Below are 111,308 nucleotides of genomic sequence, written 5' to 3' on the forward strand. Positions count from 1 at the left end.
GTGCGGATTCCCGTGTGAAAGTAGGTCATCGCCAGGCTCTTATTCTGCAAAACCCCTCGACAGCGTGTGCTGCGAGGGGTTTTGTCTTTGGCGCGCCGCTCGCGACAGCACCCGCCTTTTTCTTGCTAAAACTGTCGACGCCGTACCGTGGCCCCCACGATGGCACCCGCCAGACAGATTCCGCCGAGCAATGCCGCGGCTGGCGTGACACCGTACGCGGTCGAAGCGCTTGCAGCGACCGGTAATAGCGCCAGCACCACCACGTTATTGACGCTTTCCGACACCGCCAGCACTTTTCCTTTGTTGGCGCCGGCCCTTTGCGCGAGCATGGCGGTGCTGGCAGGTGCCGCGATACCCAGCGCAGCTCCCCAGACCAGCAGACATCCCAGCGCCAGCGGCAGCCCGACGGCAGTGGTCAGGAACAATGTCATGGATGCGGCGACAACCACGGTAGCGAGAACCAAGGTGTTCTCTTCGCGCTGGTAACGCCGGCTGAAATGTCCCGCCAGCATATTGCCGATTCCCAGCCCCAGACCGAATACGGAAACGGCAATGCCGACGGCTCCCACCTCCAACTGATATCGCGTCCGCAACACTTCTCCCGCAAAGACATAGCCCGCTACTGCGCTGCCATTCCAGGCGCCTTTTGCGAGCAGAAGCCGGAAGATCTCGGCGCGTGCCTTCTTGTTGGAAGACAGTTTCTCGGTCGCGCAGGCGTGTGGCATATCGCGCGGAATCACATGCCAGCCTGCGGCGAAGGCCGCAAGGCAGCTGACGGCGATCATCAGAAACGGCGCGCGCCACCCCCAGGCCTCCGTCAGCAAACCGGCCACGGCAGGTCCGGCCGCGATCCCCGCCGTCATGCCAAGCATGACGCCACCCATGGCGCCGGCTTGGCTCGCCTGCGGAATCCGCTCGGCGATCAGGGCGAAGACGGTCGGGATGGTCGCGGCAGCGGCCAGGCCGCCCAGAATGCGCAGGGCCATGGCGGCCTGCAGTGTCGGCACCAGCGTCAGCGCAATGCTATCCACAGCGAACAGTAGCATGGCAGCGAGCAGCACCCGGCGGCGTCCGGCGCGATCCGAGAGCCAACCCATCAGCGGCGCCGCCGCGGCGTAGGACAAGGCGTAGGCCGAGACCAGTCCCGACGCATGCGCCGGGGACGTGTTGAAGGCCGAGGCGAGCGGGGCCAGCATCGGTGCGAGCATGAACTCCGCTGCCCCGACCATGCAGACGGCAAGGGCCAGGACGGGCAGAAGGAACGGGGATGGCATGCGGAAACTCCGGGGTGAAGATGACGGACAGCCAAGGCGCGCGACGAGACGACGCAACCCGACGGCATCGAGGGCCAAAACCAGCTAAATCGGGGGAATTGAGCGGCGCCGCAGAGTCGGGCGCAGACAGAAGCGGTGCGCGGGGGCACCAGTCAGGCGGGATGGGCGGACCAGGGAAGTCCGCCCGGAAGATGGAAGATTCTAACGTATTGTCGGGAAGGAGCGTGGGCTTAGTCGGCCTCGACCTTCATCGACTTCAGCAGCGGCTGCCACTTGTCGCTTTCCGCCTTCAGCAGCGTCCGCAGGCCATCAGGCGTCTGCTTGTCGACCGGAACGATTTCCGCGCCGAGTCCGTCCAGCTTCTTGATCACGGCCGGATCCTTCAGCCCCTTCTGCAATGCCCTGGTCAGGCGTTCGACGGCGGCCGGCGGCGTGCCCTTGGGCGCGTAGATGCCGTGCCATACCTTGACGTCAAAGCCTTTCAGCCCGCCTTCCTGCAGAGTCGGGGCCTGCGGCAGCGCCTTGATCCGGGCCGGCGTGGTAACGCCGAACAGGCGCACGCGATCGGCCTGGATATGGGGCAGGGTGGCCGTGGTCTGGTCGCACAGCAGGTCGACCTGGCCGCCCAGCAGCGCCGTCAGCGCGGGGCCTGCGCCCTGGTAGGGAATGGCATTCAGCTTGACGTCCACAGATTGTTCGAACAGCAGCCCGCAAAGCTGCGACACGGCGCCCAGCCCGGCATTGGCGAGCGACACCTTGTCCTTGTTCTGCGCCACGTACCGGATCAGCTCAGGCACCGTCTTCGCCGGCAGGTCCTTGCGGCCCATCAGCGTCATCGGCACGTCCGCGACCTGGCCGACGTACTCGAAGTCCTTCAGCGGCGCATACGGCAGCTTTTTGTACAGCGCCGGCGCCGTCGCCATGCCGTTGTGGTGGATCAGCAGCGTATAGCCGTCGGCCTGGGCGCGGGCGACGAAGGCGGCCGCCACGGTGCCGCCGGCACCCGTGCGGTTTTCCACCACGATGCTCTGGCCAAGGTCTTGCGACATCGCTTGTGCCAGCGTGCGCGCGACAACATCGGTCGGGCCGCCGGCGGAGTAGGGCACGACCAGGGTGATCGGCTTGGCCGGATAGGCATCGGCCGCTGCCGCGCCCGAGCCGCCTGCCATGGCAGAAACCGTCACCAGCACACCCGCCAGCCATCGCGGCCCGGCGTGCCAATACTTCGCATCCTTCATTGCTGTCTCCAGATAGGTGCCGCACCGTGGGTCCGGGGCGGCTTGTCAGGGTTGCGCGGCTAGCATGGCGGCAAGCCGCGGCAACCGCAATCTGGTTCTCGTGAAGGATGCCTAATGCCTGGTGAAAGATCAGGCCGCTTCGGCCACGCGCACCTCCACCAGCAGCTTTTTCAGCTCCGGCACGCACGAGCCGCAGTTGCCGCCGGCCTTGACGCAGGCCGTGATCTCGGCGGGCGTTTTCAGGTCGTGCATGCGCACGGCATCGCAGATGGTGTTGCGCCCCACGCCGAAGCACGAGCACACCGTCGGGCCGGTATCGGCGCCTTTCTCCATCGGCTGTCCGAGCAGCAGGCCGATCCGGTCGGCGTCGTCCAGCCGCTCGCGTCCGAACAGGCCGGCGAGCCAGGCGCGCGACGGCAGCTCCGGACGTGTCGATACATAGACGCAGGCTTCGAGCCGGTCATCGACGACATGGCCTGCGTGATAGACCCCGGCGGCGCGGTCCTCGTATTCCAGCCAGTCCGCGTCCGGATCGGTCACGCCCAGCAGCGCGCGTGCCCAGGCGGTGCGATCGGCGACGGTATCGCGGCCGGCGAATTCATAGCGCTGGAACTGGCGGCCCTGCACCCGCGTCCAGTAGGTCAGCGCTTCGGCCGGCAACGCACGGCGGCTCAGCATAAAGCCATGCCAGTGCACGCCGAACGGCTCGACCCGCACCGGCGTGTGCTTGAACTCGGGCTCGCCGGAAACGGGATCGACCACCGGATTGACCAGCGCACCGACGCGTGCGTCGGAGCTGAATTGTCCGTTCCAGTGGATCGGCACGAACACGCTGCCGCGCGGAATGCCGCCGCCATGCCGCACGCGTGCGACCATCGCGCCCCAGCGGGTGCTGACGCGCGCGAGCTTGCCTTCGCCCACGCCACACAGCAGCGCGTCCTGCGGGTGCATGTCGACAAAGGGCTCGGGCAGATGGTCGGCCAGCTTGGCCGACTTGCCGGTGCGCGTCATGGTGTGCCACTGGTCGCGCACGCGGCCGGTGTTGAGGATCAGCGGGAAGTCGTCGTCGGGCGCGTGGGCCGGCGCGCGCGGTGGCGTGGCGACAAAGCGGGCGCGGCCGTCGGCGTGGGCGTAGCGGCCATCGCCGAACAACCGCCGCGCATCCTGCGCGCCTTGCGCGGGCACGGGCCATTGCACCGGTTCCAGCGCGTCATAGCGCACCGGGTCCAGGCCGGCCAGCCCGCCGATATCGAACGCGCGCGGCGCGTCATTATTGCGCCATGCGCTCAGGCGCGCGTGTTCGTCGAAGATCTGGTGCGGACCGGCATAGCTGAAGCCGCTGAAGCCCATGCGGCGTGCCACCTCGCACAGGATGTCCCAGTCGGCGCGCGCTTCGCCCGGCGCCGGCAGGAAGGCGCGCTGGCGCGAAATGCGCCGCTCCGAGTTGGTGACGGTGCCGTCCTTCTCGCCCCAGCCCAGCGCGGGCAGCAGCACATGCGCGGCGGCGTTGGTGTCGGTGCGCTCGATGATGTCGCTGCTGACCACCAGTTCGCACCTGGCCAGCGCACGGCGCACCTGGTCGGCATCGGGCAGGCTTACCACCGGGTTGGTGGCGATTACCCAGACCGCCTTGACGCGGCCGGCTTCGATGGCCTCGAACAGCTCTACCGCCTTCAGTCCAGGACGGTCGGCCATCGCCGGCGCTTGCCAGAAGCCCTGCACCACGTCGCGATGCAGCGGGTTGGCCAGCTCCATATGCGCGGCCAGCATGTTAGCCAGGCCGCCGACTTCGCGCCCGCCCATCGCGTTGGGCTGGCCGGTCAGCGAGAACGGCCCCATGCCCGGCTGGCCGATACGGCCGGTGAGGAGGTGGCAGTTGATGATGCTGTTGACCTTGTCGGTCCCGGCGGACGACTGGTTGACGCCCTGCGAAAAGGCCGTCACGGTCTTTCCGGTCTGTGCGAACAATGCGTAGAAGTCCAGCACGTCCTGCAGGTTCAGCTTGCAGGCGCGGGCCACGGCAGCCGGATCGGCGCAGGCGGCGTCAGCGGCCTGCAGGGCCTCATCCAGTCCCGCGGTGCTGGCGGCGACGAACGCGGCGTTGGCGTGTCCTTCACGCGCAAGGTAGCTCAGCAGACCGTTGAACAGCCACACATCGGTGCCCGGCCGGATCGCCAGGTGCAGGTCGGCCAGTTCGCAGGTGGCGGTGCGGCGCGGGTCGATCGCCACGATCTTCATCTCCGGGCGGGCTTCCTTGGCCCGGGACAGGCGCTGGAACAGGATCGGATGGCACCACGCGGTGTTGGAGCCCACCAGCACCACCAGGTCGGCGAGTTCCAGGTCTTCGTAGTTGCCCGGCACCAGGTCTTCGCCGAAGGCGCGCTTGTGGCCGGCGACGGCCGACGACATGCACAGGCGCGAGTTGGTGTCGATGTTGGCGCTGCCGATAAAGCCCTTCATCAGCTTGTTCGCGACGTAGTAGTCCTCGGTCAGCAACTGGCCCGAGACGTAGAGCGCGACCGAATCCGGACCATGGCGGCGGATGATGTCGGTGAAGCCCTGCGCCACGGTGTCGAGCGCGCGGTCCCATGACACCTGCCGCAAGCGGCCCTCGGCATCGCGCAGCTTGGGATGGAGCAGGCGGCCCTCCAGGTCCACCGTTTCGCCCAGCGCCGAGCCCTTGACGCAGAGCCGGCCCTGGTTGGACGGATGCTGCGCGTCGCCCGCGATCTCGACCTGGCCATCGGCGCGTACCGAGGCACGCACGCCGCAGCCGACGCCGCAGTACGGGCACGTGGTGGCGGTGGTAGTGGTCAGGGTTGCGGAAACAACCGGGATGTCGGACAGGTTCACGCGTTCTCCGTGCGGGGGGCGTTATATGGCTTTGGGTGAAGCTAGGCAGCCAGCGCTTCGCACTGGGCCTTGCCGAACAGCAGGCGCTGGCGCAGCGCCGCCACCGGTGTGCGTTGCTGGATCAGCTCGAAATACCAGGCACCGTCCTGCACGTCGCCGTAGAGGACGGCACCAACCAGGCGTCCGTCCTGCAGCACCAGGCGCTTGTAGACGCCGCGGCGCGCGTCGCGCAGCACCAGGTCTTCGCTGCCTTCACCGCCGATGAAGTCGCCGGCCGAGTACAGGTCCACGCCGGTCACCTTCAGCTTGGTGGCGGTGGCCTGCTGCACGTAGCGGCGATGGCCGGCGCCGGCCAGGTGCGCGGCACACACGCGCGCCTGGTCCCAGATCGGCGCGACCAGCCCGAAAGTGGCCTGGCGATGCTGCACGCATTCGCCGACGGCATAGATGCGCGGGTCGTAGGTCTGTAGCGTGTCGTCGACGACGATGGCGCGCTCGCAGTGCAGGCCGGCGCTGGCCGCCAGTTCGATATTGGGGCGCACGCCGGCGGTCATCACCACCAGGTCCGCGGGGATCTCGCTGCCATCCTTGAAGCGCACGCCGGTGACGCGTTCGCTGCCGAGAATCTCTGCGGTCTGCGCGCTCAGCAGGAAGCGCAGGCCCTTGCGTTCCAGCGCGCCCTTGAGCAGCGTGGCGGCAGGCTTGTCGAGCTGGCGCTCCATCAGGCAGTCGGCCAGGTGCACCACGGTCACGTCCATGCCCTGGCGCAGCAAGCCATTGGCGGCCTCCAGCCCAAGCAGGCCGCCGCCGATCACCACCGCGTGGCGGTGGTTGCGCGCGGCCTGCAGCATGGTCTCGACGTCCTGGATGTCGCGGAACGCGATCACGCCGTCGAGCTGGTGGCCCGGCACCGGAATGATGAACGGCTTCGAGCCGGTGGCCAGCAGCAGGCGGTCATAGCGCACCTCGCGCCCCGCGGCGGAACGCACCACGCGGCGCGGCCGGTCGATCGATACCACGGGATCGCCGGCGAGCAGCTCGATGCCGTTCTCTTGGTACCACTCGCGCGTGTTCAGCATGATGTCCGCCACCGTCTTCTCGCCGGCCAGCACCGGCGACAGCAGGATGCGGTTGTAGTTGCCGTGCGGCTCGGCGCCGAACACCGTGATGTCGTACAGGTCCGGCGCCAGGCGCAGTAGTTCCTCGACGGTGCGCATGCCGGCCATGCCGTTGCCGACGACGACCAGGCGTGGCCGGGCTTGGGGGTTGGCGGAAGGCGTCATGCCGGCATCTCCGTGGGCGGGGCGGTTGGGCAGGGGCAACATCAGGTCAGCTTTGGACGGCGCGGGGTCAGGCGGCGAGTTCTTCCTCGGCCTCGCGCACGGCCGCGCCGGCGGCGATCCACACCTTGCCGTCGTAGACGCGCGCGGCGTAGGCGTTGACCGACTGCTCGGGCGCCTCCAGGCATTCGCCGGTGCGCAGGTCGAAGTGGTGCTTGTAGATCGGCGAGGCCACCACCAGGCGCTCGCCCAGGTTGCCGACCAGCCCGCGCGACAGCACCGCGGCCTGCGCGTTGGGATCGAAGTTGTCGATGGCGTAGACCTCGTCGCCGCGGCCGATGCGGAATACGGCGACCTGCCGTTCGTCTACCAGCGCGCACACACCAGTATTGGGAACGATATCGCGTACGGTGCAGACGGCGGTCCAGGTTTCGGCATGGTGGGGATGGCTCATCACGTTCTCCTTGTTTGCGGGCACGGTCAGGCGGCTTTCGCGGGCATGGACACCACGGGGATGTGGCTCAGCCGGGAACGTTGCAAGTTCCGTTCCTCCGGCGTGGCCGGGCGAATCTGGCCGCGCTCCTCGATAAACACCAGGTTGTCGTCGCGGCGGTCGCTGTTGACGAAATGGCGGAAGCGCTTGCGCGTCTCGGGGTCGGTCACGGCCTTCTTCCACTCGTCCTCATAGGTGTCGACCACGTGCTGCATCTCGGCTTCCAGCTCGGCGGCGAGGCCCAGCTTGTCGTCGAGCACCACGGCCTTCAGGTAGTCCAGGCCGCCTTCGAGGTTGTCGCGCCAGACGCTGGTGCGCTGCAGGCGGTCGGCGGTGCGTACGTAGAACATCAGGAAGCGGTCGATGTAGCGCACCAGCGTGTCGTGGTCGAGGTCGCTCGCCAGCAGTTCGGCATGGCGCGGCTTCATGCCGCCGTTGCCGCACACGTACAGGTTCCAGCCCTTGTCGGTGGCGATCACGCCCACGTCCTTGCCCTGCGCCTCGGCGCATTCGCGGGTGCAGCCGGACACGCCGAACTTGATCTTGTGCGGCGCGCGCAGGCCCTTGTAGCGGTTTTCCAGTTCGATCGCGAGGCCGACCGAATCGCCCACGCCATAGCGGCACCAGGTCGAGCCCACGCATGACTTCACGGTGCGCAGCGCCTTGCCGTAGGCATGCCCCGATTCAAAGCCGGCGGCGATCAGCTCTTCCCAGATATAGGGCAGTTCCTCGGCTCGCGCACCAAACAGGTCCACGCGCTGGCCGCCGGTGATCTTGGTGTAGAGGCCGTACTTCTTCGCTACCTGGCCAACGGCGATCAGGCCTTCGGGCGTGACCTCGCCGCCCGGCATGCGCGGCACCACCGAATAGGTGCCGTCCTTCTGGATATTGGCCAGGTAGTAGTCGTTCGAGTCCTGCAGGCTGGCGTGCTCTTCCTTCAGCACGAACTCGTTCCAGCACGAGGCCAGGATGCTGCCCACGGTGGGCTTGCAGATATCGCAGCCCAGGCCGCTGCCGTGCGCATGCAGCAGCGCATCGAAGGTCTTGTGCTGGCCCACGCGCACCAGGTGATACAGCTCCTGGCGCGAGTACGGAAAGTGCTCGCAGAGATGGTTGTTGACCGCCATCCCTTGCTTCTTCATCTCGGCCTTCATGATCTGCGTCACCAGCGGCACGCAGCCGCCGCAGGCGGTGCCGGCCTTGGTGCAGGTCTTGAGTGCGCCGATGCTGGTCGAGCCGTCGCAGACGGCGGCGCAGATCTCACTCTTGGAGACGTTGTTGCACGAGCAGATCTGCGCGGTGTCGGGCAGGGCGTCGGCACCCAGCGCGGGCTTGGCCTTGCCGCTGCTGTCCGGCAGGATCAGGAACTCGGGCGATTCCGGCAGCTCGATCCGGTTCAGCATCATCTGCAGCAGGGTGCCGTATTCGCTGGCATCGCCGATCAGCACGCCGCCCAGCAGGTACTTGCCGCAGTCGGACACCACCAGCTTCTTGTAGACTTCCTTGCGGTCGTCGCTGAACTGGTAGATGCGCGCGCCCGGCACGGTGCCGTGCGGGTCGCCGATGCTGGCCACGTCCACGCCCATCAGCTTGAGCTTGGTGCTCATGTCGGCGCCGCCGAACTCGGCCGCCTCGCCGCGCAGGTGGCGCGCGGCCACGCGGGCCATGTCGTAGCCGGGCGCCACCAGGCCGTAGATCTTGCCGTCCCACAGCGCGCATTCGCCGATCGCGTAGATGTCAGGGTCGGAGGTGCGGCAGTTGTTGTCGACCACGATGCCGCCGCGCGCACCGACTTCCAGGCCGCAGGCGCGCGCCAGTTCGTCGCGCGGGCGGATGCCGGCCGAGAACACGATCATGTCGGTGTCCAGATGCGTGCCGTCGGCGAACACCATGCGATGGGTGCCGTCCTCGCCGTCCACGATCTCGACGGTGTTCTTGCCGGTATGCGCGGTCACGCCCAGGCCGGCGATCTTCTGGCGCAGCATGCGGCCGCCGCCTTCGTCGACCTGCACCGCCATCAGCCGCGGCGCGAACTCCACCACGTGCGTCTGCAGGCCCATGTCGCGCAGCGCCTTGGCGCATTCCAGGCCGAGCAGGCCGCCGCCGACCACCACGCCGGTCTGCGCGCGCGCGCCGCATTCCTGCATCGCCTCGAGGTCTTCGATGGTCCGATAGACGAAGCAGTCCTTGCGGTCCTTGCCCGGCACCGGCGGCACGAACGGGTAGGAGCCGGTGGCAAGGATCAGCTTGTCATAGGACAGGGTCTCGCCGGTGGAGACCTTGACCGTGCGCGCGCCGCGGTCGATCTCGACGGCACGCGCGTTCAGGCGCAGCAGCATGTTGTCGTGCTGCTCGAAGAAGCCCGCCGGCACCAGCGACAGGTCTTCCGCCGACTTGCCGGCGAAGAACTCGGACAGGTGCACGCGATCGTAGGCGGGACGCGGTTCTTCGCACAGCACGGTCACTTCCAGGTTTTCCGCACCGGCGTCCGCCAGCGATTCCAGGAACTTGTGACCTACCATGCCGTGGCCGACGATGATCAGTTTCATGATGCTTTCCTTGTCCGGTAGTCAGTCTTTGCTGCTTGTGGTGCTTGAAGTGCGGTGGGGCGAAATGGGATTCAGTTGGCCAGCGCGCTGTCGTACAGCGCCTGCTCGCGCGCCTTGTGCTCGGCGCTGAAGCGGATGGCGATGGCGCAGACCGCGGCGATCGTGGCCAGCACGCCCAGCACCGTCAGGGTCTGCTGCACGTTGCCCAGGCCCTTGAGCAGGAAGCCCGCGGCCACCGCGCCGACGTTGCCGCCCGCGCCGATGATCCCGGCCACGCCGCCCAGTGCCTTGCGGTCGATGAAGGGCACCAGCGCGTAGGTCGCGCCGCAGGCCATGTGGGTGAACAGGCCGAACAGCAGCATCGCCACCACCGCCATGGCCACGTTGCCGGCCTGCGCGAACCACAGCAGGCCCAGGCCTTCGCCCAGGATCAGCGCGAACAGCAGCGTGGCGCGCGCATCCAGGCCGCGGCGGCGCGCCGCCTTGTCCGACAGCCAGCCGCCCAGGGCGCGGGCAAACAACGCCAGCAGGCCGAAGCTCGCGGCGGCCATGCCGGCGGCTTTCAGGCTCAGGCCAAAGCGGTCGACGTAGTACATCGCGGCGATGTTGTGGATGAAGATCTCCACGCCGAAGCAGGCGCCGTAGGTGATGAACAGCAGCCACACGCGGTAGTTGGCGCTGGCGGCGCGGAAGCTGGCCCAGCCACCGCCACCCTTGCCACCATCCTTGCCGCTGATCTCGATGCCCCGGGCGCGCAGGTCCGAGTAATTGCCTTCCGGGCAGTCCTGGGTGAAGCGGTAGTAGACGACGGCCATCACCAGCATCAGCACGCCCGGCACCAGCAGCGCGATGCGCCAGCCGAAGGCGTGGTCCGCGCCCATCATCAGCACCGCGGCCAGCACCAGCGGCATCAGCGCCTGCGCGGCGCCGCCGCCGGCATTGCCCCAGCCGGCCGTGGTCGCGTTGGCGGTGCCGACCACGTTGGGCGCGAACATCACCGAGGTGTGGTACTGCGTGATCACGAAGCTCGCGCCGACCGCGCCGATCAGCAGCCGGAACACCAGGAAGGTTTCGTAGTTCTGCGCCAGCGCCACACCCAGCACCGGCAGCGCGCCCAGCGACAGCAGCGCGGTGTAGGTCTTGCGCGGGCCAAAGCGGTCGCACATCGGTCCGATCACCAGGCGCACCAGGATCGTCACCGCCACCGCGGCGATATTGATGTTGGCGATCTGGCCGGCGCTCAGGCCGAACTCGCCCTTCAGCACCGGCATCAGCGGCGCGCAGGCAAACCACGCGAAGAAACACACGAAGAACGCCATCCAGGTCAGGTGGAAGGCGCGCATCTGCGGAGTGCTCAAGCTCAGCAGCTCGATGCGGGTGGCTTTGCCGGTCATCGTCACTTGCTCCAAAAACAAATGGCGTCCCGCAAACCGGCCGTGAAGCCGGTTCAGGGGACGCCGTTGTCCTGACAGCCGCTACATGGGATAGGGGCTGGGTATGTGGGGGTGGGCCGGTCGCCGTTGACGGGCCCGGACCTGATTACGCAAGGGGTGTGCCAGCCTGGGATGTGACGGGCAATGGCGGCTACAGGCCGGGTGACGGAGGCGCAAGCAGGGTGGATGCGCCGTGGTGGGGCGGGCCGGGGGCGCGCGGCACGCTCATGGTGCAGTGCAGTGGACTGCGCTGGTGCGGTGCGGCATCAGCGCTAGGGAAGGCCGTGGCGTTCAGCCGCCGGCGGGCTTTTGCACCGGGATGATCTGCATGTCGCGCGGCGACACCTCGGCGCCGTCCTCGTCGACCAGCGCCGCCCGCACCAGCTTGCCGTTCGCGCGCGAGCGGATTTCGACCGGGCCGCCGTCGGGTGCCAGGTGGCAGTCGCCCCATTGCATCAGGCCGACCAGCACCGGCAGCAGCTCGACCGCGGCGCGGGTGGGACGGTACTCGAAGCGTTCGCGTTCGCCGGGCTCGCGGTAGCCGACCTTGCGCAGCAGCCCGGCGTCGGTCAGCGTCTTGAGCCGCGTCGACAGCACCGCCGGCGAGCATTCCAGCCGGCGCAGGAAGTCGTCGAAGCGCGTCACGCCGTGGAAAACGTCGCGCAGGATCAGGATCGTCCACTTTTCGCCGATCAGCGACAGCGTGGAGGCGATCGAGCAATGGCGGAGATCGGACGCAGTGGTGGTCATGATGCCGTGAAGCATAGCATGCTGACTTCATTTGCAAAAGTCAGGTTATCTCCTATACTCTGGCTACAGATTATGAATCCAGAGGGTGGCAGCATGGATCTCCAGGGCTTGGCGCGTGGCGGCGTGACAGAAAGCTGGACGGCGGGACGGGGCACGCAGGTGACGCTGCGCCGCACCCGTATTCAGGATGGCGCGGCGCTGCGCGCGATGGTGGACGCGCTGTCGCGGGAGAGCCGCTACTTCCGCTTCCTGACCGGGGGGCGCGTGGTGGACGAAATCGTCGCTGGCCTGGCCGCGCCCGGGGACGGTGGCGTGGCGCTGGTCGTGGTCGCTGCCGGTGAAGACGGCAACCAGGCCATTGTCGCCAGCGCCGAATATGTCGTGTCCGGCCAGGTTGCCGAGTTCGCGGTGGTGGTGGCCGACGACTGGCAGGGGCAGGGGCTGGGCCGGCGCCTGATCGCCAGGCTGTGCGAGCTGGCGCGTGCAGCCGGTCTGCACGGCCTGCGCGGCGACGTACTCAGCGAGAACCGGCGCATGCTGGCGATCCTGCAAGGGCTGGGCTTTGCCAGCCGCCGCAATCCGCAGGACAGCTTCCTGCATGAGGTCTCGCTGGCGCTGGCCCAGCCGGCGCGCAGCGCGCAACGGCTGCCGGCGGACTGGTTCAGCGCGCGCTGAGCTGCCGCGCCAGAGCTCAGCCGGCTTCGCGCTTGCCGCGCGCGGTCATGGTGCAGCCGACCGAGGCCGTGATGATGCTGGCGATCGCCAGCCACTGCACCGTGCTCAGCTGCTCATGCAGGAACACCAGCCCGGCGAGCGCGCCCATGGCCGGCTCCATGCTCAGCAGGATGCCGAAGGTGCGCCGGTGCAGGCGCTTGAGCGCGACCATCTCGAGCGAATACGGAATCGCGCTCGACAGGATGCCCACCGCCAGCCCGAACAGCAGCAGCGTCGGACTGAACATCGCGGTGCCCGCGTGCGCGAGGCCGAACGGCAGCACCACCAGTGCGGCCATGGTCAGCCCCAGCGAGGTCGCCTGCCCGCCGTGGGCGTTGCCCGCCATCTGCCCGAACACGATATACAGCGCCCAGCCCACGCCCGCGGCCAGCGCATAGCCGATGCCGACCGGATCCAGCGTGCCGGCGGCAGCGCCGACCGGCAGCAACAGCAGCAGGCCGGTCACGGCAAAGGCAATCCACAGGAAATCGATCGCGCGCCGCGACGATAGCACCGCCACCGCCAGCGGCCCGGTGAACTCGATCGCGATCGCCAACCCCAGCGGAATGGTCCGCAGCGACATGTAGAACAGCAGGTTGGTGGCGCCCAGCGCCGCGCCGTACAGCGCGATCGCGCGCGCGTTGGCGCGCGTCAGCGGCATGCGCCACGGGCGCCAGACGCACAGCAGGATCAGCGCGGAAAAGCTGACCCGCAGCGCCGTGGTGCCCTGCGCGCCCAACGCCGAGAACAGGCTCTTGGCAAACGAGGTGCCGATGCACAGCGAGGCCATCGAGCCGGTCAGGGCCAGTACGGCGAACAAGGTCGAGTGGCGGTGGGCGGTGGCGTGCTGCAAGGTCGGGTCCTGTATCGAGGTGGGGGCCGGTGCGAATGCTGCCGCATCATGCGGCAAGCGCGGCGCGGGCGCCATATACAGGTGCGCGCAGGCGGCTCAGTACAGTTGCGCCGCATGCGGCCGCAGTGAGGGGCAGGCCGCGGCTCAGTGCTGGCGCGCCGCGGCCTGGCGCCGCTTGCCGGGCTTGCCGGCGCAATCCGGGCAGCGCCCCAGCAGCGTCAGTTCGTGGTGCTCCACCACGAAGCCGGGCGGCGTGATCTCTTCCAGGTGGCCGGGGCATCCCTCCAGCGGGAACACGCGGTCGCACGTCAGGCACTGGAAATAGTGGCGATGCGTCACCGCGCCCGGTTCCTCCGCCAATTCATAACGGTCCGCCTGGCCGGGCAATTCCACCGCGTGCACCTGCGCATCGTCGAGCAGGGCACGGAGATTGCGATAGACCGTGGCCAGGCCCAGGGACGGCACCTGGCGCTGCGCCGCGGCCAGGATCTCGGCCGGGCTCAGCGGCCGGCCGGCTTCGCGCAGCGCGTCGATCACGGCGCCACGTTGACGGGTCATGCGTTCCATGCCTAGAATCTTAGTGAGAATTTATTATCATTAATAAGTCGCCGCGGTTTGCCAGTCGGATGGCCGCCGCGGCGACTCGTTTTTTCGGGGTGTTCCTTATGCTGCTTGCGCAGCCCAGCCGTGCCCGGCACCCGGTGCCGCTTTCCTTCCTGCGCGTGGTATTCCGGCCGGTGCCGGCGCGGCGGCCACTGGCCGCGCTGATGCTGGCGGTGTCCGGCCTAGCCGACGCGGCGGAACCCGCGCAGGTCTCCGATATTACGCTCCCGACGGTGTCGGTGACCGGTACGGCCACCGCATCATACAACCCGCCCGATGCCTCGGGCGCGACCCGCACCGACACGCCGCTGCGCGAGATCCCCCAGTCAGTGCGCGTGGTGCCGCGTGCCATGCTAGACGACCTTGCCGCGACCCGCTTCGACCAGACCTTCGACTATGTCAGCGGCGTTGCGCGCCAGAACAACTTCGGCGGGCTGTGGGACAACTTTGCCATGCGCGGCTTCACCGGCAACGAGAACACCGGCGCCGGCTACCTGGTCAACGGCTTCGCCGCCAACCGGGGCTATACCGCGCCGATGGACGCGGCCACCATCGATCGCGTCGAGGTGCTCAAGGGCCCGACCTCATCGCTGTACGGCAGCAGCGAGCCCGGCGGCACCTTCAACGTGGTCACGCGCCAGCCGCAGTTCCGGCCCGCGCAGCGCTATGGCTTCGAGCTGGGCACGCGCGACGGCTACCGCGCCACCGCCGACGTCACCGGACCGCTGGGCGAAGCCATCGCCGGCCGGCTGATCGCGGTGGCCGACCACCAGGGCAGCACCCGCGACTTCATCCACAGCCAGCGCTACCTGGTCGCGCCGTCGATCACGTGGATGCTCGGCAACGACACCATCCTGCAGTACGCGGCGGAATTCCAGCGCTACGCCACGCCGATGGACCGTGGCGTGGTGGCCGTCAATGGCCAGCTGGGCCGCATCCCGCGCTCGCGCTTCCTGGGCGAGCCCGGCGACGGCAGCCTGCGCGTGGACAGCCAGTCGCACCAGCTCAGCGTGGAGCACCAGTTCTCGCCGCAGTGGCAGGGCAGGCTCGGCCTGTCGTACCGCGGCGGCGCACTGGCGGGGCATTCCAGCGAGGCCACCGCGCTCGCCGCCGATGGCCACACGCTATGGCGCCAGCACCGCTACCGCGACTTCCAGTCAGACGATGTCTCGCTGCAGGCCAGCGTGACAGGCAAGTTCAGCACCGGCCCGGTCGGGCACGAGCTGCTGCTGGGCGTCGACGCCTACCGCTTCGGCAACACCATGGCGATCCTGCGCAAGAACCCCAGCGCCGCGGCCCCCTATGCGATCGACATCTACAACCCGGTCTATGGCCAGCCGGCGCCGCCGCTGGCGTGGAACATGGATACCTACGAGCGCCAGCACAATATCGGCGCGTACGCGCAGGACCAGCTCAGCCTGGGCGAGCGCTGGCGCGTGCTGGCCGGCGTGCGCTTCGACAGCTTCAGCCAGTCGCTCGACGACCATCTGCGCGGCACCCGCACCACGCAGCACCACAACGCGGTGTCGCCGCGCGTGGGCGTGAGCTACCTGGCCAGCAACAACCTGTCGCTGTTCGCCAATGCCAGCCAGTCGTTCCGGCCCAATGCCGGCACCGACGCCGCCGGCCAGCCGTTCGACCCTGAGCGCGGCCGCGCGCTGGAGGCCGGCATCAAGTTCGACAGCGACGACCGCCGCACCGGCGCCACGCTGGCCGTGTTCGAGATCCGCAAGCGCAATGTGCTGGCCGCCGACCCGGCCGATCCGTCGTTCTATCTCGCCGCCGGTGAGGCACGCAGCCGCGGCGTCGAGCTCGACGTGGCCGGGCAGCTCGGCACGCACTGGCGCGTCTCGGGCAGCTTCGCGCTGACCGATGCCGAGATCACGCAGGACACCCGCCTTGCCCCCGGCACGCCGTTGTCCAACGTGCCGCGCACCAGCGCCAGCCTGCTGGCGATGTATGAGGACGCGGCGCCGGTGGGCCAGCGCTATGGCGCAGGCGCCGGCCTGCGCTATGTCGGACGACGCCCGGGCGACGTGCAGGACAGCTTCTCCTTGCCCGCCTACGTGGTGGTGGACCTGCACGGCTACTGGCAATACAGCCGCCACGTGCGCGTGTCGCTCAACCTCGGCAACCTGTTCGACAAGACCTATTACGCCAGCTCGTACAGCAGCCTGTGGGTCGCGCCGGGCGCCGGCCGCAGCGTGCGGGTGGGCGTGCAGCTGAGCTACTGACGAGGGACCGATGATGCCGACACCCGTGGCGCGTACCGACGCATCCCATCCCCTGCCGGCCGCGACGGCGCCCGCCGCAGCGGCGCGGCCCGTTTCCGGCGCCACCCACAGGCTGCTGTCGATCGACGCCCTGCGCGGCCTGGTGATGCTGGTCATGCTGCTGGACCATGTGCGCGACATGTTCTTCCTGCACGTGCCGGTTGCCGATCCGATGGATGTTGCCGCCACCTCGCCGGCGCTGTTCTTTTCGCGGCTGCTGGCCCACCTGTGCGCGCCGGTGTTTATCGCGCTGGCGGGGGTGTCGGCCTGGCTCTACGGCAACGCCGGGCACGAGCGGCGCGCGGTCAGCGGCTTCCTGCTCAAGCGCGGCCTGTTCCTGGTGTTGCTGGAGCTGACCCTGGTGGGCTTTGCCTGGACCTGGCGCCTGCCGCCGCAGGTGATCTACCTGCAGGTGATCTGGGCCATCGGCCTGAGCATGCTGGCGCTGGCGGCGCTGGTATGGCTGCCGCGCGCGGCGCTGGTCGCGGCAGGGATTGCACTGGTGGCGGGGCACAACCTGCTGAGCCCGTTGCACTTCCCGGCCGACAGTGCCTGGCACGTGCCCTGGGCAATCTTGCACGACCGCACCTGGATCGACGTAGCCGATGGCTTGCGGGTGCGCACCTCGTATCCGGTGCTGCCGTGGATCGGCGTGATCGCGCTGGGCTATGCGGCGGGGCCGTGGTTTGCGGCAGCCATGCCGGCCCGGGCGCGGCAACTGCGCCTGGCCGGCTGCGGCGTGGCGGCGCTGGCCGGGTTTGCGTGGCTGCGCGCGCTCAACGGCTACGGCCAGGAACAGAAGTGGATGCCCGGCGCGGATGCCCTGCATACCGGGATGAGCTTTCTCAACGTGACCAAGTACCCGCCGTCGCTGCTGTTCCTGCTGCTGACGCTGGGCACGGGCTGCCTGCTGCTGGCGTGGCTGGAGCGCACGCAGGGCGGCCGGCCCGCGCGTTGCCTGGCCGTGTTCGGCGCGGTGCCGATGTTCTTCTACCTGCTGCACCTGTATGTGCTGCAGGGCCTGTACCAGCTTTGCGTGTACCGCTGGGGCCTGAACCAGGGCCGCGTGTTCGGCCTGGACCATGTCTGGCAGCTCTGGCTGGCGGCAGCAGTGCTGGCGGTGGGGCTGTGGCCGGCGGTGCGCTGGTTCGCGGCGCTGAAGGCGAGGCGGCGGAACTGGCGCTGGCTGAAGTACTTCTGACCAGTGCCCCGGGCCGCCGCGCGCAGCCTCAGCGCGGCGTGGTGGCGACAGGGGCTGGCTGGGCCGTCGCCGGAGCAGGTGCCGGCGCCTGCGGTTGCACCGCGGGCTGCGGCTGCGCGACCGGCTGTTGCTGCGCGACGGCTTGCGGCTGCGCGACGGCTTGCGGCTGCGCGACGGCTTGCGGTTGTGCGACGGCCTGCGGCTGTGCGACGGCCTGCGGCTGTGCGACGGCTTGCGGCTGTGCGACGGCTTGCGGCTGCGCGACGGCCTGCGGCTGCGCGACGGCTTGAGGCTGCGCGACGGCTTGCGGCTGCGCCACCGCCTGAGGTCGCGCGACGGCCTGCGGTTGTGCGACGGCCTGCGGCTGCGCGACGGCCTGGGGCCGCGCCGCCGCTTGCGGGCGGGCGGCGGGCGCGGCATTGGTCCCGCCGTTGGCGACCGGCGCGGCCTCGGTCACTTCACGCCAGCCGCCGCCCAGCGCCTTGTACAGCGACACGCGGCTGGTCAGTCCGGCCAGCTTGTAGGTGATCAGCGCTTGCTGCGCGGTGTAGAGCTGGCGCTGCGCATCGAACACGCCGAAGTAGTCGTCCACGCCGTTCTTGAAGCGCATCTCCGACAGCCGCCGGGTTTCGCTGCCTTCGCGCACCAGCGCTTCCTGCGCCTGCACCTGGCGCTCGTAGGTCGCGCGTGCCGCCATGCTGTCGGCCACTTCGCGGAAGGCGGTCTGGATGGTCTTCTCGTAGTTGGCGACGTTGATGTCCTTGCGCACGTTGGCCGCGTCGAGCCCGGCGCGGTTGCGGCCGGCATCGAAGATCGGCACCGTCAGCTGCGGCGCGAAAACCCAGGCCATGCCGCCCGAGAACAGCCCGGCCAGGCTGCTGCTGGCCACGCCCAGCGCGCCGGTCAGCGAGATGCGCGGGAAGAACGCCGCGCGCGCCGCGCCGATATTGGCGTTGGCGGCCTTGAGCCGGTGCTCGGCGTCGAGGATGTCGGGCCGGCGCACCAGCACGCTGGAGGGCAGGCCTTCGGGGAACTCGCGCATCAGCATGCGCGCGTCGAGCGGATCCGGCGCGGGGGCATTCGGATTCGCGGGCGCGGCATCGGCATCCAGCACCGACTTGGGCAGCGGCCCGCCGATCAGCAGCGCCAGCGCGTTCTCGTCCTGCGCGACCTGCCGGGTGTACTGCTCCACGCCCACCTGCGCGGTCTGCACCTGGGTTTGCGCGCGATGCTGGTCCAGCTGCGCCATCGCGCCCACCTGGTGCCCGCGCCGGACCATTTCCGCCGCGTCCTGCTGGGTCTTGAGCGTGTCCTGCGACAGCCGCAGCAACGCGCGGTCGGCACGCAGCGTCAGGTAGGCGCTGGCCACTTCCGCCACCAGGCTGATCTGCGCGCTGCGGCGCGCCTCTTCGGTGGCCATGTATTCCTCCAGCGCGGCATGCTTGAGGCTGCGCACGCGCCCGAAGAAATCCAGCTCGAACGCGGTCAGGCCGATGCCGGCGTTGTAGGTGGTGATCTGCGGCGACTGTCCGGCCGCGCGCAGCCGTTGCGGCAGCCGCTGCGACACCACGCCGGCACTGCCTTCCACGGTGGGGAACTGCGCCGCGCGCTGGATCTGGTACAGCGCGCGCGCTTCGTCGATGGCCAGCGTGGCCATGCGCAGGTCGCGGTTGTTGGCCAGCGCCAGCTCGATCAGCTGGCGCAGCTGCGGATCGACGAAGACATCGCGCCAGCCCAGGTCGGCGGCCGAGGGGCCGGGGCGCTGCGCCGGCTGGCCAGGCTGCGCGCTGCCGCCGGCTGGTTTGGCCTGCGAGGTGCGGTAGGCCGCGCCCTCGGGCCACGCCGACGGGATCGGGGCTTCGGGCCGCTGGTATTGCGGCTCCAGCGTGCACGCGGCAAGCGCCAGTACCAGCGCGCCAGGCAGCAGCAGGCGCGGTGGCAGGGGGGCATGGCGGCGGGGGCGGGGCAGGCTTCGCATGGATCGTTCCGGAGAGAGAAAGACTGGGAGCAGCAGGGGTCAGCCCATCAGCGCGCGCCGCATGAAGCGCGAGATCGCCAGCTTGGGCTGTCCCTGTCGGGCAATGTTGTGGGCGGGATCGGTGAACAGCAGCCGGATCAGCGCGTGGCGCGCGGCCATGCTGGCATGCAGCGCGATCCCCAGCAGCTGGCCGTCGCGGCGTACCACGCGGCACGGGATCCAGCCGGTCTGCGCCAGCCACAGCGCGCCTTCCATGCCGGGGCGGAACGCCGGCGCCAGCGGCGTGATCACGGCCACGCCGTTGCAGGACAGGTCTTTCGTGGTGACGCGGTACTCGCGCCCGTCGACGCGCAGCAGCGCGGCGGCATGGTGGGGAAAGCGCTCTTCCTTGCGCGGCCGCGGCAGCTCCACGCACACCAGCAAGGAGGCCAGGTACAGCATCAGCGCCACCCCGGTCCAGATCGTGTTGAAGGCCAGCCCTTGCGCATCGGGGTCGACCATCAGCGCGCGGCCGAGCCCCAGCGCGGAGAACCCCAGCAAGCCGGCGTACAGCGCGGCGAACTTGCCGTGGATCACCAGCTTGGAGCGGTCCAGCCCCTTGTTGGTCACCTTGAACGGCCGCCCGAACGGCTTGAACATGGCGCTGACCAGCGACGCGGTCACCGCCAGCGCCGCGACGATCTGCGTGACCTCGGTAAAGATCGGCAGCGCGCGCTGGCCGGTGATCCAGATGCTGTACGCCCAGTACGCCACCAGCGCGGGCAGGCCGTAGGCCAGGAACTGCAGCGGCTCGCCGTACAGCGTGGAGACGCCGAAGTACCAGTACAGCAGCGGACCTGCCAGCAGCATCAGCGTGAACGGCCGCGACAGCCAGTGCAGCAGCCCGTGCACATAGTGCAGGCGCTGCATCCCGGTGTAGCCGCGCCCGCGCAGCGGCCCGTCGGCGGTCAGCGCCACCTGGATCGTGCCCAGCCCCCAGCGGCTGCGCTGGCTGATGTACTCGGGCAGCCCCTCGGCGGACAGGCCCACGCTCAGGCGCTCGTTGAGCCAGCGCGTGATATAGCCGTGCGGCAGCAGCCGGTAGGTCAGGTGGATGTCCTCGGTCACGGTGCCGGTGGGGAAGCCGCCGATCAGCTCGATCAGGTCGCGCCGCACCACGAACGAGGTGCCGATGCAGAACGCCGCGCCCCAGGCATCCTTGGCCGGCTGCATCACGTCGAAGAAGGCGCGCTGCTCGTCGACCCAGCATTCGGTGGCGCGCAGGTTGTACTGGATCGGGTCGGCGTTGTAGTAGAACTGGGGCGTCTGTACCACGCCCACGCGCGGGTCGCCGAACAGGCCCACGGTGCGCAGCAGGATGTTGCGATGGGGCGCGAAATCGGCGTCCAGCACCAGGATGTAGGGCGCGCCGCCGGCGTCGGCGCTGTGGCGCAGGCCATTGTTGAGATTGCCCGCCTTGGCGTGGGCGTTATCGGGACGCGTCACGTAGTTGGCGCCGACGCGCTCGCAGAACTCGCGCAGCCAGTCGCGGCGGGTGTCGTCCAGCACCCAGACGCGGAAGTCCGGATAGTCGATCGCCAGCGCGGAGACGATGGTTTTTTCCAGGATCTCCAGGCCTTCGTTGTAGGTGGCGATGAAGATGTCCACCGGCGGCACATGCTGCGCGCGGCGCAGCGCGGCTTCGCCCGCGTCCGCATCCGGCGTGTGGTTGCTGGTGCGGGCCAGCACCACGATCGACAGCAGCGTATAGGCCAGCGTCATGCACTCGAACGCAAAGAAGGCATGGGCCCAGACGCTGGCGAAGTTCATCTGCCAGTCGGGCAGGGTTTCGCGCACGCGCCAGGTCAGGTACACGCCCAGCAGCAGCGCGGTGACGCCGCCGAACAGGATACGGTCCGCCGCACGGTCATGCCGGCACAGCAGCGACAGCAGCACCACCGCCAGCAGCACGCCGCCGTTGATGACCAGCAGCGTCTGGTTTTCCAGGAAGAGGGCGAACATCGTCAGTCCTTGTCGGGGGTGGGGCTGGCGGCGGCAATCGCCGGCGGCGGGCAGGACGGCTCCAGGCAGCCGCCCGGGCGGAACGGGTTCCAGCGCGCGGCGGCCAGCACTGCCCAGGCGGTGGCGCCCAGGTGGGGCAGGTGGAAGTAGTGGAAGTCCTCGGTGGTGGAGGTGGGACCGATCGACAGCCCGGTGCTGACGCGCGCCTGCGGGGTGGCGTAGAGCATGCCGGACGGCGCGCGCTGCGCCCGCAGCAGCGGCCACAGCGGCGCGGCCTGCTGCGACTGTCCGGCGGCCTGCAGCACCAGCGCGGCCTGTCCGGTGCCTTCGGTCCAGATGCCGTCGGGGCTGCCCTTGAAGCCGTAGCCGGCGCCGGCGCGGTGTTTCGCTTCGACCCACGCCAGGTTGCGGCGCCAGTCCTGCGGCGGGTCGGGGAAGGCGATCAGCGGCCACAGCACGGCGTCCAGCGCCGACGGGCCGGCATTGGGCGCGCGGCCGTCGTCGTGCGTGCCGATGATGAAGCGGCCCTCGCGCGGCTGCCACATGGCGCTGACAAAGCCGCGCGAGCGCGCCGCGCCGTCGCGCCAGCGCGGATCGTTGCGCAGGCTGGCCAGCCAGCTGAACGCGGCATAGGTGTCGACGTTGTGCTCGGTGGACTTCCAGCCCTGGCGGATCTGCTTGGGCTCGTGGCCGAAGAAGCCGCCGATATAGCCGGCCGGCGCGGCCGGGTCCGGCACGGTGGCATGCACCCAGCCCATCAGCGCCGCGGCGCCGTCGAGATAGCGCGCATCGCGCGTGGCCTGATGCACCGCCAGCAGCAGCAGCGCGGCCCAGGCCACGTTGCCGGTGGCGGTGCCGGCCTGGTAGGCGTCTTCGAACCAGCGCTTGCTGGGTTCGTCCCACCAGCCGGGCAGCGGCGCCGGGCCCGCCGGCAATGGCCCCGCGCGGTAGGCGTTGCGCAGGCGCGCGTCGCGGAAGTGTCGGTCCTGGCGCGCGGCCTGCAGCACCGCATCGGCAATGCGGCGGGCTTCGGCGGGCCGCTTGCACGCCACCAGCGCGATGCCGGCCAGCGCGTTGTCGTAGACAAAGGCGGCATTGCGCAGCGCGGGCGCCAGCGGCTCGCCGCCGGGCGCGGGCTCATAGCTGGCGAGGAACAGCGGGCCGTTGCCGCCGGCGCGGCCGACTTGCCCGGTCAGCGCCTTGCAGCCTTCGGCCAGCAACGCCTGCTGCGCGGCATCCGCGGCATCCGCGGGATCCGCGGCGCTGGCCGCCATCGGCGACAGCGCCAGCAGGGCGGGAAGCAGCGCGCCGGCGACCATGCGGGGCAGGCGTGCGGTCGGTATCGGCAGTCGCATCCGGCTCTCCTTTGGACCGACGCTTACAGCGAGGCCCGCAACTGGCCCAGCCAGCTCTGGTTCAGCGTGACGCGCGCCCAGCGACCCATGCCGCAGTGTCCGGACTGCGCCGCTGCCGCCGGCCCCGCCGCCGCGGCTGTGCCCGCGGTGCCGGGCGTGGCCGCGCCGCCAGACGCCGCGCCGGCCTTCGCCGGCAGGTTGCCCAGCGGGCGGTCGAGCTTGGCGATCACGTAGATCTCGTTCTTCTCGATCGGCGGGAACGGCACGAAGTAGCGCGCCTGGTCGCCGTCCGGCGCGCGCGGCAGCACCTCGGCCACCGATGCCGGCAGCGCCGTGGGCACACCGTCGACCTGCACGTTCAGGCGCGCGCCCGGCAGCAGGTTGTCGCTGAGGCTGCGCGGGAATACCGCCACCACGCTCGTCTGCGCGCAGTTGCTGGCGCGCGCCAGCGTGGCGCCGGCGGCGACGCGCATGCCCGGCTGCGCGATCAGGTCTTCGATGGTGCCGGGCTCGGGCGAGCGGATCTCCAGGTTGGAGAGACGGTCGATGCGTTCCTGCTCGGTCGCGATCATTTCGTCGACCGACTTGCCGTAGGCTTCGAGCTGCTCCAGCTCCGCCGTCAGCTGTGCCGCTTCCGCGCCCAGCACCTGGCGGCGCTGCGCGAGCGTGGCGCTGGGGCCGTCGGTGGACGACGCATAGACCTTGTTGCGCGATGCCTGGCTTTCGCCGATGGCGTTGTCGAGCTCGGCCTTGGCCGCGGCCTTGGCGTTGGACAGCATCGACAGCTGGTAGCGCGAGGCATTGGTGTAGGCCTCGCTGACCGCGCCGGCCCACTGCATGCTCTGGTTGCGGTTGACCACTTCCTGCTGCTGGTCTTCCTGGGCCTTGGCCGATGCCAGCCGCGCTTCCAGCGCGCGCACGCGCGAGGCGTGCTCGCGTTGCGCGGCGCTGTTGTAGCGCTGCAGGTCCTGCTCGGTGGCCGCCATCAGCCTGCGGTTGCTTTCCAGCCTCGCCTTGGCCGAGTCATAGCGCTGCTGGTTGTCGAGCTTCTTGCCGGTCAGGTCGACCAGCAACGAACGGTCGATGTTGGGGTTCTGCACCACCATCAGCGCCTGGTTGGCCGTGAAGGGCTGGCCCGCGGCCACCATCTGCTTCATCACCACGCCTTCCACCGGCGATGTCACCAGGCTGACGGGACTGTTCACCACCGCGCGTTCCGACGAGCGCGTAAACACATTTGGAAACATGATCGTCAGCACGGCCCAGATGATGAACAGCACCACGCCGTAGCCCGCCATGCGCGGCACGATGTGCCACAGCGGCACGGCGACCGGCTGCGGGCGCTGCACCAGCCCGTCGCCCTGGGGTTGGCGCAGCGGGGCCGGGGTCAGTGAGTGGGGGCGCGGCGGCGGGTTGTTGCGCTGGTCGGCCATGGTGTTGTTCTCCGGCAAGCAAAGTCAAAAAGCATCCCCGCCGGTATCCCGCGCAGGGATGCCGGGCGAGCGTATCCGTCAGGCAAGCGTGTGGCGTCGCGCAAGGGCTATCGCGCGTGGCCCGGCTTGCAAGTCCCCAATTCAGCTTGTTGTCTGCAGCGCGCGCGATGTGGCTGGGCCGTATCGGCGCACTTTGCAATCGGACTGACATACCGCATGCAGCGGCGTGCAGCCCGTGGAATTGCCCGGCTTCATCCAGGCAGAGTTGAACAATGGCCAGGCGATGGCCAAGACATGGCAGCCCGCTGAAGCAAAGATTCACGCACTCAGGCCGCCGCAGGTGAGTTAAGGCTAGTCAGTTGCCCCTTCGCTTGCTGTAAGAATGTGTAAGGGGAGGCTGTAGCACTGCTTAACACGGCTGCAAGGCGAGGCCGCGCAATGAGGCCGCGCAATGGGGCCGCGCAGTGAGGCCGCAGCAGCGCTAGTCGTCGCTGCCGAGCGGCGGCGCGATATGCTCCAGCGGGCGGCGTTCGGCATCGATGCCGAAGCGCAGGGCCAGCAGCCCCGCCACGATCACCAGGACCGCGCCGAAGCCGTAGCCCGCCGCCACCGCTTCGCGGCTGCCGCTCTCGATCAATGCGCCCAGCAGCAGCGGCGCGATGAAGCCGCCGGTGCCGGTGCCGACGGCATAGAACACCGAGATCGCCAGCGCGCGCATTTCCAACGGGAACACTTCGCTTGCGGTGAGGTAGGCGGAACTGGCCGCGGCGGAGGCAAGGAAGAACACGGCGGACCAGCACAGCGCTTGCGTGCGCGCGTCGAGCCAGCCCTGCACGAAGGCCCCGCCGGTCAACGCGAGGCCAATGCCGGACAGCACGTAGGTGGCGGCGATCATGCGCCGGCGCCCAACGTGGTCGAACAGCGGGCCCAGCAGCAGTGGACCCAGCGCGTTGCCCAGCGCGAACGGAAAGATGTACAGCGCCACGCGCGCTTCCGGCACGCCATAGAAGCGCGACAGCACCAGCGCATAGGTGAAGAAGATCGCGTTATAGAAAAAGGCCTGCGCCACCATCAGCGCCAGCGTGATCAGGCTGCGCTGGCGAAAGCGCCGCAGCAGCAGGCGCATGACCTCGCCCACGCCCGGGGCGGCGCGCCGGCGCATCGCCACCGCCGCGCAATCGGGCGACACCGGCGGCAGCGGCCCGTGGCTGGCGCGCACTTCGGCCTCGATCGCGGCGATGATGCGCTCGGCCTCGTCGAGCCGGCCGTGCGTGGCAAGCCAGCGCGGACTCTCCGGCACATGCCGGCGCACCAGCACGATCGCGATCGCCAGCACCGCGCCGAGCGCGAAGCAGGCGCGCCAGCCCCACACCGGACCGAATACGCGCGCATCCAGCAGCACCAGGCTGAGCCCCGCGCCCAGCGCCGCGCCCAGCCAGAAGCTGCCGTTGATGGCCAGGTTCACGCGTCCCCTTACGCGCGCGGGGATCAGTTCGTCGATGGCCGAATTGATGGCGGCATACTCGCCGCCGATACCGAGGCCGGTGCAGAAGCGGCAGGCGGCAAAGAAGGCAAAGTCGGGGGCGAAGGCGGTTGCCAGCGTCGCCACCATGTAGACCGCGAGCGTGGCCAGGAACAGCCGCTTGCGGCCGAGCCGGTCGGCCATGCGCCCGAACACCAGCGCACCCAGCACCGCGCCCGCGATGTAGAGCGAGCCCGACCAGCCCACCTGGGTTGCGCTCAGCCCCAGCGTATCGGGCCGCTCCAGCACCGCGCCGACCGAGCCGACCAGCGTGACCTCCAGGCCATCGAGCACCCACGCGACGCCCAGCGCGATCGCGACGCGCCAGTGCCAGCGCGACCACGGCAGGCGGTCGAGCCGCCCGGGGATATCGGTGCGGAAGGTGGTGTCGGGGGGCGGGCTGGCGAGCGCGGTTTCGGTTGGCATTGCCAACCAGTATAGGAAACGAGGGCAGCGGCGCTCAGCGGTACAGCACGGTCGGCAGCCAGAGGCCGATTTCAGGGAAGACGTAGAGCAGCACCAGCGCAATCACCTGGATGCCCATGAACGGCAGCATGCCGAGGAAGATCTGGTTCAGCGTGACATGGGGCGGCGCCACGCCCTTCAGGTAGAACGCGGCCATGGCCACCGGTGGCGACAGGAAGGCGGTCTGCAGGTTCAGCGCCACCAGCAGCCCGAAGAACAGCGGATCGATGCCGAAGTTGTCCAGCAGCGGGATAAAGATCGGCATGAAGATGATGATGATCTCGGTCCACTCCAGCGGCCAGCCCAGCAGGAAGATGATGAGCTGCGCCAGGATCATGAACTGCACCGGCGACAGGTTCATCGACAACACCCACTGCTCAACCAGCGCCTGCCCGCCCAGCAGCGCGAACGCGGCCGAGAAGATCGACGAGCCCACGAACAGCCAGCACACCATGGCGCTGGTCTTGGCGGTCAGCAGCACCGATTCCTTGAGTACGCGGAAGTTCAGCTGGCGGTAGGCGGCCGCGAGCAGCGCGCCGCCGAGCGAACCGACCGCGGCGGCCTCGGTGGGCGTGGCCAGCCCGAACACGATCGACCCCAGCACCGCCAGGATCAGCAGCGCCAGCGGAAAGAACGACGTCAGCAGCATCTTGAAGATTTCCACCCGCGCAAAGCTGAAGCGCCAGTAGAAATACACCAGCAGCAGCCCGACCACCGCCAGCGTGATCCAGAACCAGCGCGGTGCCGACACGGTGGCGGCGGCAGGCGTGGCTGCGGGGCGGGCATCCGCCTCGGTGGCGGCGGGCGTGGCGGGTGTCGCGGGCGCGGACGGTGCCGCGGCGGCCGGCGCCGCGGGTTCCTCTGACGGCGGCGCCGCCAGGTCATCAACCGCCGCGCTGCTCTCCTCGGCGCCGCCCAGCGACAGCGGCGACTCGACCGCGATGCTCGCCGCCGGGGAGGTGACGGCGCTGTAGATCGTGCCCATCACCAGCGCCGTCGCCAGTGCAGGCAGCAGGACGATGCCCAGCTGGCGCGCGAACACGGCACTCGGCACCTCGGCGTTGCGCGGCCCCTTGAGCGCGCGCATCAACCCCGCGCCCAGCGCCGGCAGGGCATGGGTGGCACCGCGTGCCTGCAGCGTGCGCGCCACCGGCGGCAGCGGCACCACGCGTTCCGCTTCGGGCAGTGGCGGCGCCAGCGCGGGCTTGAGCTTGGCCAGCAGCACGATGTAGAGCACATAGAGCCCGGTCAGCATCAGGCCGGGGAAGAAGGCGCCGGCATAGAGCTGCACCACGGAGACGCCCGCGGTGGCGCCGTAGACGATCAGCAGAACGGAAGGCGGGATCAGGATGCCCAGGCAGCCGCCGGCGGTCACCGCGCCGGCCGACATCGAGGTGCTGTAGCCCGCGCGCAGCATGGCCGGGAAGGCCAGCAGGCCCATCAGCGTGACCACCGCGCCGACGATGCCGGTGGCAGTAGCGAAGATCGCGCAGGTGACCAGCGTGGCCACCGCCAGCGAGCCCGGGATCCAGGCCAGCGCCAGGTGCAGGCTGCGGAACAGCTTCTCGATCAGGTTCGAGCGCTCGACCAAGTAGCCCATGAACACGAACAGCGGAACCGAGATCAGCACATCGTTGGTCATCACGGCATAAGCACGCTGCACCATCAGGTCCAGCGTCTGCTGCACCGCGATCTCTGGGTTGGCGTCGCGGTACGCCAGCCAGGCAAACAGCACGCCCATGCCCATCAGTGTGAACGCCGTCGGAAAGCCCAGCATGATCGCCACTACGATCAGCGCCAGCATCAGCAGGCCCAGGTGCCCGCTGGTCCAGTCCCCCGGAGCGGGCATGAACCACGCCACGGCACCGATGATCAGCGTCATCAGGCTCACGCCAAACCACAGTTCCTTCCTCATCGACCGGCTCCCGGCGGGTTGTCGCGCGGTGGCGGCGCCTCGGCCAGTTCTGCCGTGGGCGTGCCCTGCACCATCTCCTTGAGCTTGTCGACGTCGACCTCTTCGACATCGCCTTCGCGCAGCGGCCAGTTACCGGTGCGCAGGCACAGCACGCAGCGGATGGTCTCGGCCACGCCCTGCAACAGCAGCAGCGCGCCGGCCACCGGGATGACCGCCTTGAACGGATAGATCGGCGGGCCGTCAGCGGCGATCGAAGAGTGTTCGTTCTGCGCCAGCGAGACCTCGAAGAAGTCGATGCCGGCCCAGGCCAGCGCGATCACGCCGGGGAAGAAGAACGCCAGGTACAGCACCAGGTCGATGCCGGCCTGCATCCGCGGCGACAGGAAGCCGTAGAGGATATCGCCGCGCACGTGGCCGCGCTTGGCCAGGGTGTAGGCGCCCGCCAGCATGAACAGCGTGCCGTACAGCATGTTGCTGGCGTCGAACACCCAGGCGTGCGGGGCCCCCAGCGCATAGCGCGAGAACACCTCGTAGCTGATCATCAGCGTGAGCGCGATGATCAGCCACGAGGCGGCCTGGCCGACGAAGGTGCTGAGCCAGTCGATGCGCAGCAGCAGGCGTTGCACAGCGCGCGTCCCGGGGGCTCAGCTGCGCTTGGAGAAGTAATGGCTGGAGGCCAGCCGGTAGTCGACGTTGGTGTCGTTCTGCCAGCGCGTGGAGCGCTGCGCGAAGGCCTTCATCGAATCATTGACCTTCTTGAACATGGGATTCTCTTTTTCCTTGCGCGCCACGATCTCGTCCCAGATCTTCAACTGCGCCTGCAGTATCGAGTTGGGGGTGGCGTAGAACTTCACCCCCTGCTGCTGCAGCGCCTGGTAGTCCTTGGAGTAGCGGTCGATGGCCTTCATCGACATGTCGGCCGAGGCCGCGTCCACCGCGTTGGCGATCAGCGCCTTGAGCTTGGGCGGCAGCGCGTCGTAGCGCTTCTTGTTGAACAGGATCTCGAATTGCTCGGAGCACTGGTGGAAGCTGCGCAGCATGCAGACCTTGGACACGTCCTGGAAGCCCAGCGCGCGGTCGGAGCTGGCGTTGTTGAACTCCGCCGCATCGAGCAGGCCGCGGTCCAGCGCGGGCACGATCTCGGCGCCCGGCAGCGCGTTCACCGCGGCGCCCAGGCCGGTGAAGATATCGATCGACAGGCCGACGGTGCGGAACTTCAGCCCCTTGAAGTCTTCCGGCTTGGTGATGGGCTTCTTGAACCAGCCCAGCGGCTGGGTCGGCATCGGCCCGTACAAGAACGAGACCACGTCCAGGTTCAGGCTGCGGTAGATCTCCTGCTGCAGTTCCTTGCCGCCGCCGTACTTGTGCCAGGCCAGCAGCATGTTGGGGTCCATGCCCCAGGCCGGCCCCGAGCCCCACAGCGCCAGCGCCGAATTTTTACCGTACCAGTACGCGATCACGCCATGGCCGCCATCCAGCGTGCCCTTGCTGACCGCGTCGATCAGGTCGAAGGCCTTGACCACTGCGCCAGCGGGCAGCAATTCGATCTTGAGATCGCCGCCCGACATGTCGTTCACCTTGGTGACGAAGTCGCCGGCGAACTCGTGGAAAATATCCTTGGTCGGCCAGGTACTCTGCCAGCGCATCGTGACCGGCCCCTGCGCCTTGACGATGGCCGGAAAGCCCATGGCGGCCGCCCCCGCGGCGGCGCCGGCAGCGCCGCCCAGGAAGCCGCGCCGGGAAACGCTGCTGCTTTTGCCGCTGCTCTCGCCGCTGCTCCGCCCATCTGATTTCCTCGCCCTGGATGCCATGACCGTCTCCCTCTAATGAGTGTGGGACTACCCGCGAGCGTGCCGGCCATGGGGACCGAGGCCACTCGCCACTGACGCGAACACCGGAAAAGTCGGGAAAAGCTGGAGCATGCGGGGCCAGCGGACGCGCGGCAGGCCTGCGGACGGGCAGGGATGCCGGGCAGGTGGCCCGTGATTCCCTTCATGGTAGGAAAGGCACAGGGAACCACAATCTAGGGATTACCCGTGCGGTGTGCGCCGGTGCACTTTCCGTTCGGGCAGGATGCGCCTGCCGCAGGCTCAGGCGCGCGCGATGCCGACCGTGAAGCTGGCCTCGAGCATCCCCGCCGCGTCGGCGGCCTGCCGCACCGCCATCAGGTTGGGACGCGTCCCCGCGATGGGGTCCTGCACGGTGGCGCGCGACGGCACGCCGTGCGCACGGTAGGCCGGATGGCCGCCCAGGACTTCCCGGTTGAGCGCGTCGCTGAAATAGAGCTGGCTGGTCAACGCTTCGGCGCGGCCGAGCAGCACCTTGAAGTGGATATGGATGGCGCGGGACGGGTACCAGCCCGGATAGATCGAGGTGAAGGTGGCGACGCCGTCGCTGTTCGCCGGCTGGACGCCGCGCAGGAAGCGCGCCTGCCGGTCACCGCGGCCTTCGCCGCTGTAGTGGCCTTGCGCATCGCAGTGCCAGATGCTGACCAGGGCACCCGGCACCGGCGCGCAGCCGCGCCCGGCGTCGACCACCCGGATGCGCACGCGCAGCGGCTGGCCGGGGCGGCCGTCGCGGATATCGGCGCGCACCAGGGCATCGTCCAGGTAGAACGGGCCTTCGGTGGCGGCCGGGGTCAGCAGGCACGCCGCGGGCGTTGCCGCCGCGGCCGTGCCCGGCGCGATGCCGGCCGCGGCCAGCAGGCCCAGGTCGCGCAGGAAGCGGCGGCGCGCCGCGTCGGGGTCTGCCGGGACGCCGGCATCAGGGACCGGGCCCGTGGTCATGGTGGCCTCCGTGGTGTTGCGAGTGGGCCGGACGGCGCTTGGCGCGCGCTGGCCGGGGCCGGGGCCTCAGCGTCCCATGGCCTTGAGCATGGAATAGCCGTGGCTGGTGATGCGCGGCGCCTGGCGGCGGCCATGCAGCACTTCCAGGTGAACGAATCGCTTTTCGACCAGGGCCTTGAGGTCGGTGGGATCGATCTGGCGGGAATCGGTGGAATCGAGGGAATCGGGGCCATCGCTCAGCAATAGCAGCGTGGCAAGTTCATGCGGGCTCAGCACGTTCGTCTCCTTGGCTAGAGGGGGGCGTTTGCTGGGAGTCTGCGCGGCGACATCGCGCCTGCGGAAGGGCGTTGCACGATTGCGGGACGATCCGGCACGGACGCTGCATGTTGCGCTGCAGTGCCGCAGCGCAGCCACCGCAGCCCGGCCGGGTATCTCGCGCAATCCACTGGTTTGACGGGAGCCTCCGCGCGCGGTTCCGTGCCGCCGCCGGCCGTTACATGTGACCCACTGTCGTAGCGCCGTCATTCCCATATTAGCCGGCCCCGATGACAAGGCGATGGCCATGTCGGCATCGAGGGCAAAGGGAGCGGCAGCCATCCGCTCCCCGTCATGCCGTCGCCGTTACTGCCCCTGGCGCGCGCGCCAGGCTTCGTACAGGTCGACGCCCTGGTCGCGGGCCGGTACATAGGCCAGCTTCATCTCGCGCTGGTCGAGCGGACGGGCCAACTCGACGTAGCCGCGCTCGGCGGACAGGTCGTAAGGGGCGCCGTCCTCATTGGAATACGCGTAGTAGACCGCCTCGACCCCGGCCAGGTACATCGCGGTCAGGCACATCGGGCAGGGATAGCCGCTGGCGTACACGGTGCAGCCGCTCAGGTCGGGCTTGCCCAGCGCGCGGCTGGCGGCGCGCACCGCCTGCATCTCGGCATGCGCGCTGGGGTCGCAGGTGGCATCGACCTCGTTGACCGCGCGGGCCAGCACCGTGCCGTCCCTGACCACCACGGCGCCAAAGGGCCAGGTATTGCGCTCGCGCACGTTCTCCATGGCGAGGCGGATGGAATCCAGCAGATAGGCTTCGGTTGTCGACACGCGTTGTCTCCGGTCAGGCCTGGCCCGCGCAGGCGGACGTGATGCGGGCCTCGCGACTATAGGCCAGCGTGTGCGGGGAGGGTGGCGCGCGTTGTTATAGAGCGTATTCGGGCGCCGGCTGGCCATTGCCGTTGGCACTGGCGCGCATTCGAATCCTTAACTTCGCGTGCCGCGGGCGGCGTGCCAGAATGCGGCCGATGTCTCCCTGCACCTCGCCCTCACCGCGCCCATGGTGCATTCGCTGAAAGGATTCCCCATGCTGCCGGCGCGCCTGCTCATTGCCCTGTCCCTGTTCATTGCCATGCTGACTTCCATCCCTGCCGCTGCGAGCGCAACGCCCGAGCAACAACTGCGCGAAGCCGCGGCGCGCGGCGACGCCGCGCAGGTCAGCGCGCTGCTGGCCCGGGGCGCGAGCATCGACGCGCGCGATGCGCAGGGACGCACCGCGCTGCTGCTGGCCACGCACCACAACCGCGTGCAGGCAGCGCGAGTGCTGATCGATGCCGGCGCCGACGTGAACGCGCAGGACGCGATCCACGACAGTCCCTACCTGTATGCCGGCGCGCGCGGCCACAACGAGATCCTGCGCCTGACGCTGGCGCACGGCGCCGACCTGCGCAGCACCAACCGCTACGGCGGCACCGCGCTGATCCCCGCCGCCGAGCGCGGCCACGTCGAGACCGTGCGCATGCTGATCGCGGCCGGCGTGGCGGTGGACCACGTGAACAAGCTCAAGTGGACGGCCTTGCTCGAGGCCATCATCCTGGGCAACGGCGGTCCGGCCCATACCGAGATCGTGGGCCTGCTGGTCAAGGCCGGCGCCAACGTGAACCTGGCCGACGGCGATGGGGTTTCGCCGCTGCAGCACGCGCGCCAGCGCGGGTATATACAGATCGAGCAGATCCTCGCTGCCGCCGGCGCACGCTGAGCGGCCCGGGCCGCAGCGCAGGCGCGCGGCTGCCTGCCTTTGCGTGTCAGCCCGGATGCACTACAACCAGTAGTGCGGTGGCCGTGGTCTTGCCACCATTGGAGATCGCATGTGCGACATCGGCCGCATAGCGCGCGGTCTCGCCGTGCCGCAGCTTCTTCTCATCGGCGCCCGCGCGCACCGTCATCGATCCGCTCAGCACCGACAGGTGTTCCTGGGTGCCGGCCTCGTGCGGCTCGGAGGACAGCACGCCGCCGGCCTGGATGGTCAGCTCATACCACTCGAAACGTCCGGCCAGATCGATCGGGCCCAGGATGCGCAGGTCGCAGCGCGTGTCGGGGCTCTTCAGCGACGGGATCGCGTGCGGCTGGACCACGGTGATGCCGCCGCCGGGACGCTCCGCGGCGCCGCCGGCGAGGAAGTCGGTCAGGCTCACGCCGAGCGCATTGGCCAGGCGCCACAGCACCGCCACGGTCGGATTGGCCAGGTTGCGTTCGATCTGCGACAGCATCGACTTGGAAACCCCGGCGCGGCGCGACAGTTCATCGAGCGACAGCCGCTGCTGCTGGCGCAGCGCCTGCAGCGCCATGCCGACGGCGGGCGGCCCGTCGGCCTGCGGGGTCTGGACCAGGGCTTGCGTCATGGAATGATGTTCGTTATATTGCGCAAAACGTTCGATATACAGAACGTGTTCGATTTATCGATCGGATCGTAGCACACCCAGCCACCCTCGACCCTAACGGAGCCAAGCCATGCCGAATGCCCAGGCGTTCTATGCGTCCATCCGCGACGAGCTGCAATCCATCCGCGACGCCGGGCTGTACAAGAACGAGCGCGTGATCGCCACGCCGCAGGGCGCGCGCGTGCGCACCAGCGACGGACGCGAGGTCATCAACCTGTGCGCCAACAACTACCTGGGCTTGTCTTCGCATCCGCGCGTGATCGAGGCCGCGCACGAAGCGCTGCGCACGCATGGCTTCGGCCTCAGTTCGGTGCGCTTCATCTGCGGCACCCAGGACCTGCACAAGACGCTGGAGGCGCGGCTGTCTAACTTCCTCGGCACCGAGGACACCATCCTCTACGGCTCGGCCTTCGATGCCAATGGCGGGCTGTTCGAAGCGCTGCTGGGCGCGGAAGACGCGGTCATCAGCGATGCGCTCAACCATGCCTCGATCATCGACGGCATCCGTCTGTCCAAGGCGCGGCGCTACCGCTACCAGCACAACGACATGGACGACCTGCGCGGGCAGCTGGAACAGGCGCGCGCGGACGGCGCGCGCTACACGCTGGTGTTCTCCGACGGCGTGTTCTCGATGGACGGCACCGTGGCGCGCCTGGACGCCATGCGCGCGCTGTGCGACGAGTATGGCGCGCTGCTGGGCATCGACGAATGCCATGCCACCGGCTTCATGGGCCAGCGCGGCCGCGGCACGCACGAGGCGCGCGGCGTGTTCGGCAAGATCGACATCATCACCGGCACGCTGGGCAAGGCGCTGGGCGGCGCCTCGGGCGGCTTCACCAGCGCGCGCAAGGAAGTGGTGGCGCTGCTGCGCCAGCGCTCGCGGCCGTATCTGTTTTCGAATACGGTGGCGCCGGCGATCGTGGGCGCGTCGATCGCGGTGCTCGATATCCTTGAAGGCAGCACCGAGCTGCGCGACCGGCTCGAGCGCAACACCAGGTTCTTCCGCGCCGGGCTGGACCAGCTTGGCTTCGACGTCAAGGCGGGCGACCACCCCATCGTCCCGATCATGGTCTACGACGCCGACAAGGCGCAGCAGCTGGCGCAGCGGCTGCTGGAGCTGGGCGTGTACGTGGTCGGCTTCTTCTATCCGGTGGTGCCGAAGGGGCAGGCGCGCATCCGCGTGCAGATGAGCGCGCTGCATGACGAGGCCACGCTGCAGGCGGCGCTGGACGCCTTCGGCCAGGCCGGCCGCGAACTGGGGTTGATCTGATGGAAGCAGGCAACCCCAAGGTCCTGATCGTCGGTGCCAATGGCCAGATCGGGTCCGAGCTGGCGCTGGCCCTGGCCGAGCGCTACGGCCGCGGCAACGTGATCACCTCCGACGTGGTGCCGACCGGCCGCCACGTGCAGCTGACCCACGAAATGCTCAACGCCACCGACCGCGGCGAGCTGGCCACGGTGGTCGAGCGCCATGGCATCACCCAGGTCTACCTGCTGGCCGCGGCGCTGTCCGCCACCGGCGAGAAGGCACCGCAGTGGGCCTGGAACCTCAACATGACCAGCCTGCTCAACGTGCTGGAGCTGGCGCGGCAGACCGGGCTGGAGCGGGTGTTCTGGCCCAGCTCGATCGCCGCCTTCGGCCCCACCACGCCGGCCGCGCACACGCCGCAGCAGACCGTGATGGAGCCGACCACGGTCTACGGCATCTCCAAGCAGGCGGGCGAGGGGTGGTGCCGCTGGTATCACGCCAACCATGGCGTCGACGTGCGCAGCGTGCGCTATCCCGGCCTGATCTCGCACAAGACCCCGCCCGGCGGCGGCACCACCGACTATGCCGTCGACATCTTCCATGCGGCGGTGAAGGGCGAGCCCTACACCTGCTTCCTGCGCGAGGACGAGGCCCTGCCGATGATGTACATGCCCGATGCCATCCGCGCCACCATCGAACTGATGGAAGCGCCGGCGCACCGCCTCAACGAGCGCGGCAGCTACAACATCGCCGGCATGAGCTTTACCCCGGCGCAGATCGCCGCGGCCATCCGCGAGCAGGTGCCGGGCTTCCAGATCCGCTACGAACCGGACTATCGCCAGGCGATCGCGCAGGGCTGGCCGGATTCGATCGACGACGCGGTCGCGCGCGCGGACTGGGGCTGGCGGGCGCAGTACGGACTGCGCGAGATGGTGGCCGACATGCTGGCCAACCTGAGGGCGACGTTGCCGGCCTGAGCCGCTACGGCGCCGGGTTGCCTTCGATGCTGCCGTCGATGGCGATGCGCACGCCCTCGCTGCCGACCGCCACCGGCCCGGTGCGCCCGACCAGGTCGCCTGCCTTCGGCAAGGCGCTGCCGCTGGCCGAAATCCGCGCTTCCAGCATCACCTGCGGTTGTCCCGAGAGCCGATGGTCGGGGCGCATCGCCATGGCATCGTCCAGCGTGAACGACAGCGGCAGGTCGCGTGCCTGGCGCCGCAGCACTGCCAGCGGCATGCGCGACCCGTCGACGGGCAGGGCATAGACGAACAGCGTGTCGCCCGCTTGCGGCGCGCGCCCGGCCTGCTCGCTCAGCGTCACCATGCCGGTGATGGCCGCGGCCGGCGCCGCGGCGGGCGTGCTGCGCGCGGCCGCGAGGTTGGCGGCGATGCGCGCCGCCGTCTGCGAATCCGCCGGCAGCAGGCGGTACAGATGTTCCCAGTAGCCGATGGCCGCGCGCTTGTCGCCCCGCTGCGCCGCCGCGCCGGCGGCGAGCGCCAGGCCCTTGGGGTCGTCGGGATCGAGCGCCAGCGCCTGGCGCACCTGCGCCATCGGCGCGCCGTCCAGCACGCCGCCGTTCAGCGTGGCCAGCACATCGGCGTAATCGGAGCGCAGCGCCGCCACCTCCGGCGCCAGCTCGACCGCGCGCGCGTAGGCAGCCGCGGCATCGGCATGGCGCTCCAGCACGCTGTACGAACGCGCCAGCATGGCCCAGCCCTGCGCGTCGCCGGGTGCCTCGCGCAGGCGCTGCGCGAGCTGGTTCACCATGCCTTCGACCTGCGCGCCGCTGAGCTGGTGCTCGCTGCCGCCGGCCGCGGGCAGGTCGTCGGCGCGCCACAGTGCCACCGGGTTGCCCAGATGCAGGTAGAGCAGGATGGCGGCGCTGGGCAGCGCCGCCAGCAACAGCGCGGCGAGCAGCGGCGCGGGGCCCGCGCCGGCAGGGCGGGCGCTGGTGCCGGCGGCCTCGTCCAGCAGCCGGCGCCCCAGTTCATCGCGGGCTTCGGCATGGCGTGCCGCGCTCAGGGTGCCGGCGTGCAGGTCGCGGTCCAGTTCGCCCAGCTGGTCGTGGTAGAGGTCGACCAGCAGCGCGCGCTCGGGCGTGGCGGGGCCGGCCGGCGCAGGGCGGCGCAACAGCGGCCAGAGCAGGCACGTGGTAGCGGCGGCGATCAGCGCCGCGGCCAGCAGCCAGAAGGTGGTCATGGCGGGCGGCGCTCCGTGGTCGAGGCATCCAGCAAGTCCGCAAGCTGGCGCTGCGCGGTAGCGTCCAGCGGCGCTTCAGCCGGGGTGCCGGCGTCGGGTTTGCGCGAGCGCGAGCGCGCCCGCGCGATGGCGGCCACGGCAGCGGCCAGCAGCAACAGCGGCCCGAACCACAGCAGCCACGTCAGCGGCCGCAGCGGCGGCTGGTACAGCACGAAGTCGCCGTAGCGCTGCACCAGGTAATCCTTGATGGCGGCGTCGCTGGCGCCGTCGCGCAGTTGCGCGCGGATCTGGCGGCGCAGGTCCACCGCCAGCTCGGCGTTGGAGTCGGCCAGGGTCTGGTTCTGGCAGACCAGGCAGCGCAGCTCGCCGGACAGCGCATGCACGCGCGCGTCGAGCTCGGCTTCGCTCAACGCCGCCGCGTGCAGCGCCACGCCGCTCAGCGCCGCGGCAAGCCACGCGGCAAGCCACACGGCGAGGGCGCGGCTATGCATGGCCATCTCCCTGCCGCTGCAGCTGCTCGATCAGCGGGACCAGCTTGCGCTCCAGCACCTCGCGCGTGACCGGGCCGACCTGGCGGTAGCGCACCACCCCGTTCTGATCGATGACGAAGGTCTCCGGCACGCCGTAGACGCCGTAGTCGATGCCGACCCGGCCGTCGGCGTCGACCAGCGACGCGGCATAGGGGTCGCCCAGGCGCCGCAGCCAGTCGCGCGCGGCGCCGGCTTCGTCCTTGTAGTTGAGGCCGTACAGCGGCACCGGCGCGCGCGCGGCAAAGTCCACCAGCAGCGGATGCTCGGTGCGGCAGGCCGCGCACCACGAGGCCCACACGTTGAGCAGCCAGACCTTGCCGCGCAGGTCGGTGCTGGCCAGCGTGCGGCCCTCGGGTGCCAGCAGCGGCAGGCGGAACGCCGGCGCGGCCTTGCCCACCAGCGGCGACGGCAGCTCGCGCGGATCGTGGCGCAAGCCCGCGGCCAGCGCCACGGCGAGGGCGAGGAAGGCGGCCAGCGGCACCAGGAAGCGCGTCATGCGGGCGTCTCCTCGCGGACCGGGGTCAGTGCCGGCATCGCCGGTGCATCGGCTGCGGCCGGCGCGTTGACCGGCTCGGTGGCGCGGCGGCGCAGCCGGTAGCGCTTGTCGCACATCGCCAGCAGGCCGCCCAGCGCCATCAGCACGCAGCCGGCCCAGATCCAGGCGACAAAGGGCTTGACGTGGATGCGCACGGCCCAGGCGCTGCCGTCGGCGTCGTTGCCGACGTGCTCGCCCAGCGCCACGTAGAGGTCGCGCGTCACGCCGCTGTCGATCGCCGCTTCGGTGGTGGGCATGTCCTGGCTGCGGTAGATGCGCCGCTCGGGATGGAGCACCGCCACGCGCCGGCCGTCGCGCGAGGCCACCAGCGTGCCGCGCAGCGCGTCGTAGTTGGGGCCGCCGGCTTGCGTCACGCCGGCAAAGCGGAACGCATAGCCGCCCACGCTGATGCTGTCGCCGGCGCGCATCGGCAGCTCGCGCAGGCTTTCCTGGCCGGACACCAGCGTCACGCCGGCGATGAAGACGCCCACGCCCGCGTGCGCCAGCAGCATGCCCCAGTAGCCGGGCGTGAACTGGCGCAGCGCCGCCAGCCGGCGGCCGTGCTGGTGCTGCAGCCGCGCTGCCACGCTGGCCATCGCGCTCAGCACGCACCAGGCCGCCAGCAGCAGCCCCAGTCCGCTCAGCGCCGAGGCATTGCGCAAAACCAGCAGCAGCCCCGCGCCGAGCGCGGCGCTGGCCACCGCGGCCCAGCGCAGCCGGTGCGCCATGCCGGGCAGGTCGCCGTGGCGCCAGCGCGCCAGCGGCGCGGCGCCCATCAGCAGTACCGCGGGCGCCATCAAGGGCACGAACACCTGCTCGAAATAGGCGGGACCGACCGAGATCTTGCCCAGTCCGAGCACATCGACCAGCAGCGGGTAGAGCGTGCCCAGCAGCACCGTGGCGGCGGCCACCGCCAGCAGCACGTTGTTGGCCAGCAGCATCGACTCGCGCGACACCGTCGCAAACGCCACGCGGCGCGCCAGCGCCGGCGCGCGCCACGCATACAGCGCCAGCGCCAGCCCGGTCACCAGCCCCAGCAGCGCCAGGATGAAGATGCCGCGCTTCGGGTCCACCGCGAAGGCGTGGACCGAGCTCAGCACGCCCGAGCGGACCAGGAAGGTCCCGAGCAGGCTCAGCGAGAACGTGAAGATCGCCAGCAGCACGGTCCACGCGCGAAACGCGCCGCGCTTCTCGGTCACCGCCAGCGAATGCATCAGCGCGGTGCCGGCCAGCCAGGGCATGAACGAGGCATTCTCGACCGGGTCCCAGAACCACCAGCCGCCCCAGCCCAGCTCGTAGTAGGCCCAGGCGCTGCCGAGCATGATGCCCAGCGTCAGGAAGGCCCACGCCACCGTGGTCCACGGGCGCGACCAGCGGGCCCAGGCCGCGTCGACACGGCCGGCCAGCAGCGCCGCCACGGCAAAGGCAAAGGTCACCGAGAAGCCGACGTAGCCCATGTACAGCAGCGGCGGGTGGAACACCATGCCGGGATCCTGCAGCAGCGGGTTGAGGTCGCGGCCTTCCATCGCCGGCGGCAGCAAGCGCACGAACGGGTTGGAGGCAAACAGCAGGAACGCCAGGAAGCCGGCGCTGATCGCGCCCATCACCGCCAGCACGCGGGCCACCGCGGCCAGCGGCAGCTGCCGGCTCCACACCGACACCGCCAGCGACCACAGCGCCAGCATCAGCGTCCACAGCAGCATCGACCCTTCATGCCCGCCCCACACCGCGGCGATGCGGTAGGCCAGCGGCAGCGCGCTGTTGGCATTGGCGGCGACGTAGCGCACGCTGAAGTCGTGGTCGACGAAGGACCAGGTCAGCGCGGCAAATGACAGCGCCACCAGCCCGCATTGCACGCGCGCGGCGGGGCGCGCCAGCGCCATCCATGCCAGCCGGCCGCGCGCCGCGCCGGCCAGCGGCACCACCGCCTGCACCAGCGCCACCAGCAGCGCGACGATCAGCGTGAAGTGGCCCAGCTCGGCAATCACCGGCGCACCTCCTGCGCGGCCACGGCCCCCGCCATGCGCGGGTTGGCCTGGTCGGCCTGCTTCAGGGCATCGGCGGCCTCGGGCGGCATGTAGTTCTCGTCGTGCTTGGCCAGCACCTCGCTGGCGATGAAGATGCCGTCCGCGCGCAGCTGGCCGCGCGCGACCATGCCCTTGCCTTCGCGGAACAGGTCAGGCAGCAGGCCGCGATACTGCACCGGCACCTCGCGCGCGGTATCGGTCACGACGAAGCGCACCGTCATGCCGTCGCCCTCGCGCCGGATCGACCCCGGCGCGACCAGCCCGCCCAGCCGGAAGCTGCGCGCCACCGGCGCCTCGTGCGCGGCGACCTGGCTCGGGCTGAAGAAGAACACCAGGTTGGCGCGGAAGGCATTGAGCACCAGCGCCGCCGCGATGCCGCAGCAGGCCAGGGCCGCGGCCAGCAGCCCGAGGCGGCGCTGGCGCGGCGTCATCGCTCGGCTTCCCAATCCGTTTGCCGACGCGTGGCCCGGCTGCGGCGCGCCAGCAGCGCCAGTTCCAGCGCCAGCAGCAGCGCGCTCACGCCGAACGCGCCGGCGATGAAGATGCCGTGGCGTCCATCGGTCAGCAGCGAGGGCAGCAGCGCGGACAGGGTCATGCGCGGCTTCCGTCAGCCATGGCCGGGCCGTGCGGCATCTCGCCGCGTTCGCGCAGGATGCAGCGCACGCGCACCAGCGCCACCGCTACCGTGTACATCCAGCAGGCCAGCGTCATCAGCAGCATGCCGGCCAGCATGGTGGCGGCCATCGTCGGCGCCGCGGTCAGGCTGACCGAGGCGCCCTGGTGCAGCGTGTTCCACCACTGCACCGAGAAATAGATCACCGGGATGTTGACCACCCCGACCAGCGCCAGCACCGCGCAGGCGCGCTCGGCCCGGCGCGGCTCGTCGATGGCGGCTTCCAGCGCGATAAAGCCCAGGTACAGGAATAGCAGGATCAGCTCGGAGGTCAGCCGCGCGTCCCACACCCACCACGTGCCCCAGGTGGGCTGGCCCCACAGCGCGCCGGTCCACAGCGCCAGCACGGTGAAGAGCGCGCCGGTCGGCGCCAGCGCCGACGCCATCATCGACGACAGCCGCGTGCGCAGCACCAGCGCCAGCGCGCAGTAGCCCGCCATGACCAGGTAGATGAACATCGACATCCATGCCGCCGGCACATGGATGAAGATGATGCGGTAGACCTCGCCCTGCTGGGCGTCGGTGGGTGCCACGCCGAAGCCGACATACAGGCCGGCGAGCGCGAATACCGCCGCCGCGGCGAAGCACCACGGCGCCATGCGTCCGGCCAGCGGGTAAAAGCGCACCGGCGCGGCATAGGCCAGCCAGCCGCGGCGGGCGCGGGCCTGTGGCGGGATGCGCCGCGGCGCGGATGGCAGCGATGGCAGCGGCTGGCTCATGCCGGGGTCTCCATGGCGATGCGCAGCCCGGCGGCGGCGGCCAGCGGGCACAGGAACAGCGACAGCGCCAGGCACGCGCCCAGCAGCGAGAACTGCGCCGTTGCGTCCAGCCCGGCATCGGCGGCGGCCGCCGCGCCGGCGCCGAACACCAGCACCGGCACGCACAGCGGCAGCACCAGGATGCACAGCAGCACCGCGCCGCCGCGCAGGCCCAGCGTCAGCGCCGCACCCACCGCGCCGATCAGGCTCAGCGCCGGGGTGCCGACCAGCAGCGATGCCGCCAGCAATAGCGCGGCGCCGGACGGCAACCCGTATTGCTGCGCCAGCAGCGGCGTCAGCACCAGCAGCGGCAGCCCGCTGGTGAGCCAGTGCGCGGCGATCTTGGCCAGCACCAGCAGCGCCAGCGGATGCGGCGACAGCAGCAGCTGGTCCAGGCTGCCGTCGGCATGCTCCTGCGCGAACAGGCGCGACAGCGACAGCATCGAGGCCAGCAGCGCCGTCACCCACAGGATGCCCGGCGCCAGCGCGCGCAGCTGCTGCGGCTCCGGCCCGATCGCCAGCGGGAACAGGCTCGCGGCCATGACAAAGAACACTACGCCGCCAGGCAGGCTGCCGCGCCGCCGCCACGACAGCGAGACATCGTGCGCGACGATGGCGGCGAGCGTGCCCGGCATGCCCATCATGCAGCTCCGCCCAGGCGCAGCACCGCGCCGCCGGCGGGCAGCAGCTGGTGCGTGGCGATCACGGCCATGCCGCCCGCGGCCAGGTGCGCGTCGAGCTGGCGCTGGAAGCGCGCGCAACCGTCGGCATCCAGCGCGGTGACCGGTTCGTCCAGCAGCCACAGGATGCGTGGCGCCAGCGCCAGCCGCGCCAGCGCGACGCGGCGTCGCTGGCCTTGCGACAGCGTGCGCACCGGCACCTGCGCGACGCACTCCAGCGCTTGCGCCGCGAGGGCGCGCGCGACGCTGGCGGCGCGCTGGCCGGCATCGGCATGGGGGCCAGCGAGGCGGGCGGCAAAGTGCAGGTTTTCGGCCGGGGTCAGGTCGATGTCGATGCCGTTGGCGTGGCCAAGGTAGGCCAGCGCCTGCTGGAACCCGGGGTCGCCAGCGCGCAGCGGACGGCCGTGCCATTGCAGCGTGCCGGCATCCGCGCTGGCCAGGCCGCACAGCACGCGCAACAGCGTGGTCTTGCCGCTGCCATTGGCCCCCAGCACCTGCAGCAGTCCGCCCGGCGCCAGGCCGAAGTCGATGCCTTGCAGGACCGTGCGGCCGGCACGCGACACCGCCAGGCCGCTGGCGCTGAGCACGGGCGCGGCGGCAGGCGTCATTTCACTTCGGCCTTGGACATGTCGGGCAGATGGTGGGCGATGCCCTTGTGGCAGTCGATGCAGGTCTTCTCCTTGTTGGCCAGGTAGGTCGAGTGCATGGCCTGCGCGCGCGGGCTTTGCCGGGTGAAGTCCATCGACTGGTAGTCGTGGCAGTTGCGGCATTCCAGCGAATCGTTGGCCTTGAAGCGGGCCCACTCGTGCTGCGCCAGCGTGAGCCGGTGCGCCTGGAATTTCTCGCGGGTGTCGACGGTGCCGAAGATCTTGGCCCAGACCTCCTTGGACGCCTGCATCTTGCGCGCCATCTTGGTGGTCCAGTTGTGCGGCACATGGCAGTCCGAGCACTTGGCGCGCACGCCGCTGCGGTTGGTGAAATGGATGGTGCCCTGCAGCTCCTGGTAGACGTTGTCGCGCATCTCGTGGCAGCCGGTGCAGAACTGCTCGGTGTTGGTCAGCTCCAGCGCGGTGTTGAACGCGCCCCAGAACACCACCCCCGCGATAAAGCCGCCCAGCGTCAGGAAGCCCAGGCTGAAGTACGCGCTGGGCCGGTTGATGGTCCGCCAGTAACGCTTGATCAGGTCGAGCATGGCGCGTACCCGCTAGTTGGACGAGCCCTTGGCGCCGGGCTTGCGCTTGAGCAGCTGCTCGACATCGACGAAGGTGTTGCCCACCAGCGGCTTGGCGTCGGCCTGCGGCACGTGGCATTGGGTGCAGAAGTAGCGGCGCGGCGAGACCTCGGCCAGCACATTGTTGTGGCGGTCCATGTAGTGGGTGATGCTGACCGGGATCGCCTGGGTTTCTTCGGTGCGGGTGCGGGCGTGGCAGAACATGCAGCGGTTGAAGTCCTTGTCGACCTGGTAGCCGTCGATCTTGTGCGGGATCGTCGGCGGCTGCATGGTGTAGTTGCGGTTGCGGCGGATGTCCTTGTTCTCGATGGGGTAGAGCAGCGGCGCCTTGGGTTCATCGGCGATGGGCGTGGGCCCGCGCATCGCGTCGACCAGGCCCTGCGCGCGTGCCGGGGCGGCGGCCTGCGGCGCCAGCACGCCCAGCAGCAGCGCGCACAGCGCCAGCAGCGGCATCCAGGATCGGCTTGGCTTCATGGCGTCTCCCTGTTCGGTTCCCGGCTAGACCTTCACGATCTTGACCGCGCATTTCTTGAAGTCGGTCTGCAGCGAGATCGGGCAGGTGGCGTCCAGCGTCACCTTGTTGATCAGCTGGCTGGCATCGAACCAAGGTACGAACACCAGCCCGCGCGGCGGCGCGTCGCGCCCGCGGGTCTCCACGCGCGAGCGCATGCGCCCGCGCCGGGACACCACCTCCACCTCCACGCCGCGGCGCAGTCCCATGGCGCGCGCGTCTTCCGGGTGCATGAACACCACCGCGTTGGGAAAGGCGCGGTACAACTCCGGCACGCGCCGGGTCATCGAGCCCGAATGCCAGTGCTCGAGCACGCGGCCGGTGGCCAGCCAGAACGGGTATTCCTGGTCCGGCGATTCGGGCGGCGGTTCGTAGGGCAGGGCAAAGATCACGGCCTTGCCGTCGGGGTTGCCGTAGAACTGGTAGCCGGTGCCGGCCTTGACGTACGGGTCGCTGCCCTCGCGATAGCGCCAGCGCGTTTCCTTGCCGTTGACCACCGGCCAGCGCAGGCCGCGCGCCTCGTGATAGGCGTTGAACGGGGCCAGGTCGTGGCCGTGCCCGCGGCCGAAGCTGGCGTACTCCTCGAACAGCCCCTTCTGCACGTAGAAGCCAAAGGCCCTGGCCTCGGCGTTGTGGTAGTCGGCGTCGATTTCCTTGAGCGGGAACTTGTCGACCTGGCCGTTGCGGTAGAGCACGTCGAACAAAGTCTTGCCGCGATACTCGGGCTTCTTCGCGATCAGGTCGGCCGGCCACACGTCCTCGACCTTGAAGCGCTTGGAGAATTCCATCAGCTGCCACAGGTCGGAGCGCGCCTCGCCCGGCGCATCGACCAGCTGGTGCCAGAACTGCGTGCGGCGCTCGGCGTTGCCGTAGGCGCCTTCCTTTTCCACCCACATCGCGCTGGGCAGGATCAGGTCGGCGGCCAGCGCGGTCACGGTGGGATAGGCGTCGGACACTACCACGAAGTTCTGCGGATTGCGGTAGCCCGGCAGGCCCTCTTCCATCAGGTTGGCCGCGGCCTGCATGTTGTTGTTGACCTGCACCCAGTAGGCGTTGAGCTTGCCGTCCTTGAGCATGCGGTTCTGCAGCACGGCATGGTAGCCGGGCTTGTCGGGGATGGTGCCGGGGGGCAGCTTCCAGATGCGCTCGGCTTCCTCGCGGTGCTTGGGGTTGGTCACCACCATGTCGGCCGGCAGCCGGTGCGAGAAGGTGCCCACCTCGCGCGCGGTGCCGCACGCCGACGGCTGTCCCGTCAGCGAGAACGGGCTGTTGCCCGGCGTGGCGATCTTGCCGGTCAGCAGGTGCAGGTTGTAGACCATGTTGTTGGCCCAGCTGCCGCGCGTATGCTGGTTGAAGCCCATGGTCCACAGCGACATCACCTTGATATTGGGGTCGGCGTAGAGCTCGGCCAGTTGGTCGAGCTTGGCCTTGGGCACGCCCGACAGCTTGCTGACGGTATCGGCGTCGTACTTGGCGACGAAGCGCGCGAAGTCGTCGAAGGTGATGGGGCGCGAAGCGCCCGGATCGGCCGCGTGCGTGGCCGCCTTCTGCAGCGGATGTTCCGGGCGCAGGCCATAGCCGATATTGGTCACCCCCTCCTTGAACACGGTGTGCTTGTTGACGAAGTCCTTGTTGACCTTGTTGTTCTTGATGATGTAGTGGGCGATGTAGTTCATCATCGCCAGGTCGGTCTGCGGCTTGAAGATGACCGGGATGTCGGCCAGGTCGAACGAGCGGTGGGTGAAGGTCGACAGCACCGCCACGCGCGTCTTCGGATGGCTCAGGCGGCGGTCGGTGATGCGGGTCCACAGGATCGGGTGCATCTCGGCCATGTTCGAGCCCCACAGCACGAAGGCGTCGGCGGCCTCGAAGTCATCGTAGCAGCCCATCGGCTCGTCCATGCCGAAGGTGCGCATGAAGCCCTGCACGGCCGACGCCATGCAGTGGCGCGCGTTGGGATCGAGGTTGTTGGAGCGGAACCCGGCCTTCATCAGCTTGGACGCGGCATAGCCTTCCCACACGGTCCACTGGCCCGAGCCGAACATGCCAACCGCGGTCGGGCCTTTCTCTTTCAGCACGCGCTTGAACTGGTGCTCCATCTCGTCGAAGGCGCGCTCCCACGTAACTGGGGCGAATTCGCCGTTCTTGTCGTACTTGCCGTTCTTCATGCGCAGCAGCGGCCTGGTCAGCCGGTCCTGCCCGTACATGATCTTCGACAGGAAATAGCCCTTGACGCAGTTCAGGCCCTTGTTGACCTCGGCCTGCGGATCGCCGTTGGTCGCTACCACCTTGTTGTCCCGCACCGCCACCGTAACGCCGCAGCCGGTACCGCAGAAGCGGCAGGGCGCCTTGGACCACTTCAGCTTGGTTACCTCGCTGTCGGTCACCATGTTGGCGGCCCCCGCGGGCAGCGCCACCCCGGCGACTGACGCCGTTGCGGCCACCGCGGTCTGCTTGATGAAGTCACGACGAGAGATATTCATCGGGCGATCTCCTCGTTCATTGCCTCGGCGTCTTCGTTGTGCTGGTAGACCAGCGCCGCGGACAGCACGCCGTCGAGCTGGTGCAGGTAGGTCAGGTGCGCGGCAATGGCGCGCGAGGTGGGCGCTTCGAGGGTGACGACGAGCTTGCCGGCGTCGCTGGCGGCATGGATCTCGGCGCCGGTGATGGCGTCGATCGCCGCACGCACCTGCGGCAGTCTGGCGGGAAGAGCATGGACCACGATGCCGGCGATATGCCACTCGGCGCCCGCCGGCAACGGCTGGATGGGGATGGCACGTCTTGCTGCGGGCATGCGCAAGCTCCGGTTCGATGCCGTTTCAGTCTGTGCTGCAGCTTGTTTTTATCGGTCAAACGTCCCGGCCGCGGCGAGCCTGCCGCACCGGGCCTGCACGGTCCGCCTAGTGGGCGGGCGGACCGCTGATCAGCTGGGTCATCCAGACAATGAACCCATAGCCCGCGACGATGATGACGGACAGCACCGGCACCATGACGGCGGTCAGGAAAAGGAAACTGCGCAGTTCTTCTTGCTTGCGTTGCGGATCGTGGGTTTCACCGGTTTCCATCGTCGTTGACGTCCTCGGCAAAATGGATCAGGCGCGGCCCGATGCGTTACACCATTAAAGGAAGCGCAAGCATAGGTGTCAAGACTGCACTCGCGGCAAGCCGGCCAGCGGCGGCGCGACATGCGGCACGGGCCGCCACGCCGGCCGGGCAGTCCCGGCCGGATATGTCATCTAGTGATAGGTCACCACGACCAGGTAGGCGGGTGCCGCGTCGCGCTTGCCGGCGAGCGCCGGTTGTACTTCGAGCCTGGCCGCGCCGATGCGCGTCGGTCCTGCCGGATGGTACGGTGCCACGGCGAAGGGCGCCGAGACGATGCGGCCCGATGGTTGCTGGCAACTCGCCTGTACCAGGCCAGCGGACGCGCGGAAACCGCATGAGGGGTTGGAGATCGCACCCAGGAACGTAATGGTGCCGGTTTGCGCAACAGCGCTGCCGATTCCCGCGCTCACCAGCAGCGCGGCTGCGGCCAGCTGGCCGACCAGGGCGGCGGCCTCCCTGCTCCGTTCATGCGACATAGCTGAACCTCACGATTGTTAGTGCGGCGCCGACGCGGGCCGCCATTGCCATCGCTAGCGTGCAGGCCCACCAATGCGCAAGTGGGCTGACTACAGCATAGTCACTCGTTCAGAGCATTCTTGGCATTTAAGACAGTTCGGCGGATATTGCCGGAACGGATCCGGCAACGATGGCCGCGTGGCTACGCCGCGCCGCGCAGGATCAGCCGCGAGCGCGCGAAGCCGGCATGGGTCTGCAGCGCCTGCATCAGCTGTGCGGACGGCGCGCGGTCCAGGTCAGTGACCACATAGCCGGTGTGGCCGCGCGTCTGCAGATGCTGGCCGGTGATGTTGACGCCTTCCTGCGCCAGCAGCGTGTTCAGCGCAGCCAGCGCGCCGGGCGCGTTGCCGTGCACGTTGAGCAGGCGCGCCGGCGCATGCAGCGGACCGGGGTCGACCTCGGGAAAGTTGACCGCGCCGATGGTGCCGCCCGTGGCCAGGAAGTGCGCGAGCTTGGCCGCGACCTCGGTGCCGATGTTCTCCTGCGCTTCCTCGGTGCTGCCGCCGACGTGCGGGGTCAGCAGCACGTTGGGCAGGTTCTGCAGTTCGCTGGTGAAGGGGTCCTGGTTGGTCTTGGGCTCTTCCGGGAACACGTCGATGGCCGCGCCGCCCAGGCGTTTTTCGCGCAGCGCCGCGGCCAGCGCGGCGATGTCGACCACGCTGCCGCGCGAGGCATTGATCAGGATCGCGCCGGGCTTGAAGGCGGCGAGGATGCTGGCGTCGATCATGTTGCGCGTGCGCGGCGTGGCCGGTACGTGCAGCGTCACCACCTCGGCCTGCGACACCGCTTCTTCGAGCGAGCCGGCGGCGCGGGCCGAACCGTGCGAGAGCCGCGCGAGCACATCGTAGTAGACCACGCGCATGCCCATCGATTCGGCCAGCACGCCTACCTGCGAGCCGATATTGCCGTAGCCGACGATGGCGATGGTCTTGCCGCGCGTCTCGAACGCGCCGGCGGCGCCCTTGGCCCATTTGCCGGCATGCGCCAGCGTGTTCTTCTCGGGGATCCGGCGCAGCAGCATGACCGCTTCGGCGACCACCAGCTCGGCTACCGAACGGGTGTTGGAAAAGGGTGCGTTGAAGACCGGGATGCCGGCGGCAGTGGCGGCATCCAGGTCGACCTGCGAGGTGCCGATGCAGAAGCAGCCGATCGAGAGCAGTGCGGGCGCGCTGCGGATATCGTCCCCGCGCAGGTGCGTGGCGGAGCGGATGCCGATCACGTCATGGCTGGCCAGCACCTGGCGCAGTTCGGCACCGGCCAGCGCGCCGGTGCGGCGCTCGACCTGCAGGCCGGCTTCGGCCAGCCGGGCGTTGGCGCTCTGGTGGATGTTCTCGAGCAGGATGGCTGTGGTCACGTTGGTTTTCCGCGTGGAAGGTTGGCGGGCATTGCCGCATCGCCTCCATTCTGCGCGCAAAACGGCGCCCGGGCCGGGGAGCCCCTGCTGCCGGCATTGGCACCGGCCCGGCGCCAGCGCCACCGTCAGCGCGCGCGGCGCGCGTCGCCGCCGAGCGGATCGACGATGATCATGGTCTGGCGCAGGACCCCGGCGTTGTCGAAGTAGCAGCTGAAGTGCGCCGTCTGCAGGCCGTCCTTGTACATGCGCCAGGACCAGGCTTCGCGCTGCATCAGCGGGTAATACTGCACCGGTTCGCGCGGCAGGCCGAAATGCTGCTGCACGTCCTTTTTGGTCCAGACCCCGACCTGGGCGCGATAGATTTCGGCTTCGGTGAGCATCTGGCGGTAGCGGGTCAGCCGGCCCGCGCCATCGAAATCGGCAGCGTAGACCTGATGGCCGAAGGGCTGGCGCGACCACAGCCAGCGGGTGGTGCCGTCGGCCAGGCGGTGGGTTTCGGTGGGTGGCCCGAAAGTTTGTCGTACGGCACTTTCCGGGCTGCCGATCATCTGCTGGCCGGTCTGTTCCGGCTGCAGGGTGGCGCAGGCGCCGAGCATGGCCGCAGCCACGCACAGGGGGACCAGCCATGGGCTGGGCAGGGACCGGGATGTCATGGGGCGCTCCTGCAAAGATGGGGATGCCCCGGGGGGACATCCGCAGCCACCATTGTCCGGCCGCCGTGCCAGCCGGTGCAACTGACCGCCCCGCGGGCGCCGCGTCCGCCGGTTTAGCAGCGGCCCTTCTTGGCCTGGCCCGGCGGGCAGAACGACTCGTTGCCGTACGCGTCGATGCGGCAGTTGCCTTTCTTGGCTTGGCCGGGCGGGCAACCCTGCGGGCCGCCGCCATAGGTGTCATAGGGGGCAACCACGCAGCCGCCGAGCAGCGCGCTGCACGCGACCAGAAGGGCCAGGACGGATTTCATTGCATTCTCCTTGTTGTGGGGGGATTCCGATTGCGACAGGAGAATAGATTGTGCCAGCGCCATTGTCTGTAAGGAATCGTGAAGACTGCGGCGCCGGGGCTACATCCGGCGCCTACATCCGGAACACCACGCCCAGCCAGAAGCTGCGCGGCGCCCCCGGCGCCACGAACAGCGCGCTGGCGGCATCGCCGGGGGCGACATGCGGCCGCACCAGGCTGCCGCCGGGAAACACATCGTTGGCGATCTGGCCGTAGCTCTCGTAGCGCCGGTCCAGCAGGTTGGCCACGCGCGCGTAGATCTCGAATCGCTTGCTGACCTGGTACGCCGCGCGCAGGTTGATGGTGGCGTAGCCCGGCGTGCTCCAGTTTGCCGCCCGCGGCGCTTCGCCCGCCTGCGGGTCGCTGCGCAGGCCGTCCTCATTGCCGCTGGAAACAGAGCCCGACACCGCCACCAGGTCGGCGCCGAGCACCAGCCCGGCCAGCGCCTGCCAGTCCGCGCCCAGCTTGAGCGTATGGCGCGGCAGTCCTGCCATGCGCATGCCCGGGCGGATATCGATGGTGCGTTCGCCGGCGGCCAGCGCGCCGGCGGACTGGTAGGTGGCCTGCAGGTAGCTGTAGGCCAGCCGCAGCGTGACCGCGCCGAGGCGATGGCGAGCGCTCAGGTCGAGCCCCTGGTTGCGGGTGCGGTCGAAATTGGCGAAGTAGCCGAGCTGGGTGTTCGGCGCGCGCACGAACAGGATGTCGTCGTGATTGTCGATGCGGTAGAGCGACGCCGTGACCTCGGTGTGCGGGCGCGGGTGCCAGCGCACGCCGGCCTCGAACGAATGCGACACCACCTGCTTCAGGTAGGGATCGGCTTGCAGGCCGGCCGGCAGCCGGCAGGGCCGTTCCGGGTCGGCGCAGCCGAGCTCGAGCACGGTCGGCACGCGGTTGTTCTGCGCATAGCCGCCGAACAGCGTGACCCCGCCGCCCAGCTTCTGCGCCAGCCCCAGCGCCGGGTTGAGGCGGCGATAAGTGAAGCTCTCGCGCGGCTGCTCGCTGCCGTCGCTGTTGCGCAGCGTATTGCTGACGGTGACGTGGTTCCAGCGTGCCGACGCGGTCAGGAAGGTGGTAGGCGTCAGCGACCACGTATCGGACAGGTACAGGCCGAGCGTGCGCGCGTTGCCGCTGACGCCGGAGAACAATGCGTTGGCCGCGGCGGGGTCGGCCACCACGCCGCGGTCGTCGGTAAAGCTGCCGGGCTGTGCGTATTGCGAATAGGTGAGGCGGCTGCGGTCGAGCGTCAGGCCGGCATTGAGCACGTGGCGCGCGGTCTCCCGCGCCAGGCTCAACGCCATGCCGACGGTCTGCTGCCGCATATGGCTGGTGTTGAGCACGGCGGGATGCAGCGCCGCGCCCTCGGCGCGGGTCATGCCGCAGTCGTCGCCGCGCGGGCTGCCGTCGGCGTCGAAGCCGTCCTCGCAGTCTTCGGCATAGGCCTCGTAGTCCGGGTTGACGTCGCCGTTGGCGGTGTCGCGGCGGCTGTTGCGCACATAGGCCAGCGCGGCGGCGCTGGTCTTGTCGTCGAACCAGTGGCGGCCGTTGAGCGCGGCCTGCGTGACCACGTTGCGGGTCTGGTCGGGGTAGGTGTAGACCGCGCGCCGGTTGGACTGGTACAGCTCAGGCAGCGTGCCGTCGTCGCCGGCGCGATAGCTCGGCACCAGGCCGTTGCCGGTCAGCGTGCTGCGCCCATGCAGCACCGAGACGTCCCAGCTGCTGGTTGCGCCGGCGTAGCCCGCCTTGGCAAAGACGTTGCCGAGCCGGCCCTCGGAATGGTCGCGCCAGCCGTGCTCCTGGAACAGCGTGCCGGCTGCGAACGCATGCCAGCCGCTGTCGCTGCGCACGCCGCCGGACAGGTCGGCACGCTTGCGGGCCTGGCTGCCGTAGGAGAGATCGGCGGTGAAGCCGGGTGAGTCCAGCCCCGAACGCGTGGTCATGGCCAGCGCGCCGCCGAGCGTGTTGAGGCCGTAGGCGGGATTGGCGCTGGACACCAGCGACGCGCTCGCCAGTGCCGCTTCGGGAATCATGTCCCAGCTGACCACGTCGCCGAAGGGCTCGTTGACGCGGATGCCGTCCAGGTACACCGATAGCCCTTGCGGCACGCCGGGAATCGACGACGCGCGGAAGCCGCGGTAGGTCACGTCGGTCTGGAACGGACTGCCCTGGATGTCATTGACGTTGACGCCGGCGAGGTGGCGGTTCAGGTAGTCGGCCAGGTTGCCGGCGCGCGCGCCGCCGAGCTCGCTGCCGCGCACGGTCTGCACGGTGTAGGGCACCAGGTCGCTGGCGACGCCGATGCCGGGCAGCGGCGCGGCAGCCACCACCAGCACTTCGGGCAACAGCGCACTGTCCTGGTTTGGCGCACCAGTGTCCTGTTGCGCCACAGCGGCACGCTGGCACAGCAGCGTGATCAGCGCGGACAGCAGCGCGGCATGCGTGCCCGCGCCGCGGCGCGGGCGGGCCGGGACGGCGCGCGGAAGTCGGGATGGCCGCTGTCCTGGCGGCGCAGGGCGCGGGATGGCTGGCATGGTCGGTCTCCTCGGGATAGCGGCGCATGCCTGCATCGGGCCGCGCCTGTCGGCAGGGCTTCAGCAGTTTTCGTACCGTGTCGCGTTCGATGGCGGGCGTTCAGGCGCATGGCGCCGCATCGGGGTGCGGCGCGGGCCTGGGTCCTGTCACAAAACAGGACAGTCGGGCGTTGCCGCCAGCGGGCCAGTGTTCCATCACGGCACAGTGCGGCGCGGCGCGGCGCAGCACGCGTCGCTGCGAGGGGGCGGCCGGCAGCCGTGCAGCGCCGGCCCGGCAAGGTTCGCGGGGATGCGGCATGCCGTGCTGCGTCGCACATGGTATCGGCCTTGCTCTGTCACACCGCATCCCAACCCGGTCCGGTGCTTCGCCATGTTCCGTTGCCTTGCCTGCCTGCTGTCGATGTGCCTCGGCCTGTTGCCGGCTGGCTGCGCGCGGGCCGAGGGCGCGGGCGCCTATCCGTCGCGCCCGGTCACGCTGGTGGTGCCGTGGCCGGCCGGCGGCGCCACCGATATCTCCATGCGCATCCTGGCCGAGCTGGCCGGGCGCGAACTGGGGCAGCCGATCGTGGTGGAGAACCGGCCCGGCGCCGGCGGCACGCTGGTGGGCGGGCTGCTTGCCGCCGCGCGGCCGGACGGCTACACCATCGGCCAGCTGCCGCTGACGGTGTACCGGTTCCCGCATCAGCAGAAGACGGCGTGGCAGCCGCTGCGCGACATCCAGCCGGTGCTGATGATCTCGGGCTATACCTTTGGCATCGTGGTGCCCGCCGACAGCCCGTGGCGCTCGCTGCGCGACCTGATTGCCTGGGGCCGCGCGCACCCGGGCCAGCTGACCGTGGGCTCCACCGGCATCGGCACCACCGCCCACCTGGCAATGGAGGATGTGCTGGGGCGCAGCGGCGTGCGCTACCTGCACGTGCCGTACCACGGCACCGCAGACCAGATGCTGGCGGTGGCCAACGGCTCGCTGATGGCGGGGGTCAACTCCACCGGCTTCGCGCCGTTCGTCGAGGCCGGCAAGCTGCGCCTGCTGGCGGTGTTCAGCGCGCAGCGCTCGGCCCGCTGGCCCGAGGTGCCGACCGTGGCCGAGCTCGGCTTTGCCGACGCGGTCCACAACTCGCCCTATGGCATCGGCGTGCCGCGCGGCACCGATGCCGCCATCGTCAGGCGCCTGCACGATGCCTTCCGCGCCGCCATGCAGCAGCCGCGCCATCTTGCCGAGCTGGCCCGCTACGACCAGCAGCTGACTTACCTGGGCACCGCGCAATATGAAGCCTACCTGCGCCAGGCATGGGAGACCGAACGGACCTTTGCCGAGCGCGCGGGCACGGCGCGGGCGAAGGAGCAGCTATGAGCGCGCTGCCAACCCAGGAAGCGCCGGCGCTTGCTTGCGACGCAGTGCGCAAGGCGTTCGGCGCCCGCGTCGCGCTGGACGGGGTCTCGCTGTGCGTGCGGCGCGGCGAGTTCGTGGCCCTGCTGGGGCCCAATGGCGCGGGCAAGACCACGCTGTTCCAGATCCTCAGCGGCCTGTTCGTCGCCGATGCCGGACAGGTCGCGGTGATGGGCTGCGACATGCGGCGCGAGCCCGTCCGGGCGCTGGCGCAGTTGGGCATCGTGTTCCAGCAGCCCGCCATCGACCTGGACCTGTCCGTGCACGCCAACCTGCGCTTCCATGCCGACCTGCATGGGCTGCCGCGCCGCGTGGCGGCGCAGCGCATCGCGCGCCTGCTGCAGGCCTTCGGCCTGGCGCCGCGCGCGCAAGCGCCGGTGCGCGAGCTGTCGGGCGGCAGCCGGCGCAAGGTCGAGCTGGCGCGCGCGCTGCTGCATGAACCGGCCATGCTGCTGCTGGACGAGCCGACGGTGGGGCTGGACCCGGCCTCGCGCGCGCAGCTGCTGGCCGAAACCCGGCGGCTTGCGCGGCATGCCGGGGCCGGCGTGCTGTGGGCCACCCACCTGGTGCAGGAGGTGGAACAGGCCGACCGCGTGATCGTGCTCGATCGCGGCGCGGTGCGCTTCGACGGCACCCCGGCCGCGCTGCTGGGTGCCACCGCGGCGGCGACGCTGGAAGCCGCTTTCCTGGCCATGACGCCGTCGGTCGTCCGCGCCGCGCAAATGGAGCTCACCGCATGAACCCGATGCCATCCCCCGCCTGGCTTGCCGGCGCCTGGCTGCTGGCCACCGCATTGCTGGTTGCCGCCGGCCTGGCCGAGGGCGCCCAGGGCGGCGCAGCGCGCGCCGCCACCAGGCAGGTCTTTGTCTCCAGCGAGAAGGACGACGCCCTGACCGCCTACGATGCCCGCAGCGGGCAGCAGCTGGCGGCATGGCGCCAGTGCCGGCGCCCGCGCCACCTGCAGCTGTCGCCGGATCGCGCGCGGCTGTACGTGGCCTGCAGCGACGACCACCGCGTCGACGTGGTCGACGTGGCGACGCGCAAGACCGTGGCGTCGCTGCCGGTCGGGGACGATCCGGAACTGTTCGACCTCAGCCAGGATGGCCGCACCCTCTACGTGTCGAACGAAGAAGACGCGCTGCTGTCGGCCTACGACACCGGCTCCGGCAAACGCGTGTTCGCGGTGGCGGTGGGCGAAGAGCCCGAAGGCGTCAGGGTCAGCGCGGACGGGCGCCACGTGTATGTCGCCTCGGAGGTGGCCAACCTCGTGCATGTGGTCGACGTGGCCTCGCGCAAGGTGGTGCGCAATATCCGCGTGGGCAACCGGCCGCGCCGGCTGCTGCTGGTGCGCGGCGGCAAGGAGCTGTGGGTGTCGAACGAGTTGTCGGCCAGCGTCAGCGTGATCCGCACCGATACGCTGGAGGTGGTGCAGACCATTGCCTTCGCGCCGCGCGGCATGCGCGCCGAAGACGTGACCCCGGTGGGGATGGCGGCGAGCGGCGACGGCACGCACGCCTATATCGGATTGGGCCGCGCCAACCACGTCGCGGTGGTGGAGGTGTCGTCGCGCCGCGTGCAGGACTACGTGCTGGTGGGGCGGCGCGCCTGGGGGCTGGCGCTGAGCCGCGACAACGCCCGGCTCTACGTCGCCAACGGGCTGTCCGACGATGTCAGCGTGGTCGACACCGCCAGCCGCAAGGCGGTGGCCACGCTCAAGGCCGGCCGCGTGCCGCATTCGGTGGCGATCGATGACTGAGCGGGCGCTGGCGGTGCTGGCCTTCACGCTGGCGGCGGTGCTGGCGTTGCCGCTGCATGCCGCGGAGGTGCGCGTGGCGGTGGTGTCGCTGGACGACGATGCCCGCCACGCGCCGCGGCGCCTGGCGCTGCGCTATCCCGACCAGCCGCAGGGCCGCGCGCTCGACGGCGCCCAGGTGGCGGCGGCGGAAGCGCGCTTTGCGCTGGAGGCCGCGGGCCAGTCGCTCCGGATCGAGGCGCAGCAGGCCCGCACCGAAGCGGAGGTCGCCTCGCTGGTCGCGGCCCTGGCGCGCCAGGGCACGCGCTTTATCCTGCTGGACCTGCCGCCGGCTTCGGTCAGGGCAGCCGCGGGGGCGGTCAGGCCGGGCGAGGCGCTGCTGTTCAATGTCTCGGCCGACGACGATGCGCTGCGCGGCGCCGGCTGCGCGCCGGTGCTGCTGCATACGCTGCCGAGCATGCGCATGCGCGCCGACGCGCTGATGCAGTACCTGGCCGCGCGCAAGTGGCGCCGCGCGCTGCTGCTGAGCGGCCCGTCCGCGGCCGACGCCGCGCAGCGCGACGCGCTGCTGGGCGCGGCGCGGCGCTTCGGCATTGCCTGGAGTGCGCAGCGCGCGTTCCGGCTGTCCAACGATCCGCGCGAGCGCGACCAGGCCAATGTCAGGCTGCTGACCGGTGGCGCGGACTACGACGTGGTGGTGGTGGCCGACGCCGATGGCGAGTTCGCGCGCGGCCTGCCCTATGCCACGCAGTCGCCGCGCCCGGTGGTGGGCGCCAGCGGCCTGGGCGCGCAGGCCTGGCACTGGGCCTGGGAGCGCAACGGCGGGCCGCAGCTCAACCGGCGCTTCGCGCGCGCCGCGGGCCGGCCGATGACCGGCTACGACTGGGCCGCCTGGGTCGCGGTCAAGGCGATTGCCGAGAGCGTGGTGCGGCAGCCCGCGGGCTTTGCCGCGCAGGCGCAGGCGCTGGCCACGGGGCAGGTGGTGGTGGACGGTTTCAAGGGCCCGCCGCTGTCGTTCCGGCGCTGGGACCGCCAGCTGCGCCAGCCGCTGATGCTGGCGCACCCGGACGGCGTGATCGGCACCGCGCCGGTCGAAGGCGTGCTGCATCCGAAGAACAACCTCGACACCCTGGGCGCCGACGAAGCCGACACGGCGTGCCGCGCCCCGACCTGACACCATGACCATGCCCGCCACCATGCCACCGTTGATGCGCCATCGCTGGCGCGCGCTGCGCGCCGTCTGCGGCCGCGAGCTGCGCAAGTACCTGCGCCAGCCCGGGCGGCTGCTGTCGTCGCTGGTGCGCCCGCTGCTGTGGCTGCTGGTGTTCGCCGCGGGCTTCCAGAACGCGCTGGGCGTCGCGATCGCGCCGCCGTACGACAGCTACATCGAATACCAGGTCTATGTCGCGCCCGGGCTGCTGGGCATGATCGCGCTGTTCAACGGCATGCAGTCGTCGCTGGCGATGGTGTACGACCGCGAGATGGGCGTGATGCGGCTGCTGCTGACCGCGCCGCTGCCGCGCGGCTGGCTGCTGGGCTGCAAGCTGGTGGCGGGCACGCTGCTGTCGCTGCTGCAGATGGCGGCGTTCCTGCTGGTGGCGGCGGCCTTCGGCATCCGCTTCGCGCCGCTGCACCTGCTGGCCGGACTGGGCGCGATGACGCTGGCCGCGCTGATGCTGGGCGCGCTCGGCCTGCTGCTGTCGGTCCATGTGCGCCAGCTGGAGAATTTTGCCGGCACCATGAACTTCGTCATCTTCCCGATGTTCTTCATCAGCTCGGCGCTGTATCCGCTGTGGCGCCTGCAGGAGTCGGGCGCCGAGGCGGTGTACCAGCTGGCGCGGCTGAACCCGTTCACGCATGCGGTCGAGGCGATCCGCTTCGCGCTGTACGGGCAGCTGGCGCCGCACAGCCTTGCCATCGTCGCCGTCTGCGCGGTGGTGTTTTTCGCGCTGGCGCTGCGCGGCTACGACCCGCAGCGCGGCATGGCGCGCCGCGGGGCGCCGGCATGACCGGCCGCCGCCAGGGCATGGCGCTGCTGGCGTGGCTGGCGTGGCTGGGGTTGGCCGGCGCCACTGTGTCAGCCGCGCCCGGCACCGGTGCCGGGATCGTGCACAGCGATCCGATGCAGTCGCCGCAGTGGGCCTGGATCCACAAGGAACTGCTGCAGCAGGGCCCGGTGGTGTTCGACAGCCGCGTGCGCGTCACAGGGCCGGCCTTTGCCGAAGACCCCATGCGCGTGCCGATTGCCTTCGACGCGTCGGCGCTGGGCGAGGTCGAGCGCATCGTGGTGGCGGTGGACCGCAACCCGATCCGCCCGGTGCTGGCGTTCGAGCCGCTGCGGGTGCGGCCGTCGCTGTCGTTCCGCTTCAAGCTGGAGCAGGCCTCGCCGGTGCGGGTGGCGGCGCGTACGCGCGACGGCACCTGGCATGTCGGCAGCACCTGGGTCGACGCCGGCGGCGGTGGCTGCACCGTGCCCGGGGCGACCCGCCGCGACGGCAGCTGGAGCCGCACCCTCAACCGGGTCGAGGCGCGCGTGTTCCCGGGCCTGGGTCAGGGCGAAGGCCAGGGCCAGGCCGGCGCGCGCGTGCGGCTGCGCGTGATGCACCCGATGGACACCGGCCTGGTTGCCGGCATCCCGGCGTTCCATCTCGAGACCCTGGTGCTGGCCGACGCGGCGCGGCAGCCGCTGTTGCGGCTGACCCTGCACGAGCCCGTGGCCGAGAACCCGATCTTCTCGTTCGACCTGCGCGAGGCGGTGGTGCCGGGGATGACCGTGGCCGGCCACGACAACAACGGCAACCGCATCGCGGCGCGGGTGTCGCCATGAAGCCGGCGCTGCTGTTGCTGTGGCTGGCCACGGCTGCGGTCCTCGCGGCACCCGCGCAGCCGCCCGACTACCGCCTGGCCCCGCGCGAGATCGGCGCCGGCGTGTGGCTGCTGGAAGGCGCCAATGCCGACTTCGCGCCGGCCAATGGCTGCAACATCATCAATACCGCCTTCATCGACACCGGCGACGGCGTGGTGGTGATCAACACCGGCCCGTCGCGCGAATATGGCGAGCAGCAGCGCCGCGCCATCGCCGCGCTGACCGGCGCGCCGATACGGCTGGTGCTGAACCTGAACCTGCATCCCGACTACTTCTTCGGCAACCAGGCCTATGCCGACGTGGGCGCCAGCGCGCTGCCCGCCACCCTCGACGGCGCGCGCCGCGAAGGCGCGGCCTATGCCGACAACCTCTACCGCCTGTGCGGCGACTGGATGCGCGGCACCGAACCCGCGCCGCCGGTGCACGCGCTGGCGCCGGGCCCACGGACGATCGGGCGCCGCACGCTGGAACTGATCCGCCTGGAAGGCCATACCGACGCGGACCTGGTGCTGCTGGACCGCGGCGCCGGCATCGTCTTTGCCGGCGGGCTGGTGTTCCGTGAGCGCATCCCGACCACGCCGCATGCGCACATCGGCCGCTGGCTGGACAGCCTGGCGCGGCTGCAGGCGCTGATGGAGCAGAGCGGGGCGCGCCTGCTGGTTCCCAGCCACGGGCCCGCGCTGGGCGGCACGGAAGCCATCGCGCAGACGCGCGCCTACCTGCAATGGCTCGACACGCGCCTGCGCGAGGCCGCGGCGCAGGGACGCGACCTGGCCGAGGTCATGGCCATGCCGGTGCCAGAGCCCTTTGCGCGCTGGGGCGCGCTGCCCGCCGAGTACCTGCGCAACGTGATCCATCTCTACCCGGCGCACGAGGAAGCCGCGCTGGCCCGCTGAAGGCGCCGGCTTTGGCTGTTCAATTCTGGCGCAGCTGCAACGCAGTGTTGCACGCTGGCGCGGACCGCAACCGTGCGGCGGGCCTGCAGGGCGCGTGATCGGGCCCCGGCCCACTGGCATGGGATTTGCCATTTGCGTGCTGGTGTGTGGCGCAGTGGCGCACCAGCGAAATCCAAGACAAGAGAGGAGATGGCAATGAGGACGTTACGAGTAGGGCTGGCGGTCGCGGCAATCGCGGCCGCCGCGGCGAGCGTTGCCGCGCAGGCGGCGCAGGCGACGGTAAGCGACGCCATGATCGAGAACGACGCGAAGTCCCCCGGCGACGTGCTGTCGTGGGGCATGGGCCCGCAGGGCCAGCGCTATTCCACGCTGTCGCGCATCAACACCAGGAACGTGGGCCGGCTGGTGCCGGCGTGGTCGTTCTCGTTCGGCGGCGAGAAGCAGCGCGGGCAGGAATCGCAGCCGCTGATCCACGACGGCAAGATGTTCGTCACCGCTTCGTATTCGCGCATCTATGCGCTCGACGTGAAGACCGGGCGCAAGCTGTGGAAGTACGAGCACCGCCTGCCCGAAGGCATCATGCCGTGCTGCGACGTGGTCAACCGCGGCGCGGCGCTGTACGACAATCTGGTGATCTTCGGCACGCTCGACGCGCAGCTGGTGGCGCTGGACCAGAACAGCGGCAAGGTGGTGTGGAAGGAGAAACTGGAGGACTACGCGGCCGGCTATTCGTACACGGCCGCGCCGCTGGTGGCCAAGGGCCTGGTGCTGACCGGCATCTCGGGCGGCGAGTTCGGCGTGGTCGGCCGCGTCGACGCGCGCGATGCCAAGACCGGGCAACTGGTGTGGTCGCGGCCGGTGGTCGAAGGCCATATGGGCTACAAGTACGACAAGGACGGCAACAAGACCGAGATCGGCATGACCGGCACCCAGAACGCCAGCTGGCCCGGCGAGACCTGGAAGACCGGCGGCGCGGCCACGTGGCTGGGCGGCACCTATGACCCCGCGACCGGCCTGGCCTACTTCGGCACCGGCAATCCCGGCCCGTGGAACAGCCATATCCGCAAGGGCGACAACCTCTACTCCGCGTCGACCGTCGCGCTCGATCCCGCCACCGGCAAGATCGTCTGGCACTACCAGAACACCCCCAACGACGGCTGGGACTTCGACGGCGTGAACGAGTTCGTCACCTTCGACCTGGACGGCAAGCGCATGGGCGGCAAGGCCGACCGCAACGGCTTCTTTTACGTCAACGATGCCAGCAGCGGCAAGCTGGTCAATGCCTTCCCCTTCGTCAAGAAGATCACCTGGGCCACCGGCATCGACCTGAAGAGCGGCCGCCCCGACTACGTCGCCGAGGGCCGCCCCGGCGACCCGGCCGCCGCCAACGGCGAGAAGAAGGGCAAGTCGGTGTTCGCGGCGCCGGGTTTCCTCGGCGGCAAGAACCAGCAGCCGATGGCCTACAGCCCGCAGACCGGCCTGTTCTACGTGCCGGCCAACGAATGGGGCATGGACATCTGGAACGAGCCCATCAGCTACAAGAAGGGCGCCGCATTCCTGGGCGCGGGCTTCACCATCCAGCCGCTGAACGATGACTACATCGGCTCGCTGCGCGCGATCAACCCCAAGACCGGCAAGATCGTCTGGGAGGTCAAGAACGGCGCGCCGCTGTGGGGCGGCGCCATGACCACCGCCGGCGGGCTGGTGTTCTGGGGCACGCCGGAAGGCTACCTGAAGGCCGCCGACGCCAAGACCGGCAAGGAGCTGTGGCAGTTCCAGACCGGCAGCGGCGTGGTCGCGCCGCCGGTCACGTGGGAAGAGAACGGCGAGCAGTTCGTCGCGGTGGTATCCGGCTGGGGCGGCGCGGTGCCGCTGTGGGGCGGCGAGGTGGCCAAGCGCGTGAATTTCCTGGAGCAGGGCGGCTCGGTGTGGGTATTCAAGCTGCACAAGAGCTGAACATCAACGGGTGAAACGGCCGCGCGCACGCCACCGCATCGCCCGATGCGGGGCGTGCGCGGGGCACGGTAGCAACAGCATCGGATCGGGATACAGGTATGAAGAAAGAATGGATGGCGCTGGCGGCGGCTGGCGCGATGTTGCCGGGAGCGGCGCTGGCCGCCACGTCGGCGGAGATGCAGGCGCTGGCTGACAAGAACGGCTGCTTTTCCTGCCATGGCATGCAGTCGAAGCTGGTGGGGCCAGGGTTTGCCGAGGTGGCGGCGCGCTACAAGGGCGACAGCCAGGCGGCCGCGTCGCTGGCGAAGAAGATCCGCGAGGGCGGCAAGGGGACATGGGGCCGGATCCCGATGCCGCCGCATGGCAATCTGGGAGAGGACGATGCGAAGAAGCTGGCGGAGTGGGTGCTTGGCGTCGGCTGAGCCAGGGCGGTGCGTCGGCGCCGGCCGCTGCGTCGGCCGCGGCCCCGTCGCGGTCATGGGCGGCCGGCGCAAGACCCGCCTGCGGCGGCGCCGACGCGGGCGCTGATTTAGCGCTCGCCCCGCCCCGCGCTCAATCTCAACGAGTTGCCGTCGCTGCGAAACACCATCGGGTACTCGCGCGCTTGCGCCGCGGTTTGCGCCGCCGCCACCCGGCCCTCCAGCACGATTTCGCGCAACCGCCCGTGGCCGGGCGCCTGCGCGCAGGCGGGGTCGGTCGCGGCGGCATCGCCGGTGACCAGGAAGGCCTGGCAGCGGCAGCCGCCAAGATCCGCTTCGCTGTGCTCGCACGAGCGGCACGGTTGCGGCATCCACTGCGTGCCGCGAAAGCGGCGGAAGGCGTCGCTGTGCTGCCAGATCTGGCGCAGCGTGTCGGCCTTGACGTTGGGCAATGCCAGTTCCGGCAGCATGCGCGCGGCATGGCACGGCAGCGCGGTGCCGTCGGGCGCCACGCCCAGGAAGGTGGTGCCCCAGCCGTTCATGCATTTCTTCGGCCGTTCCTCGAAATAATCCGGCACCACGAACAGGATCTGGCATTGCCGGCCGATGCGCGCACGGTACTGCCGCACCACGGCCTCGGCCTCGCGCAGCTGTTCCCGCGTCGGCATCAGCGCCAGCCGGTTCTCCCAGGCCCAGCCGTAATACTGCGTATTGGCCAGCTCCAGGTATTCCGCGCCGAGCTGCAAGGCCAGCTCGATGATGGTGCCGACGTGCGGCAGGTTGTGCCGGTGCAGCACGCAGTTCATCACCATCGGATAGCCGTGCGCCTTGATCAGCCTGGCGACGCGCTGCTTCAGCTCGAACGTGCGCGTGCTCGACAGGAAGTCATTGAGCTCGCGCGTGGAGTCCTGGAACGACAGCTGGATATGGTCCAGGCCCGCGTCGCGCAGCGCCGCCAGGCGGGCGTCGGTCAGCCCCACGCCGGAGGTGATCAGGTTGGTGTAGAAGCCCAGGCCGCGCGCATGGCGCACCAGGGTTTCCAGGTCCTTGCGCAGCAGCGGCTCGCCGCCGGACAAGCCCAGCTGCACCGCGCCCAGCGCGCGTGCCTGGGTGAACACGTCGCACCACTGCGCGGTATCCAGTTCTTCCGCATGGCGGGCATAGTCGACCGGATTGGAGCAGAACGCGCAGTGCAGCGGGCAGCGGTAGGTCAGCTCGGCCAGCAGCCACAGCGGCGGGCCGGGCGGCGCCGGCTCAGACCAGCCAGCCGCGTTCGGTGGCATGTTTGACAAAGGCATGGACCTCCGGCGCGATGCCCTGCACGCCGAAGGCGGCCTGCAGGTCGTCGATCAGCATGTCGAGGGTATGGTTGCCGTCGCAGCGCTGCAGGATCGCGGCGGCGCTGTCGTTGAGCGTGACCATCCCTTCCGGATACAGCAGCACCCAGCTTTGCTGCGAGTCCTCCCACTGCAGGCGGAAGGTGCGGTGCAGGGTTGGGGTGGCGAGGTCTTGGGTGCCGGCGCTCATGGCTGGGCCTGCTGGATGGCATCGAGCATCGACCACAGCACGTCGAGCTTGAACTGCAGGATGTCCAGTGCGCGCTGCTGTTGCGCGGCACTGCGGAAATGATCCAGCGTCACGCGCAGGCCATGGTCGACATCGCGCTGCGCCAGCGGGATGCGCGAGCGGAAATAGTCCAGTCCGCCGGCCTCGATCCACGGGTAATGCGTGGGCCAGCCGGCCAGCCGTTCCTGGTGGATCTTCGGCGCGAACATCTCGGTCAGCGACGAGCACACCGCTTCCTGCCACGGCGCGCGGCGCGCGAAATTGACATAGGCGTCGACGGCGAAGCGCACCCCGGGCAGCACCTGGCGGTGGTTCAGCAGCGCGTCGCGCTCCAGGCCGACGGCCTGGCCCAGCCGCAGCCAGGCTTCGATGCCGCCGGGCTCGGTGTCGGTGCCGTCATGGTCGAGGATGCGCACCACCCACTCGCGGCGCGCGGCGCGGTCGGGGCAGTTGGACAGGATCGCGGCATCCTTGAGCGGGATGCTGGCCTGGTAGTAGAAGCGGTTGGCCACCCACGTGCGGATCTGCGCGGGCGTGCATTGGCCTGCCGCCATGCGCTGGTTGAAGGGATGGTGGATGTGGTAGCCGCTTTCGCGGGCGCGCAGGCGCGCCTCGAATTCGGCCGGGGTCCAGGCAACGGTGGCTGTCATAGCGCGATTTCCATGCCGTCGTAGGCCAGCTCGATGCCGTGCCGGGCCAGCTCGGCATGCTCGGGCGAGTCTTCGGCCAGCACCGGATTGGTGTTGTTGATGTGGATGAGGATCTTGCGGCGGGCGGGCAGGCGGTCCAGTACCTCGATCATCCCGCCCGGCCCGGACAAGGCCAGGTGGCCCATGTCGGCGGCGCTGCGCGTGGAGTAGCCCAGTGCCTGCATTTCGTCGTCGCGCCAGAAGGTGCCGTCGACCAGCACCACGTCGGCGCGGCGCAGCTGCGCGAACACATGGTCGTCGACCTGGCCCAGGCCCGGCGCGTAGAAGGCGCTGCGGCCGCTGCGGCGGTCTTCGATGCGCAGGCCGATGTTGTCGCCGGGTTGCGGCGCGTGGCGCCTGGGAGAGTACGGCGGCGCCTTGCTTTGCAGCGGCACCGCGGTCAGCGCCACGCCATCCAGCGGCGGAACCGAGAACGCCGTGCCGTCGCAGGGCAACGCGTGGCACTGCAGTCCGCAGTAGTGCGACAGGATGCGCGTCAGCGGGAACGCCCCGGCCAGGTCGTCGAGCACGCTGGCGCTGGCATAGAGCGGCAGCGCGCGGCGGTGTTCGCGCAGCATCAGCAGGCCGGTGACGTGGTCGATCTGCGCGTCCATCAGCAGCACCGCGGCGATCGCGGTGTCGCGCCCGGCGCGGGCGGGTTGCAGCGCGGGGGTCTGGCGCAACTGCTGCAGGATGTCGGGCGAGGCATTGACCAGGATCGCGTCGGGGATCGCATCGGGGCCGTCGCCGCACAGCGCGATCGACGATTGCGTGCGCGGGGTGGCGCGCACGGTGCCCCGGCGCACGCCGTCGCAGTTGCGGCAATTGCAGTTCCATTGCGGGAAGCCGCCGCCGGCGGCCGATCCCAGTACCCGGATGGTTGTCATGGCGCGAGCGCTCGAGGGGGATCACGGCCGCCCCGCGCAGGCGCCGGCAGCGGCGCCCGCCCGCGGCACGCCGCGGCCGGTCAGCGGTTGGCGATATACATCGTGATTTCAAAGCCGAGCCGCAGCTCGGTGTAGGCGGGCGTGGTCCAGGTCATGTCGGTCTCCTTTGGCATGGTTAGTGATTAGCGTCGCGGCATGGCAGCGTGTCTGCCGCAATGCCCGGAAAGGCAACAACCATGCCCGACGCCACCCTGGACCACACCGTCTTCCACCTGCGCACGCCCGACGCGCAGCGCCTGCATGTGCGCCTGAGCGGCCCGCCGCACGGCGAGCCCTGGCTGGTCCTGCACGGCGGGCCGGGCAGCGGCTGTGCCGCGTCGATGGCGGCATGGTTCGACCCGCAGCGGCACCGCGTGGCGATGCCCGACCAGCGCGGCGCCGGCCGCTCGACCCCGGCAGGCAGCCTGCGGCGCAACAATGTCGGCGCGCTGCTGGCGGACCTGGAACAGCTGCGCGCGACGCTGGGCATCGCGCGCTGGGGCGTGGTCGGGGGATCGTGGGGCGCGGCGCTGGCGCTGGCCTATGCCGCGCGCTATCCGCATGCGGTCGCCGCGCTGGTATTGCGCGGCGCGTTCCTGACCGGGCGCGACGACGTGCTGGGCTTGTTTGCACCGCGCGCCGGCGGCGGCCTGCTGCGCCGCGTCGCGCCGGCGGGCGAGCGGCTGCCCGAGGCGCGCGCCCGGCTGCTGACGGTGTCCCGACTGTTGCAAAGTGGAACGACTGTTCAAAAACGGGACACCGCTGCGGCGTGGCGCCGGCTCGAGCTGGACCGGCTCGGCCTGCGCGACGTTGCACAGGGACGCCGGCAGACCGCGCGTGAGCGGCTGGCCACGGTACGCAAATACCGCATCCAGGCGCATTACCTGCGCCACCGCGCCGGGCTGGGCAAGCCGGCGTTGCTGCGCGCGGCGCGGGACATCGCGGCGCAAGGGCTGCCGGTGACGCTGCTGCATGGCCGCGCCGACGCGGTGTGCCGGCCCGCCAACGCCCTGCGGCTGCGGCACGCCATGCCGGCCGCGCGGCTGGCCTGGATCGACGGCGGTCACCTGGCGGACGGTGCCATGCGCGACGCACTCGCGGACGCGATCCGCGCCAGCGCCTGGCAGCGCTGATGGCTACGCGTCGTGCCTTTCTCGGAACCACGCTGGCGCTGGCGCTGGGCGCCTGGCGGCCCGCCACGGCGGCCGGCACGCGGCTCGTGCTGGACCCGCTGCGGCCCGGTGTCTACGTCGCCCGCGCCGACAACGCCGAGGCCATGCGCGCCAACGCCGGCGCGGTGGTGCCGACTCTGGTCCATGTCACGCGCGCGGGCGTGCTGGTGGTCGATCCCGGGCCGCAGGCGGCGTGGGGCAGGGCGCTGCTCGGCGCGATCCGGGCGCTGACGGCGCAGCCGGTGCGCTGGGTGGTCAACACCCACGCCCATCCCGAGAACGTGCTGGCCAATGCCGCCTTTGCCGGGCTGCGGCCGCGACCGCTGTTCCTGGCGTCGGCCGCCACTGCCGCGTTGATGCGGCAACGATGCGAGGCCTGTCTGGCCAGCCTGAGCGCGCAGCTCGGGCGCGCGGCCATGCGCGGTAGCGCGATCGTGCTGCCGGAGCCCGCGCTTCAGCACGGCGCCTGGCTGCACACGGGCGGCACGGCGTGGCAGGTGCAGGTGCATGCGCCTGCCCACAGCGCGTCGGATACCGTGCTGTACGCGCCGCAGCTGCGGCTGCTGTGCGCGGGAGGGCTGGCGTACCGCGGTCGCGTGCCGGAGATGCAGGAAGCCTCGCTGCAAGGCTGGCGCCAGGCGCTGCGGCAACTGATCGCGCTGCCGGCGGACATCGTGGTCGCCACCGCGACCGGCACGCCTGCGCAGACGCTGGTGCCGACGCTGGCGTATCTCGATGCGCTCGCGGACGGCATTGGCGCCGCGCTGGCGGCGGGCCGCGATGCAAGCCAAGCGGCCGATGCCGTGGCGGCCGGGCCGTTCCGCCACTGGCGCCATTTCCCGACGCGCCATCCGCTGAACCTGCAGCGCGCCTGGCGCCAGCTGGAAGACGCGTGGATGCAGGGCGAGCCGCCGGCCTGAAGCCGGCATGCGCGTGCCGGGTCAGCCGGACTGCTGCGGCAGCCCGCGTGCCTCCTCCATCTTGCGGTAGACCGTGTTGCGCGAGATCCCCAGCGCCTTGGCTGCCGCCGAGATATTGCCGTTGTGGGCCTTGACCGTGGCCACGATCGCCATCGCCTCGACCTCGGCCAGCCGCGTGGGCTGCAGGCCCTGCGCCATCGCCACGGCCGGCGCGGCCACGGGCGCCTGTGCCTGCGCCTCGCGCAGGTCGTCGAGGAAATCGTCGGGCAGGTGCTCCTCGGTGATCTCGGCTTCGCCTTCGGCCATCAGCTGCGCGGTGCGCAGCAGGTTGCCCAGCTGGCGGATATTGCCCGGCCAGTGGTAGCGGCGGAACAGTGCCATCACCGCGTCGCTGATGCGGGGCGCGTTGTTGTCCGCACCGGCCGCACCGCCGCCGTGCTGCTGGTGCAGCAGCTTGCCGGCGACCACGTCCAGGTCGCTGCGCTCGCGCAGCGCCGGCAGCCGCACCACCAGTCCGTTGAGGCGGTAGTACAGGTCTTCGCGGAACTGCCCGCTGGCGACCAGGTCGCGCAGGTTGCGGTTGGTGGCGCATACCACCGAGACGTCGATGTGGATCACCTTGCTGCTGCCCAGCGGCGACACCGCGCGCTCCTGCAGCGCGCGCAGCAGGCGGCCCTGCAGGTGCAGCGGCATGTCGCCGATCTCGTCGAGAAACAGCGTGCCGCCGTTGGCCAGCAGCATCTTGCCGATGCCGCCCTTCTTGCGCGCGCCGGTGAAGGCGCCTTCCTCGTAGCCGAACAGCTCCGACTCGATCAGGTTCTCCGGGATCGAGGCGCAGTTGACCGCGATGAAGGGACCGGCGCGGCGCCCGCTGTCGGCATGGATGGCGCGCGCCATCAACTCCTTGCCGGTGCCGGTCTCGCCCAGCACCATCACCGGGATGTCCTTGCCGATGACCTTGCGCAGCTTGCCGATCACGGTGCGGATCTGCGCGTCGCCGGTGTCCAGTTCATCCAGCCCCGGCGACGGCGCCGGGCCCGCCGCCAGGCTGCGCGGGATGCCGGTGGCGCCGCCCGCCCCCGCGTGGCGCGCCTCGGTGCCGCCGGACAGCGCCGCGGCCGGGGTTTTCCATTCCACGCGCGCGCTGACCTTGACGCCGCTGGGCAGGTGCAGCGGGACGATGCCGGCATGGGCCGCGCGCGCCGCGTCGAACAGCTGCGACATCGACAGCCCGAACAGCGACGAGAAGGTATGCGCCTGCAGCGCGCCGTTGGACAGGCCCAGCTGGAACTGCCCGCTGCGGTTGGCCGACAGGAAGCGCCCGCCGGGCGTGAACGAGACGATGCCCTCCACCAGCGTGCCGAGGAATTCGGCGCGCGAATGGAAGCGAATGCACACCATGTCGCGGAAGGCATTGCCGAACAGCTGGTTCTCGATCATCTGCGCCGACATCCGCACCAGCGCCATGGTGTGCTTGTGAAAGCCGCGCTGGTCGCCGGTCACGTCCAGCGCGCCCACGGTCTTGCCGTAAGGATCCAGGATCGGCATGCACGAGCAGGTCAGGAACTGGTTGGCCTCGAGGTAATGGTCGGCGCCGTGGACCAGCGTGGCGCGGTTCTCGGCCAGCGCCGTGCCGATGGCGTTGGTGCCGCGGCGCGCCTCCGACCACTCCGAGCCGGGGCGCAGCGAGATCTTGTCGGCGCGGGCGAGGAAGTCGTCGTCGCCCATGGCGTGCAGGATCAGGCCATCGGCGTCGGTCAGCACGATCATGCTCTGGGTGTCGACGATCTGGTCGTGCAGGGTCTCCATCACCGGCAGGGCATAGGTGAACAGCGACTGGCTGCGTTCGATCCGGGTCTTGAGCTCGCTCTGCAGCACCGGACAGAAATCGGGCGACTCATAGGGGCGCAGGCCATAAGACTCCGAGCGCTGGTGGGCCTGGGCAATCAGCTCGGCACGCTCGTGCCCGGCGTCACCGGGGGCGTCCGCGCGCGGACGGGCCGGATCCGGCTGGATGGTCATGTCTCGGTCTCCTTGTGGAAAATCCGCCCGCGATCTTTGCGCGGGTCGCCGCCGGCCGCGCCAGGCGCGGACTCGGCAGTGTTGCGTGGTGAAGCAAAACACTTGCCAGGGTGTGGCATTCCGGGACACCGCGGCGGCACCGCAACGTTGCCCGGGCGGATTTTGCCCGGCAAACGCGGCACTTCGCCGGGATTTGTGCCGCGCCGCCGCCTTGGTATGGCTCTTGCGGAAATGGGAGCAAACATAAGCCAGCCCCATCACTGTAGGAGACATCCATGAAAACGCAGCACCGCCTGCTCGCCTTGCTCTCGCTTTGCGCGTCCCTGACCGCTTTTTCCGCCGGCCCGGTGCTGGCCCACGGCGATGTCACGCCCCAGGCCGTCGATACCAAAGCGTTACCACAGCTGGGCGACGAATGGCGTCCGGACAATCCCTACCGCAGCGGCGATGCGCACAAAGAGGCGCTGCGCATCGGCTCGTCGGCGTACAACCAGAACTGCGCGCGCTGCCACGGGCTCGAGGCCGTGTCGGGCGGCATCGCCCCCGACTTGCGCAAGCTGGACGGCGACTGCGTCGCCCTGGCCGACGCCAGGAAAAAGCAGGCCTGCCAGAGCGAGATCTCGCAGTTCTATGCCACCACCGTGCGCAAGGGCCGCACCCGCGACGGCCGCGTCTACATGCCGCCGTTCGACGGCGTGCTGAGCCAGGAGGCGGTCTGGGCCATCAAGACCTACCTGGAATCGCGCCACGAGTAAGCGCGGCGCCAACGCTGTCGATGCCGCCGGTCCCCCTCGTCCAACTGGAGCAATGCCATGCCTGACAGCCCTGTCCGCGGCCCACGGCTTACCCTCTTCGTCCTGCCCGCACCTTCGGCGCGGATGCTGCGCTGGCTTGGCGGCATCCTGCTGGCTGCCGCCGCCTTGCTCGGCGTGTCGCCGGCGCATGCCGACCTGGCCCGGATCCGCCAGGCCGGCACGCTGAAGGTGGCGGTGTACAAGGGCCTGCCGCCGTTCTCGTCGCTGGCCGGCAGCCAGTACGCCGGCATCGACGTGGCGCTGGCGCAAGCGCTGGGCAAGGCGCTGGGCCTGTCCGTGGCGCTGTTGCCGTTCGATGCCGACGAGAACATGGCCGACGACCTGCGCGCGATGGTCTGGCGCGGCCATTACCTGGGCTACGGACCGGCCGACGTGATGCTGCACGTGCCGGTCGACCGCGCCTTCATGCGCGCCAACGACAAGGCGCTGATCGTCGCACCGTACTACCGCGAGACCTTCGTGCTGGTGCGGGACCGCGAGCGGGTGCCGGACGTGCGCGGCCTGGAAGACCTGGCCGGCCAGCCGACCGGCGCGGCCGCGGGCTCGGCCGGGGCCAACGCGCTGTTGTCCGCCGGCGGCGGCGCGCTGCGCGACCGGGTCAGGATCTACCCCGAGCCCGGCCAGGCGCTGCACGCGCTGTTCTCCGGCGAGATCGCCGCCGCGCTGGTGACGCGCGCGCAGTATGAAAGCGCGCTCAAGGCCGGCAGCCACGCCGCCAGCCGCTATGCCGCCAGCGACATCAGCGCGCCGCTGCTGCCGGCGCGCGGCTGGGCCGTCGGCATGGCGGTCAAGGCCGGCGAGCGCGAGCTGGCCGAGGCGCTGCAGTCAGCGCTGGACACGCTGCGCGGCAACGGCGAGCTGGCCCGCATCTTTGGCGGCTACGGGGTGTCGATGCAGGCGCCGTGAGGCGGGCGTTGTAAAGAATGCATGCGATCCGGCACCGCGGGGTCGCCAGGCTGGCGCGGGCCTGACGCACCGCGGCTGCCCGGGGCGGCGCCGGTAGCGCCCTGGCGGCGCCGTGGCGCCGCGCCTGCCATCGCCGCAGCACATGGCCGCGGGCAGGAACGGGAATTGCGGGGGGCAGGGCAGTATCGTGACTGGGGATCGAGCGATGCCTTCCATTTCGTCGGTTCTGCTGTCCTCGCCCCGCGCGCTCTACGGGCTGCTGCGGGATACCGTCAACGCCTGGGTGGAAGACTACGCGCCCAGCATGGGCGCGGCGCTGGCCTACTACACGGTGTTCTCGATCGCGCCGCTGCTGCTGATCGTGATCTCGGTGGCCGGCGTGGTGTTCGGGCACGAGGCCGCGCGCGGCGAAGTGGTGGCGCAGCTGCAGGGGCTGCTCGGCCCGGAAGGGGCCAAGACCGTCGAGGCGATGCTGCTGGCGGTCAGCAAGCCCGCGGCCAGCGCGCTGACCGCGGTGATCGGCGTGGTGGTGCTGCTGATCGGCGCGACCACGGTGTTCGCCGAACTGCAGTCGGCGCTGGACCGGATCTGGGAGGTGCCCGAGCGGCGCAAGACCTCGGGACTGTTCGCCTTGCTGCGCGCGCGCCTGCTGTCGTTCGGCTTGATCCTGGGCGTGGGCTTCCTGCTGGTGGTATCGCTGCTGCTGAGCGCGGCCATCTCCGCGCTCAACCGCCTGTGGGGGCCGCTGTTCGGGGCCGAGGAACTGATCGCCCATGTGCTCGACACCGTGGTCAGCCTGGTGCTGATCACGGTGATCTTCGCCATGATCTACAAGATCATGCCGCGCGCCAAGGTGCGCTGGCCCGACGTCTGGCTGGGCGCGGCGGTGACGGCGCTGCTGTTCACGCTGGGCAAGTTCCTGATCGGCCTGTATATCGGCAAGAGCGGCGTCGCCAACGGCTACGGCGCCGCCGGCTCGCTGGTGGTGCTGCTGCTGTGGGTGTACTACTCCGCGCAGATCTTCCTGCTGGGCGCGGAGTTCACCTGGCAGTACGCGCGCCGCTACGGCTCGCGCCGCCACGAAGCCGCGGCCGAGCGCGAGCGCGAGCTCGAGCGCGCCAGGGCCGAGTCTCAGCCGCCGCCCAGCGCCACCGCGAACAGCGCCGCGATCAAGGGCCGCTCCTTGCGTACCCCCAGGCAGCACAGGGAATAGTCGATCGACAGCAGCGGCTCGTCCACCGGCACCACCTGCAGCCCCGGCAAGGGGATGCATTCGATCTCGGTGACGAAGCTCAGCCCCATGCCGCTTGCCACCGCATGCAGGATGGCCTCGCGGCTGTTGATCTCCATCGCGCAGTGCAGTGCCACGCCATGCTGCGCGCACGCGCGCTCGACGCGGTCGCGCGTCTTCGAGCCCGGCTCGCGCTGGATCACGGGTTCGCCGGCGAGGTCCTGCAGCGTGACCGTCGTGCGCCCAGCCAGCGCATGGCCCGCCGGCATCACCGCGACGATGCGTTCCCTGCGATAGGGCACGACATGCAGTCCCGCCACCGGGTCGGGCTCGGCAAGGATGCCGGCGTCGATGTCGAAGTCCTGCAGCCCGCGCAGCACCGAGGCCTCCGAGCCGATGGTGACGGTCAGCTCCAGCGCCGCATGCGCGCTGCGGAAACTGCGCGCCAGCCCCAGCGCGATCGGCGGTGACACCGCGCCCACCCGCACCAGCCCGGTCTTGAGCTTGTGCGCGCTGTGCAGGAACTGCATGGCTTCCTCTTCCTGCCCGAACAGCCCCTGCGTGATCGCGTAGAGCCGCTCGCCGGTCTCGGTCAGGCGCACGCCACGTCCGCTGCGCAGGAACAGTTCCACGCCGAAGCGCGTCTCCAGCGCCTTGACCTGGTCGGTCACGGTGGGCTGTCCGATATGCAGGTATTGCGCCGCGGCGGTGAAGCCGCCGGTACGCGCCACCGCATGGAAGCAGCGGATCGACTTGTAGTACTGGTGGAACATGGACGGCGGAGTCTTGGATGGGGGCTGGCCGCCGCTGCGGCGGCGTGTCCGGCGAGTCTCCCACAGCCGCGCGCCGACGCGTACAGGGTTTCCCCGAGGCCGGCGCGGCGCCGCGGCGATCCATCGGTTTTGGCGCAGCCGGGTATCAAAGATGCGATTGGACCGGGGGTTTGGCGTCTCCCACACTTCTGGCAACCCGGGCGCGCGGCGCAGGCCGCCGCCCCAACGCTACCCGAAGCCAGGACCCAGGAGACCCCATGATTCACGCTTACCACAACCCCGTGTCGATCCATTGCGGGGCCGGCGCGCTCGACCAGTTGCCGGCCCTGCTCCACGGCCGGCGCGCCGTGGTCGTGACCTTCCCCGAAGCGCGCGCGCTGGGATTGGTGGCGCGGCTGGAAGCGCTACTGGGCGCGGACCTGGCCGGACTGATCGAAGACGTGCAGCCCAACCCCGATGTCGCACAGCTGTCCGGCCTGTACCACCGCTTCTGGGAACAGGCTGACCGCTGCGACGCCATCGTCGCGGTCGGCGGCGGCAGCGCCATCGATACCGCCAAGGCGCTGATGGTCGGCACCCGCTCGGGCCGGTTCGATTCGCTGATCAGCCTGCTGGCGAGCGGCAAATCGTTCACGCCGGCGCAGGCCAGGCCGCTGATCGCGGTGCCGACCACCGCCGGCACCGGCAGCGAAGTTACGCCATGGGCCACCATCTGGGATGCGGCGAACCAGAAAAAATACTCGCTGCACCTGCCGCAGACCTGGCCCGCGGCGGCCATCGTCGACGCGCAGCTGATGCTGTCGGTGCCGCGCGCCACCACCATCGCCACCGGCCTCGACGCGCTCTCGCACGCGCTCGAATCGATCTGGAACGTCAACGCCAACCCGGTCTCCGACACCTTCGCGGTGTCGGCGGTCGAGGACATCTTCGACACGCTGCCGCAACTGGCGCGGAACCTGGATGACCTGGCGCTGCGCGAGCGCATGGCGCTGGCCGCGCTCAAGGCCGGACTGGCGTTCTCCAACACCAAGACCGCGCTGGCGCACTCGATCTCCTACGAAATGACGCTGCGCCACGGCGTGCCGCACGGCATTGCGTGCTCGTTCACGCTGCCGCTGGTGCTGGAAAAGGCCTGGGCGCGCCGCCCCGATCGCGACCGCACGCTGCAGCGGCTGTTCGGCCCGTCGTTGCCCGCCGCGCAGCAGCGCCTGCGTGGCTTCCTGCAGGGGCTGGGCGTGAAGACCGAGTTCGCCGACTACGGCGTCAGCGACGACGAGGCCGGCGCCATGATCGCGCGCGCGCTGGACGGGGCACGCGGCAGGAACTTCATCGGCGCCGTGCCTGCGTAGCGGTTCCCCGCGGCCAGCGTTTACCCGCCCACATGAGCCCGGCAAACGGGCCGACAATACAACAGGAGACAACCATGGAAACTGTCGATCGCATCCAGGCAGGGGCGTTCGTCGCGCCCGCCGAGCAATCGTTCCGGCGCGCGCAGTGGCGCATGCTGCTGGCCGCGATGTTCTGCTATTTCTTCTTCTACACCGGGCGGCAGACCTTCGGCTTTGCCATTCCCGGCATCCAGGAAGAGTTCGGCCTGTCCAAGACGGCGCTGGGCTGGGCCTCGACCTGCCTGCTGTGGTGCTACGCCATCGGCCAGGCCATCAACGGCAACCTCGGCGACAAGTTCGGCGGGCGCCGCGTGATGACCGCCGGCGCGATCCTGTCATGCGCGGCCAACTGGGTGGTGAGCTTCGCCGTCGGCTTCAAGAGCCTGGCGATCCCATGGGGCATCAACGGCTACTTCCAGGCGCTGGGCTGGGCACCGGGCAGCCGGCTGCTGTCGAACTGGTGGGGCGCGGGCGAGCGCGGCAAGGTCTACGGCTTCTATGTGTTCGCGGCCGGCTGCGCCTCGGTGCTGTCGTTCGTGACCTCGATCGTGGTGGTGAACATCCTGCAGCTCGACTGGCGCTGGATCTTCCGCCTGCCGGTGCTGCTGATGCTGCTGGGCGGCATCACGTTCTACCTGATCGTGCGCGAGCGGCCCGAGGAGCTTGGCTTCAGGTCGCCTGACACCGGCGTGGCCAGGCGCGAGGACGCGGACCACGCCACCGCGGTCGAGACCGACGCCGAGGAAAGCTCGTGGTCCCGCTACCAGGCTGTGCTGCGTAACCCGCGCCTGATCATCGCGGGCCTGTCGATCGGCTTCCAGAACGCGGCGCGCTACGGCCTGATCGTCTGGGTGCCGGTGCACTTCCTGGGCAAGAACTGGAAGACCGCCGAAACGCTGATCGACCCGGCCTGGATCTCGGTGGCGCTGCCGGTGGGCATGGCGTTCGGCGCGCTGTCCAACGGCTGGATCTCGGACCGGCTGTTCGGCTCGAGCCGCAGCAAGGCGATCATGCTTTACATGGTGCTGGGGGCGATGGCATCGATGGTCATGTACCAGTTGCCCACGGGCATGGGTGCCATCGTCGCGCTGTTCCTGGCGGGCTTCTTCGTCTATGGTCCGGCGTCGTCGTTCTGGGCACTGTGTCCGGACCTGGTAGGGGCGAAGCGGGCGGGCACGGCTACGGGCATTCTCAATTTCTTCTCTTATCTGCTCGCGGGCCTTGGGGAACCGCTGATCGGTCGCATCCTGGACCAGTCGGGTAATACCTCGCTGGTATTTCCTATCGTGGCCGCCAGTTGCATTATCAGTGCCGTCATTGCGGCGTTCATTCGGCGGTAGGGAAGCGGGGCGGCCGGGCGCGATGTAAGTGGGTCTGTTTCGCCGGCTACGCCGGCAAAACAGCAGCGCGAGTCAAGTCCGGCACCCAACCGCAGTTCGGACCATCCCGAACACTTACACCGTGGCAACCGGCGTAACCGGCGACCCCACCGCCCCGGGCAACCTCAACGGCGGCGCCGTCAACTGAAACCGCGTCCGCCCATTCGCCCTCAGCCAGTCCGCCAGCTCCCGCAAATACCACAGCTCCCCCAGCGGCAATCCCAGCTTGAACAAGCAATGGTGATGCAGCGGCAGCAAAGGATGGTGCGATTGGCCATCCGGCGCCGGGCGGGCAGGGTACCGCTCCACCGCATAGTTGTCCGCGATCAGCGCCGCGATGCCCGCATCGGTGATCCAGTTCAGCAGCTTGTCATCCCGCCCGTCGAGCGCGCAGCAACTGTGATGCAGCACGCCCTCGTCAGGCTCGCGCTGCATCGACAGCACCACTTCGGCAAAGCCGGTGCGCAGCAGCAGCATGTCGCCGCGTTCGACTTCCACCTTGCCGGCCTCCATTGCGCGCATCAGGTCGTCATAGCCGACGTTGCGGAAGTCCATGCCAAAGACATGCGCCAGGTCCACCAGCACGCCGCGTCCCTGCATGCCCTTGACCGCGAAGTTCTCGATGCCGAGCGCGTGCGCCGCGCTGTGGTCGTGGCCGCACGGGTGCGCCGCGAAGTTGTCGTCCTCGGCGTAGTCGACCGGCCCGACGATATGCTCGTTGGCGCGGTAGCCGTTGTAGTAGACCCGCTCGGCGCGGCCATCGCCGTCGGCGTCGAAGAGCGCGCCCACATGCGCCAGCGCGTCCCATTGCGTGCTGTACTGCAGGCACATCAGCACCTGGTCGTCGCTGATGACATCGGTCGCGGCAGGGTCCATCTTCGCCAGCGGGAAATTGGTGTACGGCGAGTCGTCGCGGAAGGTCGGCCGCAGCACCGGAGGATGGCGGCGGGGATTGAGCTTGTTGCCGCCGGGGTAGTCCAGCGGCAGCGACAGGCAGAAGCTCAGGCCGGCCTGCACCTCGCGCGCGCCCTTGATGACCTGTTCGGGCCCGATCAGGTTGATGCGGCCGAGCTGGTCGTCGGGACCGAAGTCACCCCAGTTGGAACCTTGCGGACGTTGCTTCCAGCGCATGAGTCATGCCTCCTGTCGTGTGGCTGGCCGCGGGAACGGCCAGGCGATGCGGAACGGAATTCAGAGCCGGGCGGGGTGTTGCGCAGGGCCGGCGCGTGGATTGGCCGGTGCCGTCTGGCATGAAACCGGTTGCACTCTTATAGGCCATGTCGCAGGGGACGGTCATTTTGCAGTGCAGCAAAGGTTGCTTTTGTTTGATCGTGGTGTTGCCCTGTTTTTATGTGTTGTCGTACAACATGGGCGGAATGTGCGACGCGGATCTCCCGGATTTGGGCTATTTGAGGGATAACCCGCGGCCTCAGAAGAAATGAAGCCTGTAAAATGTTGTCAGACAACGTAACACATGCCCTGATTGGATGGCTGGGCTGGAGAAGACATGGCAGTGACCCCTACTGTGGCAGTGCAGGCATCGCGCCCCCTCTACATCACGATGCACGCGCACGACAACGTCGCCATCGTGGCCAATGACGGCGGGCTGCCCGCAGGCACCACCTTCCCGTGCGGCCTGGTGCTGGCCGAAGCGGTCCCGCAAGGCCACAAGGTGGCGCTGGCCGACCTGCGCGAAGGCGACGCGGTGATTCGCTACAACGTCGTGATCGGCTACGCGCTCAGGGACCTCCCGCGCGGCAGCTGGGTCAACGAGCGCGTGATCCGCATGCCGGCCGCACCCGGGCTGGAGGACCTGCCGGTCGGCACGCGCGTGACGCCGCTGCCGCCGCTGGATGGCTATACCTTCGAGGGCTACCGCAATGCCGACGGCTCGGTCGGCACGCGCAACATCCTGGGCATTACCACCACGGTGCAGTGCGTCGAGGGCGTGGTGGAGTTCGCGGTGCGCCGCATCAAGGAAGAACTGCTGCCGAAGTATCCCAACGTCGACGACGTGGTCGGCCTGGAGCACACCTATGGCTGTGGCGTGGCCATCGACGCGCCCGATGCCGGCATCCCGATCCGCACCATCCGCAATATCGCGCTGAACCCCAACTTCGGCGGCGAGGTGATGATCGTCAGCCTGGGCTGCGAGAAGCTGCAGCCGGCGCGCCTGATCGGCGCCGGCACCATCCCGATCCAGAAGGCCGGCGAACCCGACGTGGTGTGCCTGCAGGACGAGCAGCACGTGGGCTTCGCCTCGATGATCGATTCGATCATGGCGACGGCGGACAAGCACCTCGCGCGCCTGGACGCGCGCCGGCGCGAGACCTGCCCCGCGTCAGACCTGGTGGTAGGGGTCCAGTGCGGCGGCAGCGATGCGTTCTCCGGCGTCACCGCCAATCCGGCAGTAGGCTTCGCCACCGACCTGCTGGTACGCGCCGGCGCCACCGTGATGTTCTCCGAAGTCACCGAGGTGCGCGACGGCATCGACCAGCTCACCGCCCGCGCCGCCACGCCCGAGGTGGCCGACGCGCTGGTGCGCCAGATGGCCTGGTATGACCGATATCTGGAGCAAGGGCAGGTCGACCGCAGCGCCAACACCACGCCCGGCAACAAGAAGGGCGGCCTGTCCAATATCGTCGAAAAGGCGATGGGCTCGATCGTCAAGTCCGGCACCGGCCCGATCCACGGCGTCAGCGGCCCGGGCGAAAAGGTCACGCAGAAGGGCCTGATCTACGCCGCCACGCCCGCCGGCGACTTTGTCTGCGGCACGCTGCAACTCGCCGCCGGCATGAACCTGCACGTATTCACCACCGGACGCGGCACGCCGTACGGGCTGGCGGAAGTGCCGGTGATCAAGGTCTCCACGCGCAATGACCTGGCGCGGCGCTGGCACGACCTGATGGACGTCAATGCCGGCCGCATCGCCACCGGCGAGGCCACCATCGAGGACGTGGGCTGGGAGCTGTTCCACACGCTGCTGGCAGTGGCCAGCGGCAAGAAGTCATGGGCCGAGCACTGGAAAATCCGCAATGCGCTGGTGTTGTTCAATCCGGCGCCGGTTACCTGAGGGCTGGGTTTTACTGGGGCGATGCGTGGCCCCGCAACGGCTTCAACAAATACGCCAGCCCGTTGTGATCCAGTTCATGCATCAGCGCCAATAGCGCGCCGATCTGTCCCGGCGGGAAGCCCTCGCGCGCGAACCAGTTCAGGTAGTTGCCCGGCAGGTCGGCGATCAGCGTGCCCTTGTGCTTGCCAAAGGGCATGGTGACGGTGACCAGGCGTTTCAGGGCGTCGGCGTCGAAATCGGTCATGGGAGCAGGCCATTCGGAAAGCGCCACGCTACCACAGTCGCGCTGGCGAGAGGGGGGCTCAGGCAGCGCGCGGGCGCGCGCGGGCTGGGGCACCGGTTGCCTCCGCCACGGCGGCGCGCACGCATTCGGCCAGCAGCTCGGCGGCACGCGAGCGCGTGGCGCGCGCCGCGCGGGCGATCACCAGCGGCTGGCGCACGGTGTCTTCCCGTATCGGTTTCTCGACCACGGCGGTGATCTGCGATGACGCGGGCGCCTGCGTGATCAGCAGCGCCACGCCCAGGCCGTTGGCGACCATGCCGCGCGCCAGTTCCAGCGAGGTGGCGCGGTAGCGCACCTCGGGCTGCAGTTCGTATTGCCAGAACGGCGCCATCAGGAATTCGCGGCTGTGCGGCAGGTCGATCAGGATCAGCGGCTCCTGCGCCAGCTCGTGCAGCGAGATGCTGCCACGGCGCCGCGCCAGCCGCGAGCCGGCGGGCACCAGGCCGTAGGGCCGCAGTTCGGCCAGCAATTCGCGCTCCAGGTCGTCGGGCATGCCGACGTCGTAGCTCAGCGCCAGCTCGATCTGTCCCCCGTGCAGCCAGTCTTCCAGCTGGGCCAGGTCGCCTTCGACAAAACGCACCGCGAGGTTGGGATAGCGCTCGCGCGCCAGGCGCAGCAGCACCGGCAGGTAGACCGGCGCCAGCGTGCGGAAAACCCCGATCTGCACTTCGCCGGCCGCACCGTCGCCGCTCTTGTCGACCTCGAACGCCGTGGCCGCGCCCAGGATGTGGCGGGCTTCGGCCAGCTTGCGCACGCCGAAGCGGGTCAGGGTCATGCGCGCGCCGGCGTCGCGGGCAAACAGGGCTTCCTCGAACAGCGTCTCCAGCTCGCGGATGGCGACGGAGATAGACGGCTGCGAGACGTTCAGCAGCCGCGCCGCCGCCGTGGTGCTGCCGGTTTCTGCGGTCGCGGCGAAGTAGCGCAACCGGCGCAGCGAGACACGCATCAGAAAATCCTATAGGTGCTAGTCGAATTCCATATTTTACTTGATAGCTTGCGCTGCGCAGAATCGAGCCACTGAAACGCAAGCCATGAAACCCAAGCCATGCGCTTGCAAGCCATCGAGGAGCAAGCCTTGGATCCGTCCAGCGATTCCCCCCATTCCCCCCATTCCGACCTGCCGCTGGCAGGCATCCGCGTGATCGATTTTTCGCGGGTGCTGGCGGGACCCTATTGCACGGCGCTGCTGGGCGACCTGGGCGCCGAGGTGATCAAGATCGAGCCGCCCGGCGGCGACGACTACCGCGCCGTCGGGCCCTTCGTCGGCGGCAGGAGCGGGCTGTTCGCGGCGATGAACCGCAACAAGCAGAGCGTCGTCATCGATTTGAAGACGGCGGCGGGGCTGGAGCTGGCCCGCGCGCTGTGCGCACGCGCCGACGTGGTGGTGGAGAACTTCCGTCCGGGCGTGGCGGACAAGCTCGGCATCGGCTACGAGGCGCTGCGGGCGCTGAATCCGTCGCTGGTCTATGCGAGCGTGTCGGGCTTCGGCCAGACCGGGCCCGAATCGCACCGGCCTGCCTACGACATCATCCTGCAGGCGATGTGCGGGCTGATGGATGCCACCGGCGCGCCCGACGGTGCGCCGACCATGCTGGGCGAGGCGGTCTCCGATGCGGTCAGCGGGCTCTTTGCCTCATGGGGCGTGCTGGCGGCGCTGCTGGCGCGCGAGAAGAACGGGCGCGGCACGCATGTCGATGTCTCGATGTTCGACGCCACGCTGAGCCTGAGCGCGACGCTGGTCGCGCGCTATGCCGCCACCGGGCGGGCGCCGCAGCGGGTGGGCAACCGCCATCCGTCGTCCGCGCCGTTCGGCGTGTACCGCGCCGCGGACGGGTTCTACGTGGTGGCGGTGCTCAACAACAAGCTGTTCCACACGCTGGCCGAAACCATTGGCTGCCCGGACATGGCGCATGACCCGCGCTTTGCCGATGACGAATCGCGCTGCCGCTTCGAGCCCGCGCTGCGCGCCGGGCTGGAAGCGTGGTCGTCAGGCCTGACCGTCGCCGAGGTGAACCGCGTGCTGGGCGCGGCGGGCATTCCGGTGGCGCCGATCCGCAATGTCAGGCAGGCGCTGGAGAGCGAGCAGGCCGTCCATCGCGGCCTGCTGACCGAAGTGGCCGGGCCGGATGGAAGCACGCTGCGGCTGCCGTCGCAGCCGGTGAAGTTCTCGGGGTATGGCCCCAACCGGGTCACGCCCGCGCCTGAGCTGGGGCAGCACACCGGGGCCATCCTGGCCGCGCACGAATTCAGCAAGGAGAAACAACATGCTTAAACGACTGGGCGTCGAGCCCGGCGACCTGGAAATCGCCGATGCCATCGGCCGTTTCGCGCAGAGCGAACTGGCGCCGAAGGCGGCCGAAGTGGACCGCGCGGAAACGTCCACCACGCGCTATGTGCCACAACTGGCCGAACTCGGCCTGATGGGGATGAACCTGCCGGAACGCTGGGGCGGCACGGAAACTTCGCCGGTGGCGCTGATCCTGTCGCTGGCGGAGGTTGCCAAAGCCTGCGCTTCGACGTCGTCGATGCTCGGCGCGCATTACCTGGCCACCGACTCCATCCTGATCGGCGGCGACGACTGCCAGCGTGCGCGCTACCTGCCCGACGCGGCGGCCGGCACGCGGCTGGGTGCGTTCGCGCTGACCGAGCCGCGCGCCGGCTCCAACCCCGCCGACATGGCCACGCGCGCCACGCCGCAAGGCGATGGCTACCGGCTGCGCGGGGTCAAGCACTTTATCTCCAATGCCGAGGCGGCGGACTTTATCGTGGTCTATGCCAGGACCGACCCGGCCGCGGGCACGCGCGGCATCAGCGCCTTCGTGGTGGACCGGCATAGCGACGGCGTGCAGGTGGCGCCCGCCGAGAAACTGATGGGCATCCATGGCGCGCCGGCCCATGAGGTGGCGCTCGACTGCTTCGTGCCCGCCGCCAACCGGCTGGGGCCTGAGGGCACGGGATTCCGCACCGCGATGAAGGTGCTCGACAACAGCCGGCTAGACGTGGCCGCCACCAGCCTGGGCATCGCCGAGGCGGCGCTGGCCTGCGCGGTGGACTGGGCCCGCCAGCGCCAGGTGGGAGGCGAGCCGCTGGCGCGCAAGCAGGGCCTGCAATGGATGTTCGCGGACATGCGCACGCGGCTGGAGGCGGCCTGGCTGCTGACGCTGCAGGCCGCGGCGCGGCGCCGCGACGGAGAGCCCTTTACCGAGCAGGCGTCGATGGCCAAGCTCTATGCGTCGGAGATGGTGGGCTTCGTCACCGATGCCGCGCTGCAGATCCACGGCGGCTACGGCTTCACGCGGGAAATGCCGCTGGAGCGGCTGGTGCGCGATGCGCGCATCCTGCGCATCTACGAGGGCTCGTCGGAAATCCAGCGGACCGTGATCGCGCGCGCGGTGCTGGGATAGGCGCCGCCGGACGGCCGGCGGCGCGGGTCAGAGCGTTTCCGGGGTATCAGGCGCAGCCGGCGTCGCCTGTGCCTCAGCCTGTGCCTCGGCAGGCGCCGCGGCTGGCTCCGCGACTGACTCCGCCGCGGCAGGAGCCGCCGGCGCGTCGGACGCTGCAGCGGCTGCAGGCGCGGCCGCCTTGGCCTTCTGGCGCGCGGCGCCGGCGCGGCGCGCCTTCAGTTGCTGGGCGCGCTTGGCATCCGCCAGGGTGACCACGCCGGCCTCGTTGCCGTCCAGGTCCAGCCGCTTGGCGCCTTCCACCATGCACGACCAGTAGCGCGCGCCGCTGCACCAGGTGCGGATCGCCTCGCGCAGCTCGGCCTCGTCCAGGCCCAGCTTTGCCGCATGCTGGGTCAGGTCTTCGAAGGTGCCGATCTTCAGCGGCACCTTGGGGGCCGGGTTCTTGGGGAAGGCCTTGGGGAAGTGCTTCTGCAGCCGGGCAATGGAATGCACCACCGGATCGACCGGCTTGGCCGGCGCGGCCGCAGGCGCCGCGCGGCGGCCCTTGGCGCCCGCGGGCGTGTTTGCACTGGCGCCAGTGCGCTCGCCGTCACGGGGGCGCTTCGGCGCGCCCTTGGATGCGCCCTTGGACGCGTCGCCGGTGGCGCCGCCGGTCGCGCCTTGGCGCGGGCCCTTGCGCTCGCCCTTCCTGGATTCGGCGGCCGCCTTCTTGGCGAGTTGGTCCCTGAGTGCTGCCAGTTGTTCGAAGCCCATGATGTCTGCCGTTGTGTGAACCGGGATTGTATCAAGGCCGGGCGGCGGGCATGCCCGGCGGCATCGGGGGGCTTCCGCCGCGGGCTGAGCAGACGGCGCCTAAGGCCTGGCGCGGGCCTGGGCCGCGAAGGTCCGCCACTCCCGGAACACGGCGTCCAGGCAGGCGGCCGTGTCGCAACGGTCACGCTTGTTCCGGAACGCGGCGATGTCTGCCTCGGTGATGGCGCCCGCCTTGAGCAGCCGTTGCTGGTCGGCGTAGATGCGCTGGTAGCCCATGGAAAACAGCGCGGATTCGCAGACCAGCCGCTGCGCCTGGGTGGCGACGGCGGGTCTGGCGGGAGGGGCGCAATCGATATCGGTGGCCCGGGCGGTGCCCAGGCAGATCAGGCCGGCTACGGCCACGCAACGGCGGGCGAGGGGAGAGAGAGGAGCAAGGAGAGGCGAGCGATTCATGGCGGGCTTGCAGGTGTCGCCGGGTCCGGCCCGGCGAGGTGCCCGCCATGTTACAGCGCAACCGGCCCCGCAGACTTGCCGCGGGGCCGCTGGCATCACATCCTGCCCTTCCAGGGCACCAGCCACTTGGCCAGCTTGCGCATCAGCAGGTCGAACACATAGGCGATCAGCCCGATCAGCACGATGCCCATGATGACCACGTCGGTGCGCAGGAAGTTGGACGCGTTGAGCACCATCTGGCCCAGCCCCGCCGTGGCCGCCACCATCTCCGCGGCGACCAGCGTGGTCCAGCCGAAGCCGATGGCGATGCGCATGCCGGTCAGGATATCGGGCAGCGCCGCCGGGATCACCACATGGCGCACCACCTGCCACGGGCTTGCGCCCATCGAGTACGCCGCGTTGATCTGCTCGATCGTGACCGAGCGCACGCCCGCCTGTGCCGACATCGCCAGCGGCGCGAAGCAGGCCAGGAAGATCAGCAGCACCTTCGAGGTCTCGTCGATGCCGAACCAGATCACGATCAGCGGCAGGTAGGCCAGCGGCGGCAGCGGGCGGTAGAACTCGATCGGCGGATCGAAGATGCCGCGGGCGATGCGCGACACGCCCATCATCACGCCGATCGGCACCGCGGTGGCGACCGCCAGCGCAAACGCGCCGAACACGCGCAGCATGCTCGCCGCGAAATGCTCGGTCAGCGGCTGGCCGCCCTGCAGGTTGCCCTGCCAGGCATCGATAAAGGCGGTGAAGATCGACTCGGGCGTGGGCAGGAACAGCGGCGGCAGCCAGCGCAGATGGCTGGCCAGCCACCATAGCGCCAGCAGCAGCACCACGGTGATGGTGGAGATGCGCGAGCTGGACCCTTCGCCTGGCAGGCGGTAGCCCGACACGGTCTTCATGGGGCGGCCCGGGGCGGCCGCGGGCGCCGCGCCGGCATGCGGCGGCGGCTCGATGCGTTGGACGGTAGCGGACATCTGGTTCTCCTCAGGCGGTGGCATGGATCAGGTCGACGATCTCTTCGCGGTAGCGGATGAACTCCGGGTCGGACTTGACCGCGCGGGCGTCGCCGCATTCGATGAAGCGGCGCGCGAACGGCAGCTCATAGGTATGGGCGATGCGTCCGGGCGAGGGCGTCATCACGATCAGCCGCGTGGCCAGGAACAGCGCCTCTTCCACGCTGTGCGTAATGAAGAAGACGATCTTCTGCTCGCGCGCCCACAGCTTCAGGATCAGCGCCTGGATCGACTCGCGCGTGAGCGCGTCGAGCGCGCCCAGCGGTTCGTCCATCAGCATCACCGCCGGATCGCAGGCGAGCGCGCGGGCAATCCCCACGCGCTGCTGCATGCCGCCCGAGAGCTGGTACACCGGCTTGGCGGCGACACTTTCCAGCCCGACCGCGGCCAGCTTTTCATGGGCGATGCGCAGCCGTTCGGCGCGGGACACGCCGCGCAGGCGCAGGCCCAGCGCAACGTTGTCCTCGACGCTGAGCCATGGCATCAGCGCATGCTTCTGGAACACCACGCCGCGTTCGGCGCCGGGGCCGTGCACGGGCTTGCCGCTCAGCCGGATCTCGCCCTCCGACGGCTCCATGAAGCCCGCGATGCATGACAGCAAGGTGGTCTTGCCGCAGCCCGAGGCCCCCAGCGCGACCACGAAATCGCCGCGCTCCATGGTGAGATTGACCTGCGACAGGGCCAGCGTCTTCGCGCCGCCGGCCGTGCCGTAGTTGACACTGACATTGTCGATTTCGAGTTGGTACATGATGGGCTTCCGCAACAGGATCTCCGGGACCGCCGCACGAACAGGGGCGCGCGGCGGCCAGCTTCAGCGACAGGGAGTGCGCCGTCAGCGCAGCGCCCGCTTTGCCCATTCCGCGTTGACGCCGGGGCCATAGTCCGGCAGCACGGTCTGGATGGTGCCCTGCTCCTTGAGGAACTGCGCCGCCGACTGCAGCGCGCGCGCCGCGCCGCCGCCGAGCCAGCGCTCGGAGACCTGCTCCTGCAGCGTGGGGAAGCTGTACAGCGCCATGCTGGCCGGCACGGTCTCGGGCTTGGCGCCGGAGACCTTGGCCACGGCCTTGACCATGGGCGAATCGGCGGTCCACGACGCCTTGTTCTTGCGGTAGTTCTCGTCCGCCGCGGCCAGCACGCGCACCAGCTTGACCATGAACTCGGGGTTCTCGCGCGCGAACTTCTTGTTGGCGATCATGCCGTCGAAGGTCGCCTTGCCGGTGTCGGCGGCAATCTGTCCCGACGTGGTCAGCACCGTGCCCGACTGCTTGAGCTTGGCCAGCACCGGATCCCAGATAAAGGTGGCGTCGATGTCGCCGCGCTCCCATGCAGCGGCCACCTCGGGCGGGCGCATATTGACGATGCGCACGTCCTTCGGGTTGATCTTCGCGCGCTCCAGTGCGACCAGCGTGTGGTAGTGCGTGGTCGACACGAACGGCACGCCGATGCGCTTGCCCTTCAGGTCGGCGACGCTGGCGATCTTGCTGCCGTTGCGCGCGACCATGGCTTCGGCCGCGTTGATGTCGTCCAGGATCCAGAACAGCTCGACCTCGAGTCCTTGCGACAGTGCCGAGGCGATCGGCGAGGTGCCGGCTTCGCCGATGGCAATCTGGCCCGAGGCCATGGCGCGGATCACGTCCCCGCCGCCGCCGAACTGTCGGAACGAGACCGTGTAGCCGGTCTGCTTTTCCAGCTCCTTCATGTCCTGCGCATAGCGCCAGGGCACGACCATGTCCTGGTAAGCAATCACTACATTCTTGCTTTGGGCCTGCACGGTCTGTGCGGCCGGCACCAGCGCCGCCGCCAGGGCGAAATACATCGCGATCTGCTTGATCCACCGCATGGTTGTGCTCCTCGGATGAGAAATGGGTTTGGGGGTCACGGCTTTATAGGTGAGCCCGATTCCGGGCCTATAGGACCAGTTGCCGGGATTCGGTTGGGCCAGAACCGGCCGCGCGCGCGCAGGCCGCGCCGGGCCGCGGGGAGCGGTGGCACGGGGCTGCGTCAATCATGGAATTCCTGTACCGGCCGCGGCGGGCACCCGGGTCTCGCCAGCGCCGCTTGCGGTGTCAACGCGCCGGGCGCGCGCGCTCAGGCGCTCAGGGAGAACCCGGGGTCGAAGGTCTGCCGCACATCGAGCCGCTGCCTGAGCAGCCCGGCCTTCAGGTAGAAATCCGCGGTGCGCTGCTGCTCGGCGATCAGCGCCGCGTCGATGCTGCGCCACTGCGTGCGGCGCCGCTCGAACTGCAGCCGCGCTGCCTGCGGCGAGATGCCGATGATGCGGGCCAGCGTCGCCGAGAACTCCGGCACATGCTGGTAGGACCACTGCTGCGCGCGCACCACGCGGTGCAGGAAGTCCTGCAGTAGCGCGCGCTTGTTCGCCAGCGCGGCGTCGGTCGCGGCCAGGTAGCTGAGGCCGGACCACAGCCCGCGGCCGTTGACCAGCACGCGAGCGTGCTGGCTGGTTTCGGCCATCGCGGTATAGGGCTCCCACGTGGCCCAGGCATCGATCGAGCCGCTGCTCAGCGCCAGCTTGGCATCCGCGGGCGGCAAGAAGCGCAGGTTGGCATCGTCCGGTTTCAGTCCGGCCGATTCCAGCGCCTTGAGCGCGATCAGGTGGCCGATCGAGCCGCGGTTGGTGCCGATGCTCTTGCCTTTCAGGTCTGCAGCCTGCCGCAGTGGCGAGTCGGGTCGCACCAGCACCGCGGTGCCGTAGGGGTCAGAGCGGTTCGCACCGATCAGCCGGATGCGCGTGCCGGCCGCCAGCGCGAAGATGGCCGGCGCGTCGCCGATCGGGCCGCTGTCGACCGCGCCCGCGTTCAGCGCCTCGGCCAGCGGCGCCGCCGCGGGGAACTCGGTCCACTGGATGTCGTAGGCCAGGCCCTCGAGCGCGTTGGCGGATTCGAGCAGTGCGCGCAGGCCGCCCTTCTGGTCGCCGGCCTTCAGCACCGGGCGGCCCTGGGCGTGCGCATCGCCGGCGGCGAAGGTGGTGAAGGTGGTGAAGGTGAGGAGGGGGGCGGAGGCAAGCGCGGCCGTGGCGGCGGCGCCGCGGCGCAGGAACTGGCGTCGGGAAGCGGTCATGGCGTTCGGGGTGTTCGGGGTGTGCGGGTGTTCAACATCGGAACCCCCGAACGTACGCGTGCCGCGCCCGCGTACCAACGAATAAATCCGCGCTTCGATATGCGTGGTGGGTGGCGGGCAGGCGCCCGCTGGATGCGCTCAGTCGAGTCCGGTGGACTCGGCGGGATCCCGTTGCGAACGGATGTCCTCCGGACTGAGCAGGATATAGCCCAGCGACTTGAGCAGCTGCACTGCCTCCAGTTCGGCGTCGAGATACACCGGGCGTTCCGGGGTGCGCGCACGCTGCGCCGGCGGCGGCCACGGGGCGCTGCCGTGCGCGGCCAATGGCGCCAGCGGCGCCGTGTCCTGCAGCCAGCGCGCGGTCAGGATGCGGCAGTGTTCCAGGTTGGGTTTCCACGACACGTCGACGGCCGCATTGAACCGGCCGGTGCAAAGGCGCAGCCGCTTCAGCGCTTTCAGCCAGCCGACGAAGGCCTCGGGCTCGGCCGGCTGGTAGCCGCGCAGCAGGGCCGCGAGATAGTCCTGCGCGGTGCCGCCATCCAGCGCCGGGTCGTCGTCGAGCAAGGCAATTTCAAGCGCTACGTGCTTGCGGCCGTCGTGGTCGTAGATGGTGCATTCGCTATCGACCACGCCTTCGCGCAGCAGCTCGCACAAGAGCGCCCAGGCCCTGGGGTTCTTGTCGAGCCGGCTTTCCAGCGTGGGGTCGATGCGGGCGAGCAGTTCCGGCATGGTGCGCACCTCGCCGGACTGGGCCGCCGCCGCGAACGCCATCGCGTTGGCGGAAGGCTTGTCCCCGTGTGCAATCCGTTGCAGCGAGGCATCCTTAAGTTCGCCGATTTCCGCGGCGGTGTCCACCGCATGCATCCACGCATAGTCTTCCAGGCTGGCGCACAGCTTGCGCGCGGCCCGCGCCAGCTGGCCGGCCAGCGACTGGACAAAGCCGGTGCACAGCGCGCAGCGGCATTCGAGCCGGCCCGCGTGCAGGAAGCCGGCATAGAGCCGCTCCTGGTGTCCGCAATGCGCGCATTCGAGCGAAAAGCCGCCCTGGCGCACTGGCCGCTGCGATGCCAGCAAACCGTCGACCTGGTATTGCGCCCGGCCCCCGCAGCATGGGCACAGCCATTGCAGCTTGTGCGCGCCGTCGCGCGGCGCGACGGCGCGCTCGAACTGGCGCGCGATGGCGCTGCGCGGGATGCCCTGGGCGCGCCCGACCACATCGGCGCAATAGCGCCAGTAGCAGTACGAGTGTGCGAGCGCGGCCTGGTCCGCGGACAGCTGCCGCAGTGCCGGCAGCACGGCCGAGCTGCGGCGGATCTCGGGCGCGAGGGCGTCGACCAGTTCCGGCCCGCCCGGCATCGCGGCCTCGAGCGCGGCGCGGCTTTGCTCCAGGAAATCGGGCACGTAGACCCGGCGGATAAAGTCCTCGTTCTCCAGCCAGAACAGGTGGCCCGGAAGCGCTTCCAGTGCCTCGATGCCGTCCCTGACTTCTGTCATGCCGGCGCAGGCGAGAAACGTGAACGGCTTACTGAACAGGAATTGGTCTGTCATGTTGTTGTCAACGGCGTATCTCGCCCATGAGCCCCACATGCTCGTGTGCGTTCGATTCACCCCGTGACGCAGGCCAAGGCAAAAGCAGAAAGGTGCCAGCCGCACGGCGCTTTCCGCTTGTGGGGACTTGCCCCTTCTTGTTTTCAGTTCATGAGAACGCGCGCATTTTTCGTTGCCGCACTGGACAGCATAGGCGAGACGGCGCCTTCCATACAAAGGAATCATGCAGCGCATCAAAGTCTTGCAGTGATGATCTCGACGCCTGCAAGCGCCTGTTCCGCATCGCCACCCGCCGCTACAGCGGCGCAGGCTGGGGCGGTGCCGCGGGTTTCTTGCCGCCGCCGCTGTAGGAGAAGTATTTCGCCTTGGCGCCCCTGGCCCAGTAAGCCACGGTGAAGTGCTTGCTGTCGCGCCCGTAGAGCAGCTCCAGGCTGCCATTGGCCGCGCTCCATTCGGCGTAGCCGTTCTCGGCCGCGCCCTCGGTCTTGCGCACGGCGGCATAGCGCTCGTCCAGCTTCCTGCGCACTTCTTCCATGGCGGGGCGCTCGAAGGTCATGGTCACCAGCGCCACCGCATCCTGCGCATCGCAGTTCAGCACCACGCGCGACAGGCCGGGCAGATGGAAGCGCTCCAGGTGCTTCAGTTCCACCGTATCGCCGCCGGCCCATTCGGAGGTGCCGGTCCTGGCATGGTTCTGCGGCGGTGACAGGCGCGAGCATTTGGCCTTGCCCAGTTCCAGGCCCAGCGGCGCCGCGGTATTGCCGGCCGGCTCGGGCTGGGCCGCGGGGGGTGCGGCGTGGACGGAAACGGAGGCCAGCAGTGCGGCGCAGAGCAGGGAGAACTGCTTCATGTTGAGGCGGGTAAGGGCTTTCACGTGATCGAACCAGGTTGGATGCGAGATTCTAAAGCCTTCTTGCGCGGATCTTCGCTCGCGTTCGCGCCGCCTTCGCCTGAACGGGTGAGGCCAGGCTATGACGTAGCCTGCGCCGGCATCCACCGGCGCGTGCCGGCCCAGAACCCCAGCGCCAGCAAGCTCACCCCCGCACCCAACATGCAAACGCCGCGCCAGCCGGCGGCGTCATAGGTGGCGGTGGTGGCAAGCGCGCCCAGGCCGCTGCCGGTCGCATAGAACAGCATGTAGGCGCCGACCAGCCGGCTGTGCGCGGTGGCGTCGGCGCGGAAGATCATGCTCTGGTTGGTGACATGGATGGCCTGGCCGCCCAGGTCGAGCAGCACGATGCCGAGCGCGAGCGGCCACAGCGAGGTGCCCAGCCATGACAGCGGCAGCCATGCGGCCACCAGCAGCACAAGGGCCGCGCATGTGGTGCGCTGGCCCAGGCCCTGGTCGGCCCAGCGTCCCGCGCGCGCCGCGGCCAGGGCACCGGCCGCGCCGACCAGCCCGAAGGCGCCGATGGCGGTGTGCGACAGCTGGTAGGGCGGGGCGCTCAGCGGCAGCACCAGCGCGCTCCAGAAGATATTGAACGCGGCGAACATCAGCAGCGCGATCATGCCGCGGATCTGCAGGACCCGGTCGCGGCGCAGCAGCGCCAACATCGACCACACCAGGGTGGCATAGCGCAGGCGCTGCGCGGGGCCGGGCAGCGCCGGCAGCGAGCGCCACAGCAGCAGGGCCAGCACCAGCATGATCACGGCGGCGCAGACGTAGACGCTGCGCCATCCGGCCAGGTCGCTGACGCCGCCGGCCACCACGCGCGCCAGCAGCAAGCCGGCAAACACGCCGCCCTGCGCGGTCCCGACCACGTGCCCGCGTTCTGGTGGCGCCGCCGCGGCGGCAGCATAGGCAATCAGTCCCTGCGTCATGGCGGTGCCGAGCAGGCCGGTCAGCAGCATCCCCGCCAGCAGCATCGTGACCGAGGGGGCCAGCGCCACCACGGCCAGCGCGCCGGCCAGCGCCAGCACCTGCGCCAGCATCAGGCGGCGGCGCGGCAGCAGGTCACCGAGCGGCACCAGCAACAGCAGCGCCAGCGCGCAGCCGGCCTGGGTGGCGGTGACCACGCCGCCGACGGCCGCGGCGCCGATGTGGAAGTCCGCCATCAGCGCATCCAGCAGCGGCTGCGCGTAATAGACGTTGGCCACGCTCAGCCCGCTGGCGCAGGCGAACAGCAGCACCGCGGCACGCGGCAGCGGTGCGGGCAAGGCCGCGGGGTGGGGGGTGGGCGATGCCGGGTCGGCCGCGCGCGAGCAGGTTTCCATATCGCTTCGAAGTGGTTGCAAATCAAAACCAGTTGAAGCGTAGGCCGGCTAGTTTTAAAATGCAACCACTTTGACAGCGGGCGATGCGCCCAAGGCTAGCCAGACATGGTCACCCGCAAGGCCCCGAGCCAAGACACCTGCCCCGTGGCGCGCGCGCTGGCGCTGGTCGGCGACCGCTGGTCGCTGATGATCGTGCGCGATGCCTTCGACGGCATGCATCGTTTCAGCGACTTCCAGCGCAGCCTGGCGGTGGCGCGCAATATCCTGTCCGACCGCCTGCGCCGGCTGGTGGACGCCGGCATCCTGGCGACGCGGCCGGCCTCGGACGGCAGTGCCTACCAGGAATACGTGCTGACGGAAATGGGGGAGAGCCTGTTCCCCATCGTGGTGGCGTTGCGCCAGTGGGGAGAGCACCACCTGTTCGCGCGCGGCGAGCGCCGCTCGCAACTGGTGGAAAAGCGCACCGGCAAGCCGGTGCCGCCGATGATGCCCCGCTCCGGCGAGGGCAGGGTGCTGTCGCACGACGAGGCGGAGGTGCGCAAGCCGCGGTAGGCGCGGTAGGCGCGGGCCTGTGCCCCGGCGTTCAACTGCCGCGATAGGTGCCGAAGCTCCACGGCGAACACAGCAGCGGCACGTGGTAGTGCTGCGCGGCATCCGCGATGGTAAAGCGCACCGGCACGATATCGGCGAACACGTCCGGGGTGCGGAAGTAGTCCGCCACCCAGAAGCGCAGCTCGAACTCGCCGGTGCGCGCCTGGGCCGGCGGCAGCATCGGCGCGTCGGTGCGGCCGTCGTGGTTGGTGCGGGTGCGCGCGAGCGGCCGGGGCGGCTGCACCGCGACGTCGAACAGCTCGACCTGCATGCCGGCCACCGGGCGGCCCAGGGATACGTCGAGCACATGTGTGCTGATACCTGCCATGATGCGATCTCTCCGGGTTGGGCCGCGGGCTCAGCTGCCGCGGTAGTAGTTGTAGCTCCACGGCCCGAACAGCACGGGCAGGTGGATGCGCTGGCCGGCGTCGGTCACGCGCACGCGCAGCGGGATCTTCGACAGGAACGACGGTTGCGGCAGGCTGGCCTTGCGCGCGGCGAAGTATTCGTCGGCGTGCAGGATCAGTTCATAGGTGCCGGTGCGATAGCTGTCGCCGATCAGCAGCGGCGGCTCGCTGCGGCCGTTGGCGGCCAGCGTGACGGTCTGCAGCGGCGTGCGCTGGCCATGGTCGATGCGGAACATCTCCACGCGCATGCCGGCCGCGGGCGTGCCGTGGTAGGTGTCCAGCGCATGCAGCGTCAGGCGCGGGCTCAGTCCGCCTTGCTGCACCGGTGCAGCGGTCTGGTTGGGGGCCGGCGCCTGCGGCGTGGCGCCCCAGCTGGCGCCGGCCAGCAGCGCGCCGCCGCCCAGCGTCATCGATTGCAGCGCGAAGCGCCGGCGGGCGCGATCAAGATTGTGTTGGTCCATCTCAGGCTCCTTGACGTGCTGCCGGCTTGCCGCGCAGCTGGCGGATGCCCACCAGCACCAGCACCGCGGCCAGCACTTCGATCACCGCCACCAGGTACAGCCCGGAGGTGAGCTTGCCGGTGGTGTTCTTGACCAGCCCCATCACGTACGGGGCGCCGAAGCCGGCCAGGTTGGCCACCGAGTTGATCAGCGCCACGCCCACCGCGGCGGCGCTGCCGGCCAGGTAGCGGTTGGGCAGCTGCCAGAACACCGGGATTGCGCTCATGGTGCCGACCAGCGCGGCGGTCATGGCCAGCAGCGCGATCACCGGCGACAGCACCTGCGCCCCCAGCAGCACCGCCAGCACGGCCATGGCACCGCCGCCGACCAGCGCCGCGCCGCTGAAGTGCCAGCGCACTTCATTGCGGCGGTCGGAATGCGCGCCGTTGAGGATCATGCCGGCGGCGCCGCACAGGTACGCCACCGCGGCGATCCAGCCCACCGCCATCGGCGTGGCGAAGCCCACGTCCTTGATGATGGTCGGGATCCAGAAGGTCAGCGTCGAGTTGGCGCACAGCAGGCAGAAGAAGATCGCGATCAGCAGCCACACCTTGGGGTTGGTGAAGAGCGTGCGCCAGTCGTGGCCGCGCTCGCCCATGGCGGCGTTGTCGCGCCTGAGCGCGTCCTGCACCACGCGCTTCTCGGCGTCGGACAGCCAGCGCGCCTGCTCGGGCTTGTCGGTCATGTAGAACCAGGCAAAGATGCCGGCCAGCACCGACGGGATGCCTTCCAGGATGAACAGCCACTGCCAGCCGTGCATGCCGTTGACGCCGGCCATGCCGGTCATGATCCAGCCGGCCAGCGGCCCGCCCAGCACGCCGGCAATGGCCGACGCCGACATGAAGGTGCCGAAGGCGCGCGCGCGGCGCTGCGACGGGTACCAGTAGGTCAGGTACAGGATCACGCCGGGGTAGAAGCCGGCCTCGAACGCCCCCAGCAGGAAGCGCAGGATGTAGAACTGCGCGGGCGTGGTGACGTAGCTCTGCAGCATGCAGATCACGCCCCAGCAGATGGTGATGCGCATGATCGTCTTCTTGGCGCCGATCTTCTGCAGCAGCATGTTCGACGGCACTTCGAAGAAGAAGTAGCCCAGGAAGAAGATGCCTGCGCCCAGCCCGTACACGGCTTCGCTGAAGCGCAGCGCGTCCAGCATCTGCAGCTTGGCGAAGCCGATGTTGACGCGGTCCAGCCATGCCAGCACCCACAGCACCCCGAGGAAGGGCAGCAGGCGCCAGGTAACCTTGCGGTAGACGCTGTCCTCGGCGTCTTCGGCGGTGCCGGCGAAGGCCGGTACGCCTTGTTTCGTGATCGACATGATGTCTCCTGTCTTGTGGTGTTCTGCCAGGCCGGGCCTGGTGGCGGTGCATGCGGTCCGCCGCGGCCGACGCGCCGTGGCGGATGGATTGGGAGCAAGTATATGAATGGCCCGCCGATGCGAAACGAGGGGGCTGGTATAAGCCCCATAGCAGCGTCGATATGGGCCGCAATCCCTTGCCTGGCGCGGGTTTGCGGGAATTCGCCGCGGCTTGTGGCGGACCTATGGATTACCCTGATCGGTCCGCGGTGGGGATGCCGCGCACGCTGCGCGGCGACGCCTGTCCGGGTTCCACCGGTTGCCGTGCGGTGCGCGACACGCTACAAAGTCGCCATGGCCCGGCATGCCAGCACCACCGGGAGCGGCGGCCGCCGCACCCGCCATGCCTTCTTTATTCCCCTTGTCACGGACTCAACATGATTCGCGCCGACGACCCGTTCGACACCTACCTGCTGCGCGTGCTGTGCATCCTGATTGCCGAGCAGAGCGTGTCGCGCACGGCGATCCGCCTGAACCAGTCGCAGCCGGCCATCAGCGCCGCGCTCAAGCGCCTGCGCGCGATCTTCAACGACCCGCTGCTGACGCGCGAGAAGAACGTGATGGTGCCGACCGAGCGTGCGCTGCAGCTGGCGCGCAACGCGCAGGCCGCGCTCAGCGCGCTGGACAACCTGCTGGTCTCGGACGACCGCTTCGACCCGGCCACCACCGAGCAGAGTTTCGTGGTGGCGATGCCGGACTACCTGGCGCCACCGTTCTTTGCCCATGTGGTGCGCGCCGTGCGCCGCGCCGCGCCGCATGCGCGGCTGTCGGCGCTGCCGCTGGGGACCAGCTTCGACTATGAGCAGGCGCTGTCGGCGGGCGCGGTCGATATCGTGATCGGCAACTGGCCCAATCCGCCCGAGCACCTGCACCTGTCGGTGCTGCTGGAAGACGAGGTGGTGTGCGTGGTGGCGCAGGACAGCGTACACGCGCAGCCCGGCAAGTTCACCGCGCAGGCCTACCTGGGCGCCTCGCATATCGTGCCGACGCCGTATTCGCGCGACCAGCGCGGACTGGTGGATGCGGGCCTGAGCACCATGCGCGTGCATCGCGACAACCGGGTCAGCTGTCCTTACTTCAACCTCGCGCCCAGCCTGATCCCCGGCACCGACCTGATCCTGACCACGGCGCGCCACTTCGCCAATTACCACGCGCAGCATGTGCCGCTGGCGGTGCTGGAACCGCCGATCGAGTTCCCCTTCATGCGCTTCTACCAGCTGTGGCACCCGTCGCGCCACCGCTCGGCCGCGCATGTGTGGCTGCGCGGCATGCTGAGCGCGGCCTCGCAGGAACTGCGCGACCTGCGCGACCTGCCTCGTTAGCGGTATCGGTTTCTGTTATGCGATCTATAGGGGGCGGGCTCTCGCCGCTGCGGCGGGGCGTTCCTATACTCGGCCCCGCGTATTCAACGATTGCAACGATTGCCCTTGCGGGCATCCCTACGGGAGAAGCCTCCATGTCTCACCCCCTCGACCTGGCGTCGGTCAACGCCCTGGACGAAGCGGCCTTTGCCGAGGCCTTCGGCAGCGTGTTCGAACATTTTCCGCAGGCCGCGGCAGGCGCCTGGGCGCAGCGGCCGTTCGCCTCGGTGGCGGCGCTGCATGGCGCGATGATGGACGTGGTGCGCAAGCTCGATGCGCCGCGCCAGTGCGATTTCCTGAACCTGCACCCGCAGCTGTCGGCACGCAATATCCGCGCGGGCACGATGACGGCGGATTCCAGCGCCGAGCAGAAGAGCGCCGGACTGGATGCGATGTCGGTGCAGCAGGAGGCCGCGCTGGACCAGCTCAACGCCGACTACCAGGCGCGCCACGGCTTTCCCTTCATCATCTGCGTGCGCCACTACACCCGCGAAGGCATCTTTGCCGCGTTCGAGCGCCGCATCGGCCGCAGCACGCAGCAGGAACTGGACGAGGCGCTGGCGCAGATCGCGGCCATCACGCGCGGCCGGCTGGCAGCGCGGCTGGCCGGCTGAGCCCTGCTCCTAGCCAAACGCTTCGAGGCCCAGCGCCAGCATCCCCACCAGGATGAGGCTGAGGGCCCAGACCGCTTCCAGGTTGAACCAGCTGCGCGAAACGAACTGCAGCCCCAGGTAGCGGTAGACCAGCCACGCCATGCCGCCGCCCATGGCAAACATGGCCAGCGTATGCAGCAGGGCGACCGCCAGCGCCATGCCCAGGTTGGCACTGGCGAGCGTGGCGGCCGCCTGGTGCCCCGGCTCGCTCTCGGTGCGGCACAGGCCGAGATAGATCGGCACCAGCATCAGCCCGGCGCCATGCGCGATCGCCACCGCGAACGACCACAGTGCGAGGCGCGATGGCGCGATCCGCACCAGTGCGCGCGGATGGCCGCGCCTGAGCAGCAGCGCGATGCCGCCGGCGATCAGGAGCATGCTGGCGCCGATGCGGATCTGCACCTGCCAGGCGACCAGCGCGGCCAGCATGCCGAACGGCAGCGTCACCGCCAGCACCGCCAGCGCGTGCCCGGCCGCCAGAAACCCCAGCGCCGCAAGCACGGCGCGGCCGCTGTGCGCCAGCAGGCCGTTCGATACCGCCAGCGGCCATCCCATCGCCGGGTTGACGCCGTGATAGAGGCCGCTGGCCAGCACCGCCGACCACAGGCCAAGCTGTTCCCAGTCGTGCCCGCTCAAGCCCTGGCCGAGGGATAGCAAAACGAATCGGTCGAGCAGTCGCCGCCTTCCAGCCGGATCTGGTGCGCGCGGTAGCCTTCGGGAAACTCGACCCAGTAGTCGTCGGCCAGCTCCAGGCCACCGTCCGCTCCGGCGCGGGCCATGACCTGCGCGCCGGGAATGCCGTCGGGGTAGAACTGCTGGTCCCAGGTGGAATACAGCGAGTTGGTCCAGTAGACACGCTCGCCGTCGCGGCTGATCTCCACCATCTGCGGGCCGCCGGCGAAGGGCTTGCCGTTGGGGTGCGGGGTGCGGCGGACCATGCCGCCGAGATGGACCGAGCCCGCCAGCCGGGGCTTGCGCGGATCGGTGACGTCGTACTGGCGCATCTCGCCCGTACCCCAGCACGACACATAGAGGAACCTGTCGTCCAGCGACAGGTCGATATCGGTCACCAGTGGCGGCACCGCGCCGAAGCCTTGCAGCAGCGGCGGCAACTGGCTCGCGTCGGCGGCTTCCGCCGGGATCGTCGCGGTCTTTTCGGCGTGGAACTTGCCGTCTTCGCGCCACCAGGTCCAGATCGAGCCCTCGAGGTTGGTGGTGTCGACCACCACGCCGACGAAGCCGTACTCGCGCACCGGATCATGCGCGGGCCGGACTTCCAGCGCCATCTGGTGATTGGCGCCCAGGTCGATGGTCTGCACGTTGCGCCGGGCGCGCAGGTCCCAGAAATGCAGCTTGTGGCCGTAGCGGTTGCCGAGCAGGTCTTCGGGCACCAGCCCGTTCTCGAACTGCGGCGGCAGGGCCCATTCGCTCGACACCATGTAGTCGCGCGGCAGGTTCCACCAGAAGTCGTAGTGCTTCTGCTGCTCGCCGCGGTCGATCTCCCAGCGGCCCAGCACCTCGAAGGTCTCGCAGTCCATGATGAAGATGCCGGGGGTGCCGTCCGTGCCATCCGGCCCGCTGCCGCCCAGCGTGCTGACATAGATGCCTTCCGGGCCGCAATGCACGGTATGCGGCCGCGAATAGCCGGTCTTGCGGAAGATCTCGTCGGGCTCGACGATCTTGTGGATGCGCGCCTGGGTCGGATGCGGCTTGGTGTCGACGATATACAGGCGCGACGAGCGCATTCCCGGAATGATCAGGTAGCGCCGCTCCAGGAACGCATGGCCGGTCAGCGGCGACAGCGCCGACGAACACGCGTTCCAGCCGAAGTGATGCAGCTCGTCGCCCTTGTGCGTCATCGGTACGGTATGCACCACCTGGCTGTAGGTCGGCGATCCGGGTTTGACGTCGATCACCGCGAGCGCGTCGGGTTGCGTGCCGTCGGGGCTGAGCAGCACCGTATAGGCGAAGGATTCCGCGGGCGCGTGGATCGCAAGCTCCGGCGAGGCGTGAAACGTCGGATCTGGCCGCATGTTCATGGTGAGCCCCTCCCTGGTCCTGGCGGACCTTGCGACATCGCCGGTACGTCACCTGGCGCGTGGCCGAGTGCGCGGTAAGCCTACTTAGCCTAGGTCGTTCTGCATGCCGAGTCAAAGCCGTGCGTACTTGGATTCATGCAGGCGGAAGGGCCGGTTTGCGAAATACAGATTGTCGGAAACACGCGGATCGCGCAGAAAGGAGGCTTGATCAAGCAAAGGAAAATCCAGGCGATGGACGTGGCAATGGCAGCAGGCAAGGGCGAGGCTTACAGCCTCGACAATCCGGCACTGGAAAGCATCGGTGTCAGCATCACCCATTGGCGCGACGACTACGTCGAGCTGGAACTGCCGCTGGCGCCGAATATGCTGAACCGCAGCCGCGTCGTGCATGGCGGCACCCTCTGCACCTTGCTCGATGCCGCCACCGGCTATGCCGGCCTCTACTCGGCGCCGGGCGAGAGCCCGCGGCACGCGGTCACGCTGTCGCTGACGTCGAACTTCCTCAGCAACGGGACCGGCAAGCTGCTGACGGCCAAAGGCATGGTCGACCGCCGCGGGCGTTCGATCTTCTTTTCGCGCGCCGAGGTGTGGCTCGATGGCGAGTTGCTGGTGGCCACCGGCGTCGCCACCATGAAGTACCTGAAGTAAGCCCGGCCTCAGGCGCCGTCCTGGCGCCAGCGCGTCGGCGACTTGCCGAACTGCGCCGCGAACCAGCGCGAGAATGCGCTGGGTTCCGAGAATCCGAGCAGCGTGGCGACCTGCGCCAGCTGCCGCAGCGGATCCTGCAGGTGGCGTTGCGCCAGCTCGCGGCGCACCTCGTTGACCAGTGCGGAAAAGGTCAGGCCATCCTGTTCCAGCTGGCGCTGCAGGGTGCGCGGGCTGGTGCCGAGGCTTTGCGCGACCTGTTCCACCGCACCGCGTCCGCGCGGCAGCAACTGGGTGAGGGTGCGCCGCACGTCCGCGGCGATGGATGGCTTGCCGGCCCCTGGCTGCAGGTCGAGGAAACCCCGCGCATACCCGGCCAGGCTGGCATCGGCCAGGGGATTGACGCGGTCCAGGTCGCCGCTGGCAAGCACCAGCCCGTCGAAGTCCGAACCGAATTCGAGGCGCGGCCCGAACAGGCGCCGGTGGATGCGCAGGTCGGCGGGCGCCGCATGCGCGAAATGCACGCTGTACGGCATCCACGACTCGCCGAGGATGGCGCGGATCAGGCTGTGCAATGCGGCCACGGTCAGTTCCATGGCCTGCCTGCCGGGCTGTTGCCGCCCGGTCTGCAGCGTCACGTGCAGCACCGCGACACCGGGATGCTCGGTGACCAGGATGGAGATGGAGTCGCTGAGCCAGTGGCGGTAGCGCTCGATCTCGGCCAGCGCGTCGCGCAGCGTGGGCTGGTGCTGCAACAGCAGGCTCACCGGGCCGAAGTCCGACAGGCGCCACGATTCCCCCACCATCAGGCCAAGCGAATGACAGCCCGTCTCGCGCGCCGAGGCCTCCAGCACCTCCGCCAGGCGCTGCTCGGGAATGCGCAGGTCGGGCGTGTACAGGCACGCCTGGTCCAGGCCTGCCCGGGCCACCATCCGCACCGGATCCAGGCCCGCGCCCCGGGCAATTCCCAGGTATTTGGTCAGCGATGCGCTGCGAACAAGGACGGTCATGGGGCTGCCGCGGGAGTGGGTGGGGGCGTCGGTCGTGTCCGTCGTCAAATGGCAAATCGTGGCGCGATCGGTCAAGGGCGCTGCGGCCCGGCTGTCTCACAATCGACTGCGCCGCGCCAATGATAGCGGCGCGGGCAGGACACCACAATCAGGAGACAGCCTTGGCCAAAGCCATTCGCATGTATGAGACCGGAGGCCCCGAAGTCCTCCGCTACGAGGACGCCGAGGTCGGCGATCCCGGCCCGGGCGAGGTACGGATCCGCCACGTCGCGGTCGGGCTCAACTATGCCGACACTTACTTCCGCAACGGCACCTACCCCGTGCCGCTGCCCAGCGGCATGGGCGTCGAGGCGGCCGGCGTGGTGCAGGCGGTCGGGCCCGGCGTGACCCACATCGCGGAGGGCGACCGCGTCACCTATACCGGCTTCACCAACACATTGGGCGCCTGCAGCACCGAGCGCCTGGTGCCCGCCGCGCCGCTGATCCGCCTGCCGGAGGCGATCGGCTTCGAGACCGCCGCGGCAATGACCATGCGCGGCCTGACCTCGGCCTACCTGATGCGCCGCATCTATCCGTTCAGCGGCGGCGAGACCATCCTGCTGCACGCGGCTGCCGGCGGGGTAGGGCTGATTGTCTCGCAGTGGGCGAAGCTGCTCGGGCTGAACGTGATCGGCACGGTATCGAGCGAAGCCAAGGCCGAACTGGCGCGCGCGCATGGCTGCGACCACGTCATCGACTACACCCGCGAGGACGTGGCAACGCGGGTGCGCGAACTGACCGACGGCACGGGCGTGTCGGTGGTGTTCGACAGCGTGGGCCGCAGCACCTTCCAGGGCTCGCTGGATTCGCTCAGGCGGCGCGGGCTGATGGTCTGCGTCGGCACCGCCTCGGGCACGATCCCGCCGTTCGATCCGCAGCTGCTGGCAAGGAAGGGCTCGGTCTACCTGACCCGCCCGGCGCTGGCCGACTACATTGCCGATCCCGCCGAGAAGGCCGAACTGGCCGCCGAAGTCTTCGGCCATGTCGCGGCGGGCCGCATCCGCATCGCCATCAACCAGCGCTATGCGCTGGAGGATGCGGTCCAGGCCCACCGCGACCTGGAGTCGCGCAAGACCACCGGCTCTTCGATCTTCGTGCTGTAAAGGAGCGTTCCCATGCGAGTCCAACAACTTACCTGCAGCATCGGCGCCGAAGTGAGCGGCGTCAGCCTGGCCGATGCCGCGCGCGATGCGGCGCTGTTTGCCGAGATCAAGTCACTGCTGCTCGAGCACAAGGTGCTGTTCCTGCGCGGCCAGGAGATCTCGCGCGCCGACCACGTGGCGTTCGCGCGGCGCTTCGGCGAACTGGAAGACCATCCGGTGGCGGGCAGCGATCCCGATCATCCCGGCCTGGTGCAGATCTACCGCAGCGACAAGCGCGAGAACTACGAGAACAGCTACCACACCGACGGCAGCTGGCGCGAATGCCCGCCGATGGGCTGTGTGCTGCGCTGCATCGAGTCCCCGCCGGTGGGCGGCGACACCATCTGGGTCAACATGGCCGCGGCGTACGAGCACTTGCCCGGGGAAATCAAGCAGCGCATTGCCGGCCTGCGCGCCAAGCACGGCATCGAGCATTCCTTCGGCGCGGCGATGAGCCCGGAGAACCGCGCCAGGCTGGCCGCGCAGTACCCCGCGGTGGAGCACCCGGTGGTGCGCACGCATCCGGAGACCGGCGAGAAGGTGCTCTATGTCTGCGGCTTCTCCACCCACTTCGTCAATTTCCACACGCCCGAGAACGTGCGCTACGGACAGGACAAGACCCCGGGCGCCAGCCATCTGCTGAACTACCTGATCAGCCAGGCGGCGATTCCCGAATACCAGGTGCGTTTTCGCTGGCAGCCCGACAGCGTGGCGATCTGGGACAACCGCTGCACCCAGCATTACGCGGTGCAGGACTACTGGCCGGCGCCGCGCAAGATGGAGCGCGCCGCCATCATCGGCGACAAGCCGTTCTGAGCCGCCAGCGCCGCAGGCCTGGCCAGCGCCACGATAAATGGAGACATGCCGTGCATTACCTAGATGGATCCCTGTTCCCCGAAAACCAGCAGCCGCTGATCATCACCGCGGCACCTTACGCGCCGGGCTGGCTGCCGTCCGATTTTCCGGAAGACATCCCGGTGACGATGGCAGACCAGATCCAGAAAGCCGTTGACTGCTACAACGCCGGCGCGACGGTGCTGCACCTGCACGTGCGCGAACTCGACGGCAAGGGCTCGAAGCGCCTGTCCAAGTTCAACGAACTGATCGCCGGGGTGCGCAAGGCGGTGCCGGAGATGGTCATCCAGGTCGGAGGATCGATCAGTTTCGCCCCGGAAAACGAGGGCGATGCAGCGAAGTGGCTGTCCGACGACACGCGCCATATGCTGGCCGAACTCGATCCCGTGCCGGACCAGGTAACGGTCACGGTGAACACCTCGCAGATGAACGTGACCGAGCATGCCGAGCTGGCGGATTTCAGGGGAACCTCGCGCGAGAACCCTGCCATCTTCAACGCGTACAAGGAAATGACGGTGCCCGCCCAGCCCGGCTGGGTCGAGGAGCATATCCGCCGCCTGTCGGCCGCCGGCATCCAGAGCGCCTTCCAGTGCTATAACGTCAACAGCTTCGAATCCGTCGAGCGGCTGATCCGGCGCGGCATCTACAAGGGGCCGCTGGTGATGAACTGGGTCGCCATCAGCGGCGGCATGGATGCGCCGAGCGTGTTCAACCTGGCCAACATCGTCCGCGCGGTGCCGGATGGCGCGGTGCTGACCGTCGAAAGCTCGGTGCGCAACGTGCTGCCGGTAAACATGATGGGCATCGCGCTGGGGCTGCATGTGCGCTGCGGGACCGAGGACTGCCTGTGGAACCAGTCGCGCACGGCCAAGATGAGCACGGTGAAGCAGATCGAGCAGCTGGTGCGCATCGCCGGCGAATTCGGCCGCAAGGTGGCAACCGCCCGGGAGGCGCGCGAGATCCAGAAGATCGGCGTGTTCTACGACACCGTCGAAGAGACGCTCGCGGCCAACGGCTTCGCGCCGAACCGCAACGGCGGCAACCAGGGCTTCCTGCGCAAGGCCGCCTGAACCGGTCCGGCCGCCACTGGCAAGCGGCCCGCAGAAGGGCAGGGGCGGCAGCTGGCTGCCCCCGAGCCCTCGCATATTCGGAGACAACCATGAAGCAAGCACAACCGTCGGCGCGCCGCAGGGCGTTGCTGTCATGCATGCTCGGCCTGGCGCTGCCGGCTGCGCTCCCCGCGCTCGTCCATGCGCAGGCGTGGCCGACCAAGGTCGTCAGGATCGTGGTCGGCGGCCCCGCCGGCGGCACCGCCGATATCCTCGCGCGCCTGCTGGCCGAGGGGCTGACGCAGTCGCTGGGCAAGCCGGTGATCGTCGAGCAGAAGCCCGGCGGCGCCGGCGCGATCGCGGTCGGCACGCTGCTGTCGGCGCCGCACGACGGGCATACGCTGCTGCTGATCCAGGGCGGCATCGTCTCCGAGACGCCGCTGGCGCTGAAGGTCTCGTTCGATCCGTTCAGGGACCTGAAACCGATCGTCCAGGTGGCGCGCACCGGGCTGGTACTGGTGGGCAACCCCAGGCTGCCGGCGAAGAACTTCAGCGAGCTGCTGGCCTACATCAAGAGCAAGCCGGGGCAGGTCGACTATGCCTCGTACGCCGCCGGCATGCGCGGGCAGACCCTCGGGGTCCAGTTCAACCGGCTGGCGGGCGTGAACATGAGCCACGTCGGCTACAAGGGCTCGCCGCCCGCGCTGCAGGACGTGATGGGCGGCCACGTGCCGCTGATGTTCGACGGCCTGGCGACCTCGCTGCCGCTGATCAAGGCCGGCAAGCTCAGGGCCTATGCGGTGGCCTACCCGAAGCGCATTCCCGCGCTGCCGGAGGTGCCGACCTTCGCCGAGGTCGGCTTCCCGGCGATGACCGAGCCGGGCTGGATGGGCCTGTGGCTGCCGCCGGATGTGCCCGCGGCGGTGCAGGAACGGATCCGCAACGCCACGCTGGCGATCGTGCAGCAGCCCGGCTACCGCAAGCACGTCGAAGACATGGGCATGGACAACGGCCAGCCGCTCAGCAGCGAGGCGCTGTCAAAGGAAGCGCGCGCAGCGTATGAGCGGCAGGCGGAACTGCTGAAGTCGATTCGCTTCGTGCCGGAGTAGCCGCGAACTGGAGCGGGGGCGCAGGGGCTAGCGCTTCCTGCGCCGGCGCACGCCGGCGAACATCGACATGTCGCGCAGGATGCAGTCCAGCAGCGTATTGGCGGCCACGCCCATGGGCCGGCCCGCCTTGACCAGCAGGCGCGCCTTGGCGGCTTCGAACAGCGGATGGGCGATCGGCAAGGTCACCAGTTCGCCGGACTGCAATTCCCGGTAGGCGGCGAAGCCGCCGATCAGCGTGATGCCGTCGTGGCGCTTCACGAAGTGGCGCAGCACTGCCAGCGAATTGGTGGTGAGCGTCGGGCGGATCTGGATGTTCTCCGCGTACGCCAGCATCTGCACCACCTGGCCCAGGCCGAATGCCGGCGGCATCATGGCCAGCGGATAGTCCGCCAGATCCTGCACATGGACCTTGCCGCCACGGCGCGCCAGCGGATGCCCGGCATGCACCAGCAGCACCACCGGCTGCGACGACGTGGCCACCCAGGCGATGTCGGCATGGCCGGGCGGGTTGTAGGCCAGGCCGATATGGGCACGGCTTTCCGCCACCTCCTGCAGCACGTTGTTGACCGGCAGGATGTCGACGGTCACGTCCAGCCGGGGATAGCGCGCGCAGAAATCCGTCAGCACTTCATCCATCAGGCCGTCGACATAGCCTTCGCTGGTGGCGATGCGCACCTGGCCATGCTGCAGCCCGCGCAAGGCCTGCAGGCGGTCTTCGAACAGTTCCTGCTGGGCGCGGCAGCCGCGCCAGTATTCCAGCAGGTGCACCGCCGCTTCGGTCGGCTGCACGCCGCGCGCATGGCGGTCGAACAGCGGCGCGCCCACTTCTTCTTCCAGCAGGCGGATCTGGCGCGTGATCACCGACGGCGAGGTGTTGATGCTGTCGGCCGCGCCGCGGATCGAGCCGTGGGTCAGGACTTCATGGAAATAGCGCAGCCTGCGCTGGTTCAGTTCGCGCATGTCGGACCTCGTTGTCTGGCGTGGAAGGCGCCGGCGTGTCGTGATGTTGCCGGCAGGGCAACGATAGCCGACTTAAGTTGCTCTTGCTCTGTTTTTTCAGATGCCAGACGATCAACGCCTGCCAGCGAAAGACATCGCGTCCACAAGAGCCGACCACCACGGGAGAGATCGACATGTCCGCAACCCTGCCCCCACCCACGCCCACGGAAGCCGCCAGCGCCGCGCAGCAGGCGCTGTACCGCAAGCTGAACTGGCGCCTGTTGCCGTTCCTGCTGCTGTGCTACACCTTTGCCTACCTGGATCGCGTCAACATCGGCTTCGCCAAGCTGCAGATGCAGAGCGACCTGGGTTTTTCCGACGCGGTGTACGGACTGGGTGCCGGCATCTTCTTCTTCGGCTACGTGCTGTTCGAGATCCCGAGCAACCTGATGTTGCCCCGCATCGGTGCGCGCAAGACCATCAGCCGCATCCTGGTGCTGTGGGGACTGACCTCGGCGGGCATGATGTTCGTGCGCGACGAAACCACGTTCTACGTGCTGCGTTTCCTGCTTGGCGTGTTCGAGGCCGGCTTCGCCCCGGGGATGATCTTCTACCTGACCTACTGGTACGGGCAGCAACGCATGGCCCGGGTGATCGCGGTGGTGATGCTGGCCGGGCCCATCGGCGGCATCTTCGGGTCGCCGCTGTCGACCTGGCTGATGACGGCGCTGTCCGGCGCGCACGGGCTGGCGGGGTGGCAATGGATGTTCCTGGTGGAAGGGCTGCCATGCGTGCTGCTCGGCGCGCTGGCGCTGCGCGTGCTGGCGGACCGGCCGGCCGAGGCAAGCTGGCTCAGCGACGCGGAAAAGCGCATGCTGGCCGCCGAGCTGCGGGCACCGGCGGGTGGGCATCACTCGTTCGGCCAGGTCGCGCGCGATCCGCGCGTGTACCTGCTGGCCTTTGCCTACTTCACCATGATCTGCGGCATCTACGCGGTCAGCTTCTGGCTGCCGTCCATCCTGAAGGCGGACGGCGTCACCGACACCATGCAGATCGGGCTGTATTCGATGATTCCCTATATTGCCGCGGCGATTGCCATGCTGGTGATCGGCCGCAGCTCGGACCGCCGCGGCGAGCGCCGCTGGCATAGCGCGGTGCCGGCCTTTACCGGTGCGGTGGCGCTGGCGGTGGCCACGCAGTCCAGCGGCAACCTGCCGGTGTCGCTGCTGTGCATGACCATCGCCACGGCGATGATGTGGGCCGCCTATACCGTGTTCTGGGCAATTCCGTCGCAATACCTGAAGGGCGATGCCGCGGCCGGCGGCATCGCGCTGATCAACACCATCGGCCTGGTCGGCGGCTTCCTCAGCCCTACCATCATCGGCGCCGTGCGCACTGCCACCGGCAGCATGCAGGCCGGCCTGCTGGTGATGGTGGTGCTGCTGATGGCCGGCGCGGCGGTGCTGGTGGCCAACCGGATGCCGTCGCCGCAGGGCGCGGTGTCGCCGGCCTGACGCCGGACTTTTGTTTCACGGAGAAGAACCTTGGCAACACGGATCCTGGTCGCCGGCTTCCAGCACGAGACCAATACCTTCGCCCCGTCAAAGGCGACATACGCCAGCTTCGAGCGCGGCGAAGGCTTTCCCGCGATGGTGCGTGGCGATGGCATGCGCGCGCTGCGCGACGTCAATATCCCGGCCGGCGGTTTCATGGCCGCCGCCGAGCGGCACGGCTGGACGCTGCTGCCGGTGGTCTGGGCCGGCGCCAGCCCGTCCGCGCACGTGACCGAGGACGCGTACGAGCGCATCGCCGGCGAGATCGTCGGCGCCGCCCGCGCAGGCGGCTTCGACGCGGTTTACCTCGACCTGCACGGCGCCATGGTGGCCGAGCACACCGACGATGGCGAGGGCACGCTGCTCGAGCGCATCCGCGCGGCGGTGGGCCCCGGGGTGCCGGTGGTGGCCTCGCTCGACCTGCATGCCAACGTTACGCAGGCCATGCTGCAGGCGGCCGACGCGCTGGTGGCCTACCGCACCTACCCGCATGTGGACATGGCCGAGACCGGCGCGCGCGCCGCGGCGCTGCTGCAGCGCCTGCTGGAGCGCAAGCGAGCGCTGCACCGCGCGGTGCGGCGGCTGCCGTTCCTGATCCCGATCAACGGCATGTGTACGCTGCTGGAGCCGGCGCGCGCCATGTACGCGCTGCTGCAGCAGCACGAGCGCGGCGAGGTGGTGTCGCTGTCGTTCGCGCCGGGCTTTCCGGCCGCCGATTTCCCGGAGTGCGGGCCGGTGATCTGGGGCTATGGCGAGGATGCCGGCGCGGCCGAAGCGGCGGTGCAGGCGCTGTACGACCGGATGCTGGCCGACGAGCCCGCCTGGGAGGTGCCGTTCCTCTCGCCCGACGAGGCCGTGCGCGAAGCCATGCGGCTGGCCGCGGGGGCCACGCGCCCGGTGGTCATTGCCGACACGCAGGACAACCCCGGCGCGGGCGGCGATTCGAACACCATGGGCATGCTGCGCGCGCTGTTGCGCCACGGCGCGCGGCAGGCGGCCATCGGGCTGATCTGGGACCCGGCCGTGGCGGCCGAGGCGCACCGTGCCGGCGTGGGCGCGACCATCGAGGTGGCGCTGGGCGGCGTATCCGGGGTGCCCGGCGACGCGCCGCTGCAAGGCCGCTTCGAGGTGCTGAAGCTGACCGATGGCGTGTGCCGCTACGGCGGGCCGATGATGCACGGCATGCTGGCCGATGTCGGCCCGGTCGCACTGTTGCGCATCGACGATGTGCAGGTGGTGGTCAGTGCCGGCAAGGCCCAGATGCTCGACCGCAACCTGTTCCGCGTGGGCGGGGTCGAGCCCGAGGCGATGAAGATCCTGGTCAACAAGAGCTCGGTGCACTTTCGCGCCGATTTCCAGGGCATCGCGCATGCCGTGCTGGTGGCCAAGGCACCGGGCCCGATGACGGCCGATCCCGCGGATCTGCCCTGGACCAGGCTGGCCCCGGGCATCCGGCTCAAGCCGATGGGCAGGCCCTTCCCGGGCTGATTCCGGGCTGATGCCGGGCGCCGGCAGGGAAGCGGCGCTCTTTATGTCTCGCGCCGCGCCAGCGCCAGGAACGCGCCCAGCCCCAGCATCGTGACACCCGAAGCCCGGGTCATCAGCCGCGCGCGGGCCGCGCGCGCGGCGCCGGACTTGAGCAGGCGATGCGCGGCGAAGACCACGGCGACGTCCACCAGCGTGTTGAGCGTGACGCAGATGCAGCCCAGCAGCACCAGCTGCGACACGGCCGCTGCGCCCGGCGCGACGAACTGCGGCAGGAACGCAAGGAAGAACAGCGCGGTCTTGACATTTAGCACCTCGACCATCACGCCATCGACCAGCGCGCGGCGCGCGCCTCGCGACGGCACGGCCGCGATTGTCGCGGGCGCTTCCTTGCGCAGCAGCATCCGTACGCCCAGGTACACCAGGTAAGCCGCGCCCAGGTACTTGAGCAGGCTGAATGCCACCGCGGACTGGGCGATGAGCAGCGACAGGCCCGCCGCCGCAGCGAATACATGGAGCAATCCGCCGATGCCCGTGCCGAGGCATGAAGCCAGGCCTTCCGCCCGTCCGCCGGCCACGGTGCGCGCGACGACATAGGCGATGGCCGGGCCGGGGGTGATGGCGAGCACGACTGCGGCGATCAGGAAGGGGATCAGCGACATGGTTCGGGGTTCCTTGTTGATGGGGCAGGGTTGCGCGGCAAGGCGCGGCGGGGTCCGGGCCAGCGCATGGGCGGGGTGAGGCGAGGCCGGATCAGACCGCGTTGCGCATCGACTGCGCCAGTTCCGGACAGCCGCGCGCCTCCAGTGCGTCGACCACGCCAAGGCGGTCGCGCGTGTCCTTGTTCTGGCTGAGCTTGCGCTTGCCCACCAGCGAGGTCACGGCGATCTCGAGGCCGACGATGCCGCGCAGCATGGCGTCGAGGTAGTCGGGCGGGGCGTCGCCCATCTTCCACGGCCGGGCCTCGGCGGCCTCGTGCCGCCGCGTCAGGCGCGCGACCAGGCCGCGCACGAAGCGCTCGTCGTCGCGCACGGTGAGCGTGCCGTGCGCGTGCACCACCTCATAGTTCCAGGTCGGCACCTGGCGGTGGGTCTCATGCTTGCTCGGGTACCAGTTCGGCGAGACATAGGCCTCGGCGCCGCGGAACGCCACCATCACCGGCGTGCCGGGCGGGCACCGCTGCCACACCGGGTTGGCCCGCGCCACGTGCGCGGTGAGCACGCCGAGGGCACCCGCACCCGGGTCGAACTCGAACGGCAGATGGTCGGCATCCAGGCCGTGCTGGCTGTGCGTGACCAGCATGCCCAGCGGGTGCGCATGGATGATGCGGGCAAGGGCGTCGGGGCGGGTCTCGGCGAAATGGTCGGGGACGTACATCGTGGGCTCGGGGCGATTGGATGCTCGATACTGTCGCCGACAACTGGCACAATCGGAAGATCCAGTTTCGACGAATTTTAATGGGCCAGTTCGACCAGTCCGCCGGCAGGCGGCCCGGCGCCACGGGCGCGGGACGCCGCATCTATGACCTGCTGCGCGCCCAGATCGCCGACGGCACCCTGCCGCCGGGCGCGCCGGCGCCGTCCACGCGTGGCCTGGCGGCCGAGCTGGGGGTATCGCGCACCACCGTGACCGCTGCCTATGAACAGCTGGCGGCCGAGGGCTTCCTGGTCACCGCGCGGGGGCGGGCGGCCCGCATTGCCGGCCCGCTGGCGGCTTGCGCGCCGGCCCGGCCGGATGCGGCGCGGCGCGCCAGGGTCCCGGCGCTGTCGCAGTTCGGCCGCCGCGTGGTGGCACTGGGGCTGCCGGCACCGCCGCCGGCCGAGCCGGTGCGCTTCGATTTCCTGTACGGCGCGGTGGCGTGGCGCGACTTCCCGGCGCTGGCCTGGCGGCGCGCCTGGCAGGCCGAGCTGCTGCGCCAGCACGACAGCCTGTCCTATGCCGCGCCAGAAGGCGAGGCATCGCTGCGGCGCGCGCTGCAGGGCTATCTGCGCCGCGCGCGCGGGCTGGCCTGCGATGCCGGGCAGATCGTGGTGGTGCATGGCTCGCAGCAGGCCATCGACCTGTGCGCGCGGCTATTGCTGGACGACGGCGATACCTTTGCCTTCGAAAACCCCGGCTACCTGATGGCCAGGCGCTGCTTCGAGGCCACCGGCGCGACGTGCCTGCCTGTCCCGGTGGACGGGCATGGCATGGATACCGCCAGCCTGCCCGCGGCGGACCGGGTCCGGCTGGCCTACGTGACGCCGTCACACCAGTTCCCGCTGGGCGGGGTGCTGCCGATCGGGCGCCGGCAGGCATTGCTGCAATGGGCGCGCCGCCATGACGCGTGGATCGTCGAGGACGACTACGACGGCGAATTCCGCTACGGCCAGCGCCCGATCGACACCCTGCGCGCGATCGACACCGATGGCCGCGTGATCTATGTCGGCACCTTTTCCAAGGCGCTGTCGCCGCAGCTGCGGCTCGGCTACCTGGTGCTGCCGCCGGAACTGGTGCCCGTGTTCCGGCAGGCCAAGCGGCTGGCCGACCGCCATGCGCCCGTGCTGGAGCAGCGCGTGCTGGCCGCGCTGATCGACAGCGGCGCCTACGAGCGCCACGTCCGCCGCATGCGCCGCGAGAACGAGCGCCGCCGCACCGCGCTGCTCGATGGCATTGCGCGCCACCTGCCCGGCGATGCCGAGGTCAGCGGCACGGCCGCCGGGCTGCACGTGGTGCTGTGGCTGCCATCGCTGCGGCCGCGGGACGAGCCAGCGCTGGTGGCCGCCGCGCGCGGCGCCGGCGTGGGCGTCTATCCGGTATCGGCGCTGTATGCCCGGCCGCACGGGGCGGGCCGGCCCCGCGCGGCCGGCCTGGTGCTGGGCTACGCCAGCCTGACCAGCGCGCAGATAGAGCAGGGCATGCGCGTGCTGGGCACGGTGGTCGCGGCGCTGGCCCGGTGAACCGGCCGGCCCGACCGGCCCCGCATGCCGGGCGTTTCTGCCAATGACATTGAACAGAACGGCAATTGGCCCGCCTGGCGCAACGCTCTACCGTCTGTCGAAAACGACCGCGGCCGGCACACCGGGCGGCGACACCGGAACGACAACCAGGAGACAGGGCATGGCTATCGCAAAGCGTGGAATGGGAGGACG

Annotated in this window: 107 protein-coding genes (1 of these 107 running past the window's edge); 38 read left to right on the forward strand and 69 right to left on the reverse strand. The window is 69.6% G+C overall.

Going from position 1 to position 111,308, the window contains the following annotated elements:
• Window positions 1–125 precede the first annotated feature (125 nt).
• From FHX60_RS06620 to FHX60_RS06655, 8 genes are all read right to left on the reverse strand, one after another.
• A complete protein-coding gene (locus FHX60_RS06620; RefSeq protein WP_183282848.1) occupies window positions 126–1,274 on the reverse strand; it encodes an MFS transporter in 1,149 nt (382 codons plus the stop codon).
• 230 nt (window positions 1,275–1,504) lie between these two features.
• Entirely contained in the window at window positions 1,505–2,512 is a 1,008-nt protein-coding gene (locus tag FHX60_RS06625) for a tripartite tricarboxylate transporter substrate-binding protein (protein ID WP_183282849.1), read from the reverse strand.
• Between the two features lie 129 nt (window positions 2,513–2,641).
• On the reverse strand, window positions 2,642–5,365 hold the full coding sequence (locus FHX60_RS06630) for a nitrate reductase (protein WP_183282850.1): 2,724 nt from the start codon (window positions 5,363–5,365) through the stop codon (window positions 2,642–2,644).
• Between the two features lie 41 nt (window positions 5,366–5,406).
• On the reverse strand, window positions 5,407–6,648 hold the full coding sequence (locus FHX60_RS06635) for an NAD(P)/FAD-dependent oxidoreductase (protein ID WP_183282851.1): 1,242 nt from the start codon (window positions 6,646–6,648) through the stop codon (window positions 5,407–5,409).
• Window positions 6,649–6,715: 67 nt separating this feature from the next.
• The gene (nirD, locus tag FHX60_RS06640; RefSeq protein ID WP_092313303.1) at window positions 6,716–7,099 is read right to left on the reverse strand and encodes a nitrite reductase small subunit NirD; all 384 of its coding nucleotides are present in this window, start codon (window positions 7,097–7,099) and stop codon (window positions 6,716–6,718) included.
• A 26-nt stretch (window positions 7,100–7,125) separates the two neighbouring features.
• A complete protein-coding gene (gene nirB, locus FHX60_RS06645) occupies window positions 7,126–9,687 on the reverse strand; it encodes a nitrite reductase large subunit NirB (protein ID WP_112774972.1) in 2,562 nt (853 codons plus the stop codon).
• Window positions 9,688–9,758: 71 nt separating this feature from the next.
• Complete coding sequence (locus FHX60_RS06650) at window positions 9,759–11,081, reverse strand: MFS transporter (protein ID WP_183282852.1); 1,323 nt, start codon at window positions 11,079–11,081, stop codon at window positions 9,759–9,761.
• A gap of 330 nt (window positions 11,082–11,411) precedes the next feature.
• On the reverse strand, window positions 11,412–11,885 hold the full coding sequence (locus FHX60_RS06655) for a winged helix-turn-helix transcriptional regulator (protein ID WP_112774974.1): 474 nt from the start codon (window positions 11,883–11,885) through the stop codon (window positions 11,412–11,414).
• 78 nt (window positions 11,886–11,963) lie between these two features.
• On the opposite strand from FHX60_RS06655, the gene FHX60_RS06660 reads away from it, so the two are divergent.
• Entirely contained in the window at window positions 11,964–12,545 is a 582-nt protein-coding gene (locus tag FHX60_RS06660) for a GNAT family N-acetyltransferase (protein WP_183282853.1), read from the forward strand.
• A gap of 16 nt (window positions 12,546–12,561) precedes the next feature.
• Here FHX60_RS06660 and FHX60_RS06665 read toward each other — a convergent pair whose 3' ends face one another.
• Both FHX60_RS06665 and FHX60_RS06670 read right to left on the reverse strand, forming a co-directional pair.
• The gene (locus FHX60_RS06665) at window positions 12,562–13,374 is read right to left on the reverse strand and encodes an EamA family transporter (protein WP_244159889.1); all 813 of its coding nucleotides are present in this window, start codon (window positions 13,372–13,374) and stop codon (window positions 12,562–12,564) included.
• 207 nt (window positions 13,375–13,581) lie between these two features.
• The gene (locus FHX60_RS06670; protein ID WP_092313286.1) at window positions 13,582–14,004 is read right to left on the reverse strand and encodes a Fur family transcriptional regulator; all 423 of its coding nucleotides are present in this window, start codon (window positions 14,002–14,004) and stop codon (window positions 13,582–13,584) included.
• A 98-nt stretch (window positions 14,005–14,102) separates the two neighbouring features.
• Here FHX60_RS06670 and FHX60_RS06675 point away from each other — a divergent pair, with 98 nt between their 5' ends.
• Complete coding sequence (locus FHX60_RS06675; protein WP_183282854.1) at window positions 14,103–16,274, forward strand: TonB-dependent siderophore receptor; 2,172 nt, start codon at window positions 14,103–14,105, stop codon at window positions 16,272–16,274.
• A 10-nt stretch (window positions 16,275–16,284) separates the two neighbouring features.
• Window positions 16,285–17,514: an acetyltransferase domain-containing protein gene (locus FHX60_RS06680; RefSeq protein WP_183282855.1), complete on the forward strand. Its 1,230-nt coding sequence runs from the start codon at window positions 16,285–16,287 to the stop codon at window positions 17,512–17,514.
• Between the two features lie 28 nt (window positions 17,515–17,542).
• Here FHX60_RS06680 and FHX60_RS06685 read toward each other — a convergent pair whose 3' ends face one another.
• The 8 genes from FHX60_RS06685 to FHX60_RS06720 form a co-directional block, all read right to left on the reverse strand.
• Complete coding sequence (locus FHX60_RS06685; RefSeq protein ID WP_183282856.1) at window positions 17,543–19,492, reverse strand: efflux transporter outer membrane subunit; 1,950 nt, start codon at window positions 19,490–19,492, stop codon at window positions 17,543–17,545.
• 39 nt (window positions 19,493–19,531) lie between these two features.
• Entirely contained in the window at window positions 19,532–21,493 is a 1,962-nt protein-coding gene (locus FHX60_RS06690; protein WP_183282857.1) for a glycosyltransferase, read from the reverse strand.
• A 2-nt stretch (window positions 21,494–21,495) separates the two neighbouring features.
• Complete coding sequence (locus FHX60_RS06695) at window positions 21,496–22,848, reverse strand: hypothetical protein (protein ID WP_183282858.1); 1,353 nt, start codon at window positions 22,846–22,848, stop codon at window positions 21,496–21,498.
• A gap of 23 nt (window positions 22,849–22,871) precedes the next feature.
• Entirely contained in the window at window positions 22,872–24,281 is a 1,410-nt protein-coding gene (locus FHX60_RS06700) for an HlyD family secretion protein (RefSeq protein ID WP_112774982.1), read from the reverse strand.
• A 481-nt stretch (window positions 24,282–24,762) separates the two neighbouring features.
• Entirely contained in the window at window positions 24,763–26,229 is a 1,467-nt protein-coding gene (locus tag FHX60_RS06705) for an MFS transporter (RefSeq protein ID WP_183282859.1), read from the reverse strand.
• Window positions 26,230–26,263: 34 nt separating this feature from the next.
• Window positions 26,264–28,183 (reverse strand): TRAP transporter large permease, encoded by a 1,920-nt coding sequence (locus tag FHX60_RS06710; RefSeq protein ID WP_183282860.1) that lies wholly within the window; start codon window positions 28,181–28,183, stop codon window positions 26,264–26,266.
• Window positions 28,180–28,809 (reverse strand): TRAP transporter small permease subunit, encoded by a 630-nt coding sequence (locus tag FHX60_RS06715; RefSeq protein WP_092313260.1) that lies wholly within the window; start codon window positions 28,807–28,809, stop codon window positions 28,180–28,182. Before FHX60_RS06715 ends, FHX60_RS06710 begins: the two co-directional genes overlap by 4 nt.
• An 18-nt stretch (window positions 28,810–28,827) precedes the next feature.
• On the reverse strand, window positions 28,828–29,871 hold the full coding sequence (locus tag FHX60_RS06720) for a TRAP transporter substrate-binding protein (RefSeq protein WP_244981354.1): 1,044 nt from the start codon (window positions 29,869–29,871) through the stop codon (window positions 28,828–28,830).
• Between FHX60_RS06720 and FHX60_RS27580 the strand changes: the two genes are divergently transcribed.
• Complete coding sequence (locus tag FHX60_RS27580) at window positions 29,870–30,010, forward strand: hypothetical protein (RefSeq protein ID WP_220091217.1); 141 nt, start codon at window positions 29,870–29,872, stop codon at window positions 30,008–30,010. The two genes, FHX60_RS06720 and FHX60_RS27580, sit on opposite strands and share 2 nt — an antisense overlap.
• 263 nt (window positions 30,011–30,273) lie before the next feature.
• On the opposite strand, the gene FHX60_RS06725 is transcribed toward FHX60_RS27580, so the two are convergent.
• The 3 genes from FHX60_RS06725 to FHX60_RS06735 form a co-directional block, all read right to left on the reverse strand.
• A complete protein-coding gene (locus FHX60_RS06725) occupies window positions 30,274–30,969 on the reverse strand; it encodes an intradiol ring-cleavage dioxygenase (protein WP_183282861.1) in 696 nt (231 codons plus the stop codon).
• Window positions 30,970–31,035: 66 nt separating this feature from the next.
• Window positions 31,036–31,245: a hypothetical protein gene (locus FHX60_RS06730; protein WP_092313251.1), complete on the reverse strand. Its 210-nt coding sequence runs from the start codon at window positions 31,243–31,245 to the stop codon at window positions 31,036–31,038.
• A 345-nt stretch (window positions 31,246–31,590) separates the two neighbouring features.
• The gene (locus tag FHX60_RS06735) at window positions 31,591–32,058 is read right to left on the reverse strand and encodes a nucleoside deaminase (RefSeq protein ID WP_082819085.1); all 468 of its coding nucleotides are present in this window, start codon (window positions 32,056–32,058) and stop codon (window positions 31,591–31,593) included.
• 256 nt (window positions 32,059–32,314) lie between these two features.
• Here FHX60_RS06735 and FHX60_RS06740 point away from each other — a divergent pair, with 256 nt between their 5' ends.
• Window positions 32,315–32,986: an ankyrin repeat domain-containing protein gene (locus tag FHX60_RS06740; protein ID WP_183282862.1), complete on the forward strand. Its 672-nt coding sequence runs from the start codon at window positions 32,315–32,317 to the stop codon at window positions 32,984–32,986.
• A 46-nt stretch (window positions 32,987–33,032) separates the two neighbouring features.
• Here FHX60_RS06740 and FHX60_RS06745 read toward each other — a convergent pair whose 3' ends face one another.
• Entirely contained in the window at window positions 33,033–33,629 is a 597-nt protein-coding gene (locus FHX60_RS06745) for a helix-turn-helix domain-containing protein (RefSeq protein WP_183282863.1), read from the reverse strand.
• 109 nt (window positions 33,630–33,738) lie between these two features.
• Here FHX60_RS06745 and kbl point away from each other — a divergent pair, with 109 nt between their 5' ends.
• Window positions 33,739–34,938, forward strand: coding sequence for a glycine C-acetyltransferase (gene kbl, locus FHX60_RS06750; protein WP_183282864.1), 1,200 nt, complete (start codon window positions 33,739–33,741; stop codon window positions 34,936–34,938).
• On the forward strand, window positions 34,938–35,894 hold the full coding sequence (locus tag FHX60_RS06755; RefSeq protein WP_183282865.1) for an L-threonine 3-dehydrogenase: 957 nt from the start codon (window positions 34,938–34,940) through the stop codon (window positions 35,892–35,894). The genes kbl and FHX60_RS06755 overlap by 1 nt, the downstream gene beginning before the upstream one ends.
• Window positions 35,895–35,898: 4 nt before the next feature.
• Here FHX60_RS06755 and ccmI read toward each other — a convergent pair whose 3' ends face one another.
• From ccmI to FHX60_RS06850, 19 genes are all read right to left on the reverse strand, one after another.
• A complete protein-coding gene (gene ccmI / locus FHX60_RS06760; RefSeq protein ID WP_183282866.1) occupies window positions 35,899–37,116 on the reverse strand; it encodes a c-type cytochrome biogenesis protein CcmI in 1,218 nt (405 codons plus the stop codon).
• Complete coding sequence (locus FHX60_RS06765; RefSeq protein WP_112775241.1) at window positions 37,113–37,607, reverse strand: cytochrome c-type biogenesis protein; 495 nt, start codon at window positions 37,605–37,607, stop codon at window positions 37,113–37,115. The genes ccmI and FHX60_RS06765 overlap by 4 nt, the downstream gene beginning before the upstream one ends.
• Window positions 37,600–38,142 carry a DsbE family thiol:disulfide interchange protein gene (locus FHX60_RS06770; protein ID WP_183282867.1) on the reverse strand — a complete coding sequence of 181 codons (543 nt, stop codon included), beginning with the start codon at window positions 38,140–38,142 and terminating at the stop codon, window positions 37,600–37,602. Before FHX60_RS06770 ends, FHX60_RS06765 begins: the two co-directional genes overlap by 8 nt.
• Window positions 38,139–40,169: a heme lyase CcmF/NrfE family subunit gene (locus FHX60_RS06775; RefSeq protein ID WP_183282868.1), complete on the reverse strand. Its 2,031-nt coding sequence runs from the start codon at window positions 40,167–40,169 to the stop codon at window positions 38,139–38,141. Before FHX60_RS06775 ends, FHX60_RS06770 begins: the two co-directional genes overlap by 4 nt.
• On the reverse strand, window positions 40,166–40,639 hold the full coding sequence (gene ccmE / locus FHX60_RS06780) for a cytochrome c maturation protein CcmE (protein WP_183282869.1): 474 nt from the start codon (window positions 40,637–40,639) through the stop codon (window positions 40,166–40,168). The genes FHX60_RS06775 and ccmE overlap by 4 nt, the downstream gene beginning before the upstream one ends.
• Entirely contained in the window at window positions 40,636–40,803 is a 168-nt protein-coding gene (gene ccmD, locus FHX60_RS06785) for a heme exporter protein CcmD (protein WP_183282870.1), read from the reverse strand. The genes ccmE and ccmD overlap by 4 nt, the downstream gene beginning before the upstream one ends.
• Window positions 40,800–41,600 (reverse strand): heme ABC transporter permease, encoded by an 801-nt coding sequence (locus FHX60_RS06790; RefSeq protein ID WP_183282871.1) that lies wholly within the window; start codon window positions 41,598–41,600, stop codon window positions 40,800–40,802. The genes ccmD and FHX60_RS06790 overlap by 4 nt, the downstream gene beginning before the upstream one ends.
• Window positions 41,597–42,274, reverse strand: a complete 678-nt coding sequence (gene ccmB / locus FHX60_RS06795; RefSeq protein WP_092313378.1) for a heme exporter protein CcmB — start codon at window positions 42,272–42,274, stop codon at window positions 41,597–41,599. The genes FHX60_RS06790 and ccmB overlap by 4 nt, the downstream gene beginning before the upstream one ends.
• A gap of 5 nt (window positions 42,275–42,279) precedes the next feature.
• On the reverse strand, window positions 42,280–42,927 hold the full coding sequence (ccmA, locus tag FHX60_RS06800; RefSeq protein ID WP_112775015.1) for a cytochrome c biogenesis heme-transporting ATPase CcmA: 648 nt from the start codon (window positions 42,925–42,927) through the stop codon (window positions 42,280–42,282).
• Entirely contained in the window at window positions 42,924–43,511 is a 588-nt protein-coding gene (locus tag FHX60_RS06805) for a cytochrome c3 family protein (RefSeq protein WP_112775016.1), read from the reverse strand. The genes ccmA and FHX60_RS06805 overlap by 4 nt, the downstream gene beginning before the upstream one ends.
• Before the next feature lie 12 nt (window positions 43,512–43,523).
• On the reverse strand, window positions 43,524–44,024 hold the full coding sequence (locus tag FHX60_RS06810) for a nitrate reductase cytochrome c-type subunit (RefSeq protein WP_183282872.1): 501 nt from the start codon (window positions 44,022–44,024) through the stop codon (window positions 43,524–43,526).
• Between the two features lie 24 nt (window positions 44,025–44,048).
• Window positions 44,049–46,544 (reverse strand): periplasmic nitrate reductase subunit alpha, encoded by a 2,496-nt coding sequence (gene napA, locus FHX60_RS06815; RefSeq protein WP_183282873.1) that lies wholly within the window; start codon window positions 46,542–46,544, stop codon window positions 44,049–44,051.
• Window positions 46,541–46,855 (reverse strand): chaperone NapD, encoded by a 315-nt coding sequence (locus FHX60_RS06820; protein ID WP_092313156.1) that lies wholly within the window; start codon window positions 46,853–46,855, stop codon window positions 46,541–46,543. The genes napA and FHX60_RS06820 overlap by 4 nt, the downstream gene beginning before the upstream one ends.
• A 106-nt stretch (window positions 46,856–46,961) precedes the next feature.
• Complete coding sequence (gene napE, locus FHX60_RS06825) at window positions 46,962–47,126, reverse strand: periplasmic nitrate reductase, NapE protein (protein ID WP_092313153.1); 165 nt, start codon at window positions 47,124–47,126, stop codon at window positions 46,962–46,964.
• Window positions 47,127–47,297: 171 nt separating this feature from the next.
• Window positions 47,298–47,642: a hypothetical protein gene (locus FHX60_RS06830; protein ID WP_183282874.1), complete on the reverse strand. Its 345-nt coding sequence runs from the start codon at window positions 47,640–47,642 to the stop codon at window positions 47,298–47,300.
• A gap of 182 nt (window positions 47,643–47,824) precedes the next feature.
• On the reverse strand, window positions 47,825–49,036 hold the full coding sequence (gene serA / locus FHX60_RS06835) for a phosphoglycerate dehydrogenase (protein WP_183282875.1): 1,212 nt from the start codon (window positions 49,034–49,036) through the stop codon (window positions 47,825–47,827).
• Window positions 49,037–49,161: 125 nt separating this feature from the next.
• Window positions 49,162–49,689, reverse strand: a complete 528-nt coding sequence (locus tag FHX60_RS06840) for a hypothetical protein (RefSeq protein ID WP_183282876.1) — start codon at window positions 49,687–49,689, stop codon at window positions 49,162–49,164.
• A 113-nt stretch (window positions 49,690–49,802) separates the two neighbouring features.
• Entirely contained in the window at window positions 49,803–49,997 is a 195-nt protein-coding gene (locus tag FHX60_RS06845) for a hypothetical protein (protein ID WP_092313141.1), read from the reverse strand.
• Window positions 49,998–50,109: 112 nt separating this feature from the next.
• The gene (locus FHX60_RS06850) at window positions 50,110–52,563 is read right to left on the reverse strand and encodes a TonB-dependent receptor (protein ID WP_183282877.1); all 2,454 of its coding nucleotides are present in this window, start codon (window positions 52,561–52,563) and stop codon (window positions 50,110–50,112) included.
• 370 nt (window positions 52,564–52,933) lie between these two features.
• On the opposite strand from FHX60_RS06850, the gene FHX60_RS06855 reads away from it, so the two are divergent.
• From FHX60_RS06855 to FHX60_RS06895, 9 genes are all read left to right on the forward strand, one after another.
• Window positions 52,934–53,917 carry a tripartite tricarboxylate transporter substrate binding protein gene (locus FHX60_RS06855; protein ID WP_183282878.1) on the forward strand — a complete coding sequence of 328 codons (984 nt, stop codon included), beginning with the start codon at window positions 52,934–52,936 and terminating at the stop codon, window positions 53,915–53,917.
• The gene (pedB, locus tag FHX60_RS06860; RefSeq protein WP_183282879.1) at window positions 53,914–54,693 is read left to right on the forward strand and encodes a lanthanide ABC transporter ATP-binding protein PedB/LutE; all 780 of its coding nucleotides are present in this window, start codon (window positions 53,914–53,916) and stop codon (window positions 54,691–54,693) included. The genes FHX60_RS06855 and pedB overlap by 4 nt, the downstream gene beginning before the upstream one ends.
• Window positions 54,690–55,709, forward strand: coding sequence for a PQQ-dependent catabolism-associated beta-propeller protein (locus tag FHX60_RS06865; protein ID WP_183282880.1), 1,020 nt, complete (start codon window positions 54,690–54,692; stop codon window positions 55,707–55,709). The genes pedB and FHX60_RS06865 overlap by 4 nt, the downstream gene beginning before the upstream one ends.
• Window positions 55,702–56,880 carry a lanthanide ABC transporter ABC transporter substrate-binding protein PedA1 gene (gene pedA1 / locus FHX60_RS06870; RefSeq protein WP_183282881.1) on the forward strand — a complete coding sequence of 393 codons (1,179 nt, stop codon included), beginning with the start codon at window positions 55,702–55,704 and terminating at the stop codon, window positions 56,878–56,880. The genes FHX60_RS06865 and pedA1 overlap by 8 nt, the downstream gene beginning before the upstream one ends.
• Before the next feature lie 4 nt (window positions 56,881–56,884).
• Window positions 56,885–57,715 (forward strand): lanthanide ABC transporter permease protein PedC, encoded by an 831-nt coding sequence (pedC, locus tag FHX60_RS06875; protein WP_260163615.1) that lies wholly within the window; start codon window positions 56,885–56,887, stop codon window positions 57,713–57,715.
• A complete protein-coding gene (locus FHX60_RS06880) occupies window positions 57,712–58,533 on the forward strand; it encodes a quinoprotein dehydrogenase-associated SoxYZ-like carrier (protein ID WP_183282882.1) in 822 nt (273 codons plus the stop codon). The genes pedC and FHX60_RS06880 overlap by 4 nt, the downstream gene beginning before the upstream one ends.
• Window positions 58,530–59,468: a quinoprotein relay system zinc metallohydrolase 1 gene (locus tag FHX60_RS06885; RefSeq protein WP_112775029.1), complete on the forward strand. Its 939-nt coding sequence runs from the start codon at window positions 58,530–58,532 to the stop codon at window positions 59,466–59,468. The genes FHX60_RS06880 and FHX60_RS06885 overlap by 4 nt, the downstream gene beginning before the upstream one ends.
• A gap of 195 nt (window positions 59,469–59,663) precedes the next feature.
• Entirely contained in the window at window positions 59,664–61,424 is a 1,761-nt protein-coding gene (locus tag FHX60_RS06890) for a PQQ-dependent methanol/ethanol family dehydrogenase (RefSeq protein ID WP_183282883.1), read from the forward strand.
• A gap of 98 nt (window positions 61,425–61,522) precedes the next feature.
• A complete protein-coding gene (locus FHX60_RS06895; protein WP_183282884.1) occupies window positions 61,523–61,846 on the forward strand; it encodes a c-type cytochrome in 324 nt (107 codons plus the stop codon).
• Window positions 61,847–61,953: 107 nt separating this feature from the next.
• Here the strand turns inward: FHX60_RS06895 and pqqE are convergent, their stop codons facing one another.
• From pqqE to pqqA, 5 genes are all read right to left on the reverse strand, one after another.
• Complete coding sequence (gene pqqE, locus FHX60_RS06900; RefSeq protein ID WP_183283405.1) at window positions 61,954–63,126, reverse strand: pyrroloquinoline quinone biosynthesis protein PqqE; 1,173 nt, start codon at window positions 63,124–63,126, stop codon at window positions 61,954–61,956.
• Entirely contained in the window at window positions 63,098–63,370 is a 273-nt protein-coding gene (pqqD, locus tag FHX60_RS06905) for a pyrroloquinoline quinone biosynthesis peptide chaperone PqqD (RefSeq protein ID WP_112775032.1), read from the reverse strand. The genes pqqE and pqqD overlap by 29 nt, the downstream gene beginning before the upstream one ends.
• Complete coding sequence (pqqC, locus tag FHX60_RS06910) at window positions 63,367–64,059, reverse strand: pyrroloquinoline-quinone synthase PqqC (RefSeq protein ID WP_183282885.1); 693 nt, start codon at window positions 64,057–64,059, stop codon at window positions 63,367–63,369. Before pqqC ends, pqqD begins: the two co-directional genes overlap by 4 nt.
• Window positions 64,056–64,985, reverse strand: a complete 930-nt coding sequence (gene pqqB, locus FHX60_RS06915) for a pyrroloquinoline quinone biosynthesis protein PqqB (protein WP_183282886.1) — start codon at window positions 64,983–64,985, stop codon at window positions 64,056–64,058. Before pqqB ends, pqqC begins: the two co-directional genes overlap by 4 nt.
• An 80-nt stretch (window positions 64,986–65,065) precedes the next feature.
• Entirely contained in the window at window positions 65,066–65,140 is a 75-nt protein-coding gene (gene pqqA / locus FHX60_RS06920; RefSeq protein ID WP_012355514.1) for a pyrroloquinoline quinone precursor peptide PqqA, read from the reverse strand.
• A gap of 81 nt (window positions 65,141–65,221) precedes the next feature.
• On the opposite strand from pqqA, the gene FHX60_RS06925 reads away from it, so the two are divergent.
• Window positions 65,222–66,157 carry an alpha/beta fold hydrolase gene (locus FHX60_RS06925; protein ID WP_183282887.1) on the forward strand — a complete coding sequence of 312 codons (936 nt, stop codon included), beginning with the start codon at window positions 65,222–65,224 and terminating at the stop codon, window positions 66,155–66,157.
• On the forward strand, window positions 66,157–67,116 hold the full coding sequence (locus tag FHX60_RS06930; protein WP_183282888.1) for an MBL fold metallo-hydrolase: 960 nt from the start codon (window positions 66,157–66,159) through the stop codon (window positions 67,114–67,116). The genes FHX60_RS06925 and FHX60_RS06930 overlap by 1 nt, the downstream gene beginning before the upstream one ends.
• A 21-nt stretch (window positions 67,117–67,137) precedes the next feature.
• On the opposite strand, the gene FHX60_RS06935 is transcribed toward FHX60_RS06930, so the two are convergent.
• The gene (locus tag FHX60_RS06935; RefSeq protein WP_183282889.1) at window positions 67,138–69,138 is read right to left on the reverse strand and encodes a sigma-54-dependent Fis family transcriptional regulator; all 2,001 of its coding nucleotides are present in this window, start codon (window positions 69,136–69,138) and stop codon (window positions 67,138–67,140) included.
• A 275-nt stretch (window positions 69,139–69,413) separates the two neighbouring features.
• On the opposite strand from FHX60_RS06935, the gene pedF reads away from it, so the two are divergent.
• From pedF to FHX60_RS06950, 3 genes are all read left to right on the forward strand, one after another.
• Window positions 69,414–69,893 carry a cytochrome c-550 PedF gene (gene pedF, locus FHX60_RS06940; RefSeq protein ID WP_183282890.1) on the forward strand — a complete coding sequence of 160 codons (480 nt, stop codon included), beginning with the start codon at window positions 69,414–69,416 and terminating at the stop codon, window positions 69,891–69,893.
• A gap of 57 nt (window positions 69,894–69,950) precedes the next feature.
• Window positions 69,951–70,859 carry a substrate-binding periplasmic protein gene (locus FHX60_RS06945; protein WP_183282891.1) on the forward strand — a complete coding sequence of 303 codons (909 nt, stop codon included), beginning with the start codon at window positions 69,951–69,953 and terminating at the stop codon, window positions 70,857–70,859.
• A 205-nt stretch (window positions 70,860–71,064) separates the two neighbouring features.
• Window positions 71,065–72,072 (forward strand): YihY/virulence factor BrkB family protein, encoded by a 1,008-nt coding sequence (locus tag FHX60_RS06950; RefSeq protein WP_112775038.1) that lies wholly within the window; start codon window positions 71,065–71,067, stop codon window positions 72,070–72,072.
• Here the strand turns inward: FHX60_RS06950 and FHX60_RS06955 are convergent.
• Window positions 71,991–72,863: a LysR substrate-binding domain-containing protein gene (locus FHX60_RS06955; RefSeq protein ID WP_183282892.1), complete on the reverse strand. Its 873-nt coding sequence runs from the start codon at window positions 72,861–72,863 to the stop codon at window positions 71,991–71,993. The genes FHX60_RS06950 and FHX60_RS06955 overlap by 82 nt on opposite strands.
• 257 nt (window positions 72,864–73,120) lie before the next feature.
• On the opposite strand from FHX60_RS06955, the gene psrA reads away from it, so the two are divergent.
• Both psrA and FHX60_RS06965 read left to right on the forward strand, forming a co-directional pair.
• Window positions 73,121–74,212, forward strand: coding sequence for an iron-containing alcohol dehydrogenase PsrA (gene psrA, locus FHX60_RS06960; protein WP_112775040.1), 1,092 nt, complete (start codon window positions 73,121–73,123; stop codon window positions 74,210–74,212).
• Between the two features lie 74 nt (window positions 74,213–74,286).
• Complete coding sequence (locus FHX60_RS06965; protein WP_183282893.1) at window positions 74,287–75,591, forward strand: MFS transporter; 1,305 nt, start codon at window positions 74,287–74,289, stop codon at window positions 75,589–75,591.
• Between the two features lie 114 nt (window positions 75,592–75,705).
• Here FHX60_RS06965 and FHX60_RS06970 read toward each other — a convergent pair whose 3' ends face one another.
• On the reverse strand, window positions 75,706–76,761 hold the full coding sequence (locus tag FHX60_RS06970; protein ID WP_112775042.1) for a cyclase family protein: 1,056 nt from the start codon (window positions 76,759–76,761) through the stop codon (window positions 75,706–75,708).
• Window positions 76,762–77,137: 376 nt separating this feature from the next.
• Here FHX60_RS06970 and garD point away from each other — a divergent pair, with 376 nt between their 5' ends.
• On the forward strand, window positions 77,138–78,703 hold the full coding sequence (gene garD, locus FHX60_RS06975) for a galactarate dehydratase (RefSeq protein ID WP_183282894.1): 1,566 nt from the start codon (window positions 77,138–77,140) through the stop codon (window positions 78,701–78,703).
• 10 nt (window positions 78,704–78,713) lie between these two features.
• Here garD and FHX60_RS06980 read toward each other — a convergent pair whose 3' ends face one another.
• Both FHX60_RS06980 and FHX60_RS06985 read right to left on the reverse strand, forming a co-directional pair.
• Window positions 78,714–78,947: a DUF3820 family protein gene (locus FHX60_RS06980; protein WP_112775044.1), complete on the reverse strand. Its 234-nt coding sequence runs from the start codon at window positions 78,945–78,947 to the stop codon at window positions 78,714–78,716.
• A gap of 58 nt (window positions 78,948–79,005) precedes the next feature.
• Entirely contained in the window at window positions 79,006–79,932 is a 927-nt protein-coding gene (locus FHX60_RS06985; RefSeq protein WP_183282895.1) for a LysR family transcriptional regulator, read from the reverse strand.
• A 99-nt stretch (window positions 79,933–80,031) separates the two neighbouring features.
• On the opposite strand from FHX60_RS06985, the gene FHX60_RS06990 reads away from it, so the two are divergent.
• Complete coding sequence (locus FHX60_RS06990) at window positions 80,032–81,258, forward strand: CaiB/BaiF CoA transferase family protein (protein ID WP_260163624.1); 1,227 nt, start codon at window positions 80,032–80,034, stop codon at window positions 81,256–81,258.
• Complete coding sequence (locus FHX60_RS06995; protein ID WP_183282896.1) at window positions 81,251–82,390, forward strand: acyl-CoA dehydrogenase family protein; 1,140 nt, start codon at window positions 81,251–81,253, stop codon at window positions 82,388–82,390. Before FHX60_RS06990 ends, FHX60_RS06995 begins: the two co-directional genes overlap by 8 nt.
• A 27-nt stretch (window positions 82,391–82,417) precedes the next feature.
• Here the strand turns inward: FHX60_RS06995 and FHX60_RS07000 are convergent, their stop codons facing one another.
• The 9 genes from FHX60_RS07000 to FHX60_RS07040 form a co-directional block, all read right to left on the reverse strand.
• The gene (locus FHX60_RS07000) at window positions 82,418–83,143 is read right to left on the reverse strand and encodes a ProQ/FinO family protein (RefSeq protein ID WP_183282897.1); all 726 of its coding nucleotides are present in this window, start codon (window positions 83,141–83,143) and stop codon (window positions 82,418–82,420) included.
• Between the two features lie 99 nt (window positions 83,144–83,242).
• Window positions 83,243–83,596: a hypothetical protein gene (locus tag FHX60_RS07005; RefSeq protein ID WP_183282898.1), complete on the reverse strand. Its 354-nt coding sequence runs from the start codon at window positions 83,594–83,596 to the stop codon at window positions 83,243–83,245.
• A 95-nt stretch (window positions 83,597–83,691) separates the two neighbouring features.
• Window positions 83,692–84,567, reverse strand: a complete 876-nt coding sequence (locus FHX60_RS07010) for an ABC transporter permease subunit (RefSeq protein ID WP_116297941.1) — start codon at window positions 84,565–84,567, stop codon at window positions 83,692–83,694.
• Between the two features lie 10 nt (window positions 84,568–84,577).
• On the reverse strand, window positions 84,578–85,354 hold the full coding sequence (locus FHX60_RS07015) for a taurine ABC transporter ATP-binding protein (RefSeq protein ID WP_092313055.1): 777 nt from the start codon (window positions 85,352–85,354) through the stop codon (window positions 84,578–84,580).
• An 84-nt stretch (window positions 85,355–85,438) separates the two neighbouring features.
• Complete coding sequence (gene tauA / locus FHX60_RS07020; protein ID WP_183282899.1) at window positions 85,439–86,446, reverse strand: taurine ABC transporter substrate-binding protein; 1,008 nt, start codon at window positions 86,444–86,446, stop codon at window positions 85,439–85,441.
• 248 nt (window positions 86,447–86,694) lie between these two features.
• Window positions 86,695–87,684: an ABC transporter substrate-binding protein gene (locus FHX60_RS07025; protein ID WP_183282900.1), complete on the reverse strand. Its 990-nt coding sequence runs from the start codon at window positions 87,682–87,684 to the stop codon at window positions 86,695–86,697.
• Window positions 87,685–87,822: 138 nt separating this feature from the next.
• Complete coding sequence (locus tag FHX60_RS07030; protein ID WP_112775051.1) at window positions 87,823–89,232, reverse strand: hypothetical protein; 1,410 nt, start codon at window positions 89,230–89,232, stop codon at window positions 87,823–87,825.
• A 295-nt stretch (window positions 89,233–89,527) separates the two neighbouring features.
• On the reverse strand, window positions 89,528–90,082 hold the full coding sequence (locus tag FHX60_RS07035; protein WP_181486991.1) for a hypothetical protein: 555 nt from the start codon (window positions 90,080–90,082) through the stop codon (window positions 89,528–89,530).
• 119 nt (window positions 90,083–90,201) lie between these two features.
• Complete coding sequence (locus tag FHX60_RS07040) at window positions 90,202–91,446, reverse strand: MFS transporter (protein WP_112775053.1); 1,245 nt, start codon at window positions 91,444–91,446, stop codon at window positions 90,202–90,204.
• 105 nt (window positions 91,447–91,551) lie between these two features.
• On the opposite strand from FHX60_RS07040, the gene FHX60_RS07045 reads away from it, so the two are divergent.
• A complete protein-coding gene (locus FHX60_RS07045) occupies window positions 91,552–91,998 on the forward strand; it encodes a winged helix-turn-helix transcriptional regulator (RefSeq protein WP_112775054.1) in 447 nt (148 codons plus the stop codon).
• Window positions 91,999–92,029: 31 nt separating this feature from the next.
• Here FHX60_RS07045 and uraH read toward each other — a convergent pair whose 3' ends face one another.
• The 3 genes from uraH to FHX60_RS07060 are packed head-to-tail and all read right to left on the reverse strand — an operon-like array spanning window position 92,030 to window position 94,259.
• Window positions 92,030–92,365 (reverse strand): hydroxyisourate hydrolase, encoded by a 336-nt coding sequence (gene uraH / locus FHX60_RS07050; protein WP_183282901.1) that lies wholly within the window; start codon window positions 92,363–92,365, stop codon window positions 92,030–92,032.
• Window positions 92,366–92,395: 30 nt separating this feature from the next.
• Entirely contained in the window at window positions 92,396–92,905 is a 510-nt protein-coding gene (locus FHX60_RS07055; protein WP_183282902.1) for a hydroxyisourate hydrolase, read from the reverse strand.
• Between the two features lies 1 nt (window position 92,906).
• Window positions 92,907–94,259, reverse strand: a complete 1,353-nt coding sequence (locus tag FHX60_RS07060; protein ID WP_183282903.1) for an MFS transporter — start codon at window positions 94,257–94,259, stop codon at window positions 92,907–92,909.
• A 416-nt stretch (window positions 94,260–94,675) separates the two neighbouring features.
• Between FHX60_RS07060 and FHX60_RS07065 the strand changes: the two genes are divergently transcribed.
• Both FHX60_RS07065 and uraD read left to right on the forward strand, forming a co-directional pair.
• Entirely contained in the window at window positions 94,676–95,620 is a 945-nt protein-coding gene (locus FHX60_RS07065; RefSeq protein WP_183282904.1) for a LysR family transcriptional regulator, read from the forward strand.
• A gap of 134 nt (window positions 95,621–95,754) precedes the next feature.
• Window positions 95,755–96,273 carry a 2-oxo-4-hydroxy-4-carboxy-5-ureidoimidazoline decarboxylase gene (gene uraD / locus FHX60_RS07070; protein ID WP_092313025.1) on the forward strand — a complete coding sequence of 173 codons (519 nt, stop codon included), beginning with the start codon at window positions 95,755–95,757 and terminating at the stop codon, window positions 96,271–96,273.
• A 9-nt stretch (window positions 96,274–96,282) separates the two neighbouring features.
• Here the strand turns inward: uraD and FHX60_RS07075 are convergent, their stop codons facing one another.
• Complete coding sequence (locus FHX60_RS07075) at window positions 96,283–96,948, reverse strand: hypothetical protein (protein WP_112775058.1); 666 nt, start codon at window positions 96,946–96,948, stop codon at window positions 96,283–96,285.
• Window positions 96,945–98,351: a selenium-binding protein SBP56-related protein gene (locus FHX60_RS07080; protein WP_092313019.1), complete on the reverse strand. Its 1,407-nt coding sequence runs from the start codon at window positions 98,349–98,351 to the stop codon at window positions 96,945–96,947. The genes FHX60_RS07075 and FHX60_RS07080 overlap by 4 nt, the downstream gene beginning before the upstream one ends.
• A gap of 243 nt (window positions 98,352–98,594) precedes the next feature.
• On the opposite strand from FHX60_RS07080, the gene FHX60_RS07085 reads away from it, so the two are divergent.
• A complete protein-coding gene (locus tag FHX60_RS07085; protein ID WP_116601687.1) occupies window positions 98,595–98,999 on the forward strand; it encodes a PaaI family thioesterase in 405 nt (134 codons plus the stop codon).
• An 8-nt stretch (window positions 99,000–99,007) separates the two neighbouring features.
• Here FHX60_RS07085 and FHX60_RS07090 read toward each other — a convergent pair whose 3' ends face one another.
• Window positions 99,008–100,006 (reverse strand): AraC family transcriptional regulator, encoded by a 999-nt coding sequence (locus FHX60_RS07090; RefSeq protein WP_183282905.1) that lies wholly within the window; start codon window positions 100,004–100,006, stop codon window positions 99,008–99,010.
• 161 nt (window positions 100,007–100,167) lie between these two features.
• Here FHX60_RS07090 and FHX60_RS07095 point away from each other — a divergent pair, with 161 nt between their 5' ends.
• The 4 genes from FHX60_RS07095 to FHX60_RS07110 all read left to right on the forward strand — a co-directional run bounded on the left by FHX60_RS07095 (window position 100,168) and on the right by FHX60_RS07110 (window position 104,200).
• The gene (locus FHX60_RS07095) at window positions 100,168–101,148 is read left to right on the forward strand and encodes a quinone oxidoreductase family protein (RefSeq protein WP_183282906.1); all 981 of its coding nucleotides are present in this window, start codon (window positions 100,168–100,170) and stop codon (window positions 101,146–101,148) included.
• 12 nt (window positions 101,149–101,160) lie between these two features.
• Entirely contained in the window at window positions 101,161–102,003 is an 843-nt protein-coding gene (locus FHX60_RS07100) for a TauD/TfdA dioxygenase family protein (protein ID WP_183282907.1), read from the forward strand.
• A gap of 50 nt (window positions 102,004–102,053) precedes the next feature.
• Window positions 102,054–103,112: a beta-keto acid cleavage family enzyme gene (locus FHX60_RS07105; RefSeq protein WP_112775062.1), complete on the forward strand. Its 1,059-nt coding sequence runs from the start codon at window positions 102,054–102,056 to the stop codon at window positions 103,110–103,112.
• An 89-nt stretch (window positions 103,113–103,201) separates the two neighbouring features.
• Window positions 103,202–104,200, forward strand: a complete 999-nt coding sequence (locus FHX60_RS07110) for a tripartite tricarboxylate transporter substrate binding protein (protein ID WP_183282908.1) — start codon at window positions 103,202–103,204, stop codon at window positions 104,198–104,200.
• 27 nt (window positions 104,201–104,227) lie between these two features.
• Here FHX60_RS07110 and FHX60_RS07115 read toward each other — a convergent pair whose 3' ends face one another.
• Window positions 104,228–105,160: a LysR family transcriptional regulator gene (locus tag FHX60_RS07115; RefSeq protein ID WP_112775064.1), complete on the reverse strand. Its 933-nt coding sequence runs from the start codon at window positions 105,158–105,160 to the stop codon at window positions 104,228–104,230.
• Window positions 105,161–105,333: 173 nt separating this feature from the next.
• Between FHX60_RS07115 and FHX60_RS07120 the strand changes: the two genes are divergently transcribed.
• On the forward strand, window positions 105,334–106,653 hold the full coding sequence (locus FHX60_RS07120; RefSeq protein WP_183282909.1) for an MFS transporter: 1,320 nt from the start codon (window positions 105,334–105,336) through the stop codon (window positions 106,651–106,653).
• A gap of 30 nt (window positions 106,654–106,683) precedes the next feature.
• On the forward strand, window positions 106,684–108,180 hold the full coding sequence (locus FHX60_RS07125; protein WP_183282910.1) for a M81 family metallopeptidase: 1,497 nt from the start codon (window positions 106,684–106,686) through the stop codon (window positions 108,178–108,180).
• Between the two features lie 41 nt (window positions 108,181–108,221).
• Here FHX60_RS07125 and FHX60_RS07130 read toward each other — a convergent pair whose 3' ends face one another.
• Window positions 108,222–108,839 carry a LysE family translocator gene (locus FHX60_RS07130; protein ID WP_112775067.1) on the reverse strand — a complete coding sequence of 206 codons (618 nt, stop codon included), beginning with the start codon at window positions 108,837–108,839 and terminating at the stop codon, window positions 108,222–108,224.
• Window positions 108,840–108,930: 91 nt separating this feature from the next.
• Window positions 108,931–109,554 (reverse strand): FMN-binding negative transcriptional regulator, encoded by a 624-nt coding sequence (locus FHX60_RS07135; protein WP_183282911.1) that lies wholly within the window; start codon window positions 109,552–109,554, stop codon window positions 108,931–108,933.
• An 80-nt stretch (window positions 109,555–109,634) separates the two neighbouring features.
• Here FHX60_RS07135 and pdxR point away from each other — a divergent pair, with 80 nt between their 5' ends.
• Together pdxR and FHX60_RS07145 are read left to right on the forward strand one after the other, a co-directional pair.
• Window positions 109,635–111,116 carry a MocR-like pyridoxine biosynthesis transcription factor PdxR gene (gene pdxR / locus FHX60_RS07140; protein ID WP_183282912.1) on the forward strand — a complete coding sequence of 494 codons (1,482 nt, stop codon included), beginning with the start codon at window positions 109,635–109,637 and terminating at the stop codon, window positions 111,114–111,116.
• Between the two features lie 160 nt (window positions 111,117–111,276).
• Window positions 111,277–111,308: the 5' portion of a tripartite tricarboxylate transporter substrate binding protein gene (locus tag FHX60_RS07145; protein WP_260163643.1), read on the forward strand. Its footprint extends 976 nt past the window's final position; the window shows 32 of its 1,008 coding nt (coding positions 1–32); it begins with the start codon at window positions 111,277–111,279; the stop codon falls past the right edge of the window.

Origin of the sequence: Cupriavidus alkaliphilus, assembly GCF_014191175.1 — a bacterium.
In the GTDB taxonomy this organism is placed as follows: Bacteria; Pseudomonadota; Gammaproteobacteria; order Burkholderiales; family Burkholderiaceae; genus Cupriavidus; species Cupriavidus alkaliphilus.

Bases quoted from the DNA above. Each gene is read 5' to 3' on its own strand.
- FHX60_RS06620 (WP_183282848.1), bottom strand. From the start codon at position 1,274: ATGCCATCCCCGTTCCTTCTGCCCGTCCTGGCCCTTGCCGTCTGCATG.
- FHX60_RS06625 (WP_183282849.1), bottom strand. From the start codon at position 2,512: ATGAAGGATGCGAAGTATTGGCACGCCGGGCCGCGATGGCTGGCGGGT.
- FHX60_RS06635 (WP_183282851.1), bottom strand. From the start codon at position 6,648: ATGACGCCTTCCGCCAACCCCCAAGCCCGGCCACGCCTGGTCGTCGTC.
- nirD (WP_092313303.1), bottom strand. From the start codon at position 7,099: ATGAGCCATCCCCACCATGCCGAAACCTGGACCGCCGTCTGCACCGTA.
- nirB (WP_112774972.1), bottom strand. From the start codon at position 9,687: ATGAAACTGATCATCGTCGGCCACGGCATGGTAGGTCACAAGTTCCTG.
- FHX60_RS06650 (WP_183282852.1), bottom strand. From the start codon at position 11,081: ATGACCGGCAAAGCCACCCGCATCGAGCTGCTGAGCTTGAGCACTCCG.
- FHX60_RS06655 (WP_112774974.1), bottom strand. From the start codon at position 11,885: ATGCTTCACGGCATCATGACCACCACTGCGTCCGATCTCCGCCATTGC.
- FHX60_RS06660 (WP_183282853.1), top strand. From the start codon at position 11,964: ATGGATCTCCAGGGCTTGGCGCGTGGCGGCGTGACAGAAAGCTGGACG.
- FHX60_RS06665 (WP_244159889.1), bottom strand. From the start codon at position 13,374: ATGGCCTCGCTGTGCATCGGCACCTCGTTTGCCAAGAGCCTGTTCTCG.
- FHX60_RS06670 (WP_092313286.1), bottom strand. From the start codon at position 14,004: ATGGAACGCATGACCCGTCAACGTGGCGCCGTGATCGACGCGCTGCGC.
- FHX60_RS06675 (WP_183282854.1), top strand. From the start codon at position 14,103: ATGCTGCTTGCGCAGCCCAGCCGTGCCCGGCACCCGGTGCCGCTTTCC.
- FHX60_RS06680 (WP_183282855.1), top strand. From the start codon at position 16,285: ATGATGCCGACACCCGTGGCGCGTACCGACGCATCCCATCCCCTGCCG.
- FHX60_RS06685 (WP_183282856.1), bottom strand. From the start codon at position 19,492: ATGCGAAGCCTGCCCCGCCCCCGCCGCCATGCCCCCCTGCCACCGCGC.
- FHX60_RS06690 (WP_183282857.1), bottom strand. From the start codon at position 21,493: ATGTTCGCCCTCTTCCTGGAAAACCAGACGCTGCTGGTCATCAACGGC.
- FHX60_RS06695 (WP_183282858.1), bottom strand. From the start codon at position 22,848: ATGCGACTGCCGATACCGACCGCACGCCTGCCCCGCATGGTCGCCGGC.
- FHX60_RS06700 (WP_112774982.1), bottom strand. From the start codon at position 24,281: ATGGCCGACCAGCGCAACAACCCGCCGCCGCGCCCCCACTCACTGACC.
- FHX60_RS06705 (WP_183282859.1), bottom strand. From the start codon at position 26,229: ATGCCAACCGAAACCGCGCTCGCCAGCCCGCCCCCCGACACCACCTTC.
- FHX60_RS06710 (WP_183282860.1), bottom strand. From the start codon at position 28,183: ATGAGGAAGGAACTGTGGTTTGGCGTGAGCCTGATGACGCTGATCATC.
- FHX60_RS27580 (WP_220091217.1), top strand. From the start codon at position 29,870: ATGGCGGCCGCCCCCGCGGCGGCGCCGGCAGCGCCGCCCAGGAAGCCG.
- FHX60_RS06720 (WP_244981354.1), bottom strand. From the start codon at position 29,871: ATGGGCTTTCCGGCCATCGTCAAGGCGCAGGGGCCGGTCACGATGCGC.
- FHX60_RS06725 (WP_183282861.1), bottom strand. From the start codon at position 30,969: ATGACCACGGGCCCGGTCCCTGATGCCGGCGTCCCGGCAGACCCCGAC.
- FHX60_RS06740 (WP_183282862.1), top strand. From the start codon at position 32,315: ATGCTGCCGGCGCGCCTGCTCATTGCCCTGTCCCTGTTCATTGCCATG.
- FHX60_RS06745 (WP_183282863.1), bottom strand. From the start codon at position 33,629: ATGACGCAAGCCCTGGTCCAGACCCCGCAGGCCGACGGGCCGCCCGCC.
- kbl (WP_183282864.1), top strand. From the start codon at position 33,739: ATGCCGAATGCCCAGGCGTTCTATGCGTCCATCCGCGACGAGCTGCAA.
- FHX60_RS06755 (WP_183282865.1), top strand. From the start codon at position 34,938: ATGGAAGCAGGCAACCCCAAGGTCCTGATCGTCGGTGCCAATGGCCAG.
- ccmI (WP_183282866.1), bottom strand. From the start codon at position 37,116: ATGACCACCTTCTGGCTGCTGGCCGCGGCGCTGATCGCCGCCGCTACC.
- FHX60_RS06765 (WP_112775241.1), bottom strand. From the start codon at position 37,607: ATGCATAGCCGCGCCCTCGCCGTGTGGCTTGCCGCGTGGCTTGCCGCG.
- FHX60_RS06770 (WP_183282867.1), bottom strand. From the start codon at position 38,142: ATGACGCGCTTCCTGGTGCCGCTGGCCGCCTTCCTCGCCCTCGCCGTG.
- ccmE (WP_183282869.1), bottom strand. From the start codon at position 40,639: ATGACGCCGCGCCAGCGCCGCCTCGGGCTGCTGGCCGCGGCCCTGGCC.
- ccmD (WP_183282870.1), bottom strand. From the start codon at position 40,803: ATGACCCTGTCCGCGCTGCTGCCCTCGCTGCTGACCGATGGACGCCAC.
- FHX60_RS06790 (WP_183282871.1), bottom strand. From the start codon at position 41,600: ATGAGCCAGCCGCTGCCATCGCTGCCATCCGCGCCGCGGCGCATCCCG.
- ccmB (WP_092313378.1), bottom strand. From the start codon at position 42,274: ATGCCGGGCACGCTCGCCGCCATCGTCGCGCACGATGTCTCGCTGTCG.
- ccmA (WP_112775015.1), bottom strand. From the start codon at position 42,927: ATGACGCCTGCCGCCGCGCCCGTGCTCAGCGCCAGCGGCCTGGCGGTG.
- FHX60_RS06805 (WP_112775016.1), bottom strand. From the start codon at position 43,511: ATGCTCGACCTGATCAAGCGTTACTGGCGGACCATCAACCGGCCCAGC.
- FHX60_RS06810 (WP_183282872.1), bottom strand. From the start codon at position 44,024: ATGAAGCCAAGCCGATCCTGGATGCCGCTGCTGGCGCTGTGCGCGCTG.
- napA (WP_183282873.1), bottom strand. From the start codon at position 46,544: ATGAATATCTCTCGTCGTGACTTCATCAAGCAGACCGCGGTGGCCGCA.
- FHX60_RS06820 (WP_092313156.1), bottom strand. From the start codon at position 46,855: ATGCCCGCAGCAAGACGTGCCATCCCCATCCAGCCGTTGCCGGCGGGC.
- napE (WP_092313153.1), bottom strand. From the start codon at position 47,126: ATGGAAACCGGTGAAACCCACGATCCGCAACGCAAGCAAGAAGAACTG.
- FHX60_RS06830 (WP_183282874.1), bottom strand. From the start codon at position 47,642: ATGTCGCATGAACGGAGCAGGGAGGCCGCCGCCCTGGTCGGCCAGCTG.
- FHX60_RS06840 (WP_183282876.1), bottom strand. From the start codon at position 49,689: ATGACATCCCGGTCCCTGCCCAGCCCATGGCTGGTCCCCCTGTGCGTG.
- FHX60_RS06845 (WP_092313141.1), bottom strand. From the start codon at position 49,997: ATGAAATCCGTCCTGGCCCTTCTGGTCGCGTGCAGCGCGCTGCTCGGC.
- FHX60_RS06850 (WP_183282877.1), bottom strand. From the start codon at position 52,563: ATGCCAGCCATCCCGCGCCCTGCGCCGCCAGGACAGCGGCCATCCCGA.
- FHX60_RS06855 (WP_183282878.1), top strand. From the start codon at position 52,934: ATGTTCCGTTGCCTTGCCTGCCTGCTGTCGATGTGCCTCGGCCTGTTG.
- pedB (WP_183282879.1), top strand. From the start codon at position 53,914: ATGAGCGCGCTGCCAACCCAGGAAGCGCCGGCGCTTGCTTGCGACGCA.
- FHX60_RS06865 (WP_183282880.1), top strand. From the start codon at position 54,690: ATGAACCCGATGCCATCCCCCGCCTGGCTTGCCGGCGCCTGGCTGCTG.
- pedA1 (WP_183282881.1), top strand. From the start codon at position 55,702: ATGACTGAGCGGGCGCTGGCGGTGCTGGCCTTCACGCTGGCGGCGGTG.
- pedC (WP_260163615.1), top strand. From the start codon at position 56,885: ATGACCATGCCCGCCACCATGCCACCGTTGATGCGCCATCGCTGGCGC.
- FHX60_RS06880 (WP_183282882.1), top strand. From the start codon at position 57,712: ATGACCGGCCGCCGCCAGGGCATGGCGCTGCTGGCGTGGCTGGCGTGG.
- FHX60_RS06885 (WP_112775029.1), top strand. From the start codon at position 58,530: ATGAAGCCGGCGCTGCTGTTGCTGTGGCTGGCCACGGCTGCGGTCCTC.
- FHX60_RS06890 (WP_183282883.1), top strand. From the start codon at position 59,664: ATGAGGACGTTACGAGTAGGGCTGGCGGTCGCGGCAATCGCGGCCGCC.
- FHX60_RS06895 (WP_183282884.1), top strand. From the start codon at position 61,523: ATGAAGAAAGAATGGATGGCGCTGGCGGCGGCTGGCGCGATGTTGCCG.
- pqqE (WP_183283405.1), bottom strand. From the start codon at position 63,126: ATGCCACCGAACGCGGCTGGCTGGTCTGAGCCGGCGCCGCCCGGCCCG.
- pqqD (WP_112775032.1), bottom strand. From the start codon at position 63,370: ATGAGCGCCGGCACCCAAGACCTCGCCACCCCAACCCTGCACCGCACC.
- pqqC (WP_183282885.1), bottom strand. From the start codon at position 64,059: ATGACAGCCACCGTTGCCTGGACCCCGGCCGAATTCGAGGCGCGCCTG.
- pqqB (WP_183282886.1), bottom strand. From the start codon at position 64,985: ATGACAACCATCCGGGTACTGGGATCGGCCGCCGGCGGCGGCTTCCCG.
- FHX60_RS06925 (WP_183282887.1), top strand. From the start codon at position 65,222: ATGCCCGACGCCACCCTGGACCACACCGTCTTCCACCTGCGCACGCCC.
- FHX60_RS06930 (WP_183282888.1), top strand. From the start codon at position 66,157: ATGGCTACGCGTCGTGCCTTTCTCGGAACCACGCTGGCGCTGGCGCTG.
- FHX60_RS06935 (WP_183282889.1), bottom strand. From the start codon at position 69,138: ATGACCATCCAGCCGGATCCGGCCCGTCCGCGCGCGGACGCCCCCGGT.
- pedF (WP_183282890.1), top strand. From the start codon at position 69,414: ATGAAAACGCAGCACCGCCTGCTCGCCTTGCTCTCGCTTTGCGCGTCC.
- FHX60_RS06945 (WP_183282891.1), top strand. From the start codon at position 69,951: ATGCCTGACAGCCCTGTCCGCGGCCCACGGCTTACCCTCTTCGTCCTG.
- FHX60_RS06950 (WP_112775038.1), top strand. From the start codon at position 71,065: ATGCCTTCCATTTCGTCGGTTCTGCTGTCCTCGCCCCGCGCGCTCTAC.
- FHX60_RS06955 (WP_183282892.1), bottom strand. From the start codon at position 72,863: ATGTTCCACCAGTACTACAAGTCGATCCGCTGCTTCCATGCGGTGGCG.
- psrA (WP_112775040.1), top strand. From the start codon at position 73,121: ATGATTCACGCTTACCACAACCCCGTGTCGATCCATTGCGGGGCCGGC.
- FHX60_RS06965 (WP_183282893.1), top strand. From the start codon at position 74,287: ATGGAAACTGTCGATCGCATCCAGGCAGGGGCGTTCGTCGCGCCCGCC.
- FHX60_RS06970 (WP_112775042.1), bottom strand. From the start codon at position 76,761: ATGCGCTGGAAGCAACGTCCGCAAGGTTCCAACTGGGGTGACTTCGGT.
- garD (WP_183282894.1), top strand. From the start codon at position 77,138: ATGGCAGTGACCCCTACTGTGGCAGTGCAGGCATCGCGCCCCCTCTAC.
- FHX60_RS06980 (WP_112775044.1), bottom strand. From the start codon at position 78,947: ATGACCGATTTCGACGCCGACGCCCTGAAACGCCTGGTCACCGTCACC.
- FHX60_RS06985 (WP_183282895.1), bottom strand. From the start codon at position 79,932: ATGCGTGTCTCGCTGCGCCGGTTGCGCTACTTCGCCGCGACCGCAGAA.
- FHX60_RS06990 (WP_260163624.1), top strand. From the start codon at position 80,032: ATGCGCTTGCAAGCCATCGAGGAGCAAGCCTTGGATCCGTCCAGCGAT.
- FHX60_RS06995 (WP_183282896.1), top strand. From the start codon at position 81,251: ATGCTTAAACGACTGGGCGTCGAGCCCGGCGACCTGGAAATCGCCGAT.
- FHX60_RS07000 (WP_183282897.1), bottom strand. From the start codon at position 83,143: ATGGGCTTCGAACAACTGGCAGCACTCAGGGACCAACTCGCCAAGAAG.
- FHX60_RS07005 (WP_183282898.1), bottom strand. From the start codon at position 83,596: ATGAATCGCTCGCCTCTCCTTGCTCCTCTCTCTCCCCTCGCCCGCCGT.
- FHX60_RS07010 (WP_116297941.1), bottom strand. From the start codon at position 84,567: ATGTCCGCTACCGTCCAACGCATCGAGCCGCCGCCGCATGCCGGCGCG.
- FHX60_RS07015 (WP_092313055.1), bottom strand. From the start codon at position 85,354: ATGTACCAACTCGAAATCGACAATGTCAGTGTCAACTACGGCACGGCC.
- tauA (WP_183282899.1), bottom strand. From the start codon at position 86,446: ATGCGGTGGATCAAGCAGATCGCGATGTATTTCGCCCTGGCGGCGGCG.
- FHX60_RS07025 (WP_183282900.1), bottom strand. From the start codon at position 87,684: ATGACCGCTTCCCGACGCCAGTTCCTGCGCCGCGGCGCCGCCGCCACG.
- FHX60_RS07030 (WP_112775051.1), bottom strand. From the start codon at position 89,232: ATGACAGACCAATTCCTGTTCAGTAAGCCGTTCACGTTTCTCGCCTGC.
- FHX60_RS07035 (WP_181486991.1), bottom strand. From the start codon at position 90,082: ATGAAGCAGTTCTCCCTGCTCTGCGCCGCACTGCTGGCCTCCGTTTCC.
- FHX60_RS07040 (WP_112775053.1), bottom strand. From the start codon at position 91,446: ATGGAAACCTGCTCGCGCGCGGCCGACCCGGCATCGCCCACCCCCCAC.
- FHX60_RS07045 (WP_112775054.1), top strand. From the start codon at position 91,552: ATGGTCACCCGCAAGGCCCCGAGCCAAGACACCTGCCCCGTGGCGCGC.
- uraH (WP_183282901.1), bottom strand. From the start codon at position 92,365: ATGGCAGGTATCAGCACACATGTGCTCGACGTATCCCTGGGCCGCCCG.
- FHX60_RS07055 (WP_183282902.1), bottom strand. From the start codon at position 92,905: ATGGACCAACACAATCTTGATCGCGCCCGCCGGCGCTTCGCGCTGCAA.
- FHX60_RS07060 (WP_183282903.1), bottom strand. From the start codon at position 94,259: ATGTCGATCACGAAACAAGGCGTACCGGCCTTCGCCGGCACCGCCGAA.
- FHX60_RS07065 (WP_183282904.1), top strand. From the start codon at position 94,676: ATGATTCGCGCCGACGACCCGTTCGACACCTACCTGCTGCGCGTGCTG.
- uraD (WP_092313025.1), top strand. From the start codon at position 95,755: ATGTCTCACCCCCTCGACCTGGCGTCGGTCAACGCCCTGGACGAAGCG.
- FHX60_RS07080 (WP_092313019.1), bottom strand. From the start codon at position 98,351: ATGAACATGCGGCCAGATCCGACGTTTCACGCCTCGCCGGAGCTTGCG.
- FHX60_RS07085 (WP_116601687.1), top strand. From the start codon at position 98,595: ATGGCAGCAGGCAAGGGCGAGGCTTACAGCCTCGACAATCCGGCACTG.
- FHX60_RS07090 (WP_183282905.1), bottom strand. From the start codon at position 100,006: ATGACCGTCCTTGTTCGCAGCGCATCGCTGACCAAATACCTGGGAATT.
- FHX60_RS07100 (WP_183282907.1), top strand. From the start codon at position 101,161: ATGCGAGTCCAACAACTTACCTGCAGCATCGGCGCCGAAGTGAGCGGC.
- FHX60_RS07110 (WP_183282908.1), top strand. From the start codon at position 103,202: ATGAAGCAAGCACAACCGTCGGCGCGCCGCAGGGCGTTGCTGTCATGC.
- FHX60_RS07115 (WP_112775064.1), bottom strand. From the start codon at position 105,160: ATGCGCGAACTGAACCAGCGCAGGCTGCGCTATTTCCATGAAGTCCTG.
- FHX60_RS07120 (WP_183282909.1), top strand. From the start codon at position 105,334: ATGTCCGCAACCCTGCCCCCACCCACGCCCACGGAAGCCGCCAGCGCC.
- FHX60_RS07130 (WP_112775067.1), bottom strand. From the start codon at position 108,839: ATGTCGCTGATCCCCTTCCTGATCGCCGCAGTCGTGCTCGCCATCACC.
- FHX60_RS07135 (WP_183282911.1), bottom strand. From the start codon at position 109,554: ATGTACGTCCCCGACCATTTCGCCGAGACCCGCCCCGACGCCCTTGCC.
- pdxR (WP_183282912.1), top strand. From the start codon at position 109,635: ATGGGCCAGTTCGACCAGTCCGCCGGCAGGCGGCCCGGCGCCACGGGC.